The 114393-nt window shown below is 66.1% G+C and carries 100 protein-coding genes and 1 tRNA gene (1 of these 101 only partly in view); 61 read left to right on the forward strand and 40 right to left on the reverse strand.

Annotation, left to right across the window (positions count from 1 at the left end; all coding sequences use genetic code 11):
- Positions 1–170: 170 nt before the first annotated feature.
- Positions 171–1061: a LysR substrate-binding domain-containing protein gene (locus tag AC2FAN_RS05855; protein WP_485173063.1), complete on the reverse strand. Its 891-nt coding sequence runs from the start codon at positions 1059–1061 to the stop codon at positions 171–173.
- 300 nt (positions 1062–1361) lie between these two features.
- On the opposite strand from AC2FAN_RS05855, the gene ilvD reads away from it, so the two are divergent.
- The 3 genes from ilvD (at position 1362) to AC2FAN_RS05870 (ending at position 5532) form a co-directional block, all read left to right on the forward strand.
- Complete coding sequence (gene ilvD, locus AC2FAN_RS05860; RefSeq protein WP_485173064.1) at positions 1362–3203, forward strand: dihydroxy-acid dehydratase; 1842 nt, start codon at positions 1362–1364, stop codon at positions 3201–3203.
- 242 nt (positions 3204–3445) lie between these two features.
- The gene (locus AC2FAN_RS05865; protein ID WP_485173065.1) at positions 3446–4507 is read left to right on the forward strand and encodes an HPP family protein; all 1062 of its coding nucleotides are present in this window, start codon (positions 3446–3448) and stop codon (positions 4505–4507) included.
- An 86-nt stretch (positions 4508–4593) separates the two neighbouring features.
- On the forward strand, positions 4594–5532 hold the full coding sequence (locus AC2FAN_RS05870; RefSeq protein ID WP_265051812.1) for a hypothetical protein: 939 nt from the start codon (positions 4594–4596) through the stop codon (positions 5530–5532).
- Between the two features lie 152 nt (positions 5533–5684).
- Here AC2FAN_RS05870 and AC2FAN_RS05875 read toward each other — a convergent pair whose 3' ends face one another.
- Complete coding sequence (locus AC2FAN_RS05875) at positions 5685–6167, reverse strand: hypothetical protein (RefSeq protein WP_265051811.1); 483 nt, start codon at positions 6165–6167, stop codon at positions 5685–5687.
- 232 nt (positions 6168–6399) lie between these two features.
- Between AC2FAN_RS05875 and AC2FAN_RS05880 the strand changes: the two genes are divergently transcribed.
- Positions 6400–6843: an Lrp/AsnC family transcriptional regulator gene (locus AC2FAN_RS05880; protein WP_476807325.1), complete on the forward strand. Its 444-nt coding sequence runs from the start codon at positions 6400–6402 to the stop codon at positions 6841–6843.
- Between the two features lie 185 nt (positions 6844–7028).
- The gene (locus tag AC2FAN_RS05885) at positions 7029–8156 is read left to right on the forward strand and encodes a saccharopine dehydrogenase family protein (protein ID WP_485173066.1); all 1128 of its coding nucleotides are present in this window, start codon (positions 7029–7031) and stop codon (positions 8154–8156) included.
- A gap of 193 nt (positions 8157–8349) precedes the next feature.
- Here AC2FAN_RS05885 and AC2FAN_RS05890 read toward each other — a convergent pair whose 3' ends face one another.
- Entirely contained in the window at positions 8350–8964 is a 615-nt protein-coding gene (locus AC2FAN_RS05890; RefSeq protein ID WP_485173067.1) for an HAD family hydrolase, read from the reverse strand.
- Between the two features lie 98 nt (positions 8965–9062).
- Between AC2FAN_RS05890 and AC2FAN_RS05895 the strand changes: the two genes are divergently transcribed.
- Both AC2FAN_RS05895 and AC2FAN_RS05900 read left to right on the forward strand, forming a co-directional pair.
- The gene (locus AC2FAN_RS05895) at positions 9063–9962 is read left to right on the forward strand and encodes a protein-methionine-sulfoxide reductase heme-binding subunit MsrQ (protein WP_485173068.1); all 900 of its coding nucleotides are present in this window, start codon (positions 9063–9065) and stop codon (positions 9960–9962) included.
- 164 nt (positions 9963–10126) lie between these two features.
- Positions 10127–11767, forward strand: a complete 1641-nt coding sequence (locus tag AC2FAN_RS05900; protein WP_485173069.1) for an MFS transporter — start codon at positions 10127–10129, stop codon at positions 11765–11767.
- Positions 11768–11778: 11 nt separating this feature from the next.
- On the opposite strand, the gene AC2FAN_RS05905 is transcribed toward AC2FAN_RS05900, so the two are convergent.
- On the reverse strand, positions 11779–12576 hold the full coding sequence (locus AC2FAN_RS05905) for an undecaprenyl-diphosphate phosphatase (protein WP_485173070.1): 798 nt from the start codon (positions 12574–12576) through the stop codon (positions 11779–11781).
- A 257-nt stretch (positions 12577–12833) separates the two neighbouring features.
- On the opposite strand from AC2FAN_RS05905, the gene AC2FAN_RS05910 reads away from it, so the two are divergent.
- The 3 genes from AC2FAN_RS05910 to AC2FAN_RS05920 are packed head-to-tail and all read left to right on the forward strand — an operon-like array spanning position 12834 to position 15525.
- Positions 12834–13526, forward strand: a complete 693-nt coding sequence (locus AC2FAN_RS05910; RefSeq protein WP_265051804.1) for a glutathione S-transferase family protein — start codon at positions 12834–12836, stop codon at positions 13524–13526.
- Entirely contained in the window at positions 13424–14662 is a 1239-nt protein-coding gene (gene queG / locus AC2FAN_RS05915) for a tRNA epoxyqueuosine(34) reductase QueG (RefSeq protein WP_485173071.1), read from the forward strand. The genes AC2FAN_RS05910 and queG overlap by 103 nt, the downstream gene beginning before the upstream one ends.
- Positions 14659–15525 (forward strand): SDR family oxidoreductase, encoded by an 867-nt coding sequence (locus tag AC2FAN_RS05920; protein ID WP_485173072.1) that lies wholly within the window; start codon positions 14659–14661, stop codon positions 15523–15525. Before queG ends, AC2FAN_RS05920 begins: the two co-directional genes overlap by 4 nt.
- A 6-nt stretch (positions 15526–15531) precedes the next feature.
- On the opposite strand, the gene olsB is transcribed toward AC2FAN_RS05920, so the two are convergent.
- The 5 genes from olsB to AC2FAN_RS05945 form a co-directional block, all read right to left on the reverse strand.
- Positions 15532–16404 (reverse strand): l-ornithine N(alpha)-acyltransferase, encoded by an 873-nt coding sequence (gene olsB / locus AC2FAN_RS05925; protein WP_476807328.1) that lies wholly within the window; start codon positions 16402–16404, stop codon positions 15532–15534.
- 182 nt (positions 16405–16586) lie between these two features.
- On the reverse strand, positions 16587–18674 hold the full coding sequence (locus AC2FAN_RS05930) for an ATP-binding protein (RefSeq protein ID WP_485173073.1): 2088 nt from the start codon (positions 18672–18674) through the stop codon (positions 16587–16589).
- A 91-nt stretch (positions 18675–18765) separates the two neighbouring features.
- Positions 18766–20319 (reverse strand): YifB family Mg chelatase-like AAA ATPase, encoded by a 1554-nt coding sequence (locus tag AC2FAN_RS05935; RefSeq protein ID WP_265051800.1) that lies wholly within the window; start codon positions 20317–20319, stop codon positions 18766–18768.
- A gap of 102 nt (positions 20320–20421) precedes the next feature.
- Positions 20422–21078, reverse strand: a complete 657-nt coding sequence (gene msrA / locus AC2FAN_RS05940) for a peptide-methionine (S)-S-oxide reductase MsrA (protein ID WP_265051799.1) — start codon at positions 21076–21078, stop codon at positions 20422–20424.
- Between the two features lie 83 nt (positions 21079–21161).
- A complete protein-coding gene (locus AC2FAN_RS05945; RefSeq protein ID WP_485173074.1) occupies positions 21162–21482 on the reverse strand; it encodes a hypothetical protein in 321 nt (106 codons plus the stop codon).
- A 187-nt stretch (positions 21483–21669) separates the two neighbouring features.
- On the opposite strand from AC2FAN_RS05945, the gene AC2FAN_RS05950 reads away from it, so the two are divergent.
- The 8 genes from AC2FAN_RS05950 (at position 21670) to AC2FAN_RS05985 (ending at position 28429) form a co-directional block, all read left to right on the forward strand.
- Positions 21670–21759 (forward strand) — tRNA-Ser (locus AC2FAN_RS05950).
- Between the two features lie 457 nt (positions 21760–22216).
- Positions 22217–22411: a periplasmic nitrate reductase, NapE protein gene (gene napE, locus AC2FAN_RS05955; protein WP_265051782.1), complete on the forward strand. Its 195-nt coding sequence runs from the start codon at positions 22217–22219 to the stop codon at positions 22409–22411.
- A 10-nt stretch (positions 22412–22421) separates the two neighbouring features.
- The gene (gene napF, locus AC2FAN_RS05960) at positions 22422–22931 is read left to right on the forward strand and encodes a ferredoxin-type protein NapF (RefSeq protein WP_485173075.1); all 510 of its coding nucleotides are present in this window, start codon (positions 22422–22424) and stop codon (positions 22929–22931) included.
- Positions 22924–23211 carry a chaperone NapD gene (locus AC2FAN_RS05965; RefSeq protein ID WP_485173076.1) on the forward strand — a complete coding sequence of 96 codons (288 nt, stop codon included), beginning with the start codon at positions 22924–22926 and terminating at the stop codon, positions 23209–23211. The genes napF and AC2FAN_RS05965 overlap by 8 nt, the downstream gene beginning before the upstream one ends.
- Entirely contained in the window at positions 23208–25703 is a 2496-nt protein-coding gene (gene napA, locus AC2FAN_RS05970) for a periplasmic nitrate reductase subunit alpha (protein ID WP_485173077.1), read from the forward strand. The genes AC2FAN_RS05965 and napA overlap by 4 nt, the downstream gene beginning before the upstream one ends.
- Complete coding sequence (locus tag AC2FAN_RS05975; protein WP_485173078.1) at positions 25676–26179, forward strand: nitrate reductase cytochrome c-type subunit; 504 nt, start codon at positions 25676–25678, stop codon at positions 26177–26179. Before napA ends, AC2FAN_RS05975 begins: the two co-directional genes overlap by 28 nt.
- 12 nt (positions 26180–26191) lie before the next feature.
- Positions 26192–26914 carry a cytochrome c3 family protein gene (locus AC2FAN_RS05980; protein WP_485173079.1) on the forward strand — a complete coding sequence of 241 codons (723 nt, stop codon included), beginning with the start codon at positions 26192–26194 and terminating at the stop codon, positions 26912–26914.
- A 408-nt stretch (positions 26915–27322) separates the two neighbouring features.
- A complete protein-coding gene (locus tag AC2FAN_RS05985) occupies positions 27323–28429 on the forward strand; it encodes an LLM class flavin-dependent oxidoreductase (protein WP_476807455.1) in 1107 nt (368 codons plus the stop codon).
- A gap of 27 nt (positions 28430–28456) precedes the next feature.
- Here AC2FAN_RS05985 and AC2FAN_RS05990 read toward each other — a convergent pair whose 3' ends face one another.
- Genes AC2FAN_RS05990 through AC2FAN_RS06000 form a run of 3 tightly spaced genes read right to left on the reverse strand, consistent with a single transcriptional unit; the run spans position 28457 to position 31411 of the window.
- Positions 28457–29749 (reverse strand): LLM class flavin-dependent oxidoreductase, encoded by a 1293-nt coding sequence (locus AC2FAN_RS05990; RefSeq protein ID WP_485173080.1) that lies wholly within the window; start codon positions 29747–29749, stop codon positions 28457–28459.
- Between the two features lie 15 nt (positions 29750–29764).
- Entirely contained in the window at positions 29765–30766 is a 1002-nt protein-coding gene (locus tag AC2FAN_RS05995) for an LLM class flavin-dependent oxidoreductase (RefSeq protein ID WP_265051775.1), read from the reverse strand.
- An 18-nt stretch (positions 30767–30784) separates the two neighbouring features.
- Positions 30785–31411, reverse strand: a complete 627-nt coding sequence (locus tag AC2FAN_RS06000) for a GNAT family N-acetyltransferase (protein ID WP_476807453.1) — start codon at positions 31409–31411, stop codon at positions 30785–30787.
- A gap of 116 nt (positions 31412–31527) precedes the next feature.
- Between AC2FAN_RS06000 and AC2FAN_RS06005 the strand changes: the two genes are divergently transcribed.
- The 15 genes from AC2FAN_RS06005 (at position 31528) to AC2FAN_RS06075 (ending at position 50120) form a co-directional block, all read left to right on the forward strand.
- Positions 31528–32532: an MsnO8 family LLM class oxidoreductase gene (locus AC2FAN_RS06005; protein WP_265051773.1), complete on the forward strand. Its 1005-nt coding sequence runs from the start codon at positions 31528–31530 to the stop codon at positions 32530–32532.
- 23 nt (positions 32533–32555) lie between these two features.
- On the forward strand, positions 32556–34187 hold the full coding sequence (locus AC2FAN_RS06010; protein ID WP_485173081.1) for an ABC transporter substrate-binding protein: 1632 nt from the start codon (positions 32556–32558) through the stop codon (positions 34185–34187).
- A gap of 55 nt (positions 34188–34242) precedes the next feature.
- A complete protein-coding gene (locus AC2FAN_RS06015) occupies positions 34243–35865 on the forward strand; it encodes an ABC transporter substrate-binding protein (RefSeq protein WP_485173082.1) in 1623 nt (540 codons plus the stop codon).
- Positions 35866–35927: 62 nt separating this feature from the next.
- On the forward strand, positions 35928–36944 hold the full coding sequence (locus AC2FAN_RS06020) for an ABC transporter permease (RefSeq protein WP_485173083.1): 1017 nt from the start codon (positions 35928–35930) through the stop codon (positions 36942–36944).
- Positions 36941–37813: an ABC transporter permease gene (locus AC2FAN_RS06025; protein ID WP_476807449.1), complete on the forward strand. Its 873-nt coding sequence runs from the start codon at positions 36941–36943 to the stop codon at positions 37811–37813. Before AC2FAN_RS06020 ends, AC2FAN_RS06025 begins: the two co-directional genes overlap by 4 nt.
- On the forward strand, positions 37810–39465 hold the full coding sequence (locus AC2FAN_RS06030; protein ID WP_485173084.1) for a dipeptide ABC transporter ATP-binding protein: 1656 nt from the start codon (positions 37810–37812) through the stop codon (positions 39463–39465). Before AC2FAN_RS06025 ends, AC2FAN_RS06030 begins: the two co-directional genes overlap by 4 nt.
- Positions 39466–39511: 46 nt before the next feature.
- A complete protein-coding gene (locus tag AC2FAN_RS06035; protein ID WP_485173085.1) occupies positions 39512–40837 on the forward strand; it encodes an NtaA/DmoA family FMN-dependent monooxygenase in 1326 nt (441 codons plus the stop codon).
- A 151-nt stretch (positions 40838–40988) separates the two neighbouring features.
- A complete protein-coding gene (locus AC2FAN_RS06040; protein ID WP_485173086.1) occupies positions 40989–41441 on the forward strand; it encodes an RrF2 family transcriptional regulator in 453 nt (150 codons plus the stop codon).
- Positions 41442–41528: 87 nt separating this feature from the next.
- Positions 41529–42071 carry a flavin reductase family protein gene (locus tag AC2FAN_RS06045; RefSeq protein ID WP_485173087.1) on the forward strand — a complete coding sequence of 181 codons (543 nt, stop codon included), beginning with the start codon at positions 41529–41531 and terminating at the stop codon, positions 42069–42071.
- A gap of 239 nt (positions 42072–42310) precedes the next feature.
- Positions 42311–42901, forward strand: coding sequence for an RBBP9/YdeN family alpha/beta hydrolase (locus tag AC2FAN_RS06050; RefSeq protein ID WP_485173088.1), 591 nt, complete (start codon positions 42311–42313; stop codon positions 42899–42901).
- Positions 42902–43151: 250 nt separating this feature from the next.
- Positions 43152–44483: an LLM class flavin-dependent oxidoreductase gene (locus AC2FAN_RS06055; protein WP_265051763.1), complete on the forward strand. Its 1332-nt coding sequence runs from the start codon at positions 43152–43154 to the stop codon at positions 44481–44483.
- 493 nt (positions 44484–44976) lie between these two features.
- Entirely contained in the window at positions 44977–46650 is a 1674-nt protein-coding gene (locus tag AC2FAN_RS06060) for an ABC transporter substrate-binding protein (RefSeq protein WP_265051762.1), read from the forward strand.
- Complete coding sequence (locus AC2FAN_RS06065) at positions 46631–47581, forward strand: ABC transporter permease (protein ID WP_485173089.1); 951 nt, start codon at positions 46631–46633, stop codon at positions 47579–47581. The genes AC2FAN_RS06060 and AC2FAN_RS06065 overlap by 20 nt, the downstream gene beginning before the upstream one ends.
- Positions 47578–48444 carry an ABC transporter permease gene (locus AC2FAN_RS06070; protein ID WP_485173090.1) on the forward strand — a complete coding sequence of 289 codons (867 nt, stop codon included), beginning with the start codon at positions 47578–47580 and terminating at the stop codon, positions 48442–48444. The genes AC2FAN_RS06065 and AC2FAN_RS06070 overlap by 4 nt, the downstream gene beginning before the upstream one ends.
- Complete coding sequence (locus AC2FAN_RS06075) at positions 48441–50120, forward strand: dipeptide ABC transporter ATP-binding protein (RefSeq protein ID WP_485173091.1); 1680 nt, start codon at positions 48441–48443, stop codon at positions 50118–50120. The genes AC2FAN_RS06070 and AC2FAN_RS06075 overlap by 4 nt, the downstream gene beginning before the upstream one ends.
- A gap of 129 nt (positions 50121–50249) precedes the next feature.
- Here the strand turns inward: AC2FAN_RS06075 and AC2FAN_RS06080 are convergent, their stop codons facing one another.
- The 14 genes from AC2FAN_RS06080 to AC2FAN_RS06145 all read right to left on the reverse strand — a co-directional run bounded on the left by AC2FAN_RS06080 (position 50250) and on the right by AC2FAN_RS06145 (position 66157).
- Entirely contained in the window at positions 50250–50756 is a 507-nt protein-coding gene (locus tag AC2FAN_RS06080; protein ID WP_485173092.1) for a DsrE family protein, read from the reverse strand.
- A 25-nt stretch (positions 50757–50781) separates the two neighbouring features.
- A complete protein-coding gene (locus tag AC2FAN_RS06085; protein WP_485173093.1) occupies positions 50782–51309 on the reverse strand; it encodes a hypothetical protein in 528 nt (175 codons plus the stop codon).
- A complete protein-coding gene (locus AC2FAN_RS06090; RefSeq protein WP_485173094.1) occupies positions 51306–52346 on the reverse strand; it encodes a TAXI family TRAP transporter solute-binding subunit in 1041 nt (346 codons plus the stop codon). Before AC2FAN_RS06090 ends, AC2FAN_RS06085 begins: the two co-directional genes overlap by 4 nt.
- A gap of 65 nt (positions 52347–52411) precedes the next feature.
- Complete coding sequence (locus AC2FAN_RS06095) at positions 52412–54223, reverse strand: coiled-coil domain-containing protein (protein WP_485173095.1); 1812 nt, start codon at positions 54221–54223, stop codon at positions 52412–52414.
- Between the two features lie 565 nt (positions 54224–54788).
- Positions 54789–55892 carry an NAD(P)/FAD-dependent oxidoreductase gene (locus AC2FAN_RS06100; protein ID WP_485173096.1) on the reverse strand — a complete coding sequence of 368 codons (1104 nt, stop codon included), beginning with the start codon at positions 55890–55892 and terminating at the stop codon, positions 54789–54791.
- 35 nt (positions 55893–55927) lie between these two features.
- Positions 55928–57016 (reverse strand): NAD/NADP octopine/nopaline dehydrogenase family protein, encoded by a 1089-nt coding sequence (locus tag AC2FAN_RS06105; protein ID WP_476806313.1) that lies wholly within the window; start codon positions 57014–57016, stop codon positions 55928–55930.
- A gap of 82 nt (positions 57017–57098) precedes the next feature.
- Positions 57099–58841, reverse strand: a complete 1743-nt coding sequence (locus AC2FAN_RS06110) for an ABC transporter substrate-binding protein (RefSeq protein ID WP_485173097.1) — start codon at positions 58839–58841, stop codon at positions 57099–57101.
- A 47-nt stretch (positions 58842–58888) separates the two neighbouring features.
- Entirely contained in the window at positions 58889–60001 is a 1113-nt protein-coding gene (locus AC2FAN_RS06115; RefSeq protein WP_485173098.1) for an NAD(P)/FAD-dependent oxidoreductase, read from the reverse strand.
- A 25-nt stretch (positions 60002–60026) separates the two neighbouring features.
- Complete coding sequence (locus AC2FAN_RS06120; RefSeq protein ID WP_485173099.1) at positions 60027–61061, reverse strand: ABC transporter ATP-binding protein; 1035 nt, start codon at positions 61059–61061, stop codon at positions 60027–60029.
- Complete coding sequence (locus tag AC2FAN_RS06125) at positions 61054–62136, reverse strand: ABC transporter ATP-binding protein (protein ID WP_485173100.1); 1083 nt, start codon at positions 62134–62136, stop codon at positions 61054–61056. The genes AC2FAN_RS06120 and AC2FAN_RS06125 overlap by 8 nt, the downstream gene beginning before the upstream one ends.
- The gene (locus AC2FAN_RS06130; RefSeq protein WP_485173101.1) at positions 62136–63080 is read right to left on the reverse strand and encodes an ABC transporter permease; all 945 of its coding nucleotides are present in this window, start codon (positions 63078–63080) and stop codon (positions 62136–62138) included. The genes AC2FAN_RS06125 and AC2FAN_RS06130 overlap by 1 nt, the downstream gene beginning before the upstream one ends.
- A gap of 5 nt (positions 63081–63085) precedes the next feature.
- On the reverse strand, positions 63086–64003 hold the full coding sequence (locus AC2FAN_RS06135) for an ABC transporter permease (protein WP_476806308.1): 918 nt from the start codon (positions 64001–64003) through the stop codon (positions 63086–63088).
- Positions 64004–64258: 255 nt separating this feature from the next.
- Complete coding sequence (locus tag AC2FAN_RS06140) at positions 64259–65164, reverse strand: LysR substrate-binding domain-containing protein (protein ID WP_485173102.1); 906 nt, start codon at positions 65162–65164, stop codon at positions 64259–64261.
- A 96-nt stretch (positions 65165–65260) separates the two neighbouring features.
- Positions 65261–66157, reverse strand: a complete 897-nt coding sequence (locus AC2FAN_RS06145; protein WP_476806306.1) for a LysR family transcriptional regulator — start codon at positions 66155–66157, stop codon at positions 65261–65263.
- A gap of 227 nt (positions 66158–66384) precedes the next feature.
- Here AC2FAN_RS06145 and AC2FAN_RS06150 point away from each other — a divergent pair, with 227 nt between their 5' ends.
- The 10 genes from AC2FAN_RS06150 (at position 66385) to AC2FAN_RS06195 (ending at position 79726) form a co-directional block, all read left to right on the forward strand.
- The gene (locus AC2FAN_RS06150) at positions 66385–67917 is read left to right on the forward strand and encodes an ABC transporter substrate-binding protein (RefSeq protein WP_476806305.1); all 1533 of its coding nucleotides are present in this window, start codon (positions 66385–66387) and stop codon (positions 67915–67917) included.
- Positions 67918–67939: 22 nt separating this feature from the next.
- Positions 67940–68866: an ABC transporter permease gene (locus tag AC2FAN_RS06155; protein ID WP_265051743.1), complete on the forward strand. Its 927-nt coding sequence runs from the start codon at positions 67940–67942 to the stop codon at positions 68864–68866.
- The gene (locus tag AC2FAN_RS06160; RefSeq protein ID WP_485173103.1) at positions 68863–70833 is read left to right on the forward strand and encodes a dipeptide/oligopeptide/nickel ABC transporter permease/ATP-binding protein; all 1971 of its coding nucleotides are present in this window, start codon (positions 68863–68865) and stop codon (positions 70831–70833) included. Before AC2FAN_RS06155 ends, AC2FAN_RS06160 begins: the two co-directional genes overlap by 4 nt.
- Positions 70830–71927 carry an ABC transporter ATP-binding protein gene (locus AC2FAN_RS06165; protein ID WP_485173104.1) on the forward strand — a complete coding sequence of 366 codons (1098 nt, stop codon included), beginning with the start codon at positions 70830–70832 and terminating at the stop codon, positions 71925–71927. The genes AC2FAN_RS06160 and AC2FAN_RS06165 overlap by 4 nt, the downstream gene beginning before the upstream one ends.
- 19 nt (positions 71928–71946) lie before the next feature.
- The gene (locus AC2FAN_RS06170) at positions 71947–73152 is read left to right on the forward strand and encodes an NAD(P)/FAD-dependent oxidoreductase (protein ID WP_485173105.1); all 1206 of its coding nucleotides are present in this window, start codon (positions 71947–71949) and stop codon (positions 73150–73152) included.
- Positions 73153–73228: 76 nt separating this feature from the next.
- Positions 73229–74197, forward strand: a complete 969-nt coding sequence (locus tag AC2FAN_RS06175; RefSeq protein ID WP_485173106.1) for a M14 family metallopeptidase — start codon at positions 73229–73231, stop codon at positions 74195–74197.
- 337 nt (positions 74198–74534) lie between these two features.
- Positions 74535–75305, forward strand: coding sequence for a DeoR/GlpR family DNA-binding transcription regulator (locus AC2FAN_RS06180; RefSeq protein ID WP_485173107.1), 771 nt, complete (start codon positions 74535–74537; stop codon positions 75303–75305).
- A gap of 73 nt (positions 75306–75378) precedes the next feature.
- Complete coding sequence (locus tag AC2FAN_RS06185) at positions 75379–77814, forward strand: GcvT family protein (protein ID WP_485173108.1); 2436 nt, start codon at positions 75379–75381, stop codon at positions 77812–77814.
- Positions 77815–77840: 26 nt separating this feature from the next.
- Entirely contained in the window at positions 77841–78713 is an 873-nt protein-coding gene (gene purU, locus AC2FAN_RS06190; RefSeq protein WP_485173711.1) for a formyltetrahydrofolate deformylase, read from the forward strand.
- Between the two features lie 68 nt (positions 78714–78781).
- Complete coding sequence (locus tag AC2FAN_RS06195; RefSeq protein WP_485173109.1) at positions 78782–79726, forward strand: bifunctional 5,10-methylenetetrahydrofolate dehydrogenase/5,10-methenyltetrahydrofolate cyclohydrolase; 945 nt, start codon at positions 78782–78784, stop codon at positions 79724–79726.
- On the opposite strand, the gene AC2FAN_RS06200 is transcribed toward AC2FAN_RS06195, so the two are convergent.
- Together AC2FAN_RS06200 and pbfA are read right to left on the reverse strand one after the other, a co-directional pair.
- Entirely contained in the window at positions 79676–80686 is a 1011-nt protein-coding gene (locus AC2FAN_RS06200) for a 2-hydroxyacid dehydrogenase (RefSeq protein WP_485173110.1), read from the reverse strand. The genes AC2FAN_RS06195 and AC2FAN_RS06200 overlap by 51 nt on opposite strands.
- A gap of 11 nt (positions 80687–80697) precedes the next feature.
- Complete coding sequence (gene pbfA / locus AC2FAN_RS06205; protein ID WP_485173111.1) at positions 80698–82059, reverse strand: (R)-1-hydroxy-2-aminoethylphosphonate ammonia-lyase; 1362 nt, start codon at positions 82057–82059, stop codon at positions 80698–80700.
- 129 nt (positions 82060–82188) lie between these two features.
- Between pbfA and AC2FAN_RS06210 the strand changes: the two genes are divergently transcribed.
- Positions 82189–83058: a LysR substrate-binding domain-containing protein gene (locus AC2FAN_RS06210; protein ID WP_485173112.1), complete on the forward strand. Its 870-nt coding sequence runs from the start codon at positions 82189–82191 to the stop codon at positions 83056–83058.
- Between the two features lie 16 nt (positions 83059–83074).
- Here the strand turns inward: AC2FAN_RS06210 and AC2FAN_RS06215 are convergent, their stop codons facing one another.
- From AC2FAN_RS06215 to AC2FAN_RS06245, 7 genes are all read right to left on the reverse strand, one after another.
- Positions 83075–83812 (reverse strand): metallophosphoesterase family protein, encoded by a 738-nt coding sequence (locus AC2FAN_RS06215; RefSeq protein WP_485173113.1) that lies wholly within the window; start codon positions 83810–83812, stop codon positions 83075–83077.
- A gap of 73 nt (positions 83813–83885) precedes the next feature.
- Positions 83886–85601, reverse strand: coding sequence for a putative 2-aminoethylphosphonate ABC transporter permease subunit (locus tag AC2FAN_RS06220; RefSeq protein ID WP_476806298.1), 1716 nt, complete (start codon positions 85599–85601; stop codon positions 83886–83888).
- On the reverse strand, positions 85598–86689 hold the full coding sequence (locus AC2FAN_RS06225; protein WP_485173114.1) for a putative 2-aminoethylphosphonate ABC transporter ATP-binding protein: 1092 nt from the start codon (positions 86687–86689) through the stop codon (positions 85598–85600). The genes AC2FAN_RS06220 and AC2FAN_RS06225 overlap by 4 nt, the downstream gene beginning before the upstream one ends.
- 131 nt (positions 86690–86820) lie before the next feature.
- Positions 86821–87840: a putative 2-aminoethylphosphonate ABC transporter substrate-binding protein gene (locus tag AC2FAN_RS06230; protein WP_485173115.1), complete on the reverse strand. Its 1020-nt coding sequence runs from the start codon at positions 87838–87840 to the stop codon at positions 86821–86823.
- A 109-nt stretch (positions 87841–87949) separates the two neighbouring features.
- Positions 87950–89401, reverse strand: coding sequence for a phosphonoacetaldehyde dehydrogenase (gene phnY / locus AC2FAN_RS06235; protein ID WP_485173116.1), 1452 nt, complete (start codon positions 89399–89401; stop codon positions 87950–87952).
- Position 89402: 1 nt separating this feature from the next.
- Positions 89403–90656, reverse strand: coding sequence for a phosphonoacetate hydrolase (gene phnA, locus AC2FAN_RS06240; RefSeq protein ID WP_485173117.1), 1254 nt, complete (start codon positions 90654–90656; stop codon positions 89403–89405).
- Between the two features lie 11 nt (positions 90657–90667).
- Positions 90668–91813, reverse strand: a complete 1146-nt coding sequence (locus tag AC2FAN_RS06245; protein ID WP_476806294.1) for a 2-aminoethylphosphonate--pyruvate transaminase — start codon at positions 91811–91813, stop codon at positions 90668–90670.
- Between the two features lie 108 nt (positions 91814–91921).
- Here AC2FAN_RS06245 and AC2FAN_RS06250 point away from each other — a divergent pair, with 108 nt between their 5' ends.
- On the forward strand, positions 91922–92800 hold the full coding sequence (locus AC2FAN_RS06250; protein WP_265051725.1) for a LysR substrate-binding domain-containing protein: 879 nt from the start codon (positions 91922–91924) through the stop codon (positions 92798–92800).
- Positions 92801–92977: 177 nt separating this feature from the next.
- On the opposite strand, the gene phnE is transcribed toward AC2FAN_RS06250, so the two are convergent.
- The 4 genes from phnE to psrA form a co-directional block, all read right to left on the reverse strand.
- Complete coding sequence (gene phnE, locus AC2FAN_RS06255) at positions 92978–93781, reverse strand: phosphonate ABC transporter, permease protein PhnE (protein WP_265051724.1); 804 nt, start codon at positions 93779–93781, stop codon at positions 92978–92980.
- 18 nt (positions 93782–93799) lie between these two features.
- On the reverse strand, positions 93800–94612 hold the full coding sequence (phnC, locus tag AC2FAN_RS06260) for a phosphonate ABC transporter ATP-binding protein (protein WP_265051723.1): 813 nt from the start codon (positions 94610–94612) through the stop codon (positions 93800–93802).
- 30 nt (positions 94613–94642) lie between these two features.
- On the reverse strand, positions 94643–95521 hold the full coding sequence (gene phnD / locus AC2FAN_RS06265) for a phosphonate ABC transporter substrate-binding protein (protein WP_265051722.1): 879 nt from the start codon (positions 95519–95521) through the stop codon (positions 94643–94645).
- Positions 95522–95598: 77 nt separating this feature from the next.
- The gene (gene psrA, locus AC2FAN_RS06270; protein ID WP_485173118.1) at positions 95599–96690 is read right to left on the reverse strand and encodes an iron-containing alcohol dehydrogenase PsrA; all 1092 of its coding nucleotides are present in this window, start codon (positions 96688–96690) and stop codon (positions 95599–95601) included.
- Between the two features lie 109 nt (positions 96691–96799).
- On the opposite strand from psrA, the gene AC2FAN_RS06275 reads away from it, so the two are divergent.
- The 6 genes from AC2FAN_RS06275 (at position 96800) to AC2FAN_RS06300 (ending at position 102432) form a co-directional block, all read left to right on the forward strand.
- Positions 96800–97723 carry a LysR substrate-binding domain-containing protein gene (locus tag AC2FAN_RS06275; RefSeq protein WP_485173119.1) on the forward strand — a complete coding sequence of 308 codons (924 nt, stop codon included), beginning with the start codon at positions 96800–96802 and terminating at the stop codon, positions 97721–97723.
- Between the two features lie 259 nt (positions 97724–97982).
- A complete protein-coding gene (locus AC2FAN_RS06280) occupies positions 97983–98918 on the forward strand; it encodes a LysR family transcriptional regulator (protein WP_265051719.1) in 936 nt (311 codons plus the stop codon).
- A 145-nt stretch (positions 98919–99063) separates the two neighbouring features.
- Complete coding sequence (locus AC2FAN_RS06285) at positions 99064–99774, forward strand: SDR family NAD(P)-dependent oxidoreductase (RefSeq protein ID WP_485173120.1); 711 nt, start codon at positions 99064–99066, stop codon at positions 99772–99774.
- A gap of 11 nt (positions 99775–99785) precedes the next feature.
- Positions 99786–100037: a tautomerase family protein gene (locus AC2FAN_RS06290; protein WP_476806289.1), complete on the forward strand. Its 252-nt coding sequence runs from the start codon at positions 99786–99788 to the stop codon at positions 100035–100037.
- Between the two features lie 84 nt (positions 100038–100121).
- Complete coding sequence (locus AC2FAN_RS06295) at positions 100122–101318, forward strand: YbfB/YjiJ family MFS transporter (protein ID WP_485173121.1); 1197 nt, start codon at positions 100122–100124, stop codon at positions 101316–101318.
- Positions 101319–101376: 58 nt separating this feature from the next.
- Positions 101377–102432: an NAD(P)H-dependent flavin oxidoreductase gene (locus AC2FAN_RS06300; protein ID WP_485173122.1), complete on the forward strand. Its 1056-nt coding sequence runs from the start codon at positions 101377–101379 to the stop codon at positions 102430–102432.
- A gap of 15 nt (positions 102433–102447) precedes the next feature.
- Here AC2FAN_RS06300 and AC2FAN_RS06305 read toward each other — a convergent pair whose 3' ends face one another.
- A complete protein-coding gene (locus AC2FAN_RS06305; RefSeq protein ID WP_265051714.1) occupies positions 102448–103092 on the reverse strand; it encodes a cupin domain-containing protein in 645 nt (214 codons plus the stop codon).
- Positions 103093–103303: 211 nt separating this feature from the next.
- Between AC2FAN_RS06305 and AC2FAN_RS06310 the strand changes: the two genes are divergently transcribed.
- The 10 genes from AC2FAN_RS06310 to AC2FAN_RS06355 form a co-directional block, all read left to right on the forward strand.
- Positions 103304–104956 (forward strand): peptide ABC transporter substrate-binding protein, encoded by a 1653-nt coding sequence (locus AC2FAN_RS06310; protein ID WP_485173123.1) that lies wholly within the window; start codon positions 103304–103306, stop codon positions 104954–104956.
- Positions 104957–104978: 22 nt separating this feature from the next.
- The gene (locus AC2FAN_RS06315; RefSeq protein WP_485173124.1) at positions 104979–105929 is read left to right on the forward strand and encodes an ABC transporter permease; all 951 of its coding nucleotides are present in this window, start codon (positions 104979–104981) and stop codon (positions 105927–105929) included.
- A gap of 4 nt (positions 105930–105933) precedes the next feature.
- Positions 105934–106821, forward strand: coding sequence for an ABC transporter permease (locus tag AC2FAN_RS06320; protein WP_485173125.1), 888 nt, complete (start codon positions 105934–105936; stop codon positions 106819–106821).
- A gap of 55 nt (positions 106822–106876) precedes the next feature.
- The gene (locus AC2FAN_RS06325) at positions 106877–108205 is read left to right on the forward strand and encodes an NAD(P)/FAD-dependent oxidoreductase (RefSeq protein WP_485173126.1); all 1329 of its coding nucleotides are present in this window, start codon (positions 106877–106879) and stop codon (positions 108203–108205) included.
- Between the two features lie 11 nt (positions 108206–108216).
- The gene (locus AC2FAN_RS06330) at positions 108217–109143 is read left to right on the forward strand and encodes a 2-hydroxyacid dehydrogenase (RefSeq protein ID WP_485173127.1); all 927 of its coding nucleotides are present in this window, start codon (positions 108217–108219) and stop codon (positions 109141–109143) included.
- Positions 109144–109506: 363 nt separating this feature from the next.
- Positions 109507–111249, forward strand: a complete 1743-nt coding sequence (locus AC2FAN_RS06335; RefSeq protein WP_485173128.1) for an alkaline phosphatase — start codon at positions 109507–109509, stop codon at positions 111247–111249.
- A 124-nt stretch (positions 111250–111373) separates the two neighbouring features.
- The gene (locus AC2FAN_RS06340; protein ID WP_485173129.1) at positions 111374–111844 is read left to right on the forward strand and encodes a hypothetical protein; all 471 of its coding nucleotides are present in this window, start codon (positions 111374–111376) and stop codon (positions 111842–111844) included.
- The gene (locus AC2FAN_RS06345) at positions 111822–112523 is read left to right on the forward strand and encodes an ABC transporter ATP-binding protein (RefSeq protein WP_485173130.1); all 702 of its coding nucleotides are present in this window, start codon (positions 111822–111824) and stop codon (positions 112521–112523) included. The genes AC2FAN_RS06340 and AC2FAN_RS06345 overlap by 23 nt, the downstream gene beginning before the upstream one ends.
- Positions 112520–113818 (forward strand): FtsX-like permease family protein, encoded by a 1299-nt coding sequence (locus AC2FAN_RS06350; RefSeq protein ID WP_485173131.1) that lies wholly within the window; start codon positions 112520–112522, stop codon positions 113816–113818. The genes AC2FAN_RS06345 and AC2FAN_RS06350 overlap by 4 nt, the downstream gene beginning before the upstream one ends.
- A 363-nt stretch (positions 113819–114181) precedes the next feature.
- Positions 114182–114393, forward strand: the start of a protein-coding gene (locus tag AC2FAN_RS06355; RefSeq protein WP_485173132.1) for an acetamidase/formamidase family protein. Its footprint extends 721 nt past the window's final position; 212 of the gene's 933 nt are visible here — the first part of the coding sequence; the start codon lies at positions 114182–114184; the stop codon falls past the right edge of the window.

The raw sequence follows: 114393 nt of genomic DNA on the forward strand, positions 1-114393 counted from the left end.
GAGCCCCCTTTTCCCTGTCAACGGCCTTTTTGAAAGTTTTTCGACGGAAAGTGCTTTTCGTTTGAAATCAATGCTTTAGCTCGCTGTGGATTATCCGCATCGAACCAACCCGTCATTTGGCTGAGGATTTTCCGAGGTTTCTCGCCTCCGACGCCCGCGGCTCCCCCGAATTAGGCCGTAGCAGGCGATGCAGAAGCCCCGACTGAGGTCTCATCCTTCAAGGTTTCGGCCAGAAAGCCGCTCATCGCGGCCACCGCAGCGCTCGGCCGGCCCGGCGCGAGATGCAGCGCGATCTCGGAAGCGGGCAGCGGCGGCAAGCCGTCGGCAGCGCCCAACAGCTGCAGCCCCGATCTGGCGGTGCCGGCCTTGACGACCGTCAGCGCCGCGCCCGAGGCCGCCACCGCCTCCGCCGCGCCGATGCTCGAGCTGGAGAACAGGATGCGCCAAGGCAAGCCGGCCTCGTTCAACGCCTCCAGCGCCCATTCCCGAAACATGTTGGGCGCCTTCAGCAGGGCGAGCTGCAACGGCTCCTCCAGGGTGAAGGCGGTTCGATCCGAACAGGCCCAGACCGTCTGCTCCCGGCGGAGCACCTCGCCGCGCCCGTCGCCGGCCTTCTGCGTCGCAAGGACGAGGTCGAATTCCTCGCCCAGGCTATTTAGGAGATCGCGGGTGAAACCCGTCGTGACCTCAAGCTCGACATCGGGATGGGAGCGGGCAAAGCGCGCCAGGGTCTCGGGCAGGACGATGGTGGCGTAATCATCCATCACCGCGAGCCGGACGCGGCCGCTGACGCTCTGCGCATTGATGACGTCGAGCGCCTCGTCATGGAGCGCGACGATGCGGCGGGCATAGCCAAGGAACTGTTCGCCCGCGCGCGTGAGGAGAACCTCGTGCGGCGAACGCTGCAGCAGGGTCTGCCCCGCCAGCTCCTCCAGGCGCCGGATCTGCGTGCTGACCGTCGACTGGCTGCGGAACAGCGCTGCTGCCGCACGGGTGAAGCTGCGCAGCTCCGCGATGGTGACGAAGGACCGCAGAAGATCGACATCGATATTGCGCAGCATGCTTGTCACCGAAAACCTCTCTTCCGGCTGTTCATTAAATGAGCGCCGCCGCTTTAGGAAACGCGGGTCACCCCGGGCAAGCGGCGAAGCCGCGCCGATCCGGGATCCATCGAGGGGCGCCTCGCTCTACGATGGATCCCGGATCTCCGCTTCGCTCCGTCCGGGATGACGACGGAGTGGATCTCCGCCATGCGTGGCGCCGATCATGGAAATCGAAGAATTCAATTTTGACGGAAGGCGCAGCGACGATAGTTTGCCGCGCAACGGGACATCAGGAGCCCGAGACCGGAGACGCATGAGATGCCCAGGCTGAGATCCGCCACGTCCACCCATGGCCGCAACATGGCCGGCGCCCGCGGCCTGTGGCGCGCCACAGGCATGAAGGACGGCGATTTCGGCAAGCCGATCATCGCGGTGGTGAACTCCTTCACCCAGTTCGTGCCGGGCCACGTCCATCTCCAGGATCTCGGCCAGCTCGTCGCGCGCGAGATCGAGAAGGCCGGCGGCGTCGCCAAGGAGTTCAACACGATCGCGGTCGATGACGGCATCGCCATGGGCCATGACGGCATGCTCTACAGCCTCCCCTCGCGCGAACTGATCGCCGACAGCGTCGAATACATGGTCAACGCCCATTGCGCCGACGCGATGGTCTGCATCTCCAACTGCGACAAGATCACGCCCGGCATGCTGATGGCTTCGATGCGCCTGAACATCCCGACCGTCTTCGTCTCGGGCGGGCCGATGGAGGCCGGCAAGTTCATTGCCGAGGGCGTGCTGAAGAAGGTCGATCTCGTCGATGCGATGATCGCGGCAGCCGACGACAAATATACCGACGCCGAGGTCGACGTGATCGAGCGCTCGGCCTGCCCGACCTGCGGCTCCTGCTCGGGCATGTTCACCGCCAATTCGATGAACTGCCTGACCGAGGCGCTCGGCCTCGCGCTGCCCGGCAACGGCTCGACGCTCGCCACCCATGCCGACCGCAAGCGCCTCTTCGTCGAGGCCGGCCATCTGATCGTCGATATCGCCCGCCGCTATTACGACCAGGACGACGAGAGCGTGCTGCCGCGCAATGTCGGCTCGTTCAAGGCGTTCGAGAACGCGATGACGCTCGACATCGCCATGGGCGGCTCGACCAATACGGTGCTGCACCTGCTGGCGGCGGCGCATGAGGCCGAGATCGACTTCACCATGGCCGATATCGACCGGCTGTCGCGGCGCGTGCCCGTGCTGTGCAAGGTCGCTCCGGCCGTCGCCAACGTGCATATGGAAGACGTGCACCGGGCAGGCGGCATCATGGCGATCCTCGGCGAGCTCGACCGCGCCGGACTGATCGACACCTCGCTGCCGACCGTCCACAGCACGACGATGGCCGATGCGCTGGCGCGCTGGGACATCACGCAGACCCAGAGCGAGGCGGTTCGCTCCTTCTACAGCGCGGCGCCCGGCGGCGTGCCGACGCAGACCGCCTTCAGCCAGGACCGGCGCTTCGAGGAGCTCGACACCGACCGCGAGGCCGGCGTGATCCGCAATCTCGATCACGCCTATTCCCGGGATGGCGGGCTCGCCGTGCTCTTCGGCAATATCGCGCTCGACGGCTGCATCGTGAAGACGGCAGGCGTCGATGCCTCCATCCTGAAATTCTCCGGCCCGGCCGTGATCTTCGAAAGCCAGGATGCGGCGGTCGAGGGCATCCTCAACCGCAAGGTCAACCCCGGCGATATCGTGCTGATCCGCTATGAGGGGCCGCGCGGCGGGCCGGGCATGCAGGAAATGCTCTATCCGACGAGCTATCTGAAGTCGAAGGGGCTCGGAAAGGCCTGCGCGCTGATCACCGACGGGCGCTTCTCCGGGGGCTCGTCCGGCCTCTCCATCGGCCATGTCTCGCCGGAAGCGGCCGAGGGCGGCGCGATCGGCCTCGTCGAGAGCGGCGACATCATCGCAATCGACATCCCCAACCGCAGCATCTCGCTTGAAGTTTCCGACGAGGAGCTGGCGCGCCGCCGCGCCGCGATGGAAGCCAAGGGCAAGGACGCCTGGAAGCCGGCGGCACCGCGCAAGCGCAAGGTCTCGACCGCACTCAAGGCCTATGCCGCGACGACGACGAGCGCCGCCAGAGGCGCGGTGCGCATGGTCGATTGAGTGTTCCCAGGTCGATCGGCCGGCACAAGCGGCCGATCGACCGTTCATAGAGATCGAATTTCCAAGTCAGCGCCTCGCCAGAGCCAATTCTGCTTTTTGGCATCGCGAGGCGCCCGCGCCGTCAGAATGGCATTGCCCGGGACACACCCTCCCGCCTATTGATCTGCCGAAGATTTGAGCAAATCCGGCTGTCCGCGATGAATACCCAGGCAATCGAACCCCAAGCGACAAAGCGCTGGCGCATGCGGCTGTTTGCACCGATCCTCGCTGGTGCGACTTGGCGCGACCGGCTCGTCGCCTGCTTGGGCGCATTGATCGGCGTCGGCGCGACCGGGCTGATCTGCAGCCTCCTTCTCGGCAACGACCCTCACCTGCCCCTGCTCGTCGCGCCCATGGGCGCCTCGGCCCTGCTCCTCTTCGCCATCCCATCGAGCCCGCTGGCGCAGCCATGGTCGATCATCGGCGGCAACACCGTCTCGGCGCTCGTCGGTTTGCTGGTCGGCCGCTATATCCCCGAGCCGGCCGTCGCCGCTGGTGTCGCCGTCGCGCTGGCGATCGCGGGCATGTCGCTGCTGCGCTGCCTGCACCCACCGGGCGGAGCCGCAGCGCTGACCGCCGCGCTGGGCGGGCCGATCGTCGGCGCTTATGGTCTCGGCTTCGCCTTCGTTCCGGTCGGGCTGAATGCGATCGTACTGACCGTGCTCGGCATTCTGTTCCATCGCTTTTCGAGCCACAGTTACCCGCACCGGTCTCCGGTCGCGGTCAATCCGCATGGCACCAGGGACCTTCCACCGGGTAATCGCGTCGGTTTCAACGAGGCGGATATCGACGCCGCCCTCGATGATCTCGGCGAGACCTTCGACATCGATCGCGAGGATCTCGACCGGCTGCTCCGGCGCGTCGAGATGCATGCGCTTTCCCGGTTCCGCGGCCTGCCGCGCTGCTCCGACATCATGTCCCGCGACATCGTCCGCATCGACCAACACGGAGAGATCGAGACGGCTCGGGCGCTGCTGCTCGAACATGGCATCCGCACGCTGCCGGTCGTCGACCGCGACAATCGCCTGCTCGGCACGGTCGGGTTGCGGGAGCTGACACGAGCGGGCCTGCGCGTCGGCGACGTGATGGCAGCCGCTTATACGGCGCGGCCGGATGCTCCATCCGTGGACCTGATAGCGCCGCTGACGGATGGCCGCCGCCATGCGGTCGTCATCGTCGACGAGGCGGAGCAGCTCCTCGGCCTCGTGACCCAGAGCGATCTCCTCGCAATGCTGCTCAAGCCGCTGCGGCAGGACGCTGCCTGATCAGACAAGCGGTACCGCAAAAAACAGGTCCCCCTTTTCCCCGTCCTGTTCTAGCCTCACGCCAGGATCGGTACGGAGAAACCCGAATGCGGGCCGCAATGGTCGCCCTGACCTGCCTTTTGTCATTCCCGGCTGGCGCTGCCGGCCCGTTCGGCAAGATCGTCGTCGGCAACTGGTCGGGCGGCACCTTCACCAACGACCAGACGGGCGCCTTCTCGCATTGCGCCGTCAGCGCCCACTACAAGAGCGGCGTGACGATGCTGACCTCGGTGACGTCGCAGTTCTCCTGGCTGCTCGGCTTCTCGAAGCCGGAATGGAAGCTCAGGACCGGCGAGACGCTCAGCCTCCGGCTCGTCTTCGACCGCAGCTCGACCATCGATGTCACAGCCAACATCAAGTCTCCGACGCTGGTCACCATCGCGATGCCGGCTCAGTCCGCCCTGATCAACGCCTTCCGGCAGGGGCGCTATCTCGAGCTGGTCGCGAACGATGCCCGTTTCACCTTCGCGCTGACCTCGACCGGCGAGATGCTGCCGGCGCTGGTCGAATGCGTGAAGCAGAGCGCCAATGTGCGCGGACCGACGGCGCCCGGCGCGCCCAATCAGGCACAGCCACGCGAGGCGACCGAGGCGGAACGCACGGCACGGGCCGAGAAGAAGGCGCTGCTGGAGAAGACCCGCGACCTGATCCGCAGCAAGATGCTGGCCTGCATCGGGCGTGAAGGCGCGCCGATGCTTCTGACCGACGAGAAGGCGGAGGTCGTCGCCAAGGCGGCCATGCTGTTCTGCAAGAGCGATGTCGACGCGCTGACAAACGCCACGATCGAGCTGATCGAGACAGAGGAAGGCCGCCCCGCCAATCGCGGCGCTATCCGCGATGCCGCCGAGAGACGCGTTCAGGAGGTGGTGACGGCGCATGTCATCCGCACGCGCGGCGAGATGATCGGCAAGGGGCAGCAGCGGCCCGACAATCCGCCACCGGCGCGGCCGTCCGACCCCGCCTCGCGCCCGTCGCAGATGCTCTGAAACGAAAAACGCCGCGCCTCGCGGCGCAGCGTTTTATGAACGATGGGGGCCTGTCAGGTTTTGGAGGAACCGCGGGTCATCCCGGCCGGAGCAAAGCGGAGAGCCGGGGATGACGCCTTGTTCTGCAAAATCAGCAAGCTCTCGAACGCGCCTCAGCTCTTGAGCTTGGTGTTGCACTGGCTCCAGTAGCCGCCGCCCTTCTCGATCCATTTGAGCTCGCCATTGGCGTTGGCCGCCTTGTTGGCGTTGTACTGGTCGACACAGGTCTTGAGGCGCGCCTTGCCGGCCGTCTCGCTCGAATATTTCTGCGAAACCGCTTTCGGGAAGACAGCGGCCTTCGCCTTGCCGGCCGGCATCGCGGCGGGCTTGGCGGCTGGAGCGGCAGCCGCCGCGGAAGCGGCAGGCTTCGCCGGCTCGGCCGGCATGGCAGCCGCAGCCTCGTCATCGGCGGCATCGTCGTCGCCGCACTGGGCCTTGCGGAAATCGTTCCACTTCTGGCCCTTGAGCGTATTGGCCTTCTTGGCGTCCTGATACTTGACGCCGCACTCCTTCATCGTCAGCGCCGAGGCGGGAGTCACAGCGAAAGAGGCCAGGGCGAAGGCCGAGGCGGATGCGAGAATGAATGTCCTGAACATGACGTTCTCCATGGCAAAGCGTGCTGCCGCCGGATGGCATGCCACTCCGATTTGCGCCCCGAAGCAAGTCCTTTCCGGCGCGCGGATAACCCCTCCGCGGGCAAGATGTTCCTTTTCGGGCAGGCCCTTGCTGGCGCGCTCGAATGAAGTCTGGGCGCCCTCCCGCGCGCCCCTTGCCGGAGCCCCGCGTTTCCCTGCTATATGACGGCCCGCCGAACGACCCGGAGACGATATGGCACGGCCGTCAGACGGCGCGAAGGACCGCGAACTCATCCGTATTCTCACCGAGAATGCGCGGCTGCCGCTGTCGGACATCGCCAAGTCGCTCGGCGTCTCGCGGGCGACGGTGCAAGGCCGCCTCGCCCGGCTCGAGCGCGACGGCGTGATCGCCGGCTACACCACGATCCTCGGCAAGGCGAGCCGCCCGGTCACGACGATCTCCGCCCTCATCCTGATCGAGCTGGAGGTCCGGCAGCAAGGCAGCGTGGTCGCGGCGCTGAAGAAGCGGCCGGAAATCGTGCAATGCCACACGCTGAGCGGCCATTTCGATCTCTCGGTCAAGATCGAGTGCGAGACGGCGAGCGACCTCGACACGATGATCGACTGGATCGCCGAGATGGAGGGCGTCAGGCGGACGACCTCCTCCGTGATTCTGGCGCGGAAATTCGAGCGCTGACCACCTCCGCGCCGATGTCTCTGGCAAGCGCCGTTCGTTTCGCATCGATTTGGGCCATATCCCTGCGGATCGCACGCAAATAGGTGCACGCGTCGGCGATCCGTCCGTTAAAGCGAGCGTCACATGAAGCGATGATCGGCTGGAGGGAGGTGGACCGCCTGCCCGACCCGTCAGGAGATCGCGACATGACCACCCAGAAGCGCATTGCCGTGCTCGGCGCCGGCCAGATCGGCGTCATCATCGCCGGCATGCTGTCCGAGCAGGGCCATGAGGTTACGCTGGCCGATGCCGCGCAGTCGCAGCTCAAGCACGCTGCCGGCGCCCGCTTCGCCACCGCCACCGTCGACGCTTCCGATCTCGACGCGCTGCGGGCATTCCTCAAGGATCGTGACATCGTCGTCAGCGCCTGCCCCTATTTCCTCAACAAGGGCATCGCCAAGGTCGCGGCCGAGACCAAAACCCATTATTTCGACCTGACCGAGGACGTCGCCACCACCTCTTACATCAAGGATCTCGGCGGGACCGCCGATGTCGCGCTGGTGCCGCAATGCGGGCTGGCTCCGGGCTTCATCTGCATCCTCGGCGCCGACATGGCGGCGCGCTTCGAGAACGTCCGCACCATCAAGATGCGCGTCGGCGCTCTGCCGCTCTACCCGACCAATGCGCTCCGCTACAACGTGACCTGGTCGGTCGACGGGCTGATCAATGAGTACTGCAACCCCTGCGAGATCGTCTTCGACGGACAGCCGACGCTGGTTCCGGCGCTCGAAGGCATCGAGAGCGTGATGATCGACGGCGTCGCCTACGAGGCCTTCAACACCTCGGGCGGATTGGGCACGCTCACCGAGACGCTGGCCGGCAAGGTCCGCAACATGAGCTACAAGACGCTGCGCTATCCCGGCCATGCCGAGATCATGAAGCTGCTGCTGCGCGACCTCGAACTCGCCGATGACCGCGAGACGCTGCGCCGCATCCTCAGCCACTCCGCGCCGTTCACCCGCAAGGACGTCGTCGTGATCTTCGTGACCGGCGTCGGCGAGCGCCGCGGCCGCCTCGAGGAGGAGAGCGTCGTGCTGCGCTATGACGGCAATGACGAGCTCGGCGCGATCCAGCTCACCACCGCCGCCGGCTGCGTCGCCATGGTCGAGCTGTTCCTCGCCGGCAAGCTGCCGGCCAAGGGCTTCGTGCGTCAGGAGGATGCGGTCCTCGCCGATTTCCTGGCGACCAAGGCCGGCTCGCGCCTGCTGCGGGAAGCCCGCGGCGTCGATGCGGCTGGCCTGGCACCGACCGTCGCGATCAAGAGCGCCGCCTGACAGCCGGCTCTCCTCCTTGAGAGCATGTTGATCTTACGTAGAAACGCGCCGTCATCCCGGGCTTGACCCGGATCCATCGTAGAACGCCGTGCCCTCCGATGGATTCCGGATCGGCGCCGCTTCGCGGCTTTTCCGGAATGACGGCGTGTTCCCGTAAAAACGAAACAAGCTCCCAACAGTCAGGCTCTGCCGGTCAGAGCCTGACGCCCAGGCCGCGCAATTCGCTGCGCAGGTCGATGGGTTCGACGAAGTGCACGGCCTGCATGCCGACATCGCGGGCCGCCACGATATTCTTCTCGCTGTCGTCGACGAAGATGCAGTCGCCGGCGTTCAGGCCGTAGCGGCCGAACAGCACCTCGTAGATCGCGGGATCGGGCTTGAGGAGCTGCTCATGCGCCGAGACGACGACGCCGTCGAAGCTCTGCAGGAACGGGAAGCGGATCAGGCATTCCGCCCATTTCTCACGCGAGAAATTGGTGATGGCGTAGACGCTGTCGCCCCGCGCCTTCAGCTCCTCCAGCACCGCGACACTGCCGGCGATCGCCTCGGGGATGCTGTCATGCCAGCGCTCGTCATAGGCCTTGATCTCGCGCTCCCATTCCGGATGCTCAGCGACCAGCGAGGCCACCGCCTCCTCCCAGGAGCGGCCGCGGTCCTGCTCGATGTTCCAGGCCATGGTACAGACGTTCTGCATGAACCAGTCGAGCCGCTGCGGATCAGGGATCAGCGCGCGGTAGATCAGCCGCGTATCCCAGCGCAGCAGGACATTGCCGACATCGAAGACGACGGTGGGATTGCTGGAAGCCATCGTGAAATCCGCTTGAAAAGGGGCGGCAGGACAACTCATTCACGCGCTTGTGTCCAGATGTGCAGGACAGGGACCGACCCCATCGTTTATGCGGAGACATGAGCTCTCGCACAGGAAAAACGCCCGCAAAGGCGTGGCTGCCATGGACCGACCGCCAGGGCCGCTTCTCGGGCCTGCGGGCAGCGACTTTCGCGCTACTGTTCGTGCCGGCTCTGATGCTGCTCTACGCGGCCTGGATGCATCAGCTGGGGTCGAAGCCCTGGACGCAGGCGATCCACCAGACCGGAACCTGGACGGTCCGGCTGCTCGTCATCACGCTCGCCGTCTCGCCTTTCCGGCGGCTGTTTGACTGGGGCAAGCTGATCGGCATCCGCCGCATGCTCGGCCTCGGCGTGATGGCCTACGCGCTCGGGCATCTGACGCTCTACTGCATCGACATGGCGTTCGACTGGGGCTTGATCGTCTCCGAGATCGTCAAGCGCTTCTACCTGACCATCGGCTTCGTCGCGCTGCTCGGCCTGGGCGCGCTGGGCGCAACCTCGACCGACGGCATGATCCGCAGGCTCGGCAAGAACTGGCAACGCCTGCACAACCTGATCTATCCGATCGCGATGCTGGCCCTGCTGCATTTCGCGCTGCAATCCAAGATCGACGTGACGGAACCCGTGTTGATGAGCGGCCTCTTCGTCCTGCTCATGCTCTATAGGGGGCTTTACCGCTGGAAGCTGCCCATCTCGGCCCCGATGCTGGCGGGAACGGCAATCCTTGCCGGCCTCATCACCGCCTGCCTGGAGGCGGCGTGGTATGCGCTGACTTCCGGCGTCTCGGCCTGGCTCGTCTTCCAGGCCAATGCCGATATCCTGATCTACCAGGACTATGTCTCGGTTCGGCCCGCGCACTGGGTCATGCTGGCCGGGCTTCTGGTCGCGGTCGGCCAGGCCCTGCGCGCACGCAAGCCCCGCCCGCCCAGGCAGGCGCGCCAGCCGGCTGCGGCGTGAGAAAAACTTTCCATGTTTCGACATCTTCCAGATGGAAAGGGTTTCCCCCTCTCGCCCTCATGTTTTAACCCTATGGGATGCCTGACGATCCTCACGCCCAGCCCACGGCCGATGTCGTAGAAGCCGAGCTCGCCTCGGAGGGCATCGGGCCTACGGATAACCGGGTGTCGCCCTTCGTCCCGCTGCAACAACCGATCTTCCGCGCCGTCTGGTTCGCGAGCCTCGCCTCGAATTTCGGCGGTCTGATCCAGGCTGTCGGCGCCTCCTGGATGATGGCCTCGATCTCGCCCTCGGCCGAGATGGTGGCGCTGGTTCAATCCTCGACCACCTTGCCGGTGATGCTGTTCTCGCTGGCGGCCGGCGCGATCTCAGACAATTACGACCGCCGCAAGATCCTGCTGACCGCCCAGGTCTTCATGCTGCTGGTCTCCATCGCGCTGGCGATCGTGGCCTGGTTCGGTCTGATCTCACCCTGGCTGCTGCTGACCTTCACCTTCCTGATCGGTTGCGGCACGGCGCTCAACAACCCGGCATGGCAATCCTCGGTCGGGGACATGGTGCCACGCCGCGACGTGCCGGCGGCGGTGACGCTCAACAGCGTCGCCTTCAACATCGCCCGCAGCGTCGGGCCGGCGATCGGCGGCGCCATCGTCGCGGCAGCCGGCGCGGTGGCCGCCTTCGCCATCAATGCCGTGAGCTATATCCCGCTGCTCGTCGTGCTGGCGCGCTGGGAGCCGCCCAAGGTCGAGCGCCTGCTGCCGCGCGAAACGCTGCTCATCGCGATGGGTGCCGGCGTGCGCTATGTCGCGATGTCGCCCAACATCCGCGCCGTCATCCTGCGCGCCTTCGTCTACGGTTTCGGCGCCATCGTCGGGCTGGCGCTGCTGCCGCTGATTGCGCGCGATCTCGTGCGCGGCGGCCCCCTGACCTATGGCGTGCTGCTCGGCGCCTTCGGTGCCGGCGCGGTCGGCGGGGCCTTCATGAGCGCCCGGCTCAGGCGCGCGATGAGCACGGAAACCCTGGTTCGCTCCACCTTCGCCGCCTATGCCACCGGCGTCATCGTCATCGCGCTGAGCAAGACCATCTGGCTGGCGATGGTGGGCCTGTGTGTCTGCGGCGCCTGCTGGGTGCTGGCACTCTCGACCTTCAACGCCACGGTGCAGCTCTCCGCCCCGCGCTGGGTCGTCGGGCGGGCGCTCGCGACCTACCAGATGGCGGCGTTCGGCGGCATGGCGATGGGGAGCTGGGCCTGGGGCCGCTCGGCGCAGCATTTCGGCGTTGAGAAGGCCCTGCTGATCTCGGCTGTCACGCTGCTCTTCGGGGCGGCGCTCGGGCTGCGCTACCGGCTGCCGCCCCTGGAGGCCCTCAATCTCGACCCGCTCAGCCGCTGGCGCGAGCCGAAGGTCGCGGTCGATATCGAACCGCGCTCCGGACCGGTGATCGTCACCGTCGAGTACATCATCAAGCCGGAGGACATCGTCGCCTTCCTGAACGTGATGACGGAACGGCGCCGCATCCGGCGCCGCGACGGCGCCCGGCACTGGGCGCTCCTGCGCGACCTGACCGATTCGACGCTCTGGTTCGAGCGTTACGACAGCCCGACATGGGTCGAGTATGTCCGGCAGAACCAGCGTGTCACCCAGGCCGATGCCGAGATCGGAGAGCGGGTCCGCGCGCTGCACAGCGGCCCGAACCCGCCGGTGGTCCATCGCATGATCGAGCGGCAGACGACCTCGCTGCCGCAATCGCCGGCCAGATCTCCGACGCTCGCCGACTCGCTGGCCGACTCCTCGCGGCCGGCCTGACCCTCAAAGGCTCAGCCGACGATCCAGAGGCCGGCGAGGCCGACCAGCCCGACGATGATCCGCCACCACGCGAAGGGCGCGAAGCCGCGCTTCGAGACGAAGTCGAGGAAGCTGCGCACCACGATCAGCGCCGAGAAGAAGGCCGCGACGAAGCCGACGACGATCAGGATGCCGTCGTCGAAGGTCAGGAACTTGTAGCTCTTCAGCAGGTCGTAGGCGAAGGCGCCCGCCATGGTCGGCATGGCGAGGAAGAAGGAGAACTCGGCGGCCGCGCGCTTGCTGGCACCGAGCAGCATGGCACCGACGATGGTCGAGCCCGAGCGAGAGACGCCGGGGACCATGGCGAGGCACTGGATCAGCCCGATCTTGAAGTACATCGGCAGCGGGAAGGCAGTGGCGTCGGTGTGCTTCTCCTGCAGCTCGAGTTCGTCGACGACGAGCAGGATCAATCCGCCGGCGATCAGCGTGCAGCAGACGATGAAGGGGTTGAACAGCACGGTCTTGATGAAGCCGTGCAGGATGGCGCCGATAACCGCCGCCGGCAGGAAGGCGATCAGCACGCCGATGACGAAGCGCCGCGCCGAGGGATCGCTCGGCAGCCTGAGCGCGATGTCGAGCAGGCGGCGGAAATAGACCAGCAGGATCGCCAGGATCGCGCCGAGCTGGACCAGGACCTCGAAGGTCTTGCCGTTCGATTCGAAGCCGAGGAAGTGGCCGAGCAGGAGCAGGTGGCCCGTCGACGAGACCGGCAGGAACTCGGTCAGGCCCTCGACGATGCCGAGGACGAAAGCTTCGATCAGGTTCTGCATGGAGGAAGGCCCTCGTGCGACTTCGGAAGGCGCCGAGCGGGCGCGTAGAGACGTTCGACCGGCTTACGCCCAGCTCTTTGCAAATTGGTTACCACTTCGCGAAGCAGCCCATGCAAATTGCGGGCTTCCGCATCGCGGCGGGTTGTGGCGCTTTTCGGGCATGATTATAGCAGGCCCCTGTCGCCTATCGGGCCTCTGCAAGCCCGGCGGCCCTGCTTCCGTCGCATTTTGCCTGCTTCACAGTCTTCATGAGTGCCATGGCGACCCTGTATCATTACCCGCTATGCCCGCATTCGCGTTTCATCCGTCTCGTTCTCGGTGAGTTCGGCATGGAGGCCGAGCTGGTCGAGGAACGCGTCTGGGAGCGCCGACGGGAATTCATCGAGCTCAATACGGCGGGCACCACGCCCGTCTTCCAGGAGCAGAACGGGCTGGCCGTGCCCGGCGCCGGGCCGATCTCGGAATATCTCGACGAGACGCGCGGGCTGGCGCTCGGCGACCGGCGCCTGCTGCCGGAGGGGCCGGGCGAGCGTGTCGAGGTGCGCCGCCTGCTCGACTGGTTCAACGTCAAATTCCACGAGGAGATCACCGCCCCGCTCGTGCTGGAGAAGGTGATGAAGCGGTTCATGAGCCGCGACGAGGGCGGCGGTCCGCCGGAAATGAGCGCGATCCGCGCAGCGCGCGCGAATGTGCGCTATCATCTGCGCTATATCTCCTGGCTGGTGGCCAAGAGGAACTGGCTTGCGGGTGAGCAGCTGAGCTATGCCGATCTCGCGGCGGCGGCGCATCTGTCCTGCGTCGACTATCTCGGCGACGTGCCCTGGGAAGAGGATGAGGCGGCTCGCGCATGGTATGCGAGGATCAAGTCGAGACCGAGCTTCCGGTCGTTGCTGAGCGACCGGGTGCCGGGCATGGCTCCGAGCGCCCATTACGACAATCTGGACTTCTGAGCGGCGAAAAGCTCAAGCGCGCCGTCGCCCGGCGGGCTCGCGACGAAGGCTTCGTCCTGATGCGCGTGGCCGCCGCCGATGCGATCCCGCAGGCGCCGGAGCGCCTCGAAGCCTGGCTCGCGAATGGCTATCAGGGCGAGATGGGCTGGATGGAGGATCGCCGCGACCAGCGCGCCGATCCGCGCCAGCTCTGGAGCGAAGTCCGCTCCGTCATCATGCTCGGCATGAACTATGCCGGCGAGGGCGACCCGCTCGCCATGCTCGCCCATCCCGACAAGGCGGCGATCTCGCTCTATGCTAGAAGGCGCGACTATCACGATGTCATCAAGGGCAAGCTGAAGAGCGTCGCGGGTCTGCTGGCCGCGCGCGGCGGCGCCGACGTCAAGGTCTTCGTCGACACGGCACCGGTCATGGAGAAGCCGCTAGCGCAGGCGGCCGGGCTCGGCTGGCAGGGCAAGCACACGGTGCTGGTCTCGCGCGAGCACGGTTCCTGGCTGCTGCTAGGCTCGATCTACACCACGGCGGAGCTGCCGGCGGACGCGGCAGAGCAGGACCATTGCGGCTCCTGCCGGCGCTGCCTCGACATCTGCCCGACCGACGCCTTCCCGGCGCCCTACCAGCTCGATGCGCGCCGCTGCATCGCCTACCTGACCATTGAGCACCAAGGCCATATCGACGCGGATCTACGCGCCGGCATCGGCAACCGCGTCTTCGGCTGCGACGACTGCCTCGCCGTCTGTCCCTGGAACAAGTTCGCGCAGGCGGCGCAGGAGACGCGGCTAGCCCTGAAGGAAGAGCTCGACGGGCTCGAGCTTGCGGCGCTCGCCCGCCTCGACGATGCGAGCTTCCGCACGCTCTTTGCCGGCACGCCGGTGAAGCGCACCGGCCGCGATCGCTTCCTGCGCAATGTCCTCATCGCGATCGGCAATAGCGGGCGGGCTGATCTGATCGACAGCGCCCTGCCCCATCTCGCCGAGCCCTCCCCGCTCGTCCGGGCCATGGCCGTATGGGCGCTGGGCCGGCTCGACCCGGAACGCGCCCGCCAGCACGCTGCCGCCGCGTTGCGCGACGAGAGCGATCCGCAGGTGCGCGCCGAATGGCACGCGCTCACGCCTGAAACGGAAGACGCCGCATGAACATCCTGATCCTCGGCCTCGGCTATTCGGCCGGCTTCTTCGCGCGCGCCGCGCTGGCGCGGGGATGGGAAGTCACCGGCACCGTCCGCTCGGCCGAGAAGGCGGCGGAGCTCAGCCGCGAGGGCATCCGAACACTGGTCTTCGGCGGCTTCGCCGTATCGTCGGCGCTGGGCAAGGCGGTGGCTGAGGCCGATGCGGTTCTGGTCTCCGTCCAGCCGGCCGAGGATGGCGACCCGGCGCTCGGGTCCTTGCGCGCCGCGCTCGCCGCGGCCCCGAACCTGCGCTGGATCGGCTATCTCTCCACGATCGGCGTCTATGGCGACCAGGGCGGCGCGTGGATCGACGAGGCCATGCCACCGGCTCCAACAAACGCCCGCACCCGCCAGCGCATCGCGATCGAGGACGCCTGGCTGGCGCTCGGGCGCGAGAGCGGCAAGCCGGTTCAGATCTTCCGCCTCTCCGGCATCTACGGGCCCGGCCGCAACGCCATCGCCAAGCTGCGCGAGGGCAAGGCGACACGGCTGATCAAGCCCGGCCAGGTCTTCAACCGCATCCACGTCGACGATATCGCCGGGGTGCTGATGGCCTCGCTGGCGCAGCCGCGGGACGGCGCGATCTACAACGTCACCGATGACGAGCCGGGGCCGCCGCAGGATGTCATCACCTTCGCTGCGGAACTCACCGGGCTGCAGCCGCCGCCCGAAATCCCGTTCGAGCAAGCCGCACTCTCGCCGATGGCCGCGAGCTTCTACGGCGAGAGCAAGCGCGTCTCGAACGCATTGGTGAAGCGGGAACTAGGCTACGACTTCCGCTACCCGACCTATCGCGAGGCGCTTCGCGCCATGGCCGCAGCCGGCGAATGAGGCCGCTCAGGCGGCGTGACGCGAAGTCTCGCCGCCATAGTACTCGGCATAGCGCTTGTCGATCGCGGAAACCGGCAGCACGACGAGCACGTCGGTGGTCCCGAACTGGCGGTCGATGACCGCGCCGGTGCCGAAGCGCGCGCCAATCCGGAGATAGCCCTTGATCAGCGGCGGAAGCTGCTTGAGCGCGAGCTTGGCGTCGATCATCTCCGGTGACAGGCGGTCCATGCCGACATAGTGCTCGGCGCGCGCGATCGCAGCCCAGTCGCCTTCCGAGCGGGCCTGATGGTGCAGGAAGCTCAGCGGCAACGCCAGCGCCTCCGGGTCGGTGCCATCGAAGGAGGCGCAGCCGAACATCGCATCGATGCGATGATGCTGGAGATAGGCCCAGATACCGGACCAGAGCAGCTCCACCGTCCGCTTGGTACGGTAGGGCTTCAGCACGCAGGAGCGGCCGAGTTCGAGGAAACGCTGGCCCGGATGGCGCGCCAGCATCGGCGCGAGATCGAACTCGCCCTGGGTGTAGAATCCGCCAAGCCGCTCGGCCGCGCTCTGGCGCATCAGCCTGTAGGTGCCGACGACTTTGGGCTTGATGCCGCCGAAGCGCCCGCGCGCGGCGTGGTCGATGACGAGGAGATGGTCGCAGGCCTTGTCGAAGCGATCGGCGTCGCGGCGGAACATGCGCGAGACGACATCGGGCTTGGCCGACATTTCCTGATAGAAGACACGGTAGCGCAGGCGCTGCGCCCGCCAGATCTCGCGGGGGCCGCGCGCCAGGCGCACTTCGAGCGAGCCGAGCCGGCCGAGCGTACCCGAAAGCGGCGGCGCCTCGCCCGGCTCTCCGCCGAAGCGGCGCCTCTTTCCGCCGGTGATCAGCATCAGCGGAGCGAATCGCGAGAACCGATTGCCGGCTGACAACCGTGAAGGCAGCGCGTTCTTGCTCTCAGAAACGTGCAGTGCCATCGCGCATCTCGTCCCTCAGCCGCGTTCGGCCTTGAGGTAGGCTTGCTCCGAGCATCTTACAACTTCGCGACAAAACTGCGTCGAAGCGATGACGGATATCAAGCCGAGAGGCTACCGGCCAAGGGCTGGGACAATCTTTCCAGCCAGCGCAGCAGGGCGGCGCGCTCCAGCGGCTTGGCGAGGCAATCGTCCATGCCCGCGGCCAAGGTGGCCTCCCGGTCGGCATCGGCGACATTGGCGGTCACCGCGACGAGCGGCAACGCACCGGTGCGGCCAAGCCGGCGTTCGAGCGCTCGAATCGCGCGGGCGCAATCGAGCCCGGTCATGACCGGCATGCGCACGTCGAGCAGGGCGAGAGCGAGGGCCGGAGCCGTCCCGGCGAAGCTCGCCTCGACGCGCTGCAGCGCCTCGCGCCCGTCGCGAGCCCAGAAAGCGGTGCAGCCGAAGCGCTCGAGCGTCCTGACCACGAGCAGCGCGTTGATCTCATTGTCCTCGGCAACGAGCACGGTGAGCCCGGCTCCGGGCAGCCGACTCGCGGCTGGGTGAGCGCTCGCGGCCTCGGCCCGCGCCGGCAAAGCGTGCGGAAAGCCGGCTCCAAGCCGTTCATAGAGCGAGCGAGCGCGCACGGGCTTGATCAGGAAGCCCGAGAAACCTGCCGCCTGCGGCGCCCCGAACTGCCGCCGTTCGAGGGGCGACAGCAGAATCAGGCAATCGCGAATTCCCGCTGCCTGAACGGCCGCCGCGAGATCCTTCGCTGGCGCATCTCCGAGCGCATGGTCGATCAGCACGGCCGTCGGCGGCGTCTCGCCGATCAGCTTCACGCGCGCAGCCTCGAAAGTCGTGGCGATCGAGACCACGGCCCCTGTCGCCCGGATCGTTTCCGCCAGGAAACGCACAGCAAAGGGAGCGGGCGAGACCAGCAGGACGTGCTGATGCGGCCAGTACGGGATGACGGGACGCGCAGCGTCCGCGGCGACCGCAAGCGGGAGCGTGAGGCGGAAGACCGCCCCCTCGCCCAGCCGGCTTTCGGCCCTGACCTCGCCCGCCATCAGGCCGACGAGGCGCCTGACGATGGCAAGGCCGAGGCCGGTTCCCGACTGCCTTATGCCGGAACCATGCTCCAGCTGCTCGAACTCGCCGAAGATGGCGTCGAGCCGGTCGGCGGGAATGCCGGGCCCGGTATCGGCGACGACGATCTCGATGCCTTCGCCCACTTGCCGAAGACTCAGGCCGACGCCACCCGCTTCCGTGAACTTCACCGCATTGCCGACCAGGTTGAGCAGAATCTGGCGCAGGCGGTCGCGGTCGCCAACGAGGCGCGTCGGCAGGTCGGGTGCAATATGGGCGGCGAGCTCGATGCCCTTTGCCTGCGCGCGCGGGGCCATGAGTTCCGCCACCGTCTCGACCAGCTGGACGACTTCGAAGGGCTCCTCGACCAGCTCGAGCTTGCCAGCCTCGACCTTGGCGAAATCGAGGATATCGTCGACCAAAGCGAGCAAGGCCTCGCCGGACGTCCGCAGCGCCTCGATATAAGTCGCCTGCTCGGGATCCGGGCCGGTATCCGAGAGGAGATCGGCCATGCCGAGAATGCCATTGAGCGGCGTGCGGAATTCATGGCTGACGGTGGCGAGGAAGCGCGATTTCGCCTCGCTCGCCGCCTCTGCCCGGGCGTGCGCCTCGACGATCGCGTCCTCGCTTGCGATCCGGGCCGAGATATCGCGGCCTACACGCTGGATGAGCGTGCGACCGTCGCCTCCCGGAACCACCGTCTCGATCCAGGAGATCCAGCGTTCGCCCTCATAGGTCGCGAGGCATTCGTCGAAGCTGCGCGCGCCGCCGTCCAGCAACTGCACCGGCCGGTTGGCGAGCTGCGGCAGCTGCATCTTGCTGCCGACGAGATCGGTCTCGCTCGCACCGAACAACACCGCATAGGCGCGGTTGGCATAGACGATGCGGGCGCCATCGCGTCTGACGATGAGATCGCCCTGTGCCTCGATCAGGCTGCGGTAGCGCTCCTCGCTATCGGCGAGGCTCCAGAGCCGGTCGTTGAGATCCTCGGTATCGCGAACCAAACCGGCGACCTGCCAGCGCAGCCGCCCGCGCTGCAACAAAAGCCGCGCGACCAGCGCGCATAAAGCGAGCGCCGCACCTCCGAGGATGAGCCATGACCAGAGCGAAGAAGCCATGCTCTTCGATCTAGCGGCCTTCCCTTGAAAAATGCGCCCGGGAACGGCTTAGATTCGCTTGTCCGCCTTAGGCGTCGATTAACCCAACCGATCAAGCCGCCTGAACGAGCTGCTCCCCACGCGAGCGATAGGACAGCGCCTCCGCCAGATGCAGGCGCCCGACCTTGGCCTCGCCATCGAGATCGGCAAGCGTGCGGGCGACCTTGAGAACACGGTGATAGGCCCGCGCCGTCAGGCGCATCGCCTCGGCCGCATCGCGCAGCAAGGCGAGGCCGGCATTGTCGGGCCGCGCGATCTCCTCCAACACCGGCACGGGGCAGGCCGCGTTGGTGGTGACATGACCAAGGCCGCGCTGGGCCAGGCCCAGCGCCTCGAAGCGCGCGACCTGGAGCCGGCGCGCCGCCGCGACCCTTGCCGCCACCGTGGCCGAATCCTCCCCGGTCGCAGGCAGGATGAGATCGGCGGCCGTGACGGCGGGGAGGTCGATCGCGAGGTCGATCCGGTCGAGCAGCGGGCCGGACAGCCTGGCCTGATACTGTGCCATGCAGCGCTCGTTCGGCTGGCGCCGGCAGGCGAAGCCGGGCTCCGTCGCCTTGCCGCAGCGGCACGGATTCATCGCCGCCACCAGCTGGAAGCGCGCAGGATAGGAGGCGCGATGGTTGGCGCGGGAGATCAGGACATCGCCGGTCTCCATCGGCTGGCGCAGCGCGTCCAGAACCTGGGGCTGGAACTCCGGCAATTCGTCGAGGAAGAGCACGCCATGATGCGCCAGCGACACCTCTCCGGGCCTGGCATGCAGACCGCCGCCGACGAGCGCCGCCATCGAGGCCGAATGGTGCGGCGCCCGAAAGGGGCGGCGATCGGTGAGCGCTCCCTCGGCGAGATGGCCGGCAACCGAGAGCACCATCGAGACCTCGAGCAGCTCGCGCGGCGAAAGCGGCGGCAGGATCGAGGGCAGCCGGCTCGCCAGCATCGATTTACCGGCGCCGGGAGGACCGTTCATCACGAGGTTATGTCCGCCCGCCGCCGCGATCTCCAGCGCGCGGCGAGCACTCTCCTGTCCCTTGATATCGGCGAGATCGGGCAGGAGGCCGCCCTGGCGGGCGACGGCAGGTTCCGGCCGCGCCATCACCTGCGTGCCCTTGAAATGGTTGGCGAGCTGGATCAGCGAGCGCGGCGCGAGGATGTCGATATCGGCTGCTGCCCAGGCCGCTTCCGGGCCGGAGGCGAAGGGGCAGATCAACCCCTGCCCCCTGGAATAGGCCGCGATCGCCGCAGGCAGGACGCCCGCCACCGGCGTGATCGAGCCGTCGAGCGCGAGCTCCCCCAGCACGGTATAGCCGGCGAGCGCGTCGGGTGGGATGGCGCCGATCGCCGCCATCACGGCGAGCGCGATCGGCAGATCGTAATGGCTGCCTTCCTTGGGCAGGTCGGCCGGCGCCAGATTGACGGTGATGCGCTTGGCCGGCAGGGCAAGACCGGAGGCGATGAGCGCGGCGCGAACCCGCTCGCGGCTTTCGGCCACCGCCTTGTCGGGTAGCCCGACCAGGATGAAGGCGACACCGCCGGGCGAAACCTGCACCTGAACATCGACGGCGCGCGCCTCGATGCCCTCAAACGCCACCGTCGCGACCCGCGTCACCATTTCGGCCCAGCCCCGTTCCCCATGGGAACGCTAGCCGAGCTTCAACGACAACGCAAGAACATACCAAGAACCAGAGGAGGACTGCCTTTGCCCTCCCCTTGGTCAGGCCTCGACGCCGACCCCGATCTGGCAGGCGACGCCCGTGCCGCCCAGCCCGCAATAGCCGGCCGGGTTCTTGGCGAGATATTGCTGGTGATAGTCTTCGGCGAAGTAGAACGTCGGCGCCTCGCGTATCTCGGTCGTGATCGGGCCGTAGCCGCCCGCCTTGAGCGATGCCTGGTAGGCATCGCGCGACTGCTCGGCAGCGGCCTTCTGCTCGTCGCCATAGGTGTAGATCGCGGAGCGGTACTGGGTGCCGATATCGCCACCCTGGCGCATGCCCTGGGTCGGATCGTGATTCTCCCAGAATATCTTCAGGAGATCCTCGTAGGAGATTTTTTCCGGGTCGTAGACGACCAGAACGACCTCGGTATGGCCGGTCAGGCCGCTACAGGCCTCCTCATAGGTCGGATTCGGCGTGGAACCGCCGGCATAGCCCACGGCCGTGACCCAGATGCCCTCGCCGCTCTGCCAGAACTTGCGCTCGGCACCCCAGAAGCAGCCGAGCCCGAAGACCGCCTTGCGGGTGCCCTCCGGATAGGGGCCCGCCAGCGCGCGTCCATTGACGAAATGGGTTTCCGCGGTGGGGATGGCCGTAGGCCGGCCGGGCAGCGCCTCGGCAGCGGTGGGAATCTCGGTCTTCTTGCGCAAAGAGAACATGGGTTGCTCCGTCCATTCGAGCCTCGGCGCCTATGTAAGCCTCCCGCAGCCATTCGCACAGGGGCTTGCACGAACCGAAGCCTTCACCGACGCGTGACGATGCCGATCTGTGGCTCCGGCTGCCGCCCCAGCCACAGCAGCGCAAATCCGAGGAGAAGCGCGGCAAGCGCGGTCGGCGCCCGCATCACGGAGAGCAGCATCGGATCCCAGAGCAAGGGGTGGATGTTGCGCTCGATGGCCGGCTGGATCAGCGCATAGCGCTCGTGGATGACCGCGGTCAGCGTCTCGCTGACGGCCGTGAACCGCAGGGCGGAGTTCGCGATCGAACGGGCCCCGTCGATCACCAGCACGACGAAGCCGGCAGCGATGCAGAGATACCCCACCAGCCGTAGAAGAAACCGCACCGTCCACTCCTCGTCGCAGTTCAACACTCGCGCCGGCATGAACTCAACCGGTCACCGCGCCCTGCGTCCAGATGTGCCCATCCAGGCCCGGCAGCGCAACCGAGCGCCGAAGATTTACCGAGATTGTGCAAAACGCAGCATCTCGGGCCTTGAAAGATGATGACGCGGCGGTCATAAGCAGCGCGCCGGACAGGTGGCCGAGTGGTTGAAGGCGCACGCCTGGAAAGTGTGTATACGGGAAACCGTATCGCGGGTTCGAATCCCGCCCTGTCCGCCAGCAATATCCAAGCAAATCATTGATTTAATTACATTTGCAAATGAGGCAGCAATATCTGCATGCCTCCGCGACTGCGATCTGGTGAAACCGGTGCGCTCGCGCGTGCAATTGCGCGCACTTCAAAGTCCCGGTTGCGCCATTAGCGGGCATCGAGACCGAATCCGGAAACGCGCATTCAAACTCTGGCCGGCGAAAGCCATGCGACCCGCAGACGACGTCAGTCGGCTTGTCATTCTGGCATCAGCACGAACTCCGGCGGAAAGTCGGGCGCACTACATCCGACTTCGGGTTCAGCCCATTTCCTGAAGCATTTGCGCTAAATCAAACCTAGCGATGCGCGTGCATTCCGAATGCCAAAACTGTGTAGACAAGCTCCGCCAAATCCATATTCTCTTTTTTCGATCTCTAATCTGGCGACGGCGCGATTTATGAACGCCCGAACGCGAAAGGACCGGAGATGGCGACCGAGTCTGCGCGGGCGAGCGGCCCAGCGACCACCACAGAAGAGCCCACGAGGCGAGCCGAATTCCTGGCTTTCCTGACCTTGGCGGTGCTGATCTGGCCGATCATCGCGGTGGGAGTGGTCGGCGGCTACGGGTTCCTGGTGTGGATGTTCCAAATCATTCTCGGCCCACCTGGCCCGCCGCATTGAGGACGGGCCAATGGAACGGGCTGCCATCGATCGCGGACGCCGCAACTTCCTGACAGGCCGGCGCCTCTCATTGCCCGACAAGGTGCGCCCGCCTTGGTCCCGTACGGCGTCGATCGCGGCGGCCTGCACCGGTTGCGGAGCCTGTGTTCCTGCTTGCCCGCAGCACATCATCGCGCTCGACGAGGCCGGCCGGGCCGCCATCGACTTCACCGGGAGCGAGTGCAGCTTCTGCGGCGCCTGTGCCGATGCCTGCCCCGAGCCGGTGTTCGACCGTGCCATCCCCGCTTTTGAGCATCTGGCCGTGATCGGCCCGCAATGCTTCGCCGGCCGCGGCATCGTCTGCCAGAGCTGCGGCGATGTCTGCCCTGAGGCGGCGATCCGCTTCCGCCCGCAGCTCGGCGGGCCTGCGTTGCCGGAGCTGGCGGCAGATCGCTGCAGCGGTTGCGGCGCCTGTATCGCGGTCTGCCCGGCGCAGGCCGTCGCCGTATCACCCCGCAGCCTGGAGGCAGCAGATGGCTGAAGAGTCGGGCCGCCGCTTCCATCACATATCGAGCGCCGTGGTCTCGGCCCTGCCGGCGCGCGTCGATGCCGTGCTCGCCAGCATCCGCGAGCTGCCGGAGACCGAGGTGCACCGAGTCGAGAACGGCAAAATCGTGATCGTGCTGGAGGGATCGAGCACCGGCGTGATCGGCGACCGCCTGGCTGCCATCAGCCTGATCGACGGGGTGCTGTCGGCCAACATGGTGTTCGAGCAGATCGAAGACCTCGAAAGCCTCGACGACATTGGAGTAGACCCATGACCCTGTCCCGTCGCGAGATGCTGAAGGCGCATGCAGCCGGCGTTGCCGCGCTCGCCGCCAATATGAGCGTTCCCGCCGAGGCCCAGCCGGTGACCGGCGGCGTCGACAGCCTGCAGATCAAATGGTCGAAGGCGCCCTGCCGCTTTTGCGGCACGGGCTGCGGGGTGATGGTCGGCGTCAAGGAAGGGCGTGTCATCGCCACGCACGGCGACATGAAGGCCGACGTCAACCGCGGCCTGAACTGCATCAAGGGCTATTTCCTCTCCAAGATCATGTACGGCAGCGACCGGCTGACCCAGCCGCTGCTGCGCAAGAGGAACGGCGTCTACGCCAAAGACGGCGAGTTCACCCCGGTCTCATGGGGAGAGGCCCTCGACACCATGGCCGCCAAGGCCAAGGAGACGCTCAAGGCCAAGGGCCCGACCGCGCTCGGCATGTTCGGCTCCGGCCAGTGGACGATCTTCGAGGGCTATGCCGCGACCAAGCTGATGCGGGCCGGCTTCCGCTCCAACAATCTCGACCCCAACGCCCGCCACTGCATGGCATCGGCCGCCTACGCCTTCATGCGCACCTTCGGCATGGACGAGCCGATGGGCTGCTACGACGATTTCGAGCATGCCGACGCCTTCGTGCTCTGGGGCTCCAACATGGCGGAGATGCACCCGATTCTATGGACGCGGGTGACGGATCGCCGCCTCGGCCAGCCGCATGTGAAGGTCGCGGTGCTCTCGACCTATACCCACCGGAGCTCCGATCTCGCCGACATCCCGATCGTCTTCAAGCCGGGCACCGACCTGGCGATCCTGAACTACATCGCCCACCACATCATCTCGACCGGCCGGGTGAACAAGGACTTCGTTGACAAGCATACGACCTTCGTGAAGGGCGCGACCGAGATCGGCTATGGCCTCCGGCCGGACGATCCGCGCGAGGTCAAGGCGAAGAAGGCGGCCGATGTCGGCGCCACGACGCCCATCGATTTCGAGGCCTATGCCGCCTTCGTGAAGGACTACACGCTGGAGAAGGTCTCGTCCCTGACCGGGGTCGAACCCGGCTTCCTTCAGCAGCTTGCCGAGCTCTATGCCGACCCCAAGCGCAAGGTCACCTCGTTCTGGACGATGGGCTTCAACCAGCATGTGCGCGGGGTCTGGGCGAACCAGCTCGTCTACAACCTGCATCTGCTGACCGGAAAGATCTCGGAGCCGGGCAACAGCCCCTTCTCGCTCACCGGCCAGCCCTCGGCCTGCGGCACGGCGCGCGAGGTCGGCACCTTCGCGCATCGCCTGCCGGCGGACATGGTCGTGACCAATCCCGAGCACCGCAAGCATGCCGAGGAGATCTGGCGCATTCCGCACGGCATCATCCCGGAGAAGCCCGGCTACCATGCCGTCGAGCAGGACCGGATGCTCAAGGACGGAAAGCTGAATTTCTACTGGATTCAGGTCAACAACAACCTTCAGGCCTCACCGAACAACGCCAACGAAGCCTATCCCGGCTACCGCAATCCGGAGAACTTCATCGTCGTCTCGGATGCCTATCCGACAGTGACGGCAATGGCTGCCGATCTCATTCTGCCCGCGGCGATGTGGGTCGAGAAGGAAGGCGCCTACGGCAATGCCGAGCGGCGCACCCATGTCTGGCACCAACTCGTCCAGGCGCCAGGCGAGGCGCGCTCCGACCTCTGGCAGCTCATGGAGTTCTCGAAGCGCTTCACCACCGACGAAGTCTGGCCGGCGGAGATCCTCGACGCCAATCCGAACTATAAGGGCAAGACGCTGTTCGACGTGCTGTATCGCAACGGCCAGGTCGACCAGTTCGCAGCGAGCGAAATCGACGCGGAATACGACAATTTCGAAGCCAAGAACTTCGGTTTCTATGTCCAGAAGGGATTGTTCGAGGAGTATGCGACGTTTGGCCGAGGTCATGGCCACGACCTCGGTCCTTATGATCTCTATCATCAGGTCAGGGGGCTGCGCTGGCCGGTGGTCGACGGCAAGGAGACGCTCTGGCGCTATCGCGAGGGGCTCGACCCCTATGTGAAACCGGGCAAGGGCGTCGAGTTCTACGGCAACAAGGACGGCAAGGCCCGGATCATCGCGGTCCCCTACGAGCCGCCGGCGGAATCGCCCGATGGCGAGTACGATTTCTGGCTCGTCACCGGCCGCGTGCTGGAACACTGGCATTCGGGCTCGATGACCATGCGCGTGCCGGAGCTCTACAAAGCCTTCCCGGGTGCGCGATGCTTCATGCACCCCGAGGACGCCCGCAAGCGCGGGCTCAACCAGGGTGCCGAGATCCGGGTGATCTCTCGCCGGGGCGAGATGCGCACCCGCGTCGAGACGCGGGGACGCAACCGCATGCCGCCAGGCGTGGTCTTCGTGCCCTGGTTCGACGCAAGCCAGCTCATCAACAAGACGACGCTCGACGCCACTGACCCCATCTCCAAGCAGACGGATTTCAAGAAATGCGCGGTCAAGATCCTCGCGGTCTGAGCGTGATGCGCTCGCGGGCCGTCGTTGGGGCCGCCATGGCGGCGTGCCTCGTTCTCGCTTTCGGTGCCGCGCTCTCGCAGGAGGGCGCGCCAGTGAAGATCGTCCCACGCCTGACCGGCACCTCCGATCCGATGGCGCTCGACCGGGTGCCCGCTCTCGGCCGGCCGATCGTCGACGACGTCAAGCGCATGCGGAACTATCCGGAGCAACCGCCGGTGATCCCGCACGCCATCGATGGCTACCAGCTCACGGTCAACACCAACCGCTGCATGGACTGCCACAAGCGCGAGTTCACGGAAGGCTCGGGCGCGCCGATGATCAGCATCACCCATTTCCAGGACCGGGATGGGCAAGTGCTCTCCGACGTGACGCCGCGGCGCTATTTCTGCACCGCCTGCCACGTTCAGCAGACCGACGTCCCGCCGCTGGTCCAGAACCAGTTTCAGGACGCCAAAGACATTGGCCGAAAGCCATAGCGGGGCGAGACGATGGCCAGGATCAAATCCTTCATCCTGCGGCTGTGGGGCTTCGTCCTGCGCTTTTGGCACATCGTCAGCCGGCCGAGCGCCTATCTCAGCCTTGGGTTTCTCACACTCGGAGGCTTCATCTGCGGAGTGATCTTCTGGGGCGGCTTCAACACCGCGCTGGAGATCACCAACACCGAGAAATTCTGCACGTCATGTCACGAGATGCATGACAACGTTTACCAGGAGCTGCAGTCGACGGTGCATTTTTCCAACCGCTCGGGCGTGCGCGCGACGTGTCCCGACTGCCATGTCCCGCACGAATGGACCGCCAAGATCGCCCGCAAGATGCAGGCCTCCAAAGAAGTCTGGGGCAAGATCTTCGGGACGATCTCGACGCGGCAGAAATTCCTCGACCACCGGCTCGAGCTCGCCAAGCATGAATGGGCGCGGCTGAAAGCAAACGACTCCCTGGAATGCCGCAATTGTCATTCTTCCGTGGCGATGGACTTCACCAAGCAAACCCGCCGCGCGGCCGAAATCCATAGCCGCTACCTGATACCGAAAGAAAAGACCTGCATCGATTGCCACAAAGGCATCGCCCATCTCCTGCCGGACATGACCGGCATCGAGCCGGGATGGAAGGACGCCCCGGAGTTGCAGGGCAAGGGCAGCGCCCTCTGGCATGGGCCAGAGCGGGCTGTGCGGAACTATCTGGCGGAAATCGAGACGCGCCAGGGCGAATAAGGTGCCGGCGGGAGTTTGAGCACCGCTTGATGCGGAAACAGGTGACGCCCCCCGACCGCGGCTCGATCAACGCCACTGCGCTTCTTCCAAGATCGTCCAGTTTCACGGCGCGAACCAATGCTGGCCAACACCGAGCCGGTCGATGCGGGAGCAAAGATCGGAGCCCCTCACCCGGAAGCCGACTGTAGCGGTTGCAGAGTGCCGGGCCGGCGATGATTGCTGCGGATGGCCAGTTCTTCCTCGGCTGCGCTGAAATCGACGCTGAGAAGAACCATCTCCCTGACCGGCCGACAATAGCAATAGATCTACGAATTCCGTGTTCTTTCGGCCCCAAATTCCATTGCTTGCTAAATATAATGCGTCTCGCACGTCCATATTCGCGCGCGGTTGAATTGACAGTCCGAACCGATGACAAAAGCCCAAGAATTTCTTTGGTACATTCCAAACGATGTTAAGCCCGGTCACCGAGGCGACACCACCACCCTTGACCATAACAGCCTCGAAGCCCTCACCAGCCATGCCTTGGCGCTGGAGCGGTTCGGATGGAAAGGGGCCCTGATCGGCACCGGCTGGGGACGGCCCGATACCTTTTCTGTGGCGACCGCCCTGGCTGCGCGAACGAAAACATTCGAACCGCTGATCGCGATCCGCCCGGGCTATTGGCGACCTGCCAATCTGGCCTCGGCCGCCGCGACGCTGGACCATCTGAGTGGTGGTCGCGTGCGGATCAATATCGTCTCGGGTCAGGACGACCTCGCCGCATATGGAGACGAGGAAGGCGACCAGACACAGCGCTACGCCCGGACCAAGGAGTTCATGCAGCTGGTGCGCAAGCTCTGGACCGAGGAAGGCGTCAGTTTTCGCGGACAGTATTTTTCGGTCTCGAACTCAACCGTCGAACCCCGATTCCAGCCTAGCAAAGGCAGGGCGCACCCCCAGCTCTATTTCGGCGGCGCGTCGGAAGCGGCCGAGCACGTCGCGGCGACCGAGGCCGATGTCCAGCTGTTCTGGGGCGAGCCGCTCGCCGAGATCGCCCAGCGGATCGAGCGCCTCAACTCGCTGGGCGACCAGCTCGGCCGAGAGCTTGCCCCGCTGGAGTTCGGATTGCGCATCACGACGCTGGTCCGCGACACGACGGAGCAGGCCTGGGCCGATGCGGAGGCCAAGGTCGCGGCTATGGCAAAGAAGAATGGCGCAGGCTGGCACGACCACCAGAACTTCGTCGCCGTCGGCCAGCGACGGCTGCTCGAACTTGCCGAACGGGGCGAGGTGCTGGACGACAACCTCTATACCGCTCCCGGCAAATTCGGCGGCGGCGGCGCGGGGACGACTTGGCTCGTCGGCTCGGCCGCGGACGTTGCCGGATCATTGAAGAAGTATCGCGATCTCGGGATCACCAAGTTCATTCTGTCCGACACGCCGTATCTCGCCGAGATCGAACGCCAGGGCTTGCAGCTATTGCCGCTTCTTCGCGATGAGCAACCGCGATCGCAGGCACTTCCGGCGCCGCACTGAGCGGCGCCGGGAGCAACGGGGCGCCGGCTACACCGCCTTGGCGACCGGCTGCCATGCCTCGGGAAGAGCGAGGTTTCCGCGGAGTGTGGAAGTGGCGTAGTCCCGTCGAAAGACCTTGCGCTTCTGCAGGATCGGAATGACCGTCTCGACGAATTCGTCGAAGCCGCCGGGCGTGAGATGGGGCGCGAACACGAAGCCGTCCGCGGCATCTTCCTGGACATAGCGATCGATTTCCTCGGCAACCTGCGCAGGCGTCCCGACGAATTGCTTGCGTGCGGTCACCTTGATGATGAGTTCGCGTATGCTGAGCTTGTCCCGCTCGGCCAGCTCGCGCCAGGCGCGCGCGGTCTCAAGTCGATTGTCGTAGCGCGCCGCGCGCCCCTGCGAGAGCTGCTCGATCGCCACGTCGGGGTCCACCTCGGGTAGTGGGCCATCCGGATCATAGGTCGAGAGATCGCGATTCCAGACCTGCTCGAGGAAGACGATTGCGTTCTTCGGGCTCACCTGCTGCAGCCGTATGGCTTTCTGCTTTTCCAGAGCGTCTTCCAGCGTGTCGCCCAGAACGAAGTTGGCGCCCGGCAATATCTTCAGTGCCTCGCGGCTGCGGCCATGTTTGGCGAGCCTTTGCTTCACATCCGCATAGAAGGCCTTGCCCTCCTCAAGCGTGCCGTGGCGCGAATAGATGAGGTCGGCATGCCCCGCAGCGAGCTCCCTGCCCTCATCGGAGTCGCCGGCCTGAGCGATGACCGGAGCGCCTTGCGGCAACGGAGCTGGGCCGGTGCGCCCCGCGATATCGAAGTAAGGCGAGCGGGCATAGAAGTCGCCGCCTCGCCAGATCGATCGCGCGGTTTCGAGGAAGTCCCGCGCACGCTCGTAGCGCTCGCGAAACGGCAGATGATCGCCGCGACGGAAGTTCGCCCCTGTGAAGGCGCCGGGCGAAGTCACGACATTCCAGCCGGCGCGTCCCCCCGACAGGATATCGAGCGTCGCGAGCTGGCGTGCGAGCGGATAAGGCTCGTTGAATGTCGTCGTCAGCGTCCCGATCAACCCGACATGATCGGTGATCGAGGCCAACGCCGTGAGGATAGCCAGCGTATTTGGGCGGCCTACGACATCCAGCTCATGGAAGCGCCCCTTCTGCTCCCGGACCCGCAGCCCTTCAGCCAGGAAAATGAAGTCGAACTTGCCGCGCTCGACCGTCTCGGCGAAGTGCCGGAAGGACGAGAATTCGATCTGGCTGCCGGCAGCCGGATCGCTCCACACCGTGAAGTTGTTGACCCCTGGGAACTGCGCTCCAAGGATGATCTGTTTCTTGGTCATGGCATTCCTCCGAGCTCAAGCCGCCGCGGCGTAGCGATTGCGAGCAGCCGGCAGGCCGAAGCGGCTGCGCAGATGTCCGCCCACGGGTGGCGCGACGAGTTTTGCCGCGCGAAGAGCTGGCACCAGCGTGCCGATGACACGCTCAATCTGCGAGTGGGGATGGGACAGAACGAGGCGGACACCTTGGGCTCCGCTCGAGCTTGCGATCGCGGCGGCGGCGACCAGATCCTCGGCGGCGCTCCGATCTGGACCGATCCCTATATCGGCGATGACGACAGGTCCCTTCACCGCATCGCTGTTGCGAAGCTTCGCGACCGTTTCGGCAAAATCGCCCTTGGCCGACACGAAGACCACGTCGGCGGCGCGCGCGAAGGCCGGATCCGTTTCCGCCGTCCAGCTTACCGCGACGACAGGCTGGCCCTGGGGCGGCCTCGGCGTGATCGACGGGCCGAGCACGCGGAACTCGGCGCTTTGGAAGTCGATGTAGTGGAGCTTCGCGCCATCGACGAAGCGCTGGCTTTCCGTGTCGCGAATGACCGCGTCGACCTCCCAGCTGTCCCAGAGCCGCCTGACGACATCCACGGCGTCCAGCGCGTCGCGGTCCAGCGACGACTGGTCGACAGTTGGAAAGCCCTTCAGCGTGCCGATCGCGCTGCTGGCCTCGAGGCTGCGCTTCTCGTCGAAGCGCTGGGCCAGAAGCCCGGCCCTGCCGTCGCTCACATAGTCCAGCGTGGCGATCGCCGTCGAGACGTGGAAAGGCTCGACGAAGTTTATCGGCGCTCCCGCAATGATGCCGATCTCGCGGCTTCGGGGCGCAAGCCAATTGGCCAGAAGGAGCGCGTCGAGACCGTCGTCGCCGGGACGGGCAAAGCCATCTTCCAAAGTCAGGAATTCCGCGACCCCATCGAGCCGCGCGATGAGGTCGTTCCAGAACTCGCGCCAGTCGGGCCGGTCTGCTTCGCGATGGGCGCCGGCATCCAATCCGAGACCGAGCAACAAGGGAGGTTTCTGCGTCATCGTCACATTCCGATCTGCTTAAGCCGCCGAAGCCCGATAGGTCGCGAGCCGGTAGGACACCTTCGCCTCTTGCTCGGCCTTGATCGCTGCGACCCGCTTCGTCGCTTCTTCCAGGGATGCAGCGGGCGCATAGATCGGATAGGTGCCGACCTGTCCCGCCTTTGCGCCGATATGCTTCTCGAAGGGCAAGGAGCGGTAGAGCGTCGGATCCACGGCCGTGTCGAAGAGCGGCCGATAGCCGAGGGCGATGTACAACGCTGACGCTTCGGGCTGCCGGAAGCCGGTGGTCAGGTAGGCCCGGGTATAGCCGAGCTCCCCGGCACTCTCCTCGAGCGCCAGCACAATCCGCCGAGCGAGCCCTTGGCGCCGAAGGTCCGGGCGCGTCCATATGCGCTTGAACTCCGCCGTCTCGTCGTCATGGCTCATGAACGCCCCGCCCGCGATCGTTTCGCCATCGCGCTGCAAAAGCAGAAAGTTGCCGAACGGGGGCGCGAAAGCTTCTGGCGGGTAGCGCAATATCTCGGAGCGGGCGCCACCGGGTCGGCTCGCCGGGCCATATCGCCCGTCATACTCCGCAACGAGCCCCTCCAGAAGCGCCTCCGCGGCGGGGTCCAGGGGTGACGACCGCACGAACAGGTCAGCCATAGCATTCTCCGAAGTCACCGCAGCGAGCCCAGGTCCGACGCCGCTTGATCAATCAATCTATTAATTCTATAGACTATTCGAACATTACCGACTGTCAATGCCGCCGGCGAGCACGGATGCCCTACAAACTGAGCTTCCTCGACAAGAGTCCCCTGCAGGCGAAGGAGGCCGCCGGCGAAGCGCTTTCGCGGACGCTTCTGCTGGCAAAAACGGCGGAGGAGCTGGGTTTCGCCCGCTTCTGGGTGGCCGAGCATCACAACTCTGCGAAGCTGGCGAGCTCGTCTCCGGAGGTGCTGATCAGCTTTCTGCTGGCGCATACCAACCGCATCAGGATCGGCTCCGGCGGCGTGATGCTCCAGCACTACAGCGCCTACAAGGTGGCCGAGAACTTCAACCTCCTGGCCGCGCTGGCGCCCGGCCGCGTCGACATCGGCATCGGCAAGGCGCCCGGCGGCATGCCGCTCTCGACCCACGCCTTGCAGGGCGCCTACGACCCCGCCCGCAAGCCCGGTTTCGAAGCGCAGCTCACCGAGCTCGACCGCTTCCTTCGCGAACATCATGACGGCAGCGATGCCGGCAACCAGCTCGCCGCCTTTCCGGCGCCGGCGCAGCCTGCGGAACGCTTTCTGCTCGGTGCGAGCAGCGAAAGCGCGAGGCTCGCGGCCCGTCTCGGCTGGAGCTTCGTCTATCCCGGCCATATCCACGGCGACGAAGCCGCCATCGGCGAAGCCGTTGCGGCCTATCGCGATGCCGGCGGCACCTCGGTGTTGCTGGCCGTAGGTGTCGTCACGGCCGAAACGGATGATCTGGCCCAGAGTCTGGCGCCCGACACGCGCCGCTTCCGCGTCGACATAGAGAACGGCCAGGGCGTCAACGTCACCAGCCGGGAGCAGGCCCTCGAATACGTCCGGCAAACGGGCTCTCGGCAATACCGCATCGAGGAGCGCAGCTCGCTCCTCCTGCGCGGCGCGCCGGCGCAGGTCCATGCCGGGTTGCAGCGTTTGCACCGGGCTTTCGGCATCGACGAGTTCATCGTCGATTGCCCCGTCACCGAAGGCGCCTGGCGCCTGAAGACGATCGAACTGCTGGCGGCCGCGGCCCAAGCCTCCCTCGCCGCCTGACGCTGCAAAAAAGGAACGACGCCATGGTCACGAGAAGAACGCTTCTGGGCGGGGCGGGCGCGGCGGCCCTGTCGGCGGCCACCGGCCTGCGCCAGGCCAGCGCGCAGACAAAGGGAGCGCCGGTCAGGGGCGGCTCCCTGACCTGGGGGGTGGAGACCGAGCCCAGCACCCTCAACCCCCATCTCAACGGCCAGGCGAAGGCCAAGCTCGTCCTGCGCAACGCCTATGAGACGCTGCTCGCCCGCACGCCCGATGGCGGCTACGTGCCCTGGTTGGCGAAGGACTACGCCATCTCGGAAGATGGCAGGACCTACACCTTCACGCTCAGGGACGACGTGACGTTCCACGATGGCGAGAAGCTGAATGCCGCCGCCGTCGCCCTGAACTTCGCCAAGCTGAAGGAACCGACCTATTCGGGCAGCATCAGCGCCGGCCATGTCTCGCATGTCTCCGAGGCCATCGCCGTCGACGCCCGCACGCTCGTCCTGAAGCTCAGCCGGGTCTACGCCCCCTTCCTCGACGGCGCGGCGGGGATCGAGATCCTGTCGCCGAAATCATTTGCTTCGGCGCAGCTCAAGGCCGGCGGGTCGGAGATCGCCGGAACAGGCCCCTTCAGGATCGAGCGCTATGTGAAGGGCCAGGAGATCCGTTTCGTCAGGAACCCCGCCTATAACTGGGCGCCGGCCAATGCCGGGCATCAGGGGCCCGCCTATCTCGACAGCGTCACCTACCGGTTCCTGCCCGAAGCCGCAGTGCGGACCGGCGCGCTGACCTCGGGCCAGGTCGACGTGATCGAGGGCATATCCGGCAACGACGCCGGGCTGTTCAAGGACAATCCCGAATTCACGTATCAAAGCGCGCTCAATACCGGCACGCCCTACACGCTCTACCTGAACGTGGCCCAGGGACCGAGCGAGGATGTCCGCGTCCGGCAGGCCGTCCTCGCCGCCGTCGATGTCGAGCGGGTCATCCGCTCCGTCTATCGCGGCGAACGCCAGCGCGCCTGGGGCATCCTCACCCCGGCCGACACCGATTTCTACGACCGCAGCATCGAAGGCAGCTATGGCTTCGACCCGAAGCGCGCGAACCAGCTGCTCGACGAGGCCGGCTGGAACAGCCGCGATGCGGAGGGCTTCCGCACGAAGAACGGCAAGCGCCTGACGATCGAGATCGTCCAGTCGCAGGCCACCTTGCGCGACCAGCGCGACATCCTGCTTCAGGCCGTGCAGGCCCAGGCGCGGCAGAATGCCGGGTTCGACCTGGTGCTGCGCTATGTGGACGCCGGCACCTACACGACCCGGCAGAACGACGGCCAGTACGGCATCATCCCGAACTCGACCACGACGCAGGAAAACGGCCTCACGATCTATTTCCACTACCTGCCCCGCGATAAGGGCGGCTCGATCAACTACAGCCGCACCGAAGCCCCCGAGATATCGGCATGGCTTGACGAGGCGGCCTCGACGCTCGACGCGAAGAAGCGCTTCGAAATCTACGCTCGCCTCCAGCGTTTCGCCCTGCTGGAGCAGGCTTACGGCCTGCCGCTCTATGTGCCCGACGATCAGATCGCGGCTTCCGCGCGGGTCAAGGGCGTGGGTTTCCGCCCGTTCAAGCGCCTTCCAGAGAACGCCTACGACATCTGGCTGCAGGGCTGAGCCCGCATCGCCGAAACCCGCGCTCGCTGCCGATCGATACGGAGATAGAACTGCAATGCTCGTACGCAGGCATTTTCTGAGCCTGGGCGCCGTGCTCCTGGCGACGACAGCCCTTTGCGCGCCGGCCCTGGCGAGCGACAGGAAGCCCGTCAGCGGCGGCAAGCTGACCTGGGGTGTCGAGACCGAGCCCGCCACGCTCAACCCGCAGCTGAACGGCCAGGACAAGACCAAGCTCCTGCTGCGCAACGCCTATGAATCGCTGCTCGCCCGCACCGCGGAGGGCGGCTATGTGCCCTGGCTCGCGACCAGCTACGAGATTTCCGAGGACGGGCGGACCTACACGTTCAGGCTGCGCGACGGCGTTACATTCACGGATGGCCAGGCGTTCAATGCCGCCGCCGTCGCGACGAACTTCGCCAAACTGAAGGACGCGACCTATTCCGGGAGCGTGAGCGCTGGCCCCGTCGCCCGCATCATCGACATCAGGACGCCCGACGAGCGCACCGTCTCCTTCACGCTCGACCGGGTCTACGCGCCCTTTCTCGACTACGCGGCCGGGCTCGAACTCCTCTCGCCCGGCGCCTTCGCATCCGGTCAGCTCAAATCAGGCGGGCCGGAGATCGCCGGAACCGGCCCCTTCATCCTGAAGCGCTACGCGAAGGGGCAGGAACTCCGGTTCGCGAGGAACCCCGATTACAACTGGGCCCCCGCCAATGCCGGCCATCAGGGACCCGCCTATCTCGACGAGGTCACCTATCGCTTCCTGCCGGAGTCGTCGGTGCGCACGGGCGCCCTCAGCTCCGGTCAGGTTGATGTGATCGAGGGCGTCTCGGGCAACGATGCCGGCCTGTTCAAGGGCAATGCCGATTTCAGCTACCAGACGGCGCTCAACACCGGCACGCCCTATTCGCTGTTCCTCAATGTCACCTGGGGACCGACCGAGGATGTCAGGGTCCGCAAGGCCCTGATCGCCGCCATCGACGTCGATGGCGTCCTGAAGTCGGTCTATCGCGGCGAGCGTACCAGGGCCTGGGGCATCGCCTCGCCCGTCGACACGCAGTTCTACGACAGGACCATCGAGAAGAGCTACGGCGCCGATCCGAAACGCGCCAACCAGCTGCTCGACGAGGCCGGCTGGACCAGCCGCGACCCGCAGGGTTTCCGCACGAAGGATGGAAAACGGCTGACGATCGAAGTCGTGCAGGCCCAGGCGACCGTGCGCGACCAGCGCGACGTGTTGCTGCAGGCATTGCAGGCGCAGGCACGGCAGAATGCCGGCATCGATCTCGCCATCGTCTTCGTCGACGCCGGCACCTACACGGAGCGGCGCAAGACCGGTCAGTTCGGATCGATCGCCAACTCCAACACGCCGACCGACGCCATCGACATCGAGTATCACTATCTGCCGGTCGATCAGGGTGGCTCGATCAATTACAGCCGTGCAGCCGCGCCGGAACTGTCGCAGTGGCTGAAGGAAGCCGCCTCGACGCTCGATCACAAGAAGCGCTTCGAGTTCTACGCCAGGCTGCAGCGCTTCGCGATCCTCGACCAGGCCTATGCCCTGCCGCTCTACGAGCCGGAGGATCAGGTCGCGGCGGCGAGCTACGTCAAGGGCATCGGTTTCCGTCCGTTCGAGCAGATGCCCGAGAGCGCCTACGACCTCTGGCGCAGCGAATAGCGGATCTCTCGACTCCTCTTCGGCCGGTGAATGCCAGCCGATGATCGCAGGAACGGAAGAGCATGGATTCCCATAATACTTCGGCCATCAACCCCGCGCCCGCCCTTGGCGCATCCCGCCCGCTCCGGCTGCTGCGCAACGGCCTGACGGCGCAGATCCCGGGCCGGGTCGGTTCCGGCCTGCTCGTGCTCTGGGCCGCCGTGACGTTGAGCTTCGTCAGCCTGCACCTGGCGCCGGGCGACATCGTCAGCCTGCTGATCGGCGAGCAGTTGCGCACGCCCGAAGTGGAGGCGGCGATCCGCGCCGAATGGGGCCTCGATGAGCCGTTGCTGTCGCAGTATCTCAGCTATCTCACGCGCATCCTCCACGGCGATTTCGGGCGCTCCTACATCCTTCAGACCGATGTCTCGCAGCTCGTGCTTTCGCAGATCCTGCCGACATTGAAGCTCACGGCCGCCGCGCTTGTCGTCGCGATCGTGTTCGCCGTGGTGAGCGCGGTCCTGACGGCCGGCCGGCGCATTCCGCGCAGCATCGCCGGCGCGCTGGAGCTGACGCTGGTCTCGACGCCATCCTTCTGGCTCGGCATCCTCTTGCTCTATCTCTTTTCCTTCACGCTCAAGCTCTTTCCCGTATCGGGCGACAGGAGCTTCTCGGCGCTGGTGCTGCCCGCCCTCTCGCTCGGGCTGCCGCTGGGCGCGGTGGTGGGACAGGTGCTGCGGCAAGGGCTGGAACGCGCGCTCGAGGAGCCGTTCGCACTGACCGTCCGCAGTTGGGGCACGAGCGGCCTCGTGCTGCGGCTGCGGCACGGGCTGCGCCACGCGGCCTTGCCAGCCGTGACGCTGACGGGCTGGCTGGTCGGCAGCCTGCTGTCGGGCGCCGTCATCACGGAGTCGGTGTTCGGCCGGCCAGGGCTCGGCCGCATCACCGTCGAGGCCGTGCTGGGCCACGACATGCCGGTGGTGCTGGCCGTCGCGATCCTCTCCGCCTTCACCTATGTGACGCTGAGCACGCTGGTGGACGTGCTCTATCTGCTGCTCGACCCCCGCCTACGCGACGAGAGCCGGGAGAGCGCCCGATGAGCGCGCTTCCGGCATCTGTGGAGGGCGAAGCCGAGCGCCGCCGCTCGTTACTGGGCTTCCTGTCGTCAAATCCCGGTATCGGCCTGGCTGGTCTCTTCCTGACCTTCGTCGCCGTCGCGACCTTCTGGCCGGCGCTTCTGGCCATGGCCGACCCCATCGCCGCGGACCCGCTGCAAGCGCAGCTTCCTCCTTCATGGGAGCATTGGTTCGGCACCGATCATCTCGGGCGGGATGTCTTCTCGCGCGTCGTCCACGGCGCGCGCTACTCGATCCTGATCGGCGTCAGCGCCGTCGCCCTCGCCGCGACGGTCGGCTCTGCCTTCGGCCTCCTCGCCGGCCTGTCCCGCGGCCTCGTCGACGAGATCATCACCCGCTTTCTCGATGTGGTCTCGGCCTTTCCGGACCTGTTGCTGGCGCTGGTGCTGATCTCCTTCACCGGGCCCGGCACGACCAACCTGATCTTCGCGCTCGGGGTCGCCTTCATCCCGCGCTTTGCCCGCGTCGTCCGCGCGCAGACCTTCGTCATCGCCAGAAGCGGCTATGTCGAGCAGGCCAGGACCTTCGGCCTCAGCAGAACGGTCCTCGTGCTGCGCCATGTGTTGCCGCATGCCGTCGCGCAGGTGCCGATCCTCGCCACTATCGGCCTCGGCACCGCGATCATCGGCGCCGCCGGCCTCAGCTTCCTCGGCATGGGCCCGCAGCCGCCGGCGCCGGAATGGGGGGCGATGCTGGCGGAGGCGCGCAACTACCTGCGGGTCGCCTGGTGGATCGGGGTCTGGCCCGGCCTCGCCATCACTCTGACTGTCATCGCGATCAGCGTCCTCGGGCGGCGCTGGCAGGCCGCCTTCGAAGGCAGGAGGGCAGGATGACACCGCTCGTCGAGATCCGAGACCTCACCATCGCCTTCCGTCACGGCCGGGAAGAGAATCGCGTCGTTCATGGCATCGACCTGACGATCCATCCGGGCGAGACGGTCGCTCTGGTCGGCGAGTCCGGTTCGGGCAAGTCGGTGACGGCCCGCGCGCTGATCGGGCTCTCCGGCCCCGGCGCCGTCATCGGCGCCAGCCGCTTCGACATTGCCGGCGGCGGCGTGGTCGGCTTTCGCGAGCGCGACTGGCGGCGCCTGCGCGGCGAGACGATCGGCTTCGTCCTGCAGGATGCGCTCGTCTCGCTTGACCCGCTGCGCAAGGTCTCCCAACAGCTCGCGGACGCCTTCGGCAGTCCGGGCGTGTTCAGGCGCCGCGACATCCGCGACGAGAGCCGTGCCCTGCTGCGCTCGGTCGGCATTCCCGATCCTGAGCGGCGCCTGCCGCAATATCCTCACCAGCTTTCAGGCGGGCTGCGGCAGCGGGCGCTGATCGCCACGGCCATCGCCCGGCAGCCGTCCCTGCTGATCGCCGACGAGCCCACCACGGCGCTGGACGCGACCGTGCAGAAGCAGATTCTCGACCTGCTGGCGGAGCGGAAGCAGGCCGGGCACACGCTGCTGCTGATCAGCCACGACCTCGCCGTCGTGTCGCGCCTCGCCGACCGCGTCCTGGTGATGAAGCAGGGGCGCATCGTCGAGGAAGGGCCGACGCACCAGATTCTCACCCAGCCGGTACATCCTTATACGCGGCAGCTGCTCGATGCCGTGCCTTCCGCTGGTTCCCGAGGCTTTCGATTATCGCCGGCCTCGCCGGCAGAAACCGGCACTCCCTCCCCGCAATCGCCAGCAGAGCGCCAACGCATTCCGCTGCCGCCGAAGCGCATCGACCCGGCTCAGCGCGTGCTCGCGGCCAGCAATCTCGTCAAGCGCTATGGTGGTCCGAGCGGCGCCTTCGCGGTCAACAACGTCTCCTTCGATCTGGCTGCCGGCGAGGCTCTGGGCATCGTCGGCGAGTCCGGCTCGGGCAAGACCACCGTGGCAAAGATCGTGCTCGGGCTCGTCGAGCCCGATAGCGGGACGGTTCTCGTCGACGGCCAGCCCTGGAGCCATCGCAGCGAGGCCGAGCGCCGCTCGCGGCGCGCCAGCATGCAGCTGATCGCGCAGGACTCGCTGAGTTCCTTCGATCCGCGCTATACCGTCGAGAAGATCGTCGGCGAAAGCCTCGATACGGCCGGCATCTTCGGCCGCGACCGGCGCCGGCGCGTCATCGAGGTTCTCGACGCCGTACGCCTGGGGGCCGCCTTCCTCGACCGTTATCCGCGCGAGCTTTCCGGCGGACAGCGCCAGCGCGTGGCGATCGCGCGCGCCTTTGCCCCGCGTCCGAAACTGTTGATCGCCGACGAGCCTGTCAGTGCGCTCGACGTCTCCGTGCAGGCGCAGGTGCTCGATCTATTGGCTGAACTGCAGGCCGCATCGGGCACCGCCCTGCTCTTCATCTCCCACGATCTCGGCGTCATCCACCACCTGACGGATCGTGTCCTGGTGATGAAGGACGGCCGGATCGTCGAGGCCGGCGCGGTCGAGACGGTCTTCGCGCAGCCGAGCCACAGCTACACGCGCGCCCTGCTCGATGCCGTGCCCACTCTCGCCTGAGCCCGACGCAACCGCTCAACGATAGACCCAAGAGAAGGAGTTCCCCATGTCGCCCGCCCCTCGCCGCCGCCTCAAGACCCTGATGGGGGCCTCCAATGTCATCACGGCTTCGAACGATGCCGATCCGGCGGCAGGGGTGAAGCGAGCCGTCGAATTCGCTCGCAGGGCGGAGGCCGAGAAGATCACCGGTCTCTTCACCGCCGACCTGCTGCAGATCGACCCCGCCGGCCTGGCCGGGACCGCCGGAGTGCAGGACCCGATCATCGCGCTCGCCGCGCTCAGCCAGGTGACGTCGCGGATCGGCCTCGTCGCGACGGTTTCTACGACGTTTCACCACCCCTACAATCTGGCACGCCTGATCGGCACGCTGGACCACGCCAGCAGCGGCCGCGCCGCCTGGAACGCCGTGACCTCCTCGGTCGGCGAGGAGAATTTCGGCGAGGCGCTGCTCAGCCCGGAAGATCGCTATGCGCGCGCCGCGGAGTTCATCGAGATCGTCAACGCGCTCTATGATGCGAATGAGCGGGACGCCGTCGCGCGCAAGGCCTCCGGAGCGATCACGCTCGACCCGACGAAATTCCATCGCATCGACTACCGGGGCCGGCATTTCAGCGTCCAGGGACCGTTGAACGTGCCGCCGCTGCCGCAGGGGCGCCCGGTGCAGTTTCAGGCCGGGCAATCCGAAGCCGGCATCAATGTCGGGGCTCGCTATGCCGAAGTCGTCTACACCTCGCAGCCGAAGCTGGAGGGCGCGATCGCCTTCGTGACCGAGCTGCGCCGCCGGGCTGCAAGCTTTGGACGCGGCGACAGCCTGCCCTTCGTGATGAACTCGTTCCATTCGGTCATCGGCGAATCCGATGCGGACGTCGCCCGGCGCCTGAAGGAAAAGCATGAGCGCATCGACTACGAACTGGGACGCCTCAAGCTTGCCGACATGCTCGGAGGCGATGTCGACCTGTCCGGGCTGCCGCTGGACAAGCCCCTGCCCGACAGCCTGCTGCCGGAGGTGACGAGCACCAACCGGCGGCGCGGGCGCGTGGAAATCTTCAGCCGTTATGCCAAGCAGGGGTTGACGCTGCGCGAGCTCATAATCGAAGCGCAGGAAACCGGCCATTGGTCCGTCGCAGGAACGCCCGAGCAGCTCGCCGATGCGATCGAAGAACGCTTCCGGGCGGGCGTGCTGGATGTCCTCACCCTGCACGGCCTCGGCAACCCCGATCAGGAAGACCTGCTGCTCAACGGCCTGCTGCCCGAGCTGCGCCGCCGCGCGCTGATCGACACCGACTATGTCGGAGACGACTTCCGCTCCAACCTTCAGCTGCCGCCCGTGGCATCGAATTCGGCTGCCCCTTCGATCGCTCGCAGCGCCTGAAGCCGTCTCTTGGAACGGGCACCATCTGCCCGTTCCATTTCTCTCCTGCTGCCGAGATCATTATTCCCCGCATCCACCATTGCGGAGAACATGTTGCTAATAGCCCAAAGCTTGATAGGGAAACTATACATTCAACGCACGGGTGGATCAGGTGCTGACCAACAAGGGGAAATACGGTCTCAAGGCGATCGTGCATCTTGCGCGGCTGGAAGCCGGCGAAACCGCGCAGGTCGCCGACGTCGCCCTGAAGAACAACATCCCGAAGAAGTTCCTCGACGCCATTCTGCTCGATCTGCGCAATGCCGGCATGCTGCGCAGCAAGAAGGGGCCGGGCGGCGGCTATGCGCTCGCCAAGCCGGCTCGCTCGATCAAGGTCGGAGCCGTGATCCGCGCTTTGGAGGGGCCGATCGCGCCGATCGCCTGCGCCAGCCGCTCTGCCTTTCGCGCTTGTGAAGATTGCTGCGACATCGACTCCTGTCCTGTCCGCTCGGTCATGAGCGACGTCCGCGATGCCATCGCAGGCGTCGTCGATGCGACGACGATCGCCGATCTGGTTCAGCGGTCGATGGCGAGCAGGCCGCTTCAGGCTGACTACGCAATCTAATTATCTACTAATTATATAGACAATAGACCCCTCGCCGCTTAACAAATTCCTGCGGCATTCGGAGCCGCACGAAGAATGCGGTGACGGATGAACCAACAAGCTTCGCCTATCGCAGCGCGCGACATTCACGCCGATGCGTTCAAGGCCGTGATGAGAAATGTCGCGGGCGCCGTGAGCGTCATCACCGCGAGCCATGATCGGCGCCGTGCAGGTTTGACCGCCACTTCGCTGACGGCGCTGTCCGCAGACCCGCCCACCGTCATCGTCTGCGTCAACCGCAACGCCTCAGCCTGGCCGACGATCGAAGCCGCCGGCCACTTCGCGATCAACGTGCTCGCGGCCCGGCACCAGAGCATCGCGGATCGTTTCGCCGGGCGTGGTGGCTTCAAGGGCGAGGCGCGCTTCGAAGAAGGCGACTGGGCTCGCTTGGCAACCGGCGCGCCGACGCTCGACGGCGCCCTTGCGGTGCTCGATTGCGACACCGAGGAAGCGATCGAGCGGCATTCGCACACCATCCTCATCGGCCGTATCAAGGCGATCCGGCACGCACAGGATGAAGGCGCCCTGCTCTATTGGCGAGGCCTCTATGGCAAGCTCGACGAGAGCTTGCAGTACGGCGCGGGTATTTGAGGCGCACCGAGTCGCGCGAGAGCAAATTTCGAGGGCGGACCGCTGATTGTTCCATGCAAAACCAGCGCGCTCTGGCCCCGGACCCCGTCCGCGAGGCGCTGCCGGCGAAGGCGGCTGTTCTTGAAACCGTCACCGCGGCAGAGAACCGTCCTCTAAACCAGTCCAAATTTGCCAATCCGTTTCATTGACCGAACGAAGCCAACAGGCCGATCATCAGCGCTGCACGAGGGAGCAGCGCCATGTCAGTCCTCATCGTTCCAGGCCTCCACGATTCCGAGCCCGCGCATTGGCAAAGCCGATGGGCAGCCGAAATCGAACGGGCAGAGCGCGTCCAACAGAAGGACTGGCATGCGCCGGATCTAGAAGCATGGATCAGCGCGATCCATCGGCATGTGATGCGGCGCCCGGGCGCCGTCCTCGTCGGGCATAGCCTCGGTTCGACGCTCATCGCTCACCTGGCAGCCCGCTATCCCTATCTTCCAATTGGCGGCGCCCTGCTGGTGGCGCCGGCCGACCCCGAACTGAGGATCTCGAAGATTCAAGGCATCGCCTCGTTCGGCCCCCTGCCGGACGTGCCGTTTCAGTTCCCGGCGATTGTCGTGGCCAGCCGAACGGACCCCTACATGGCGATCGACCGCGCGCGGATCATCGCGAACATTTGGGACGCAGCCTTTGTCGATCTCGGGAACGCCGGACACATCAACGTCGCCAGCGGCCATGGCAACTGGGCCGAGGGGCTGCGCTTGCTCGACCAGCTTCTCTGGCGTCGCGGGAGCATCGCGCCGGAGCACCGTGTCGGTCGCTCGGGCACCACATCCCGATTGCATTGAAGCTGCCCGCTAGGAAGATGCAGGATACCGACCGACGCCCTCCTTGGAATGAACCGGCAACTCCTAACCGGCAACCAAACACTCGCCTGGCAACCGCTTGCTCCTGAAGACAGCCTCGGGAGACGGTCCTTCTCCGAACAGCTCGGGGTTCGCACGGATTATCGTTTTCTGACCCCTGAGCATGGCGCGCGGCTCCGCTGACGCTTAGCTGAGCGGGGCGTTTTGCTATGGCTTGCCAGCAGGGTTCCCCATGACGTCCCCCCGCCAGCTTCATCTCGGCGCCTTCATGCGCCCGGTCAGCATCCACACCGGCGCCTGGCGCTATCCCGGCGCCTTTCCGGATGCCAACTTCAATTTCGGGCACCTCAAGCGCTTCGCCCGGAAGCTCGAAGCCGGCAAGTTCGACGCCTTCTTCATGGCCGACCACCTTGCGGTGCTGAACATGCCGGTCGAGGCGCTGAAGCGCAGTCATACGGTCACCTCGTTCGAGCCGTTCACGCTGCTTTCGGCGCTCGCCGGCGTGACAGAGCGCATCGGCCTCGTCGCCACCGCCTCGACCACCTTCGACGCGCCCTATCACGTTGCCCGGCGTTTCGCCTCGCTCGACCATATCAGTGGCGGGCGCGCCGGCTGGAACATCGTCACGACCTCGAATCCCGATGCCGCCCTCAATTTCGGCCTCACCGAGCATCGGGAGCATGGCGAACGCTATGACCGGGCGCGCGAGTTCTACGACGTCGTCACCGGCCTGTGGGATTCCTTCGCCGACGACGCCTTCATCCGCGACAGCGACAGCGGCCTCTATTTCGACCCCGACAAGATGCATGTGCTCGACCATACGGGCCCGCATCTCTCGGTGCGCGGCCCGCTCAACATAGCGAGGCCCGTGCAGGGCTGGCCGGTCATCGTCCAGGCCGGAGCCTCGGAGGCCGGACGCCAGCTCGCAGCCGAGACGGCGGAGGCGGTCTTCGCGGCACATCGCACGCTGGCCGAGGGGCAGGCCTTCTACGCCGACGTCAAGGGACGGATGGCGAAGTTCGGACGCAACCCCGACCATCTCAAGATCCTTCCGGGCGTCCTCGTCGTTGTCGGCGACAGTGTCGATGAGGCCCGCGAGAAACGGGCGCTGCTCGATTCCTTCGTCCATTACGACAGCGCCATCGCCTCGCTGTCGATCGCGCTGGGCCATGACGCCTCGGGCTTCGATCCCGATCTGCCGCTGCCCGAAATTCCCGACACCAATGCGAGCAAGAGCGGCCGCGAGCGCACCATCGCACTCGCACGCGACGAGAACCTGACGGTGCGCCAGCTCGCCCAGCGCCTCGGCGGCTATGGCGGGCTCGCCTTCGTCGGCACGCCGAAGACCATCGCGGATGCCATGGAGGAGTGGCTGGTGGAACGCGGCAGCGATGGCTTCAACGTGATGTTCCCTTACCTGCCGGCAGGGCTCGACGATTTCGTCGATAAGGTCGTTCCGGAACTGCAGCGGCGGGGGCTGTTCCGGACCGAGTACACCGGTCCCACGCTCCGCGACCATCTCGGCCTTCCACGCCCGGCCAACCGCTTCTTCGCCGGGCGGTAGCGGCGCGGCGCATCGCGCCGAATAGCTCCCGGTAAAGCCGCGCGGGTCGAACATTCCGTCCCGGAGCCCGGCCGAAGCGGATTTTTGCTTGCGATCGAATGTATTTGAAAAGCCATTCGATTGACGGAGCGCCGTCACCAAACGATTATTACTGATATCGCCGTGGTTCCGACCATGACGTTCGCGGGATTTGTTGGAGCAGCTTGCACCGCGTCACCAATGCTAAAAGCACCACGAGCATAGCCGTGGGCTCCTTTTATTTTGAGGAAAGCCCATGATTGTGCCCTTCAATTTCATCGTCCACGCTCTGCTGCGCCTGTCTGCTTTTCTGCACTGGACCCGCACCGGCGAAACGCCTCGTCGTGGCGGGAAGTAGACCGCCGACCTCACCGGCACAGCTTCGACCAAACACCGATTTTCAACGCGCCAAAGGCTCAAGGTCGCGGCCATCGCAGGCCCGCGCCGATGCTGCTTTTCATCTGAAGGTTTCTCAATGAATCAGGCCGAACTCCACACTGTCCGCCGCGCGTGGCGCCCATCCCCTCATAACGCCGCTCCTGCTCGTGTACATCGCCTGCTTGCGGCGGCAGTTGCCGTTTCCCTGCTTGCGACGGGCAGCCCGGCATTCGCCGCCGACAACCAGCCCGCAGGCAAGCCGGTCGCTGGTGGTACGCTGACTGTGGGCCTGGCGAGCGACACAGCGATCATCGACCCCTCGATCACGGGCAACTCCATCACGGCGCTCATCACGCGCAATCTCGTCGACTCCCTTGTCGGCCAGGCCGAGGATAATCGCTTCGCGCCCTGGCTGGCGGAACGCTGGGAGGTGAACGCCGACAACACCGTCTACACCTTCCATCTGCGACGCGGCGTGACCTTCAGCGACGGCACTCCGCTCGATGCCGAAGCGGTGAAGTTCAACTTCGACCGCATCCTCGACCCCAAAACCACGTCGAGCTACGCGAAATCGCTGCTTGGGCCGGTCGACAGCATCGCGGCCCCAGATTCCGGGACCCTCGTCATTTCCTACAAGCAGTCCTTCGCGCCACTTTTGCAGGGGCTCAGCCTGCCCTATCTCGGCATCCAGTCGCCGACCTATCTGCGCAATGCCAAGAGCACGACCAATACCGTCATCGGCTCAGGCCCGTTCCTGCTCGAAAGCTTCACCAAGGGCAGCGGCAGCCGGCTGACCAAGCGTGGCGACTACAACTGGGGCCCCGGCTATGCGGCGCATCAGGGGCCGGCCCATCTCGACGCCATCGTGTTCCGGTATCTGCCCGAATCCTCCGTTCGCCTCGGCGCTCTCAGCAGCGGGCAGGCACAAGCGATCGACGAGGTGCCGCCGGCCAATTTCCGAACGGTCCAGGCGGATAATCGCCTTCAGGTCGTGACGCGGGAGAACCCCGGCGTGAACCGCGCGCTTTTCCTCAACACGAGCCGGGGGCCTTTCGCCGATGCCCGCGTCCGCCAGGCCTTCCAGAGCGCCGTCGATGCGCCATCCGCGGTCAAGGCCGCCTTCTTCGGCAGCCTGAAGGCGGCCGACAATATCCTCGGCCCTTCGACGCTCTACCACGACCCGAAGATCGCATCGGGCTGGGGCTTCGACCCGCAGAAGGCCGCGAGGCTGCTCGACGAGGCCGGCTGGAGCGCCAGGGATGCCGAAGGCATTCGCGCGAAGGGCGGAGAACGGCTCGCCGTCCGTTTCGTCTACGACGCGGCCGCTTGGGGCGCCTCGGACCTGACGCTGGCCCAGGCCGTCCAGTTCTCGGTGAAGAAGGCGGGCTTCGACCTGCAGCTCGATCCGGTCGATGCCGGCGGCTACACGGCCCGCACGGGGGCGAACGACTATGATCTCACCTCGCTATACTATGTGCGCGCCGAGCCGGACATCCTGCGGACCGTCTTCCATTCGGCCTATATTCCTCCGAATGGCTCCAACAACGCCCGCGTGAAGAGCCTCGACGACATCCTGACGAAGGCGATCGGCGCCACCGGCGACGAGCGCCGGCGACTCTACGGCCAGGCGCAGGCCGAGATCATCGGCCAGGCCTATGCCGTGCCGCTCTATGTCGCCGCCTATCAGCTCGGCGCCTCGAAGAAGCTGCAAGGCATCAGCTGGGCAACGAACGCGAAGCCGAACTTCTACGATGCCTGGCTGGCTCCGTAAGGTCTTGCCCGTCGGGCTGAGGCGCCTCGGCGTGGTCGTCGCCGTGCTCTGGGGCGCGGCCACGATCACCTTCGTGGCGGTCAAGGCGATCCCCGGCGATCCCGTCGCGGTTCTCACCGGAGGCGAGAACATCGTCGACGCGGCCGAGCGCGAGGCACTGATCCAACAATTCGGGCTCGATCAGCCATTGGCGGTGCAATATGCGCGCTATATCGGCCAGGCCCTGCTCGGCGATTTCGGCCAGAGCTATCAATATCGGCAGCCGGTCGTCGACGTCGTCCGCGAGGCTGCCGGGCCGACGCTACAGCTCGCTGGAACCGCGATGGCGCTGGCTCTCGGCCTCGCCTTCGTCAACGCCCTGGCCACGGCCGGGCGGCGCAGGGGCCTGCGGACTCTTCTCGCCGGCCTGGAGCTCGCCGTGCTGAGCACGCCGGTCTATTGGGTCGGCCTTCTGCTGCTGACGGTCTTCAGCTTCTATCTCGGCTGGTTCCCGATCATCGGCGGAGAGGGCATCCATGCCCTGGTTCTGCCCGCCGTCGCGCTCAGCCTGCCGCTCGCGGCGCTGCTGAGTCAGGTCTTGCGGGACGGGCTGGAGGAAGCGCTCCTGCAACCCTTCGCCTTGACCGTCCGGACACGCGGCGTCAGCGAAACGCAGCTGCGCCTGCGTCATGCGCTGCGGCATGCCGCGCTCGCGGTCTCGACGCTCACCGGCACGCTCTTCGCCGGCGTTCTGGCCGGCTCGATCCTGACCGAGACGGTGTTCGGACGGTCGGGCATCGGCCAGATCACCTTGCAGGCGATCAAGACGCGCGACACGCCGCTCCTGCTCGGGCTGGTGATGCTGTCGGCTCTCGTCTCGGTCCTGATCAATCTGCTCGTCGATGCGCTCTATCTGCTGATCGATCCGCGCCTGCGGAGGGCGACGCGATGAGCGAGGTTCTCGATATCATCGCCCGCACCCGCGGCGGCAGGCGTGCCGGGAATCCGTGGCGCGCGCCGGGGCTGCTCGTTCCGCTCGCCTTCGTCCTGCTTCTCCTGGCGGCAGCCGGCGCGCCGCACTGGTTCACGTCGCTGGCGCCCGATGCGGTCGATACGGATGCGATCCTGCTGCCACCCGGCCTTGCGCACTGGTTCGGAACCGACCAGCTCGGCCGCGACGTCTTCACCCGCGTGGTCTACGGCACTTCGCAGTCCCTGGGCATAGGCATCGGCGCGACGCTCATCGGCTGCGCGGGAGGCGTGCTGCTGGGGACGGCGGCGGGTCTCGCACCGCCCGGACTGCAGCGCCTGCTGGTGCGGTTGATCGACATCCTGCTCGCCTTTCCGGAAATCCTGCTCGCCCTGCTGATCATCGCTGTGCTCGGCCGAGGCCCCACGAACACCCTGCTCGCCGTAGGGCTTTCCAGCATCGCGGGCTATGCGAGGCTGGTGCGCTCGCAGGTGCTCCGCGTCTGGCAATCCGGTTATATCGAGCATGCCGTGGCGCTCGGCGAACCGACGCAGGCGATCATCGCCCGTCATGTCGTTCCCAACGCCGTCAGGCCGCTCGTCGTCCTCGCGACCATCGGCGTCGGCAACGCCGTGCTGTCGGCCTCGGCCCTGAGCTTCATCGGCCTCGGCGTGGTGCCTCCGGCCGCCGAGTGGGGGGCGCTTCTGGCCGATGGCCGCAACTTCCTCGACATCGCTCCCTGGGTCAGCTTCCTCCCGGCAACCGCCGTCGCCGCCTCGGTCATCGCGATCACGATCCTGGGGCGTCGCCTGCAGCTCCTGCTGTCACAGGGAGACGTGCCGTGAACGTCCAACTCGTAGGACGGCAGGACTTGACCGCGGCAGCACCGGCTTCTCGACCAACCATCATCGAGGTCGAGGGCCTGCGCATAGCCTTCCCCGGCAGGAACGGACCGACGGAGGTCGTGCGGGGCATCTCCTTTGCCGTCGGCTCAGGCGAAATCCTCGCCATCGTCGGCGAATCCGGCTCGGGAAAATCGGTGACCGCACGCGCGCTCGTCGGCCTGGCGGGACCGGGAGCGCAGGTGAGCGCCGAAGCGCTGCGCCTCTCGCGCCATGGCGGCGAATCCGTCGAGCTGCTCGGTCTCACAGAACGCCAGTGGTCCGGGATTCGCGGCCGGGAGATCGGTTTCGTGCTGCAGGACGCGCTCGTCTCGCTCGATCCCCTTCGCACGGTCGGGCGAGAGGTCGGCGAGCCGATCCTGACCCACGCGCTGTTCCCGCGAAGCGAGGTCGGCAAGGAGGTCGAAACCCTGCTTGCTCGCGTCGGCGTCCCCGATCCGGCGATGCGTGCCGCGCAGTATCCGCACGAGCTCTCCGGTGGGCTGCGGCAGCGAGCGCTCATCGCCTCCGCATTGGCCGCCCGCCCGCGCCTGCTGATCGCGGATGAGCCGACAACCGCGCTGGATGTCACTGTCCAGCAGCAGATTCTGACGGTGTTCGGCGGGCTCGCCAAGGCCGGGCACGGCATCCTGCTCATCACGCACGATCTGGCGGTCGCAGCCCAGCTCGCCGACAGGATCGCCGTGATGCAGAACGGCGAACTGGTCGAAACCGGGCCGGCCGCCGAGGTTCTCCGGAACCCGCGTCATGAATACACGCAACGCCTGTTATCGGCCGTGCCGGGTGCGGCGACGCGGGGCCGCTGGCTGTCCGCGCCCGGCCTGCGGCCGGTCAAGGCACAGCCAGACCGTCTGGAACCCATCCTCGCCATGCGCGACATAGCGGTCCGCTTCGCCCGCCCGGATCGCAGCGTGACCCATGCCGCGAATGGTGTCTCCCTTGAAGTCTACCGGGGCGAAACCCTCGGCATCGTCGGGGAATCGGGCTCCGGCAAGACGACGATGGGCAAGGTCGCGCTCGCGCTGCGCAGGCCGGACGAGGGCGAAGTCCTCTTTCGCGGGCTTCCTTGGAGCCAGCCATCCGAACGCCTGCGTCGCCCTTTGCGCCGGCACATCCAGACGATCGTCCAGGACCCGCTGAATTCCTTCGACCCGCGCTATACCGTCCAGCGGATCATCGAACAGCCGCTTCGCCTTCACACCGGCCTTGGCAAGGCCCAGCGAGCGGAGCGCGTGCGGGAGCTGGTTCGGCTGGTCAATCTCCCGCCGGATATTCTCGGCCGGCGGCCGACCACATTGTCGGGCGGCCAGCGGCAGCGCGTCTCGATCGCGCAGGCGCTGGCCAGCGAGCCCGATCTGCTGATCTGCGACGAACCCGTTTCCGCGCTCGATGTCACGACGCAGGCGCAGGTGCTCGACCTGCTGATCTCGCTTCAGCACCGGCTCGGGCTGGCGATGCTCTTCATTTCGCATGACCTCGGCGTGATCCGCCATATGAGCGACCGCATCGCGGTGATGAAGGACGGCGTCATCGTCGAGACCGGCCCAGCCGAAGACGTGTTCAGCGCGCCTAAACACGCCTATACGCGCCGCCTCCTCGAAGCGGTTCCTCGGCTGTAGCTGCTCGTCTTGCCTGAAACACTGAACCTGCCGACGCCCTTTCAAACCCCTCCGGCCGAAGGACTGTGGGCTTCAAGCGATCGGCAGGGGAAACACGCCTGGTGCCAGAAAGTCGCGGACCCGTGTCAGTCACGGCCTGACATAGGTCCAGCCTTTCTCCTGCAACTCCATGACGCGCACGACGCCGGATTTCACCACTGCTGCCTCCGGAATAAGTGCGATGTCCTTGTTCTCGGCCTTGCTCATGCCGGCCTGGGTATTTCCGCAGGCTTTGAAGGAGATCGCGGATGTGCTCGCCGCAATCGCCTTGATCCGTGCTTTCACCGGTGACGTGTCATCCCGCAGCATGTGGAGACCAGGCCCGAAGGTGACGACTTCGATCTCCACTTTCTCCCCGAGGTCCTGGTAATATTGCGCGACATTGGTCGCATTGTTGAGCGCGAGATTCATCATGCCGGCTTCGTTCGTATTCACCTGCAAGATGAGGTGATGCGGCTTCTTGTCGGCCGCCTGCAGCTTGGCTGTCGGAACCGGCATGGGCTTCTTGTCTTGCGCCGCCGACGGCGACACGGCGACGAGGAGGCCCAGTCCGCCCGCAAGAGTAGCTCCGAAAATGGCTCGAATCCTGGTTGTCATTGTATTCCGCCTTTGAGTTCGAGGACTATTCGCGACGTGATCCGGACATAGCGTTCGGCCATTTGCAGGCTGCGGCGACCCTGTCCCTGGCCGCCTTCAGCCCTTTGAGAGAAAAATGTCCGTCATAGGCGGCCCCTTGAGGTGTCGAGAGGCGGATGGCCATGCCCCCCTCGTCGGGAAGGGAGAGCAGCAGCCTTGCGACATCGCCCTTGAATGCGGCCCCGGTTCCAAACAATGGCGGCCCCGCCGCAACCTGCACGAGCTGACCGTCATTGAGGCCGTAGGACAAAACGTAATCGGCGCCGCTGCCGGAGATGGCCGGTCCCGTCACGACCATCTCCGTTCGGCCCCCGCGGCAGTAAACGGAAAGCTGCATCGGAGACCCGGAACCAACGCTGGACGATGTCGTGGCCGTGACCATCGGCGTATAGTTCACTGGTGAGGTGGTTTCGCTGATGATCCAGTCACCACCGCCCGCCAGCTCGGCCGCTCCCTGCGCCAGAGCGATCCGGCTCGCAATCTCGAAGGCGGCGACCAGCGCAATCCCTTTCATCGAGACACTCGCGGTGCAGATCCCTGGCGATCCAGCCATTCCTGGGCCGCCGCGAACCGGTCGAGCCCCGGGACCGTCGCAGCCAGATTGATCGACTTCCATTTCTCGTCGAAACCCGGCTCCTGCAGCTTCCCGATGCGGCTGAACAGGATATCGACGAAGCGGGCCACGCGATCATGGCGGTTGGTCTGAGCCGGCCAATTGAACGCGACCAGCGCGGTCGGGACCGCAATCGTCGGCACGCGTTCTCCGGGCTTGATCAGGCCGGGATATTCGCCTGCTTCGAGCACCGCCGGCAGGTAGTAATCCTCGAATTTGCTGTCGTATTTGACGGGAAGAAACTTGAAGCCGGGCTCGAAGCGCCCGCGCACGAACGCGTCCACCGGCTTGGATGTGATGAAAACGACGGCCGCCATCTCGCCCTTGCGCATCTGCTCGAGCGCGACCTGATGGGGAATGAAGGTCTGCTCCGCATTGATGCCGAGGCGACTGAAGATCAGCGGCCCCGAATAGGCGGCGGCGGTTCCACGGGTGTTGAAATTGACTTTCTTTCCCGCGAGATCCTGCAGGCTTTGAATCTCGGGCCGAACGAAAACATGCAGCTCCGACGGAAACAGATTGAGCAGGTAAGTGATCTTGCGCCGGATCTGGGGGACCTGAATCTTGTACTCTTCCAGCGCATCGGAGTTGATGATCGCCGTATCGATGCCGCGCAGATAGAGCAGCGAGTTCAGGTTTTCCGTGGCACCGCGCGTGACGATCGGCAGGACATGCAGATTCGGCCCGTCATCGACGACGCGAGCCATCTCGGCGCCCAGGCGAAGCGGCGCGCCCTCCAGCAGGCCTGCGGCGAGGCCGACCGTCCAGGCATTGGTCTTCTCCTGCTCCGTTTCGGGCGGACGCGTCCGGCGCGGTGAGGGTGTGCTCTGGGCGCTGACCTGTGATGGCTGCGCCTGCGAATGGGTCGGCACGAGGACCGGAGCGAGCGCAGCGAATGCGGTCAGCAGGAGCAGGCGCCGTATCGGGAGCAGGTTCATCCTCGTCTTCCCTTCCAAATTCTCGAATAATCCCGCAGCCGGCGTCCATCGCTCTGCGGGAGCGCCTATCGAAGCAGTGCGTCGGCGCGTTGCTTGGCCTCTTGAATCCCCCCGGCCTGCGCCTTCGCATAAAGCTCACGCGCCCTCGTCACTTCGCCGCGCGTGCCATAGGTGCCCCAGGCCGACAGGATGCCGGGGTCATATGTCTCGGCGAGCATGAAGCTCGCCCGAGCGCTGCCCGTTTCCGCCGCACGTTCGAGCACGGCCCGCGCAGATCCGATATCGCCCTGACCGAGCAACGCGCTCGCCCGCGCGATCAATCGCGTCGCTTCCGGGTTGCCTTGCACATCCGAAGTCGCTTGCACAGGCGCGACCGCCACGACGGCCGGCGCCGCCATTGGCGGTTCGGGAGCATGGTTGACTTGCGCGACAGCTGCGGGCGCTTCAGCCAAAGCGATGAGGGGTGCAGCGGCCGCGAGTTCCACGGCCATGACGGCGATCCGTTCGCGTTCCGACTGCAGGGCTTGCCGCAGTTCCGCGATCGTCCTCTCGCTCGCCTGCCTGAGTTTGCCGGATTCCTCACCGGCACTACGAGACTGAGCCGTCTGCGCTTCGCTCGCACGCTGCGCCGTCGCCAATTGTTGCGTCAGTCCGGCGCTTCGCGCGCGTTCCTCTTCGAGCGCCTGGCGCTGCTGCTCCCGCGCCGTGTTCAGGTCCTTGCGCGCTGCCGCGACCTCGGCGAGAGCTGCCGTCTTCTGTCGCTCCTGTTCAAGCGCCGATGCGCCCTTTGCGGCTTCGGCTTGCTTGAACCGCTCCGTTTCGTCGCCGGCTTTGCGTAGCTGTGCCGTCTGCGTCTCGATCGCACGCTGCGCCGTTGCCAGCTGGCTCGCCAATCCGGCGCTTCGCGCCCGTTCCTCTTCAAGCGATTGGCGCTGCTGCTCCCTGGTCGCGTTCAGGTCCTTGCGCGCGGTTGCGACGTCGGCGAGCGCCGCCGTCTTCTGTCGCTCCTGTTCGAGCGCCACCGCGCCCTTTGCGGCTTCGGCCTGCTTGAATCGCTCCGCCTCTTCATTGGCTTTGCGCAGCTGTGCCGTCTTCAATTCGATGTCTCGCCGTGCGGCCGCCAGCTCGCTCGCCAGACCGGCTCCACGGCCGCGCTCCTCGGCGCTCGCCTGCTGCTGTTGCCCCGTCAGTGCAGCCAGGCCCTGTCGCGCGGCAGCCGCCTCTTGCATCAGAGCCGCCGCTTTCTCGCGTTCCTGCGCCAGAGACCGTTCACTGTCTGCTGCCGCGGTCCGCATGCGCGCGTCCAGCATGTCGATGGTGCGTCGGGCTTCGGTCAGTTCCTGCTCCATTCCGACGCGCTCTGCGTTCCAGAGTTGTTGCGCGTCCGGCTGCGGCAGCTTCGCGATCTCCGGCACCTGTTCGGTGGATCTTCCCTGCGCTGGCGTGTCCGCATGATCGGCGCCGGCTCGCAGGCTCGACGCGATGGCGATATCGGAGCTGCGACTCGGCAACTGGATAGCGCTCGTACTGCGTTGTGCGCTGCCCTTCGCGGAGCCGGATCTTTCGATGTCTCCCGGGGCAAGAAGCACCGCCACGACCATTGCTGCAGCGGCACCGCCGAGAAAGGCGACGCCATGACCCCACCCCGCCGCCGGCTGCCCGGCCTTACGGGAGTGTTTGCTTGAGAAGCCGCGGCTAGCGCCCGCCGCCTGTCGGGCGCTGTTACCCGCCGAAGCCTCGGCCTGATGGCGCGCTATCCGCCTGTTGTCCTCGACCCAGTCGCGAGCCCAGTGCACGTCACCGCCAGCCAAGCCTGCAGTGCCCTCGACGACGACTGCTTTCTCAACGTTTCGTGCACTGTCGATCGTATTGCGCATTTAACGGGTGCCTATTCGGTCGGCGGCCCCGGGGACTGCCCGGCGACACGCTGGGCCGGGTGCAAGCTGGTGCTCCAGGAGTCGGGGAACGGCATCTACATCCGGCCAGTCGACGAGCGTTCGAATCCGCCTCCTGCCGATAAACCTGAGCGCAGATCGGCCAAGTCTAGAAGTCGCGCATCGGGGCAGGCGTTGAACTGACGAGGTACCCCATTTGTACGGTTGCGACGATCGGCCCGAATCCGCCGATCGTTCAACCTCGCGCCATGAGCGGACTCCGGCTCATCACCCGAAAGCCGGCCGCAGGAACGCAGCCGCCTCAGGAGGCAAATTCGGCGCACCCTCCGGGGGCGAAATCCACATCATCTTGCAATGCTGGCTCGTGACGTGGAGGCGGGGCGCGACCTCCTGCTCAAATCCGATGCCAGGCCGCTCCTCATCTCGGCGTTCAGAGCCCGCCAGTCGCAAGGCATTCTTCACCGGCCGCGTCTCCCCGAAAGAAGTTTGGCGCAGAGCGCACGCAACCGTCGCGCTCTACGCCAGCCTTGTCGAAAACCCGTCGGGTCTAGGCAAAGAAGCGGGCGGGCCGGAAGCTCTCGAGTTCGGGCCGCTCTGTGGCGTTGATGATTTCGTCTGCGGCCATGGCGCCGAGCGCGGGGGAGAGCGTCGCACCGCTATGCGTCACCATGACGTAATAGTTCTCCACGCCCGGGACGGGTCCGATGGCTGACAGGCCGTCCTTCGGAATCGGCCTCACAGTAACGCGCGCAGCTTCCGGCTTCACGGGTGCGATACCCGGCAGGATGCGGGTGAGACGATCGACGAGATCCGCAGCCTGTTCCATTCCAGGGTTGACCCCGATCTCCGGCGTGACGGTCGCATCGGCAGCGCCCCAGTGCAGCATCAGACGACCGGCTCCATCCGGGCGAAAATCGCAGACCGGTGATGCGACGACACGTTGGATGCTCGCTGGTACGGGCGGGGTGAAAACGAGAAAGCCAACGGTCGGTGCCAGCGGTATGTTCGGGAAGTCCGAGCCGATGGTGTCGTTCGACCAACGGCCGGTGCAGTTCACAACGAGATCGGCATAAAAGCTTTCGCCACCTTCGCTGCGCACGCCCTTGACCTTGCCGCTCTCGACGATCAGGCCGGAAATCCTCGTCTGGGTGCGCAGGGTTGCGCCGTGCCGCCGGGCAGCGCTCATCATCGCGTGGGCATAGACCACGGGATCGAGCCAGCCGTCATTCGGGCACCAGGCGATCGGCGCATCGCCGATCGCCTCGGGCGCGATGTCCGGCTCCAGTTCGAGCAACTGCTTGCGATCGATCCACTCGACCGCATAATCCCAGCTCTGCAAACGCTCGACCTTGGCTTTAAGGGCAGCCTGCTCCGGTTCAGCTCTCCATTCGACACGGCCACCGCCATGCCACCAGGGCGTCGCGCCGAATTCGTCTTTCAGGGCGGCGTGCGCCTTCATGCCGGCGACGTTGAGGTCGTGATAGGCGCGCGGCGACTTGTTGCTGGAGTTCGTCCACGCGAAGGAAATGCCCGACGTGCCCCCGCCGACGCGGGTCGCTTCGAGCACGGTGACCTTGGCGCCGGCGCGCGCGAGCCGATAGGCGACCGACGTCCCGAGGACGCCGGCACCGACTACAATGATCTCAGTCATGATCCCTATCCGTTCAAGAATGCCGCGGTCGGCCCTCAGGCCGCGCGCCTGCTGGTCCAGCCATCGCGGACAAGCGATTTCAGATCGCCCAGCGACATGTCTTCCAGGCCGATATCGCCGAGCAGATCGTTCTCCGCCGCGAAATCCCTGCCGTAGAGCGCCGAGAAGATGTCGACGCCGGCTTGATGCAGCGTCGCGGGGCGGCCAGCCATCTTGCCGAGAAGGACTGTCGGGTGCAGGCCGAAGGGTGCATCTTCCAGGACATAGCGCGTATCGATGTTGCTGGGTCCGTTGCCGCCATTGCCGCGCGCGGCGAGCTGACGGGCCATCTCGCCCACGGGACCGGGCTCGACATGGAAGGAGAGGTTATAGTGCTCGCGAATGGTGCGCACCTTGTAGCCTGCGGCCTCCGCAATCGCGAGGCGCTCGGCGTCGAGGGCTTCGAGGAGGCGGCCGACGGAATCGGTGTTGTTTTCGTTCTGGCCCCAGGTCTCGCCATGCTCCATGCGCGTGAAGTTGCACAACGCGATGCCGAGATGGTTCTGAGGATTGAGATTCGACAGCGAGATCGCAAGCGCGTCGTCGCGTTGGACGAAACGATCTCCGAACAGCTCCTGGCAGGTTTTCATGCCGCGCTCGGAAGCCGAGACGGGGATTGTGGCGATGTCGACCTTGGAGCGGATCGTCGAAACGTTGACGCTGGCATCGCCGGTTCTGCGGCCGGCGGTCACGGTCGTTCCCCAGACGACGACGGGCACATCCAGGCCGCGCTCGGCGATCCTGCGCGCGATGTAGAGGCCACTGAACGACGTATGGGAGCTGATGATGACGACCTGCCCGGAGACGAGATGGGCAGCCGCGGCGTCCATGGCCTTGCGGTGGCCGTTCGCCGGCAGGGCGAAAAGCACGGCGCCGGCACCGGCTACAGCTTCGGCGGCGCTCGCGGCCATGGCAACCTTGAAGCTGCCGGACAGGCTGCCCGTCGCGGTCAGCGCTTCGCCCTTGGCGATGCTCTGGCCGCTCTTGCCGGACGGCGACCACAGAACCGGCTCGTGGCCGAGAGAAGAGAGAAGAGCGGCATTGCCATAGGCAATCGAGCCCGCACCGAGCACTGCGACACGCATCGTCCTGATCCTTGGGAGTTGTTGGTGGTTTCGGAGCAGGCCGGGCATCAATGTCCGGCCTGCCTGCTGGACGCCGCTGGCGTCAATACTTGTAGCCGGCCTTTTCCATATATTGCTTGGCCAGGTTGAAATCGTAGGAGATCGGCTTCAGCGCATCATGATCGTAGTATTCGGAGGTGAAGGGCATTGGCACCGTGCCCGGTTTGCCGAACCCCGAGACCACGTTTTTGATGATCTGCTCGCGCGGGATCATGTGGCTCATCGCCTTGCGGACATACACGGCGGCCTCGGCAGCGCGGCTGGGATCCTGCTTGCCGAGCGGCGTCTCCACACCGGTTCCGAAGACCGGATGGTCCATGTTGAGGCAGGTCTGCATCCACTTGAACGAGTCGAAGCGATTGACCTTGCCCCAGGACGCATCGACCGTGTCGAGCAGGCCGCCGACGTCATACATCGGGTCGTGAGCATCGATGGCGCCGGATTTGATGGCGCTGAGCAGGGCATCCGCGCCCTGGATGTTGACGACATAGAAGGTCTTGACGTTGCCTTCGGTCTTTTTCCAGTAGTTCTCGTTCCTGCTGTATTTGTAGGCCTTGCGGGAAGGATCGAAACCCTGCGGGATCCACGGCCCGGTGCCGACGGCGCCTTTGGCTTCGAAGACCTTGCCGTCTGAGGTCTTAACCGGGAAGGTGCCCAGCCAGGTGCTGATTACATGGCCACGCAGCTCCTCCGGCTTCAGGCCCTTGTAGGCATGCTTCGGCATGATCGCGATGACCGGCATCAGGAAGTCGAGGAACATCGCGTTCGGCTGCGGCAGCGTGACCGTGATCTCGTGGGTGCCGGTGATCTTGTATGCGTCCGACGAGCCCATCACCGTGCTGAGCGGCGCCTGGAACAGGCTCGCATAGGCCTTATCGATGATGGTATCCCAGGTGAACTTCACGTCTTCGGCCGTGAACTCCTCGCCGGAATGCCACTTCACGCCCTTGCGCAGGCTCAGCACCCAGGTCTTGCCGTCTTCCGAGCCCTTGACCGATTCCGCCAGTGCCGGAACCAGCTTCTTGTTGGCCCAGCTGTCGTATTCCATCAGCGCGTTGTAGGCGGGGCCGAAGATGTTGGCCTCGTTGTAGCCGCTGCCATACATCGGGATGAGCTGGCTCGGCGGCTGCCAGGAGGCGAAAGTGGCGGTGACGTCGCCGGTGGCGCCCTCGATCGTCCAGTCCTCGGGGCGCGGATAGAAGACCGGGTTGTAGGTCGTCGATTCCAGGCCCTTCAGCTTGGGGTTGGTGATGATCACCTCCTCCGGATAGAAGACCATATGAAGCGGCTCGATCTCGTACCAGCGCTTCACGAACGCATTCATCGCCGCCTTGCGGTCTTCCGCCGTCACGGCGCGAGAATATCTCTCAATCGTCTCGTCGATCTGCTTGTCCGCGACGCGGTAATAATTCTGTCCGTTGGGCGGAATGTTCTTGCTGTGAAACAGCGTTTCCGGGCTCGGGGACAGACCGCTATAGTAGATTCGCTCGGAATACATGTCGAAGCCGCCTTCGACATGGGTCTTGCCGCTGTCGTTTGCGCGCCTGGCGATCACGACGGAGGGAGGCTGGTAGCTGGCGTTGACGTCGATGCCGAGCCGCGCAAACTGCTTGCCGATCAGGTCGGTCCAGATCATGCGCGACTGCAGGTTGTTGAAGATCATCAGATAGAGCTTGAAGAAGGGCGGCTTGGCCAAGGCAGGCTCCGGAAGCCCGCCGGCCGCGAGCGCCGCCGCTCCGGCCCCGGTCCATTTGAGAACATCACGTCGCGTCGATTTCTCAGTCATCGCTTTCCCCTTCTTTTGTGTGATTGGAAACCGGAGCCCCGGTGTCTTCAGGCCTGGAAGCGCGCCGGGCGGAACTGTTCGAGTTCGGCTCTCTGGCGCCCATGCAGCACCTCGTCCGCCACGGCCTGGGCGAGGAAGGGCGAAAGCGTGACGCCGCTATGGGTCACGACCACGTAATAGCCATCGACACCGCGTGCCGGCCCGACGGTCGAGAGCCCGTCCGCCGGAATGGGCCGCACCGTCGTCCGCACCGCCTCTGCCTTGACGCCTTTCAGGCCCGGCAGGATTTCAGCGGCGCTTTCCATGGCGATCCGGGCCTCCTCGCAGTCCGGCGTGCGGCTTTCGAGCGCCGCGAAGCGGTCGTCGAGCGAGTCCTTGCGCACCATCAGGCGGCCGGCGCCGTCCGGACGAACATCGACATCGGGGGCATGGAACGGCCGGCGCAGCTCGACGCCGACCGGTGGGGTGAAGACCAGGAAGCCGACGGTCGGCGCCAGCGGAATGTTCGGCACGGTCTGGTTGACCGTCTCGTTCGACCAGCGCCCGGTGCAGTTGATGACCAGATCCGCTTCATGGAGCGCGCCGCTATCGTCGCGCGCGCCGATCACGCGACCGTTGCGCGTCTCCAGGCCGGTAATCCTGACCCCTGTCCTGATGGCGGCACCGTAGCGCTGGCGTGCGGCTCGCAGCATCGTGCCGGCATAGAGAACCGGGTCGACCCAGCCCTCCTCCGGGCAGAAGACGATCTGCGCGGCATCAGGGACAGCGTCCAGCGCAATCTCGGGCTCCAGCTCGCCGAGCCGCTTCTTGTCGATAATCTGGACGTCGTAGCCCCATTCGCGCAACCGCGCGACCTTTTCGGCTTGCGCCGCGACGTCTGCCGGATCGACGCGCCATTCGAGGCTGCCGCTCTGATGGAACCACGGCGTCGCACCGAATTCCTCCTTCAGCGCGGCATGGGCGCGCATGCCGGCGACGTTGAGGTCGTGATAGGGACGCGGCGTCTTATTGTTGGAATTCGTCCAGGCGAAGCTGACGCCGGAGGTACCGCCGCCGATGCGGTCAGCCTCCAGCACCGTGACCTTCGCGCCGCCTTGCGCGATGCGATAGGCAACCGAGCTGCCGACGATTCCGGCTCCGACGACGATGACGTTCATCATGGCATGGTCCTGTGGTGGTCCGCGTTCAGCGCGGATTGTGGCAAGCAAAGGCGTGGGTGCCGTCCGGCGCGGACAGCGGCGGAACCTGCTGGGAGCAGACCGGCAAGGCAGCCGGGCAGCGGGTATGGAAGACGCAGCCGGGCGGGCGTTTCACGACACTGGGGATCTCGCCGCTGATCGCGTCGCGCGGCTTCTGCCGTGCCGGATCCGGCACCGGGATCGCCGAGATGAGGGCAGCGGTATAGTGATGGCGCGGACGCGCGAAGATCTCGTCGACGTCTCCGACCTCGACCAGATTGCCGAGATACATCACGGCAATGCGGTTGCTCAGGAAGCGTACCGAGCTCAGATCGTGAGAGATGTAGAGATAGGAGAGCTTCAGCTCCTCCTGCAGTTCGGCCAGAAGGTTGAGGATCTGGGCACGCACCGAGACATCGAGCGAGGAAACCGGTTCGTCGCAGATCAATAGACGCGGCTCGACCGCCAGTGCGCGGGCGATGCCGATGCGCTGGCGCTGGCCGCCGGAAAATTCGTGCGGATAGCGGTCGGCATGCTCAGCCGGAAGGCCGACGCGCTCCAGCAGGGCGTCGACCGCGCTCTCCCATTGCGACTGCGGCAGAAGGCTATGGACCCGCAGCGGCTCGGAGAGAATCTGCCGGACGCTCCAGCGCGGATTGAGCGAGAGATAGGGATCCTGGAAAACATATTGCATCTGCCGGCGTAGCGCGAGGACATCAGGCCGGCGATCCCGGCCGAACGTCTCGCATACATCGGTGTCGCCGAGACGGATCGACCCGGATGTCGGCGCGACGAGGTGCAGGATGGAGCGTGCGGCCGTCGTCTTGCCGCAACCGCTCTCACCGACGATGCTCAGCGTCTCGCCGATGCCGAGGTCGAAGCTGATGTCGTTGACAGCACGAATCTCGCCCGTGACCTTCTGGCGGAAGAGCCCTCGCCGATGCAGCGGGTAGCTTTTCACCAGCCCGTCGACGCTGAGAAGCGGCTTTTGCGCGACCCGCTGACGCGCTTCGGCCATCGGTTCGATCAAGGTCTCAACCATGGCCGGGCACCCCCGTGCTGCCGCGCTTCAGGCAGTGGACGACGCGGCCGGACTCGATCGCCGCGGCCTGTGGCACGAGACGGGAGCATTCCGGCATCGCTTCCGGGCAGCGACCGGCGAAACGGCAGCCGCCGCTGAGCGTTTGCCCCGGAGTCGCAGCAAGGCCGACTGTCGGTAGCCTTTCGCGGCGCCCCGCGGCGTCGATGGCGTAGCGCTTGTCGATCCGCGGCGTCGAGGCGAGCAAGGCCTGCGTATAGGGGTGGGACGGGCGGGCGAAAACGGCGTGCTTGTCGCCGGTCTCGCAGACCTGCCCCGCATACATCACGGTGATGCGATCGGCGATGCGCGCGACCACGCCCATGTCGTGCGTGACGAAGATCATCGACATGCCCAGGCGCTGCTTCAGCTCCTCGAGCAGATCGAGGATCTGCGCCTGGATGGTGACGTCGAGGGCGGTCGTCGGCTCGTCGGCCAACACCAGAGCCGGATTGCACAGCAGCGCACGTGCGATGCAGACCCGCTGCTTCATGCCTCCGCTCATCTCGTGCGGATATTGCGACAGGCGTGGGCCCGGATCGGTGATTCCGACGAGGCGGAACAGCTCCTCCACCCGTTGGAGTGCAACAGCACGCGGCAGCTTTTCGTGGACCTTCAAGATCTCCGCGAGTTGGGCGCCGACCGTCAACAGCGGGTTGAGCGAATAGCCGGGGTTCTGGAAGATCATGGCCAGGCGCCGGCCACGCAGCTTCTGCATCTCTCGCTGCGACTTGGCCGCCAGATCCTCGCCTTCGAAGACGATGCGCCCGCCCGCGATCCGCCCCGGAGGCGGAAGCAGGTTGAGAATCGCCAGGCTGGAGAGCGTCTTGCCGCTGCCGGACTCGCCGACGATGCCCATCGTTTCGCCGGCACGAACCTGGTAGCTGACGTCGTCGACGATCCGTACCGGCGCGCTCCAGGGCGGGAACTGGATACGCAGGTTCTCGACGGAGACCAGCACCGGTGCCGGTGTTTTTGCAGCTTCGGACCGTCCCGGCGAAGCAGCTTCAGCCTGTCTTTCGGCAGCGAGGCTCGTCATCAGCTTTTCGCCCGCGGGTTGAAGGCGTCGGTCAGGCCGTCAGCCAGGAGATTGAATCCGAGAACGGTGAGGAAGATCGCCGCACCGGGGCTGAGCGAGGCCCAGGGCGCGACCTTCAAAGCCTCGTAGTTGAAGTAGAGAAGCTGGCCCCAGCTCACGGCGGCCGGATCCCCGAAGCCGAGGAAGCCGATCATCGCCTCCGACAGCACGGCGCCGCCGATGCCAAGCGCAATGATGACGACAAGCGAAGGCAAGGCATTGGGCAGGATGTGGCGGAACAGGATGTCACCGGAGGTCGCGCCGATGCATCGCGCCGCCTCGACGAACTCCTGGTTCTTGAGCCGCAGGAATTCCGCGCGGGTCATTCGTGCGATCGGCGCCCAGGAAAAGACGCCGATCAACAGGATGATCACGCTCAGGTTGAGATAGGGCACGCTCTCGAGCGGCGTGTTGACGACCGCGACCCCGAGCAGCCGCACCACCGCAAGAATGACCACGAAGACCGGGATGACCAGGAAGAAGTCGGTGAAGCGCATCAGCACTTCATCCGTCGTGCCCCCACGATAGCCGGCGAATCCACCAACCAGCACGCCGATCAATGAGGCGATCGACATGGCGCCGAGGCCGACCGCGAGAGCTGTCGGGGCGCCGTAGATCAGGCGGCTCAGCACATCGTAGCCCATGCGATCGGTCCCGAGCAGATGCGTCCAGCTGGGCGGTGCCTTGGCGCCGGGATCGATCATCGGGCTCTGGTCCTGCGGATCGAAGGGTGCGAGGAACGGGCCGACGACGGCGGTTGCGATGACAAGCATCACGAGAACCAGCCCCAGCATGCCGGTGCGACTTCTGCTGAAGCGCTGCCAACCCTGTCGCCAGATGCCCTTGGCCGGCTTGGCGACGCGCTTCGCGACAGGCGGCTGACTCGTGATCGTCTGGTCGGTCACGCAGCTCACTCCAGGCTGATGCGGGGATCGATGAGGACGTAGATGACGTCCGTCAGCAGCGTCGTGCAGATCAGCATGAAGGCGATGACCGCGCTCGCGCCCATGATCACGGGGTAGTCGAGCTGGTGGATCGCCGAGATGTAGAGGTAGCCGAGCCCGGGCCAGGTGAAGACGGATTCGGTTACCGGCGCCGTGCCGAGCATCAGGCCGATCAGCAGACCGAGATAGGTCAGCATCGGGATGAAGGCCGCACGCAGCGCATGAACGAAGATGACGCGTCGTTCGGGAATGCCGCTGGCGCGCATTGCCGCGATGAAGTCGCTTTTCAACACGTCCACCATGTTGGAACGCATCAGCAGCGTCAGCGTCGCGGTGTTGAAGAATGTCAGCATCGCAACTGGCAGCACCATGTGCCAGAGCGCATCGAACACCGGGCTGCCCCACAACGGGTTTCGCGTCGAATAGGCGCCGTAGCTAGGCAGCCAGTCGAGCGTGTACGAGAAGACGAAGATCAGCAGGATGCCGAGGAAAAAGGCCGGCAGTGATTGGCCGAGCAGCGCGGTGCCCATCACCGCGAAATCCGAGCGCGAATGCTGGCGGCGCGCGGCCGTGATTCCGAAGAGAATTGCGACAGCGAGAGCGATCAGGATCGCGGGCAGCTGGATCTTGAGCGTTTCCCAGCCCCAGGTCAGGATCAGCGATCCGACGGGCTGGTTGTAGACGATGCTGGTGCCGAAATCGAGGTGCGCCAGTCGCCCGAGCCAGAGCAGGTAGCGGGTGAGCGGGGGATGGTCGAGCCCGTAATAGGCCTTCATCCGCTCGATCACCTCGCCAGTCATGCCCGGCGTCTCGGCCATCATCAGCTCGATCGGATTACCGATTGCATTGACCAGGAAGAAGATCGCCGCGCTGACTCCGAGCATCAGCAAGATCGCAAAGATCAGCCTTCTCGCTAGAAAGACGGCGATTCGCATCCGGAACAACACCCTCAGTTTATTTTGGACATAGATCTCCTGTGTTCCAGACATGCTGTTCGGCACGCCCAGAACCGGGTCGGTTTGTTTGATCTATGTCAATGAAGGTCAGCGTATGGACGCAAAATCAGGGCGTCAAAGAATATGATTTTGCCAGTTCATTCCCTGAGGTTATGATCTCGACCGACCTGGCGGCCGTGCGCCTCATGGATCGACGCGATAGCCGAGCCGCTCGAATTCGTCCTCGATGTCCCGCATCAGCGCCTCCGCCAGCGAGGAACTGATCAGGCTGTTGGGGCGCACATGCCAGACGGGCGAAAATATCTCCGGAGCGAAAGGCCTCACGACGAGGCCTCGGCCGATGAATTGCTGCGCATTGACCTCGTCGACGAGGGCAATCCCGGCTCCGCTAGCCACCATCGCGCAAGCGACGTTGGCCATCGGCGCATCGATGAACATGCGCGGCAGGATGCCTGCTTGCTCGAACACCTTCTCGATGGCTGCGCGGCGGTCGGCCGATCCGATCGATACGAAACTCTCGCCGTCGAGGTCCTCCGGCCGGATTCTCTGCCGGGTCGCCAGATGGTGGCCGTCGGGGAAGACACAGGCATTGGGAATGCGCGCGATCATGCGGCAGATCACGTTCGGATGCGGGGTGGAATGCTCGGTGATACCGAGATCGATCTGCCCGGCGATGGCCCATTCGATAATGCGATCGGAGCTGCGCGAATGCAGCTTGACCGCCGTCTTTTCGTGCTTCCGGCAGAAGCGCGTCAGCAAGGGCGGCACGATCGTCCCGGCCAGCATCGGCATGACGCCGAGATTGAGACGGCCGAATTGGAGCTCGCGGATGTCCTTCGTCATCCGCTCGAGACGCTCGACGCTTTCCCAGGTCCGCTGAACCTCGGCGAAATACAATTCGCCATCCCGCGTCGGCTTGAGCCGTCCTTTCGTGCGCTGGAAAAGGATGATGCCGGTGCCGCGTTCGAGTTGGTACAGCATCTTGCTGGCGGCGGGCTGCGAAACGGACATCATCTCGGCTGCCTGGGTCAGCGTGCCGAAGCGCATGATGTGGCGGAAGAGTTCGACGTGCCTGAGATTTATCGCCATCCGTCCCCTCGCAGGAATGCGTCCGCCGCGTATTTGTGATCAGGATTAGGCGGTTCGGCGCAGTGAATATTCGCGACCGTCCCGCAATGCGATGACCTAGACCGGAGCATTGGAGAAAGGCGGCGGAGGCTTGAGTCCGGCGCTGAAGGCCTCGACGAGCCTGCTGGTGGGCCGGCCGCGCTGGCGGAAAAGGAAGATCGGGACGCGTATAGCAGGCCGGAAGCTGCGAAATACAAGGCCGCGATTGTCGCGTTCTCGGGCGGCCTCGCTGTCGACGATGCCGACTCCGCATCCGGCGGCGACAAGTGCACAGACCGTAAGGCCGAGACTCGCATCGATGATGGTCCGCGGGTGCTGGCCCGCCGTTTCGAGGGCCTGGGTCAGTTTGCGGCGGAATTCGTCGTCCGGACCGAGGGCGACGATCGTCTCGCCATCGAGGTCGTGGGCCTCGATATCAGGCTTGCGCGCGAGCGGATGTCCCTCGGGCAGCGCGATGATGCCTTCGAGATCGAAGAGCTTGCGCCGGGAGAGGTTGTATTCCTCGCTTCGGAGCTGGGCGATGCCGAGATCGATCTCGCCGCTTCCGACCAGGCGCGCGGCATCGACCGAATTGCTCGAATGCAGCGTGATCGCCACGTCCGGATGCGCTGCCGAGAAACGGGCGACCATCGCCGGAAGCCAGCCGATGCCGAGCGCAGGGATCGTGCTGACGACGATACGGCCCTGCTTGCGATCTCCAAGGCTGGCGGCGAAGCGCGACAGGTTCTGCATGCCGAAATAGGTTCGCTCGACCTCGGTATAGAGCAGGCGAGCCTCCTCCGTAGCCGCGATGCCCTTGGTGGTGCGGGCGAAGAGGCGCAGGCCGAGTTCGGCCTCCAGCAGCTTGAGAGCCTTGCTGACCGCCGGCTGGGAGATGTGGAGGATGTTGGCCGCCTCGGTGATCGAGCCGGAATCCATGATTGCCTTGAAGACTTCGACCTGACGGTAGTGCATGGGATAGCATAACCTCAATTCATATAGATCGTAAATTTATGAATTTGAGATAGATCAAAAGCTGTGATCTGCTGGCTTTCGTCGCCGCCATCCGCATCTCGACAGGATGAGCAGGAAAGCGACCAAGAAACCAAAGACTGACTTCGCATCGTGAAAGCGGTGGACGCCTAGCCGTTCGCCCACACTCGCGCGACCGCCGAAATTGCCAGCTTGGGGAACAGCAGAACATGCGCAGCCTTCGTCATTCCTCCACCGTGGCGGCACTCGTTGCCGGTCTGTCTCTGGCCGCCGTGCAAGCCTTCGCCCAACCCGCGGGCGTCTTGCGCGTGGCGGTGGGTGCCGATCCCGCGACCTTCGATCCCGCCTTCAACGATCTTCCCGTGGGCAACGCGGTCGATCTGGCCGTGCTCGAAGGGCTCTATCGCCTCGACCCGCAGAACAACGTCCAGAAGAGCCTGGCCACGGACTCGTCCTTCTCGCCCGACGGCAAGGTGTTCACCGTCAAGATCAAACCCGGCAGGACCTTCAGCAACGGCGATCCGCTGAATGCCGAGGCCGTCGCGGCCAGCTTCAACCGCATGCTGGACGAGAAGACGGGCTCGATCTATCGCGGCCTTTACGCTTCGCTCGGCACGATCAAGGCCGTCGGGGAAGACACCGTCGAGTTTCATCTCGCCGAACCCAACGGCCATATCCTGATGCTGCTCGCCAACACGGCAGCGAGCATCGTCAACGTCAAGGCGCTCAAGGAGATGGGGGCCGAGTACGGCCGCAAGCCGGTCGGCTCCGGTCCGTACATGGTGGAGCGCTTCGTCGGCGGCGAAGGTTTCAGGCTCGTGCCGAACCCGAAATATGCGGGCGACTATCCCGCGACGCTCAAAGCGATCGACTTCAGCGTCGTGCCCGAAGACGGCTCGCGCATGGCTTTGATGGAAACCGGCGCGGCCGACATCGTCGAGCGTGTGCCGCCGGAGTCGATCGACGCGATCAACGCTCTGAAGAGCGCGAAGGTCGTGACGCCGCCGAGCATGTTCTCCGTCAACATGGAGATGGTCCTGCGCGGTCCGCTCGCCGATGCGAAGGTCCGGAAGGCTCTGAACCTCGCGATTGATCGCGACGGCATCGCCAAGGGCGTTCTGGGCGGGCTGGGCACGCCATCGGTCGGCATGGTCGGCCCGGGCACGCAGGATGAATTGCGCAAGACCTTCCCCTTGCTCCAGTTCGATCCCGAAGGCGCAAAGAAGCTGCTGGCGGAGGCCGGCTACAAGCCGGGCCAGCTCGCGCTCAGCTTCACCTGTCCGACCGGGCGCTACATCAAGGACGTCCAGGTCTGCCAGGCGCTGGCGGGGTCCTTAGAGAATGTCGGCATCAAGGCGACGCCGCTTGTCGTTGATCGCGGCACCTGGACCAAGGTCGTCGGCATGGAGCCCGCGCAGCGCACGGACAACATGGGCATGGTCGGGCGCGCCACGGCGGGGATGGACTACACGCTCTATCGGCTCTTCTTCACCGGCGTCGGCGCCAACCGCACGGGCTATTCCAATCCGCGCGTGGACGGGCTTCTGAAGGAAGGCCGCGCTGCGACCGACCCGGCCAAACAGAAGGAGATTTACGGGGAGATCCAGGAGATCGTGTGGAAGGATCAGCCCTTCCTCTTCCTCTGGTACCAAACCCAGGCGATCGGCGTGGCGAACCGCGTGCAGGGCTTCGCCGTCCAGCCCAACGAAACGCTGGTCTTCGACAAGGTCACCCTCAAGTAGCGCCGGAAGCGGAGGCGGAACGATGTTCGTTCTCAGACGCCTGGGCGGAGCGCTGCCGACGCTGTTTGCGGTCTCGCTGCTCGTCTTTTTCTTCGTCGACCTCATTCCGGGCGACCCGGCGCAGATCCTTGCCGGGCCGACCGCGTCGAACGAAGAGATCGAGAGCATTCGCAAGTTCCTCGGTCTCAACGAACCGCTGCTCACGCGCTACGGGCATTTCATCCGGGGCATCTGGGATCCGGCTGCCGCGACCTCCTTCCGCACCCATCGGCCGGTCGTCGTCGAGCTGGCGGAGCGTTTGCCCAACACGCTGATCGTCTCGATCGGCGGCCTCGCGATCGGTGTCCTCGTCGGCACGCTCGCCGGCATCGTCAGCGCCATGCGCCCGGGCGGGGCGGCGGATGCGGCGATCACCGTGCTGACGCTCGCCGGCATCTCGATGCCGATCTACTGGCTCGGGCTGCTCTGCATCTGGCTGTTCGCGGTCAATCTCGGCTGGCTGCCGGCAGCCGGCGCCTCGACGCCCGCGCATTTCGTCCTGCCGATCCTCGTGATCGCCACACGCCCCGCTGCCATGTTCAGTCGCCTTGTCGCGGCGAGCCTGACCGAGGCGATGGGCAAGGACTATCTCGATACGGCCCGCGCCAAGGGGCTGAGCGAGACCCGTGTCGTGCTCGCCCACGCGCTGCGCAATTCGCTGATCGCGGCGGTCAGCGTCGCCGGCGTGCAGTTCGGCGGCATGCTCGGCGGCTCGGTCGTGACCGAAACCGTCTTCGGCATCCCCGGCGTCGGGCGGCTGCTCGTCGATGCGGTGTCGCGCGCGGACTATCCGGTCATCCAGTACGCGATCCTGATGTTCGCGGTCTTCTTCGTCCTCATCAACCTCGTCACCGACCTGCTGACGCAATGGCTCGACCCGCGCACGCGTGAGCAAGAGAGGCCGGCATGAGCGTGGTCCAGGACATGGCGCCTGCCGCCCTCCACCGTCCCCCGGCCCCTGCGGCGCTCGCGCCACGCCCGCATTGGACGTTGTTGCGGCGCATCCTCGCCCAGCCCAAGGGCGCGATCGGCCTGACATTGGTCGTGCTTTACCTGCTGCTCGCGATCTTCGGGCCCATGCTGGCTCCGCAGGATGCTTTCCGGCAGAACTTCGCACAGACGCTTCGCCCGCCTTCTGCAGCGCATTGGTTCGGCACGGACCAGCTCGGGCGGGACGTCTTCAGCCGTGTGCTGATCGGAGCGCGCGCGACGCTCGGTATCGGCGTCGGCGGCGTTACCGTCGCGTTCCTCATCGGCGTGCCGCTCGGCATCCTCGCGGCCTGGCGGCGGGGCTGGATCGAGGCGCTGCTGATGCGCGTCATCGACATCATGCTGAGCTTTCCCGACATCGTCTTCGCGCTGGCGGTCGTGGCGATACTCGGCGCCAACACGCAGAACGTGATCATCGCGGTTGGCGTGGTCTCGATCCCCGTCTTCGCACGTACGGCCCGCGCCGTGACGCTCAGCATCCTGGCCGAGCCCTATATCGAGGGCTCCGCGGCCCTTGGTGCGAGTCCGATGCGCATCATTCTGCGCCATGTGCTGCCGAACATCGCCGGCACGCTGTTGACGCTCTCGACACTGCTCTTCGCGTCGACTTTGCTCTCGGCCTCGGGCCTCGGATTCCTCGGGCTCGGCACGCAGCCGCCCTTCCCGGAATGGGGCACGATGCTCGGCGAAAGCCGTTCCTACATTCGCAGCCACCCCTATCTGGCGACTTTTCCGGGGCTGTTCCTGGCCGTCTCGGCGCTCGCCTTCAATTTGCTCGGCGAGGCGCTGCGCGTGATCTACGATCCGACCAGCCGGCGCAGCGGCCGCCGGGCGCCCCTGTTCGCGTTCCTGCGCCGCCGGCCTGCTGCGGTGCCCAGCGTCATCGGCGATAAACCTACAGCGGATGAGAGCGCTGTTTCCGTCAAGGCCCTGCGCATGGCGTTCCGGACCGGCGACGGGTTGCTCGACGTCGTTCGCGGCGTCGACCTGGCGATCCAATCCGGCCGGACGCTCGCGCTAGTCGGCGAATCCGGCTCCGGCAAATCGACTTTGCTGCGTGCGATCGGCACCCTCGCCAATCCGCAGGAGATCGCGATCACCCAAGGCAGCATCAGCCTCGGTGGCGAGCCGACGCTCGGACTTTCCGCCAAGGCGTTGCGCGAATTGCGACGACTCAAGATCGGTGTCGTCTTCCAGGACGCGGCGAGCGCGCTGAACCCGGTGCTGACCATCGGGGACCAACTCGCCGAAGCGGTGCGCACGGGGACGCGTCTCGATGAGCAAGCCGTCAGGCAGCGCTGCATCGCGCTGTTGAAGGACGTCAAGATCGCCGATCCCGAGCGGCGTCTCGACATGTACCCGCATCAGTTCTCGGGCGGCATGAAGCAACGCATCGTTATCGCGATCGCGCTTGCCCAGGACCCGCAGGTTCTGCTCGCCGACGAGCCCACCAGTGCGCTGGACGTCACGATCCAGCAGCAGATCCTCGTCCTGCTGCGCGAGATCCAGGCGCAACGCGGGATGGCCGTGCTGCTGGTGACGCATGATCTTGGCCTCGTCGCTCGCTTCGCCGACGACGTGGCCGTGATGTATGCCGGCCGCATCGTCGAGAGCGGCGAAGTCGCAACCGTGCTGGAGCGGCCGCTGCACCCTTACACAGTGGCGCTGCGCACCTCTGCTCCGGGCAGCGGCGAGAACCGTGGCCAACCCCTGCGCAGCATTCCCGGCGAGCCGCCGCTGGTCGGTCGCTTTCCCGACGGCTGCACCTTCCGTCCGCGCTGCCCGCGCACGCAGGGACGGCCCGCATGCGCGGCCCAGGAGCCGGAGCCGCGTCCATTGGCGGGCCGGGCCGTCGCTTGCGCTTTCGCCGAGGAGGGCCTGCAATGAACGCAGCTGTCCGTCCGCCGCGCCGCCCGGCCGCCGGGATCGACGACGTCGTCGTTGTCGACGGCGTCAGCCGGCATTTTGGTGGCCGGAAGGCGATTCTGAGCCGTGTCGCGGCGCCGGTGGTGCGCGCTGTCGACGGCGTGTCTTTCAGCGTCCGAAGGGGAAGCTGTTTCGCCATCGTGGGGGAATCGGGTTCCGGCAAGAGTTCGCTCGCCCGGCTGATCGTCGGATTGCTGAGGCCGACCGCCGGTGAGGTCGTCGTCGATGGCACGCGTCTCTCGAGCCTCGACAAGCCGGGCCTGCGCGCGCTTCGGCGCAAGGTTCAACTGGTGCTGCAGGACCCGCGCGCGTCGCTCGATCCCCGGATGACCGTGTCCGACACGCTTGCGGAGGCGTTGACCGTGCATGGCCTGCACCGCGAACGTGTCGCCCGGTCCGAACGCATCAACGCCGTCATCGCGATGGTGGGGCTGAATGCGGCGCATCTCGCCCGCTATCCGCATGAATTGTCCGGCGGTCAGCGTCAGCGCGTCGCCATCGCCCGCGCCATCATCTGCGAGCCTGACATCCTCGTCCTGGACGAACCGGTGAGCGCGCTCGACGTCTCGGTCCAGGCGCAGATCATCAACCTGCTCGCAGAGCTCCAGGCGCGGCTCGCCCTGACCTACATCGTCATCACTCACGACCTCGCCCTGGTTGCCCACATGGCCGATGCGGTCGGGGTCATGTATCTCGGCCGCTTCGTCGAACAGGGCGATGTCGAGGAGGTCTGCGGCGCGCCGAGTCATCCCTACACGCGCAGCCTCATGGCAATCGCCGCGCCCGCAACGCCGTCGGGTCGGGGCCAATCGCTCGCCATGCTGGAAGGCTCGATCCCGAGTCCACTCGCCATCCCGAGCGGCTGCAGTTTCCACACGCGCTGCCCGCTCGCCAGGCAGCGTGCCGCCGAGGGGCTGCCGAGCGTGGCTACTCCGGACGGACTCCTGCCACGCATCTGCGTAGAAGACACCCCTGCCCTCCACTCTGCGCCCGGGGGCCGCAGTGCCGCGAGCTGCCATTTCGCGGATCAACGCCCTCATATCCAAGATAGCTGAAAGACGAAGGATAGGATCGATGTCCGATCATCATAGCGCCTCCGAGGTCGTCATCGTCGGCGGCGGCATCTACGGGACGAGCCTGGCCTACCAGCTCGCGAAATCCGGCCGCAGCGTCACCCTGCTCGAGGCCGGCGAGATCGCCGGTGGCGCCTCGGGCGGCCCTGGCGAGCGCGGCGTGCGCGCCAATGGTCGCGATCTGCGCGAGTTGCCGGTCTGCGCCATCGCCCAGCAGCTCTGGGCGGATTATCAGGCGAAGTTCGAGGGCGGGGTCGGCTATCGGCGCGTCGGCGGTCTCAAGATCTATGACGTGTCCTACGGCCATCGCGAGCACGAGGTGCGCGGGCGCATGGAGGCGACGGCGGCTGCCCAGTCGAGCCTGGGCTCGCCATCCGAAGTTCTTTCGCGCGACGAGACGCTGGCGCGCGAGCCAGAGCTCGCGCCCGGCATCCTGGGCGCGATCTGGTGCCCCCATGACGGCGTCGGCGACCACACCGTTGCCACGCGCCAGTTCGCCAAGGAGGCCGCCAAGGCTGGTGCCGTCATCCGCACGGGTGCAGAGGTCGCCGAGATCGTGCAGACGCGCGGCATCGCAACGGCCGTGAAGCTCGCGAGTGGGGAAATGGTTCCGGTCGGCTCGCGGCTGGTCGTGGTTGCCAATGCCGGTGCCGAGGCCCTGCTGAAGCCGGTTCTGAAGCCGCATGAACTTGGCCCGGTCTGGAACCTCATGCCGCAGATGCATTTCGTTTCGAACCCGCTGAACAAGACGGTCAACCATCTGCTCTCCCACGCGCATCGCCGGCTCGCCGTGAAGCAGCTTCCCGACGGCGTGATCATGCTCTCGGGCGGAGCCCATGTCGGCTATACGCCGGAAGGGCTGTGGAAGGGCTCGCTGAGCTCGATGACGCAGAACGTCACCGACGCGCTTCACACGCTGCCCTTCATCGACAATTCCAGTTTCCTGAGTGTCGATGCTTCGCGTGTGGAGACCGTCGCCGTCGATCAGATTCCGCTGATCGGGCAGGCGGAGGCGGTGTCGAATGTGATCTATGGCTATGGCTGGTCGGGCCATGGTTTCGCGATCTCGCTCGGCTTCACCAAGCTGTTCGCCGATTGGATCAAGACGGGCGAGAAGCCGGAAGCGCTTGAGCCGTTCTCGCCGTTGCGTTTCCACAAGCCGGCCGAACTGCTCAAGGCCGCCGCACTCGGCCGCGCCGCGGCCTGAACTTTCCCAGATCGTCAACGTCAGACCGGGAGATGCGGCGCTGTCCGCATCTCCCGCAGGACAGGAATTGGACTTCATGCTCACCGACTTCGACGCCGCCCGCCCCGGCAAATCCGTTTACGATCTAGGCCCGGTCGCGGGTTCGTTGGATGGGATCGAGGGTGAAATCCTCTGCTGCATCAACAATGGCGAAGGGCCTTCGGTCCTGCTTCTCGGCGGCATCCATGGCGATGAGTACGAGGCCCAGATCGTGCTGCGCCGGCTGGCCGAGCGTCTGGAGCCCGCCGACGTCACCGGGCGCGTCATCATCATTCCCTCGCTCAACTTCCCGGCGGCGCAGAAGGGCAAGCGCCTCTCTCCCTTCGACGGCCAGAACATGAACCGCTGCTTCCCCGGCAAGGAGGACGGCACGCCGACGGAACGGCTCTGCGCGTTCGTGACGAAGCGCCTCTTCCCGGCCGTCGACCTGCTGATCGATGTCCATGCCGGAGGTGGCGACGTCTCGGTCGTGCCGATGGTGTTCGGATTCGCGACAGAGAAGAGCGTGGTCGACGATGCCCGGCTCAATCGGCTGATGGAGGCATGGGGCTATCGTTTCGTCCAGCATGTCGACGGCATCGACGAGACGGCTTGCGGTGCTGCCAAGCTCGCCGACCTTGCCTCGATCGAGGTCGAAGGCGGCGGCGGGCGGATGAAGTCCGCGGAATTGGCGATCATGGAGGAAGGCCTCTTGCGCGCTCTGGCCGATTTCGGCGCGATCAAGCCGCAGCTGGAGCCGACCGCGTTTACCGGGGTGCATTTCACTGCGGGCGCTGAAGGGCAGTATCTGGCGCCGTTTGCCGCCCTTGTGGAGCATTGCGTGGCGCTCGGGGACCGGGTCGAGAAGGGCCAATGCGTCGCTCGATTGCACCGGACCGCGGGGCAATCGGCAGCTGCAGTGGAGATCGCAGCTCCGGCGTCAGGTTATATCTTGCGTCAGACCGAACACGCGTTCGCTGCCAAGGGCCAGCTGGTAGGGAATATCGGAATTCTCCTTCAAGGCTGAGCCCCTATCGCTTCACAATGACTGCGATGCACTATTGGGTCGTCCGGCGTCCTGCCTAAGGACAGGTGGCCGGGCGCATTTCATCACGCAACCGATCCTCGAACGCAGCGCAACCGGCGGTGCGTTCGATGGACGGGCGACGCATGGGCCTCCAACATCGGCATCTTGTTTCCGAATATCCGATCTTCCGGATGCGAGCGGCTTTTGAAAGCCGAAGTAAGTTTCGCACGCCAGACCAGTGTTGCACCCGCCATGGTCGTTCGATTGCCAAGGGCCCGCCAACGACATAAGGCAGTCGGGGCTCCCCCCGTCGGCTAAGATCCCTGGTCTCGTTTCCATGACACGCGACATCGCAGCGCGACGGCATCGCGCCATCCTCGACAATCTCGACAGGCTGGAATCCGTCACCGTCGAGGAGCTGGCCCGGGCCCTCGACGTCTCGCGAGAGACCATCCGGCGCGACCTCAAGGTCTTGTCGGCGGACGGTCTGCTGTCGGTCGTCCATGGCGGGGCCATTCGAAACGAGCGTTCGGAAGCATCCTTCGCCAGCCGCCGGTCGGTGAACCGCGAGGGCAAGGAGCGGATCGCCAGTGTGGCGGTCTCGATGCTGGGCGACGGCATGACGATCCTGCTCGATTCCGGCACCACGACCGAAGCGGTGGCGCGCGCGCTGGCGCGCTCGGACCACAAGCGGCTGATCGTCCACACGACGTCGCTCGAGAATGCGCGCCTTATCAGCCGCTTGCCGGACGCCCGGGTCTTCCTGATCGGCGGCGAGTTCGACCGCAACGAGGATGCAACCTCGGGCGCCGAGGCCCTGCGGGCGATCGCCTGCCTCTCGGCCGATCTCTCTTTCGTCAGCGTCGGCGGCGTCGATGCGGAAGGGCGGCTCACCGATTACACCCGCGCCGGAGCCGCTACCCGAAGCGCCCTGCTGAACGCCGCCGAACAGGGCTTCCTGATGGCCGACAGCAGCAAGTTCGGGCTTGTCCTGCCCAGCCGGATCGCCGGCGAGGAGGCTTGCGCGGGGTTGCTGGTCGACCGGCTTCCGCCCGATTCCATCGCCGCGAAGCTCGCCGAAAACGGGGTCCGCGTGCTCGCTGGATAATTTGCCCGTTTTTGTGGTTTTTGTTGTTTTATGTGACTCGATGCATTAGCGTGCCTCTATCGTGGAGGCCCTCATGTCCATTCCCACCCAATCTCGCGTCGTCATCATCGGCGGCGGCATCATCGGCTGTTCGGTCGCCTATCACCTGACCAAGCTCGGCTGGCGCGACGTGCTGCTGCTCGAGCAGGGGCGCCTGTCCTCGGGCACCACCTGGCATGCGGCCGGTCTTGTCGGGCAGTTGCGCAGCCAGTCGAGCATGACGCGGCTGATCCGCTACTCGACCGAGCTCTACGCCTCGCTGGAGCAGGAGACCGAACTCGCCACCGGCTGGAAGCGCTGCGGCTCGGTATCCGTCGCCCGCACGCCCGAGCGCATGACGCAATTGCGCCGGACAATCTCGGCAGCGCGTGCGCAAGGCGTCGACATCGAGGAGCTCAGCCCGAAGGAGGCCGGCGACAAATGGCCGGTGATGCGCACCGACGATCTCGTCGGCGGCGTCTGGCTGCCCGGCGACGGCAAGGCGAACCCGGCCGACATCACCCAGGCGCTGGCGCGCGGCGCGCGCAAAGGCGGCGCGATCGTGCGGGAGGGCGTGCGCGTCCTCGGCGTCGAGACCGAGAAGGGGCGGGTCAAGGCGGTTCTCACCGACCAGGGCCGGGTCGAATGCGAGGTCCTCGCCATCTGCGCCGGGCAATGGTCGCGTGCGGTCGGGCAGATGTGCGGCGTGTCGGTGCCGCTGCATTCGGCCGAGCACATGTACATCGTCACCGGCAAGATCGAGGGCGTCACGCCCGACCTGCCGGTGATGCGCGATCCCGACGGCTACACCTACTACAAGGAGGAGGTCGGCGGCCTCGTCATGGGCGGCTTCGAGCCGGATGCGAAGCCCTGGGGCATGGACGGCATTCCCTATCCGTTCGAGTTCCAGCTCCTGCCTGATGACTGGGACCAGTTCGCCATCCTGATGGAGAACGCGCTGCAGCGCGTGCCTGCGCTTGAGACGGCGGAGATCAAGACGTTCCTCAACGGCCCCGAGAGCTTCACGCCCGACAACAACTTCCTTCTCGGCGAGGCGCCGGAAGTTGCGGGCATCTATGTCGGCGCCGGCTTCAACTCGATGGGCATCGCCTCGGCCGGCGGCGCCGGAAAGGCGCTCGCCGAATGGATCGTCGAGGGAGAGGCGACAAGCGATCTCTGGCCCGTCGACATCCGCCGCTTCGCCGATTTCAACAACAACCCGGCCTGGCTGAAGGACCGGATCAAGGAGACGCTCGGCCTCCACTACGCCATGCCCTGGCCGAACCGCGAGCTCGATACCGCCCGGCCCTTCCGGCGCTCGCCGCTCTATGAGCGCCTCGCGGCCAAGCGCGCCGTCTTCGGATCCAAGATGGGCTGGGAACGCGCGAACTATTTTGCTCGCGACGAGGACGAGCGCACGATCCGCTATTCCTTCGGGCAGCAGAACTGGTTCGAGACGGTCGCGGCCGAGCATCGCGCCTGCCGCGAGGCGGCCGGGCTCGTCGACATGTCGAGCTTTGCCAAGTTCCTGCTACAGGGGCCACAGGCCGAAGCTGCGCTGCAGCGCCTCGCCGCCAACGATGTCGCCGTGCCGGTAGGCACCTCGGTCTACACCGCCCTGCTCAATGCGCGCGGCACCTTCGAGAGCGATCTCACCGCCGCCCGCATCGGGCCCGACACCTATCTCCTCCTGACCGGCACGGCCCAGGCGACGCGCGACGCGCACTGGATCAGGCGCCAGCTCCCGGAGGGCGTGACGCTGACGGATGTGACCTCGGCCTATGCCGTGCTGTCGCTCGCCGGCCCCAAGGTGGTGGAGATCCTCGGTCGCGTCTCGCCGGCCTCCTTCGATCTCGCCGATTTCCCGGCCAACGCGATCCGGCAGATCACGATCGGCTATGCCACAAGCTGGGCCTGCCGCCGCTCCTATCTGGGGGATGGCTTCGAACTTTATGTTCCCATCGAATTCGCGCCCGCCATCTACGACGCGCTGCACGAGGCCGGCGCCGATCTCGGCCTCATCGATGCCGGGTACTATGCGGTCGACTCGCTGCGCATCGAGAAGGGCTTCCGTGCCTGGGGCCGCGAGCTGACGCCGGACGTCAATCCCTACGAGGCCGGTCTCGGCTTCGCGGTGAAGCTGGACAAGGGCGATTTCCTCGGCCGCGATGCGCTCGTCGCCGCCCGCGCCGCGCCGCGCACCAAGCGGCTGATCGCACTCGTCGGCCCCCGCCCGGACGGCCAGATGGCCTGGGGCGGCGAGGCGATCCTGGCCGATGGCAAGCCGGTCGGCGAGATCACCTCGGCGGCGTTCGGCGGAACCGTCGACGGTATCGTCGCGCTCGGCTGGGCCGAGAGCGATGGGCCGATCGACCAGGCTTGGCTCGACGCGCGCAAATGGACGATCGATCTCGCGGGCACGGCAATCCCCGTCACCGCCAGTCTCGCCGCGCCGCTCGATCGCAAGCCGGCATGCGGAGCGCGGGCATGACCGATCTCACGCCGCTCTCGCCCGCCATGCCCCGGGACATCGTCGTGCAGAAGCCAGCCCGTATCCTAACCCTGTCCTGCGAGGACCGGCCCGGCATCGTGCACGCCGTCAGCGGGGTGCTCTACCGGCACGGCTGCAACATCCTGGAGAGCGCGCAGTTCAGCGATCCGCGCGACGGCCGCTTCTTCATGCGCGTCGCCTTCGCTGCGGGCGAGCGCTTCGACGAGGCCGCCTTCCGACGCGAATTCGACGGCGTCGCCGGGACGTTCCGCATGAACTGGGACGCCATCGACGCAACGCGCCCGCAGCGGGTCGTCCTGATGGTCTCGCGCTTCGGCCATTGCCTGAACGACCTGCTGTTCCGCCAGGCGACGGGGAATCTCAACATCACGATCCCGGCGATCGTCTCGAACCACCGCGATTTCGAGCCATTGGCGCAGAACTACGGCATCCCGTTCCACCATCTGCCCGTCACGGCGGCGACCAAGGCGGAGCAGGAGGAAAAGCTGCTGGAGATCGTCGCGCAGAGCGAAGCGTCGCTGGTCGTGCTCGCCCGCTACATGCAGGTGCTCTCCAACGACCTCTGCCGCGCGCTCGACGGGCGGGCGATCAACATCCACCATTCGTTCCTGCCGAGCTTCAAGGGCGCCAAGCCCTACCATCAGGCTTATGAGCGCGGCGTGAAGCTGATCGGGGCGACGGCGCATTACGTCACCCCCGATCTCGACGAAGGCCCGATCATCGACCAGGACGTCGCCCGTGCCGATCATTCGCTCGCTCCGGACGATCTCGTCAGCGTCGGGCGCGACATCGAGGCCGTGGTTCTGGCGCGTGCGCTACGCCTGCATATCGAACGGCGGGTGATGCTGGCCGGCCGACGCACGGTCATCTTCCGCTAGGAGCCGCGCGTGTCGGCGAAAATTCGCCGCCGACCGCAGCGCAGTGCCATCCACCACCGGAGGTTCACTTGAGCGCCAGGATCCTCGACGGCCGCGAGATCGCGCGCGACATCCGTGCCGAAACCTCCTTGCGGGTCTCCGCGCTCGCCGCCAGAGCCGGCATCGTCCCGCATCTGGTGGTGATCCTCGTCGGCGACAATGCCGCCTCGCGTGTCTATGTGGCGAACAAGATCCGTGCCTGCGCCGAAATCGGCATCCAATCCACGCTCGTCGCATTCGATGCGGGAATTTCGGCACAGGAGCTCATAGCCGAGATTGAGCGCCTGAACGCCGCCGCCGATGTTCACGGCATCCTCGTCCAGCTCCCGCTGCCGGCCCATCACGACATCCATGCCGTGCTGCGGGCGATCTCGGTCGACAAGGATGTGGACGGCTTCCATCTCTACAATGTCGGCGGCCTGGTCGTGGGCAAGACGGTCTTCTCGCCCTGCACGCCTTATGGCGTGATGCGCATGCTCGATCACGCTGCGATTCCGGTCGAGGGCCGCAACGTCACGATCGTCGGAGCCAGCAACATCGTCGGCAAGCCGATGGCGCTGATGATGATGGCGCGCGACGCCACCGTCTCGGTGTGCCACGCCAAGACGCGCGATCTCGCCCAGTACACTATCCTGGCAGACATATTGGTCGTGGCGGCCGGCGTCGCCGGGCTGATCGGGGCGCAGATGGTCCGCACCGGAGCCGTCGTGATCGATGTCGGCATCAACCGCGACCCGGAGGGCAAGCTGCAGGGCGATGTCGACTTCGAGGCCGTCAGAGCCAAGGCGTCCTACATCACGCCCGTTCCCGGCGGTGTCGGCCCGATGACGGTGACCATGCTGCTGGTCAACACGGTCTCGGCGGCAGAGCGGATCGCAGCAAGCGCGGCTGCGCGCCCGATGCCCGGACGGCCAGCCGACGGTTCAGGCAAAGACGATATTGCCCGCCTGAGCCAGCAGGCGCGGATCGCGTGAGCGGACACGCACCGGGCGCCCATCGAGAATCTCGAAGCAGCGCGCGAGCGTATCGTCCGTCAATCGCTGCATCGCCTCGGCGGTGAAGAAGGTCAGGTGCGGGAACAGGATCACGTCGTCGCGCCCGAACAGCGGGCTGAGCGGATGCCCCTGCCGGGCGAGCGGCTCCTGGCCGTAGACGTCGAGCCCGACCCCGCCGAGACGGCCGGCGAGAACGGCCTCGACCAGCGCGACTTCGTCGATCAGCCCGCCGCGCGAGACATTGACGAGAATAGCTCCGGGCTTGAGGCAGGCGAGTTCTTCGCGGCCGAGAAGGTGGCGCGTCGCGTCGGTGAGGACACAATGCAGCGAAACGACATCGCATTGCCTCAGCATCGTGTGGAGATCGTCGACCTTCGCCATGCCCCGCATGGCCATGGCCGCCGCATCGACGTGCGGGTCGTAGCCGAGTACCCGGGCGCGGAAGCCCAGCCCCGCCATGCGGGCCATGCGGCTGCCGATCTTGCCTGCGCCTACGATGCCAAGCGTCTTGCCGGCGAGATCGCAGCCGAGCCAACGCCCGGACGGCCAGACCCAGCCATCCTCCTGCACGGCGCGGCTGATCGCCGGCATCCGCTTCGCCAGCGCGATCATCAGGGCGAAGGCGCCCTCGGCCACCGTCTCCTCGGCATATTCAGGCACGTTGACGACGGGGATGCCCCGCGCGATCGCGGCAGGGATGTCGATCGCGTCGATGCCGACGCCGTATTTGACGATTCCCTTCAGCCGCTTCGCCGCGGCGATCACCCTGGCCGTGACCGGCGTGTAGCACATCAGCAGCAGGTCGGCGTCGGCAACCGCCGCGATCAACGCCTCCTCGGATATGCCGTCGGGCAGCGTCACGAGCTCGACGCCGCGGGCGCGCAGGCCCTCGTCGATCTCAGGGCATTCGAGTTCCCGGTCGGTGCGGACCGCCTTCATCGCCATGCTCCTCAGCCCGCCAGGATAGCCTGCTCGACGATGCCGAGCGCCCGTTCGAGCTCGGCGCGGGAGATCACCATCGGCGGGGACAGGGTCAGCACGTTGCCCTGGCTGATCTTGAAGCTCAGGCCGGCTTCGAGGCAGCGATAATAGGCGCGCTCGGCCAGGCCGTTATCCGGCGTGAAGTCGTCGCGGTCCGAGACCAACTCCACGCCGAACAGCAGCCCGCGCCCGCGGACATCGCCGACGGCCGGGCAGCCTTCACCGAAAGCCCGCAGCCGCGCCATTGCATATGCGCCGAGTTCCGCGGCCCGTTCCGTCAGCCCCTCCTCGCGGATGATGTTGATCGTCGTCAGGGCCGCGCGGGTGGTGACCGGGTTCTTCTCATGGGTGTAGTGGCCGATGGCGTAGCCGCCGGCGACATCGAGCTCGCGCCGGGCGATGACGGCGGCGATCGGCAGGATGCCGCCGCCAAGCGCCTTGCCGAGGACGACCATGTCGGGCTCGGCCTCGTCATGTTCATGGGCGAAGAAGCGCCCGGTCTTGCCGAGCCCGGTGGGGATTTCGTCGAAGATCAGCAGCGTGCCGTGCCGGTCGCAGGCCTCGCGCACGCTTTTCCAGAAGCCGGGTGCCGGCGGCGACGGCGTGGCGCGCATCGGCTCGGCGACGACCGCGGCGATATCGCCCTCCTTTGCCAGCACATAGGAGATCATCCGGGCGCAGGCGCGGGCCGATTCCTCCAGGCTGTGATGACCATAGGCGCAGTTGCGGCTGCCCCAGGGCGCGACATGCTCGGCGCCCGGCAGGAGGGGGCCGGCGATGCCGGAGCGGAAGGTCGCCTCGCCACCGACGCTGGAAGCTCCGAAGCCGGCGCCGTGGAACGCATCCCAGAAGGACAGCGTCTTGAACCGGCCGGTCGCGGCGCGGGCGAGCCGCAGCGCCACCTCGATCGCGTCCGAGCCGCCGGTGGTGAAGAGCACCTTGCCGAGACTGCCCGGCGCCAGCCGCCCGAGCGTCTCGGCGAGCTCGACTGCCGGCTCGCAGGTGAAGCGCCGCGGCGCGAAGCTCAGCGCATCGAGCTGCGCCTTGATCGCCTCTTTCAGGCGCGGATGCCCGTAGCCGATATGGTGGACGCTGTTGCCGTGAAAATCCATGTAGCGGCGGCCATTGGTATCCTCGATCCAGATGCCCTCCGCCTTCGCGATGGCGGTCAGGCAGGGGCTCGACAGGCTCTGATGCAGGAAGGCGTTCGCGTCCCGCGCCAGCAGGTCCCGCGTTCCGGTATCGGTGATGGCCGCCGTCCAGCCGCTGCGCGCAACAGAGGTATTCGACTCGCCTTCGGTATGGATGATCGTGGCGGTTCCGGCCTGCATGACGTGTCCCTTGTCGCGGCTCTCGCGGCCGGTCGAGAGACAGGATGGCCGATTTCTCTTCGATCTGAAAAATCGTTAATTCAGATGCTATTATAAATTTTGACGATACATCGCTTCCGGACATTTTCCATGCGCTACGTCCAGCTCCGCGCCTTCCATCATGTCGCGATGGCCGGCGGCTTCTCGAAGGCGGCGCAAGCCCTGCACCTCACCCAGCCGGCGATCTCCGACCAGGTCAGGCGGTTGGAGGAGGAGTACGACGTCGCCTTGTTCAGCAGGAGTCACCGGCAGGTCGTGCTCACGGCGGCCGGCCGGCGATTGCTGGCCCTGACGCACCGGCTGTTCGGAGCGGAGGCCGAGGCGCTCGACATGTTGCAGGAAGAGCGCTCGCTGCGGTCCGGCGCGCTGCGCATCGTCGCCGACTCCGTCCATCACGTGCTCGACGTGCTGACGGCGTTCCGCGAGCGCCATCCGGGCATCCAGATCAGCATCTCGCGCGGCAATACCGGCAGCGTCGTCGATACGCTGATCGGCTACGATGCGGAGATCGGCGTCCTCGGAGAGCTGGCCGATGACAGGCCATTCGAGGTGCTGCCGCTCAACGTCTCGCCGATCATCGCTTTCGCCGCCCGCAGCCATCCGGCAGCCGGGCGGAAAAGCCTTTCGCTCAACGAGCTCGGCGCCTTGCCATTGGTGCTGCGCGAGCCCGGCTCGCGCACACGCCAGTTGCTCGAACAGCGCGCGGCGGAGCTTGGCGTCGCATTGCATTGCGCCGTCGAAGCGGAAGGGCGGGAGGCCGTGCGGGCGATCGTCGCGGCGGGTGGAGGCATAGGCTTCGTATCGGAGGCGGAGTTCGGCGACGACGATCCGGCACTCGTCCGGCTCTCGCTCGACGGCCCCCCGCTCGCGATGCAGGAGAAGTTGATCTGCCTGCACGAGCGCCGCAACAGCAAGGCCATCAAGGCGTTCTTCGACATGGCGCGCGCGATGCGGGCCTGACGGCGCCGCGCCGGTTTCAGCCCCCAGGCAGCGCCTGGCCCGTCCGCAGGGCGTAGGCCCAGTCCCGGCGGCCGTTCGCATCCGCCTGGCGCGCCGCCCTCTCCCAGTCATAGTCGACGAGATGAAGTTCCGCCACGATGCCCGCCCCGGTCGTGACCACCGCGCAACGGGCGTGGGGCATGCCGCTCTCTGCGACATGGGCCGGCCCCAGCGAGTGATATGCCGGGTTTCCGACGCTGCCGGGGTTGAGGACGATGGCTCCCGAGCCCAGCCGCACCGCGCGGGCAAGATGGCTGTGGGCGCAGAGCATCAGGGGCGCGGTCTGCCCTGCCAGCCGCTCCTCGATGGTGGCGATCGGGGCCGGCAGGAGGCGGCCGTCCCGGACCTCCTCCAGCAGATAGGTGTCGTCGCAGCCCGGGCTGGCATGGAAGCAGAATGCCTCTCCGAGCCTGAGCTCGACCGGCAGCCCGGCGAGCCAGCTGCGTGCATCGGCGTCGAGCGCGCGCCATGCGAAACCGTCGGACGCTCCGAGCCCCTCGGGCGATGGAGCACCGAGGGCACGATCATGATTGCCGCGGACATGGCTCATCCCGCGCGACCGGAGCAGCGCCACGGTTTCGGCCGGCCAGAGCGGGCCGGAGGCGCAGTCGCCGAGATTGACGATCCGGTCGACGCCGAGATCATCCAGCTTCGCAAGGACGGCCTCAAGCGCCAGCAGGTTTCCGTGAATGTCGGCGATGACGCCAAGGCGCATGTCTGGATCCTCAGCTGGACAGTCGAGAAAACGAAGGATCTATCTCGCCGTCCGCCCTGTCACGCCGGCACCGCTAGCGGTCGCGCCAGCGCTGCAGGCGGCCGAAGACAAGCCGATCGAGGCCGGCATGAGCGAGCTTGACGGCGATGGCGGTGAGCATGATGACGCTCGCCATGCCAGCGGCGGAGGCCATCGCCCCGGCTTCGTCCATATGCACGATCGCTATCGAGGCGAGCTTGGTATCCGCGCCATAGAGGAAGATCACGGCGGAGACCGTGGTCAGGGCGTTGACGAAGACATAGACCGCGATGTCGAGGATCGCCGGCAGGCAAATCGGCGCGGTCACCCGCCGAAAGGTCGACCAGAACGGCACCTTCAGCGAGGCGGAGACCGACTCGAACTCGCCGTCGAGCTGCTTCAGGCTCGTCAGCGCCGTGATGTGCCCGACCGTGTAGAAATGCGCGACGGTGTTGATCACGAGGATCGTCAGCGTCCCATAGAGGAAGCCGAGCGGGTTCCAGTTCGCGTTGAAGAAGAAGACATAGCCCAGGCCGAGCACGAGGCCGGGCACCGCCATCGGCAGCATCGCCAGGAACTGGGCGAAGGCGCGCAATTGCGGAAACAGCTTCACCTTCTCGATCAGATAGGCGCCTGTGAAGATCAGCGCCGTGCCGATCACCGCCGTCAGCGAGGCGAGCAGCAGCGAGTTGCCATAGGTCGCCCAGCCGTCGGGCTCCACTGCCGCGAAGTCGTAATTGCCCAGCGTCAGCGAGAGGTTGTAGGGCCAGTATTTGACGAAGGAGCCCCAGAACGCGATCGCATAGGGCCCGACGATGGCCAGCGCCATCACCGCGACGAAACCGAGCAAGGTGAGGTCCCGGCGCCGGTCCGGGCGCGGCGCATAGGGCACGGCCCGGGCCGAGAGCATTGCGCTCTGCCGCCGCTGGACCACGCGGTCTGCGAAGAAGGCGAGCACGGCCGGGACCAGCAGGATGATGCCGACGACGGCGCCCATCGGGAAGTTCTGCTGGCCGACGACCTGCCGATAGGCGTCCGTCGCGAGCACGCCGAACTGCCCGCCGATCACCTTGGGAATGCCGAAATCGGTGATGACGAGGGTGAACACCACGAACGCGGCGCTGATCACGCCGTAGCGGGCACCCGGCAGGGTGATCGTGCGGAAGATCCGCCAGCGCGTGGTGCCCATCGCCTCGGCCGCCTCGCGCAGCCGCCCGTCGGACAATGCGAGCGCCGTGACGAGGATCAGCATGGCGTGGGGAAAGCTGTAGAGCGCCTCCGCGGCGATGATGCCGACGGGTCCGTAGAGCGAGGCGCCCATCATCCAGGATTTGAGGATGCCCTGATTGCCGAAGATGTAGATCAGCGCCAGGCCCGACAGCAGCGAGGGCGCGAAGACCGGGATCATCGCCGCGGCATAGAACAGGCCCTTGCCGGGGATGCAGCTCCGGCGCAGGGCATAGGCATAGAGAAAGGCGACGGGGACCACGATCGCCGTGGTTATGCTGGCAACGAACAGGCTGTTGGTGAGCGAGGAGAGCAGCGTCGGCGTCGTCGCATAGCTGACGAAGTTCGCCAGCCCGACGAAGCGGCCGTCGACATCCTCGAGGCTCTTGGAGAGCAGCGCCCAGAGCGGCAGGGCGATGATGAGGACCAGCACGGCACAGAGCGCCAGGATCAGCGCCCCGGCGACCTGACGCTCGCTGATGCGAGGCGGCGACACCTTCACGGCCGGCGCGGTCATGGCGAGAGGACGAGCGGCGTCGCTCATCGTCCGCTCCCCGCAAAGACATGCAGGGCTTCCGGCGGGAAGGCGACCGCGCGCACCTGCCCGGGCGAGATGCCGAGATCGCGCATCGCATTGGTCGAGAAATCGGCCGCGATGCGGGTCGTGCGGGAGCCGGTCGGCTCCAGATGCGCCCGGCAATAGGAGCCGAGGAAGGCGAGATCGCCAATGCGCGCCTCGAAGCTGTTGGGCGTGTCGGCGGTGATGCTGCGGGTGCGGACCTCCTCGGGGCGCATGGCGAGCCGCACCGGCGTGCCCACCGCGAAGGGCGCGGCATTGGCGACGAGAAGATCGAGCTCATCGACACGTACACGGCCCGGGCCGGTGACGATCGCATCGAGGAAGGTCATGTGGCCGACGAAGTCCGCGACGAAGGGCGTCGCCGGGCGGCGGTAGATCTCCTCGGGTGTGCCCACCTGCTCGACGGCGCCGTTGCTCATCACGACGATGCGGTCAGCCATGGCGAGCGCTTCCTCCTGGTCGTGCGTGACCATGATCGTGGTCACGCCGAGACGCTGCTGCAGCGAACGCATCTCGTCGCGGAGCCTCACCCTGACCTTGGCATCGAGCGCCGAGAGCGGCTCGTCCAGCAGGAGAAGCTCCGGCGAGGTCGCGAGCGCGCGGGCGAGCGCCACGCGCTGCTGCTGCCCGCCCGAAAGCTGGATGGGGTATTTCTTACCCTGATCCGTGAGGCCGACCAGTTCCAGAAGCTCGTCGACGCGGCGGGCGATATCACGCGCAGGACGGCGGCGGTTGACGAGGCCGTAGCCGACATTGTCCGTGACCGTCAGATTGGGAAACAGCGCATAGGACTGGAAGACGATCCCGAAATCGCGTTCCGACGGGCTCGCGCGGGACACATCGCGCCCGCCCATATGGATGCTGCCGCTGTCCTGAAGATCGAGGCCGGCAATCGCCCGCAACAGGGTCGTCTTGCCGCAGCCGGAAGGGCCGAGGAAGCAGACGAATTCGCCACGACGGATGTCGAGATCGATGCTGCGCAGGGCCTGGAAGGCGCCGAAGCTCTTCGCGACCTTGCGGATCGAGAGAAAAGGGTTCGTGTTCGTGGTCATCGTAAAGACCTTCCTCTGAACGCCCGGCACTATGCCTGGAGGGCCAGCAAGGGCTTGAGTCCGTCACCCCCGCGCTTGCATAAGCTGTACCGCCCCGCCCGCTTCAGCGGGTCGGGGCGGTTTGGCAGCCTTCAGTTCTTTGGCGCGGCCTTGGATTCGTAGCGCTTGGACCATTCGGCGAGCACACGCTCACGATTATCCGCCATCCAGGACAGGTCGTTCTTGATCATCCCGGCTTCGGCGTTGGCGGGGTAGTTCGTCGGCTTGTTCTCGACGCCCGGCGCAGCCACGATGGCATAGGTCTTCGAGTAGAGCTCGTTCGCTTGCTTGGTCGTCGACCAGTCGGCGATCTTCTTCGCGACGGCGAGGTTCTTCGAGCCCTTGACGATGGCGCTCGCTTCCATCTCCCAGCCTACGCCCTCTTTCGGGATCACGACCTCGATCGGCGCGCCCTTGGTCTTCTCGGCGGCGCCGCGCATGTCGAGAGCCAGGCCGATGGTGCGCTCGCCGCGCGCCGCCTGGACGCAGGGCGCCGAACCCGAATGCAGATAGGCCGCGATGTTCTCGTGCAGCCCGTCCATGAACTTCCAGCCCTCGGCCTCGCCCATGCTCTGCAGCCAGCCCGCGACCATCAGATAGCCGGTTCCGGAGGACGCAGGATGGGGCATCACGATCTTGCCCTTGAATGCCGGGTTGAGCAGGTCCTTCCACGAGCTCGGCACCGCAACGCCCTTGGCTTCGGCGGTGTTGTAGCAGACGACGCCGAGATAGGCGTCCATGCCGGTCCATGTGTAGGGAGCGTTACCGTCCCGGAAGACCGGCTTCAGCGCATCGGCGCCGGCAGGCTTGTAGGTTTCGAGCAGGCCGGCCTTCTCGAACATCAGCAGGCTCGACGCGGCGAGGCCCATCACCATGTCGGAACGCGGATTGTCCTTCTCGGCCAGGAAACGGGCCGTGATGACGCCGGTGGAATCGCGAACCCAGACCACTTCCGCGTCGGGCACGGCCTTCTCGATGGAAGCCTTGAACGGCCCGAGCTGGTCGCTCTCCAGCGCGGTGTAGATCGTCACCTTCGTCTTTTGTGCCTGCGCAGCGCCCGGAAGTGCGAGTGCGAAAGCGCCGATAACACAGGAAGCAAGCCAGCTCTTCATTGTTCTCATCCCCTCATTACGTTCAGTTTGGGCACTCTTCCGGCGCTTCATTCCCCTGGATTTGGAAAAGCCGGCGGGTCGAGCCGCCGGCTTCGGTCGTTCTTCGCCTTCAGGCGGTCCAGGGCTGGGACCAGGTCTTGACGTTGGTGAAGCTCTTCATGGCTTCGACGACGCCTTCCTTGTAGCCGAGGCCGGAATCCTTGATGCCGCCGAAGGGGGACATCTCGATCCGGTAGCCCGGCACTTCCCAGACATTGACCGTGCCGACCTCGAGCTCGGCGATGAAGCGCTGGATGTAGTCGAAGCGGTTGGTGCAGACGCCGGAGGACAGGCCGTAGGCGGTCGAGTTCGAGATCCGGATGACTTCAGCAATGTCGTCGGGCACGCGGACGATCGGGATCACCGGACCGAAGGTCTCCTCGTGCACAAGCTCGCAGTCATAAGGAATGTGGTCGACCACCGTCGGATGGAACAGCGCACCCTGCGCGCGCTCGCCGTGGAGCACCTGCGCGCCCTTGCTCACCGCATCGTCGACGCGAGCCTGGAAAAGCGTGGCCGAGCGGGCGTTGATGACGCAGCCGACATCGGTCTCGGGGTCCATCGGGTCGCCGCATTTCAGCTTCCTGGCCTTCTCGACCACCAGCTTGGAGAAGGCGTCGGCGACGCTCTCGACGACGAGGATGCGCTTGACCGCGGTGCAGCGCTGGCCCGAGTTCTTGGTCGCGCCGGTGACGGCGAGCTCCGCCGCCTTGTCGAGGTCGGCATCCTCCATGACGATCAGCGGATCGTTGCCGCCAAGTTCCAGCACGATGCGCTTGTAGCCGGCATGGGCGGCGATGTGCTTGCCGACCCTGACCGAGCCGGTGAAGGTCACCAGATCGGCGTCGGGATCGGTGATCATGGCATCGCCCATGGTCGAGGGATTGCCGGTGACGACCGAGAGCATCTCCGGCGGCAGCCCGGCCTCGTAGAGCACGTCGGCCAGCGCCAGCGCGGTCAGCGGCGTCAGCTCCGTCGGCTTCAGGACGAGCCGGTTATTGGTCGCGATCGCCGGGGCCAGCTTGTGGCTGACCATGTTGAGCGGATGGTTGAACGGGGTGATCGCCGAGATAACGCCGAGCAGCGGCTGGCGCGTGGTGAAGATCTTGCGCGCCTTGCCGTTCGGCGAGATGTCGCAGGAGAACATCTCGCCATCGTCCTTGATGGTGAGCTGGGCCGCGAAGGACCAGACGTCGTAGGCGCGGCTCGCCTCGTAGAGCGAGTCCTTCCAGCACAGGCCGGCCTCGGCTGTGATCAGCTTCGCGAAAAGCTCCTTGCGGTCGCGCAGCAGTTCGGCCGTCTTCTGCAGGATCTGCTGGCGCTCGTAGCGAGTCAGCTTCGGCTTGAACGCCTTCGCCTGGGCGAAGGCCTCGCGCACATGCTCGGGCCTTGCCGCCGGGATCAGCCCGACGACGCTGTCGTCATAGGGGTTCCTGACCTCGAGCATGTCGTCGGTCGTGACCAGCTTGCCGGCGATGCGCATCGCCTCGCGCCGCACCGGCGGCCTCACCGTCGCGTTCATCTCAGTTCACCAGGTTCAGGGCGACGTCGAAGACGTCGAAATTGCGCAGGACCCGTCCTTCGGGGACGGTGATCGGCCGGTTGGCGATCATCGGCACGCGCTGCTCGGTGATGCCGCCATGCGAGCGCAGCGGCTCGGTCAGGCCGGAGAGATCGTGCCTGTCGGGCGAGGTGCCGATGACCTTCTGTCGGGTCGAGACGACCACGACATCGCCGATCCGGTCGGCCGGCAGTTCGAAGCGCTCGCAAGCCTCGGCGGACGTCACCGCCAGCGCGATGCCGTCGAGGCCGGAGATGCGGGCCGCGACCTCCACCTGGTCGGCGCCATCGGGCAGGTAGACCGTGGCGAAGGAGCCGAGCGCGCCGTGATGGACCACGTAAGGATCGGTGATCGGCAGGATCACGCGCATCGTGCCCTTGCCGTACCATTCATCCATCAGGCTCTGGAGGTAGACGACGTCCGGCTCGCCATTGGGCAGATGCTTGTCGTTCATGCCGTGGTCGGCTGTGATCACGAGCGTGCAGCCGAGCGCGTCGAGCCTGCCGACATAACCGTCGAACATGGCGTAGAAGGCATCAGCCATCTCCGAACCGGGCGCCGCCTTGTGCTGCACATAGTCGGTGGTCGAGAGGTACATCAGGTCCGGCTTGAAGCTCTCCAGCAGCTTGACGCCGGCGGCGAAGACGAACTCGGAAAGATCGGCCGAATAGACCGACGGCACGGGCATGCCGACGAAGTCGAGCACGCTCTCGATGCCGTTCTCGGCCTTGTTGGCCTTGTCGGCCTTCTCCGAGGAGAAGGCGATGGCGGTGCCGGTCGTGAAGTCGAGGCCCTTGCCGAGCAAGGTGCGCAGCTTGTCCTTGGCGGTGACCATCGCGACCTTGAGGCCAGACTTCTGGAACTCGGCGAGGATGGTCGGCGCGCGCAGGAAGCGGGCATCGTTCATCATCACCTCTTCCTTCGCCTCGCGGTCGTAGAAGAAGTTGCCGGCGATGCCGTGGACCGCCGGCGGACGGCCGGTGATGATCGAGAGGTTGTTCGGGTTGGTGAAGCTCGGGATCACCGAATAGGCATGCGTGCTCGCGCCCGTCCGCATGATCCGGTCGAGGTTGGGCGTCAGCCCCTTCGCGCTGGCAGCCTCTATATAGGCCGGCTCCGAGCCGTCCATGCAGATCACCACTGTCGGACGCTGCGGGCGGGCATAGCCCCGGCCGTTCGCGACGACATCCGATCCGACCTTCGAATGCATGTTCATCATCACCTCCCTCAAGCGGCCGACTTCAGGCCGACGCCCATCTCGGCGAGCACATCCGACACGGTGGCGACGAAGGCCCGCATGTCCTGAGCGCCGAGCGCCCCGATGCAGCCGATACGGAAGCTGTCGGCCACAGTGAGCTTGCCGGGATAGATCACGTAGCCGGCGTCCTTCAGCGCGTCGTAGAAGCGCTGGAAGACGAAGCGCTTGTCCTCCGGCATGTGGAAGGTGACGATGATCGGCGCCTGCCGCGCGGCCGGCAGCAGCGTGCGGAAACCGAGCCCCTCCATGCCTTCGATCAGGATGCGGGCGTTCTCGGCATAGCGCTCGCCGCGCCCGGCAACGCCGCCCTCGGCCCAGAACTCCTGCAGCGCCGCGTGGAAGGCGACGATGACGTGGATCGGCGGGGTGAAGCGGTACTGGCCGGTGCGCTCGAAACCGGCATGCTGGTCGTGAAGATCGAGCACGAGCGTGGTGGCGTTGCCCTGGGTCTCGGCGAGGGCGTTCTTGCGGGCGATGACGAAGCCGAGCCCGGGCACGCCCTGAATGCACTTGTTCGACGACGCCGCGACCGCGTCGAAATATATCTCGCGGCTGTCGAGCGGCAGGGCTCCGAAGGCGCTCATCGAGTCGACCAGCAGCCGGCGGCCATGGCGCTTGGCCAGCGCCGCGATGGCCTCGATCGGGTTTCGGATGCCGCTCGTCGTCTCGCAGTGAACCGCGAAGAGATGGGTGATGCCGGTATCGGTGACCAGCATGCGGTCGATCTCCGCCAGATCCGGCGGCGTGTCCTCGGCCGTCTCATGAGCGACCACCGAGCGACCCGCGATCTCCAGTATGCGCTTGGCGCGCTGGCCATAGGCGCCGTTGATCAGGACCAGGATCTTGCCGTCACGGGGCACGAAAGTGGTCAGCATCGCCTCGACGGCGAAGGTGCCCGAACCCTGCATCGGCACGGTGACGAAATCCGCTTCGCCGTGGATGACCTTGGGCAGCTCGTCCATGACCGCCTTGTTGATTCCGACGAATGTGGCGTCGCGGGAGCCCCAGTCATGAACCATCGTCTCCTTGATGGCCTTGCTGGTCGTCAGCGGCCCCGGCGTCAGGAGCAGCGGATCGCCGGTCTCGGAGGTTGCGGGGCGTCGGACTTGGGCCATGGCGCGGTCTCGCTCTTGTTTCTTCAGCGGATGGCCCACGCTAGAACGCCGCCTTGACATAGGTCCAATACATCGTTTGCATGTCATCTATAGACAGGATCTATAGCAATGATCGTCAGTTATTCCGGCCTTGCCGCGTTCCATGCCGTGGCCGAAGCCGAGAGCTTCACCGGCGCGGCAAAGGCCCGCAATCTCAGCCAGCCGACGCTGTCGGCGCAGGTGAAGGCGCTCGAGGATGCGTATGGCGTGCGCCTTTTCGACCGGATGGGGCGGCACGTCAGGCTGACGCCGCTCGGCCAAAGCCTCTTCGTGATTACCGCACGGCTGTTCACCGCGCAGGACGAGGCGCAGGCGCTCCTGGCGGGCACGCGAACCCTGCAGCGCGGTCACCTGCGCATCGCGGCCGATAGCGCGACGCATGTCATGCCGGCCCTGGCCAGGATGCGCGCGAATTACCCCGGCCTGACCTTTTCCCTGACCATCGGCAACTCGTCCGAAGTGGTCGATCAGATCATGGATTTCGCGGCCGACGTCGCCATAACGGCCCGCCCGAACTCCGACCCGCGCATCTACAGCATCAAGCTGCGATCGGATCATCTGGTCGCGTTCATCGCGGCGGATCACGAGCTGGCGCGGCACGACAGCATCCCGATCGAGGCCTTTGCCGGCCAGGATATCGTCCTGCGCGAGCGGGGATCCATCACCCGGGAGGTTTTCGAGAACCGGCTTTCGATGGCCGGGGTCAAGCCGATGAACCTGCTCGAAGTGCAGTCCCGCGAAGCCGTCCGGGAGGCCGTCGCCGCCGGCTTCGGCATCGGCGTCGTCTTCGAAGCCGAGTTCAGGCCCGAGCCGAATCTGAAGCGGCTGATCCTGACGGGCGCCGATTTCAGCGTCGGCGAGTATGTCGCCTGCCGGGCGGAGCGGCGGCGCCTCCCGCTGGTCCGGAGCTTCTTCGAGACGGTCCCGCAAATCATCGATGGGGTCTAGGCGACATTCAAACCCGCTGCGGCGGCAGCGGGTTTGCGCCATGATCGGCAAGGTGCCGCTCATTCCAATCACGAGGCCCGAGCAGCGGCTGGCCGTCGCACTGCGGACGGGCATAAGTCCGCCCGCTTGCGCCCAACCCTCGGATGCAGGCTCAGATCGAAGTCCCTGCCGCGCCGGTCAGCGGATCAGCGCCCGGACGCGAGACGAGACCAGGTCGGCCACCAGCACCATCGCGAGGATGACGAGGATGCAGGTGGCGGTGTCCTGGTACTTGAAGAGCTTCATCGAGGATACCAGCTCGAAGCCGATACCGCCCGCGCCGACCATGCCTAGCACCGTCGACTGCCGGACATTGGTCTCCAGCCGGTAGAAGATGGTGCCGAGCCAGGTCGGCAGGACCTGCGGCAGCACGCCGAAGAAGAAGGTCTGGAACGGGCCGACTCCGGCCGAGCGGAAGGCCTCCAGCGGCCCCTCGTCGATATCCTCCATCGCCTCGGCGAAGAACTTGCCGAGCATGCCGGCGCCGTGGATGGCGAGCGCGAGCACGCCGGCGAAGGGGCCCAGCCCGATGGCCGCCACGAAGATCAGCGCCAGGATGATCTCGTTGATGCCGCGCATGCAGTTGAGCAATTGCCGCGTCGCATGGAAGACGGCCGGGCTCGGGGTCAGGTTGCGCGCGGCAAAGAAGCAGATCGGCAGTGCCAGCACGACCCCGAGCAGGGTGCCCCAGACGGCGACCTGCAGGCTTTCGAGCGCCGGTTTCCAGAGCCGTTCGAGGAACTCGGGATTGGGCGGCGTCATCCGGACCAGGAAGTCCCACATATAGGGGATTCCGTTCCAGAGATTGGTCGCGTTGATCTGCGAACCGATCGCCGCCCACCAGAGGAAGGCGACGATCGCGAGGGATGCGAGCGCGACGCCCCACCAGCCGAAACGGCCTTGGGGCGGACGCATGACGAGTTGCAAGCTACCGAATGACATGGCCGGATCCTGTCTCGTTCAAGCCGTCGCGACGGCGACCATGGGGGTGATGACGGCGGGCTGCGGTGCGGGCCGCGGCTTCAGCACGCGGCTGATGCCGGGATCCTCCAGCCCGGGGTAGATCTTGTGCACGATCTCCGTCGTCAGCTGGTCCGGCGTGTCGTCGAAGATCACCTTGCCGCCGCTCAGGCCGACGATGCGTTCGCCGAATTCGACGGCGTAATCGACCTGATGGAGGTTGCAGATCACCGCGATGCCCTCCTCCTTGCAGATCGCCTTGAGGTAGCCGAGGACGACGCGGGAGGTCTTCGGATCGAGGCTCGCGACCGGCTCGTCGCAGAGGATCACCGCCGGCTGCTGCGCCAGCGCGCGGGCAATGCCGACGCGCTGCTGCTCGCCGCCGGAGAGCTGGTCGCCGCGCGAGTTCGCCTTATGCGGCAGCTCGACGCGCGCCAGCGCTTCCATCGCGATCTCGACGTCCCGTTTGGGGAAGAGCTGCAGCATGGTGAGGATGGACGACAGGCCGGCCATGCGGCCGACCAGCACGTTCTTCAGCACGGACAGGCGCTTCACCAGGTTATGGTGCTGAAAGATCATCGCGACGGGGCGCGAGCCCCGTGCGCGGCGCTTCGCATCGAACACCATGCCGTCGATCACGGTTCGCCCCGCATCGGGCTGCGCGAGGCCGTTGATACAGCGCAGCAGCGTCGATTTGCCGGCGCCGCTCGGGCCGAGAACGACGAGGAATTCCCCGGCCTTCACGGTGAGGTCGATACCCTGCAGAACGGGGCGCCCGGCATACGACTTCTTCAGGCCTTCGATCTTGATCATCCGAGATCCTCCGCCGGTCGCGCTGGGCGACTACTTCATCTTGACCAGGTCGAGCTTCAGCACCTTGGCCGTGTCTCGAATGATGTCGTAGGCTTGGTCGTTGGTCTCGACGAAGCGGTTGAGCTTGCCCTGATCGGCCCAGGTGATGTCCCGGATGTTCAGGAAGGCGCCCTTGATCTGCTGCTTCAGATCATCGGGCAGGTTCTTGCGCCAGCAGGTCGGCGACTCCGGAATCGGATCGGAACGCCAGACGACGTGGATGTCGGCAGGATCGACCAGCTTCTTCTGTACGGCCGCATCGAAGATGCGGTCCGCGATCGTCGCGGCGTCGACCCGCTTGTTCGCGACGGCGAGCGCATTCGCATCATGCGAACCGGTGAAGAGCACGCGCCCGAAATCCTTCTCGGGATCGAAGCCGATCTTCATCAGCCCGGCCTTGGGGAAGAGGTGCCCCGAGGTCGAGGACGGATCGACGAAGGCGAAGGTGCGGCCCTTCAGGTCCTTGACCTCTTTGATGCCGCTGTCTTTCCGGGTGATGATCTGGCTGTGGTAGAAGGTCCGCCCGGATTTCGCCGTTTCCGCCGTGGCGAAAGCCTCGATCGGCGCCACCGTCGTGCCGAGCACATAGGAGAACGGTCCGAGATAGGCGACGTCGACATGGCTCGAGCGCATCGCCTCGATGACGCCGTTATAGTCCGAGGCGACGAAGCCCTGGACCTTGATGCCGAGATTCTTCTCCAGCGCGTCCAGAAGCTGCTGGCTGGATTCGAGCATGGCGCGCGAATCCTCGGAGGGAATCAGGCCGACCTTGATCAGTTTCGTCTGGGCACGGCCGATGTTCGGCATGGCCAGCGCAGCGCCTGCTCCGGCGAGAGCGCTCGTGATGATCTTCCGACGCGATATGTTCATGTCATCCTCCCAGATGAGCCGGTGGTCTTTGACCTTGCCGGTGAACGAAGGGCGCGATTGCCCGGATCCGCGAAATGTCAGGCTGCTTTGGCGGCCAGTTTCCCGATGAAGTTGCGCCCGCGCTCGCCTTGCATGGCCTTGTCGACCAGACGGTCCCATTCGGCCGGCGAGACACCGTAGGCGGCGGGGTCCGTCCTGACGCCCAGACCTTGCAGGAAAGCATCGAGCCGCTCGGCGCCCTGCTCCAGATCGGCCCCGAAGACACGGCGCAGCGCCGCATCGCATTGCGGCTGCACGCCGGTCGCCCAGCGCATCACGATCGGCAGCGAGAAGGAGCAGGCGATGCCGTGGATCGTGCCGCTCTTCAGCGTAATGTCGTAGGAGATGTTGTGGGCGAGCGCCGTCTTGGTGTTCGAGAAGGCGAGGCCCGCCAGCAGGCTGGCACGCATCTGTCGCGCCCTGAGCTCGACGTCGTCGAGCCGCTCCAGCAGGCGCGGCAGGGTATCGATGATCTCGCGCGCGGCCTCGACCGCGTAGTTTGCTGAAACCGGATTGCCGTTGACGTTCCAGATGCTTTCGAGCGCATGCGACAGCGCGTCGAGCCCCGTCGCCAGCGTCAGGCCGCGCGGTGCGCCGACAGTCAGGACCGGATCGAGCACCGCCGTCTCGGGGTAGAGCCGCGGATGGGCGAGCGAGTACTTGCTGCCATTGGCCGAATCCCAGACGGTCGCCCAGGAGGTGACCTCGCTTCCGGTTCCCGCCGTCGTCGGCACGGCAATGATCGGGACGATCGTTTCGGCGTCGAGGGGCACCTTGTCGACGAGATGGCGCCGCACCGTTTCGAAGTCGCCGCCGCTGGCGGCCAGCACCTTGGCGGCATCGATCATCGAGCCGCCGCCGAGCGCGACGATGACCTCGGGCACCTGCGAAGCCGCGCCGAATTGCCGGCAGGATTCGACCAGATCCGCGCAGTCCGGGTTGGTTTCGATGTTGCTGATGGTGACCACCGGAGCGCCGGCAGCCTTCGCGAGGCGGGCGGACAATTCGTGGAAGATCGGCTGGTCATAAGTGACGAGGGCCCAGCGCCGGGTGCCGACAAGCTTCGCGACCTCATCGAAGAGGCCAGACCCGAACCGGATCTTCACAGGATTCCAGTACGCCCAGCTCATGCCTTCCGCCCTCGCTACAGGTGCCTTGCCGACACCGTTTCGAGGATGCTCACAGAGCTCATCCATCATAACAAATTGATTTTTTGATCGTTATAGATAGAAATTTGCTATGCGTTATACCCAGCTGCGCTCCTTCCACAATGTCGCGAACGCCGGAGGCTTCAATGCCGCAGCCGAGACGTTCAACATCAGCCAGCCGACCCTGACCGCGCAGGTCGGCGCGCTGGAGGAGGAGTTCGGCGTCGAGCTCTTCGTCAAGCGCGGCCGACGGCGCGAACTCAGCGATACCGGCCGCCAGCTTCTCGCCATCACCACCCGCCTCTTCGCCGAGGAGGCCGAGGCACTCGCCTTCCTGTCGGAAACGCGCGAGCTCCGGACGGGCCGTCTCTCGATCAGCGCCGTCGGCCCGTTTCACGTCACGGAGATGCTGGCCGCCTTCAATCAGGCCTATCCGGGCATCGAGCTTGCGGTGAAGATCGGCAATTCGACCGAAGTCCTCGATGACCTGGCCAGCTACCGATGCGACGTCGCGGTCCTCGCCTATATCGACGAGGACGACCGGCTGCTGACCATTCCGTATCGGCGCCATCCGGTGGCGCTCTTCGTCAGGCGCGATCATCGCTTTGCCGACCGCAGCAGTATCCGACTGACGGAGCTGGAAAGTGAGCCGATGATCGTCCGGGAACTGGGTTCGACGACCCGCCGCGCCTTCGAGAACGCCCTTGCCAGGACGAACACGAAACCACGACTCGTGATGGAGATCGGCAGCCGCGAGGCGGTGAGGGAGGCGGTCATTCGCGGGCTTGGCATCAGCTACGTCTCGGAAGCGGAGTTCGTGCCCGACGAGAACTTGCGGCTGATCCCGATCGAGGGGGCCGAAGTCTACACCTATGCGCATGTCGTCGTGCTGAAGCAGCGGGAAGCCAGCCGGGTCATTACCGCCTTCCTCACCGTTGTCCGCGGAATGAGAGAGATGTTCGACGCCGCCGCGCGCATCAGTCGACAGGAATCACGCGCCGATCGGCTGCCATGATCGCTCAGGCGACCGCGCGCTCCAGCGATGGCCATCGCGGTCCTTTGCAACGGTCGTTGGGGGAGCCGGTGCACATCGATGTGGAGTGGATCTCGGGCAGCGTTTCGCAGGCCTCAACGCGCTGCTGGCGACCGTGCCTTCCTCATCGCCTCGGAGTTGCACCGCCTTTGCTGCCGATGGCTGCAGCAGAGCTCATACCCAGCGCGTCTTCGATCGCCTAAATTGACTCGGCTTGATCTCACGAGGCTTCTGACACCGCATGGATCGCATAGAGGCGATGAAGGTCTTCGTTGCCGCCCTGGATGAGGGAAGCCTCGCCGGTGCGGGGCGTCAGCTCGGCAGGTCGCCGGCGGCTGTGAGCCGGGCGATCGCCTTTCTGGAGCGGCAGGTGGGAGCGACGCTGCTCCACCGCACCACGCGCGCCATCAAGCTCAGCGAGATCGGCGAGCGCTACGCCGCCGCCTGCCGCCGCATCCTCGTCGATCTGCAGGAGGCCGAGGCCATAGGGGCCGGCGAACGGGCCGCGCCGCGCGGAACCTTGACGATCACGGCGCCTACGGTCAGCGGCGAGGAGATCCTGCGCCCGATCATCGACGCCTATATCGAGGCTTACCCGGCCGTATCGGTCAATCTCGTCCTGTTCGCGCGCAGCGCGAACCTGATCGAGGAGGGCATCGACATCGCCTTGCGCGTGCTGGAACTGCCGGATTCCTCGATGACGGCCATCCGCATCGGCGGTGAGGTGAGGCCGGTGATCGTGGCCGCTCCGCGCTATCTGAGTCAGCATCCCCGCATCGACGAGCCGGGTGACCTGACCCGGCACAGCATCATCGCCTGCACCGATTTCGGGCGAGATAGCTGGGTCTTCTCGCCGCCCAAGGGCGGATCCATAGCGCGTTCCGTTCAGTTCAAGCCACGCTTGATCGTCAACAGCGTGCGGGCGGCTCTCGGCGCCGCCGTCGGCGGGCTGGGTGTCACCCGTCTCCTCACCTATCAGGTCGCCGAACGCGTTCAGGACGGCTCGTTGCAGCTCCTGCTGCGGGGGACCGAACCACCAGCCAGACCCGTGAATCTGCTGCTGCCGCAGGGGCGCTCGACGGTTCCCAAAGTCCGGGCGTTCCTGGATTTCGCGGTACCGCGACTGCGGGCGGATTTTGCACGGCTCACGGCAGAAGCGGTCGCGCTGGACGACTGACCCGGACATTCTTCCACTTCAGGGAAGAATGTCTACCGTACGGCGGGCATTCAAACGATCCGCGAAACCTCCAAAATGATCCTCACCGAACGAGATGGGCTGGGCACCAGCCATCTCCTTCACAGGCGGAGGCCAGAGGATCATCATGAGCAACGAACGGAAAGTCGCCATCGTCACCGGTGCCTCGCAGGGCATCGGCGCCGGGCTGGTCAAGGGATTTCGTGACCGCAACTATCGCGTCGTCGCAACGTCGCGCTCGATCAAGCAAAGCGGCGACGAGGATATCCTGGCCATCCCCGGAGATATCGCCGATCCCGCGACGGCCGAGGCCGTGATCCGCGAGGCGCTGGCCCGCTTCGGGCGCGTCGACACGCTGGTCAACAATGCCGGCCTCTTCATCGCCAAGCCCTTCACCGACTACACGCTCGCGGATTTCGACAGCAAGATCGCGACCAATCTCGCCGGCTTCTTTCACATCACGCAGCAAGCCGCGGGCATCATGCTGAAGCAGGGCTCGGGCCATATCGTCAGCATCACCACCAGCCTCACCGACCATGCGATCGCCGGCGTCCCGACCGTGCTCGCCAACCTGACCAAGGGCGGGATCAACGCGGCGACGAAGGCGCTGGCGATCGAATACGCCGGCAGGGGCATCCGCGTGAACGCGGTTTCGCCGGGCGTGATCAAGACGCCGATGCACGCGCCGCAGACGTATGAATTTCTGGCCAACCTCCATCCAGTGAAGCGGATGGGCGACATTCGGGACGTCGTCGAGGCCGTGCTGTTCCTGGAGGGCGCCGGCTTCGTCACAGGCGAGATCCTGCATGTCGATGGCGGCCAGAGCGCCGGGCACTGAGGGAGACGGCCATGCCGATCGTCACCATACAGGTCACGCAGGAAGGCTCCGGCCCCGGCCGCGCCTCTGTCACGGCCGAGGAGAAGGCGCAGCTCATCGCCGGCGTCAGCCAGCTTCTGCTCGACGTACTGAACAAGCCGCTCGACTCGACCTTCGTCGTGATCGAGGAGGTCGAGCTCGCCAACTGGGGCTGGGGCGGCTTGCCTGTCCCGGAATACCGCAAGCGGCGCGCAGCGAGCCAAATTCGCCCTGCCGGGGCTTGAACACCCCCTACCCGCGCGGCTCGGCATCGAACGGCCGAGCCGCCGGGCGGCGACTTGCGGAGCTGACCATCACGGAGAGTATCGATGTCTCGCAATGACCGGACAACCGCCCTGGCCGGTGCGCTGGTGCTGGCGATCGGCATGGGTTTCGGGCGCTTTGCATTCACTGGCCTCTATCCCCTGATGGTCGCCGAGCAGCAGATCAGCGTCGAGGCAGGCTCATATGCCGCCTCGGCCAACTACGCCGGCTATCTGATCGGCGCCTTGCTTCTGAGCCTGTGGCCGACCCGCTCAAGCCGGGCGATGTGTGCGCTGGCGGTGCTGACGACGGCCGCCTTGCTCGGCCTGCTCGGCCTGCCCTTGTCTCCCCCGCTCGTTATCCTGGTTCGCGGCCTGGCAGGCGTGTCGAGCGCAATCGCCATGGTCGCGGCGGCGCAGTGGCTCCTTCACGATCGCGGCCTTTCCCATGAAGTGGCAACACTGTTCGCAGGCGTCGGAATCGGCATCCTGCTCTCCGCGGAGATCATCGCAGCCGGGCACGCCGCGGCGCTGCCGAGCCGATCGCTCTGGCTTCTGCTGGGCGGGGTGTCGCTTGTTCTAGGATCGGTCGCCTTGTGGCTTCAGTCCCGGGCGGAACGGGACGAGCGGCCGCCGACCTCCGATGCGACCGCGATCGGCGGCCTGCTCGGACCCTACCGTTTGACCATCGTCTATGGCCTGGCGGGCTTCGGCTACATCATCACCGCAACCTATCTGCCACTGCTCGTGCGGAACGCGTTGAGTTCGGTCGATCCCGCGCATATCTGGGCGCTCTTTGGTTTGGGCGCCGTGCCGTCCTGCTTCCTCTGGCACGCGCTGCATCGGCGCTGGGGCAGCAACGTCAGCCTCGCGGCGAACCTGGGCGTGCAGGCTGTCGGCGTTGTCCTGCCGGTGCTGCATCATCCCGTGGCCTATGTCGCCAGCGCCCTCATCGTCGGCGGAACCTTCGTCGGCACCGTCACGATCGCGCTGCCGGCGGCCCGCAGGGTCGCAACGCTCGTCCGGTTCGACATGATCGCCGTGATGACGCTCGCCTATGGTGCAGGGCAGATCGCCGGCCCCTTCGTTGCGAATGCCCTCTACCTTTCGAGCGGTTCCTTCGACGCTTCGCTTCTCGTGGCCGGCCTCGTCCTGTTGACTGCGGCTGCACTGAGCCTGCCCAAGATGGAGCCTCGACGGGTCGACCTGGCGGAGACAGCCGCTCGGGAGGCGGCGACGCGGGCGACATCAAGCCCCGCCTGAGATCATGGATGTGTCCGAACAGGCCCGACAATCGGCCGGAACCGCGAAAGGAACGACGATGACCACATCATATCAATCCAGGCTGCCGGCGCTTCTCGGCGTCGAGCTGCCGATCATCCAGGCGCCGATGGCGGGCGCGACGACACCAGAGATGGTCATCGCCGTCAGCGAGGCGGGTGGGCTGGGCTCGCTGCCGAGCGCGCAATATGACGAGCGCGGCCTGCGGGCGGCATTGGACCGGGTCCGGGCGGGCACGTCGCGCCCGATCAACCTGAACTTCTTCTGCCACACCAACCCTGCCGACGACCCTGCGCGTCAGGCCGCCTGGCTCTCGCAGCTCACCGGCTACTATGCCGAAGCCGGCCTCGATCCGGACATGCCGAAGGCGCCGAGCGGGAGAACACCGTTCGACGCAACGAGTGCGACCGTCGTGGAGGATTATCGGCCTGAGGTGGTCAGCTTTCATTTCGGCCTGCCGCCGGCAGATCTGCTCGACAGGGTGAAGCGCACCGGTGCCGTAGTGATCGCCTCCGCCACCACGGTGGCCGAGGCGCGCTGGCTCATCGAGCGCGGTGCCGACGCGGTCATCGCCATGGGCGCGGAAGCGGGCGGCCATCGCGGCAGCTTCCTGACCGACAGGATGTCCGAACAGATCGGAACCTTTGCGCTGGTCCCCCAGATCGTCGATGCCGTCTCGGTGCCGGTGATCGCCGCGGGCGGCATTTCCGACAGGCGCGGCGTCGAGGCCGCATTCGCGCTGGGGGCGGCGGGCGTGCAGGTCGGCACAGCCTATCTGGTGACGCCCGAGGCCAGCATATCCGACGTCCATCGGCGGGCGCTCGGCTCGCCCGACCGGCCGACAGCCGTCACGAATCTGTTCACGGGCCGGCCGGCGCGGGGCATCGTCAACCGCCTGATGTCCGAGCTCGGGCCGTTGTCGAAGGAGGCCCCGGCCTTTCCGACCGCGGGCGGTGCGATCGGCCCGCTGCGCAGCGCGGCCGAGAAGGCCGGCAGCGATGATTTCAGCCCGATCTGGGCCGGCCAGTCCTTCCCCCTGGCGCAGCCCATGCTGGCTTCCGTCCTGACGAGGATGCTGATGGGCGAGAGCGGTTGATATCCGACTGCGATCTCAGCTGCCCCGCGACGGCGTGCCGGAATGCAAGGTCGTGACCCAGATCGCGCGGGCCACGGTCTGTTCGGGGTTGTCGAACATGTGCGGCACCGTGCTGGGGAAGCAGACGCTGTCGCCCGCATCCAGGACATGGGGCTCATGGTCGAGCCAGATCCGGATACGGCCTGCGAGAACGTAGACCGCCTTCTCTCCGACATGCTGGACGAAATCGGCACCCGACGACGCGCCGGGATTGAGCGTCAGCTCGTAGATCTCGAGCGCGCCGCCCTGGGCCGGCGTCAGCGATTCCTTGAGCACGCCGCTCGCCGTGAGGCGGAGGAGGCGTCGGTCGTTCCGGCGCACGACGTATCGCGACGACGGGTCGGGGGCATGCGGCTCGAAGAAATAGGAGATCGGCACGCCCAATGCGATGCTCAGCAGCCGCAGGCTCCTGATCGAGGGTGAGGCCAGCGCACGCTCGAGCTGGCTGATCATGCCGGTGGACAGGCCCGTGCGCTGCGAGACCTCCTGAATCGACAAGCCGGCGCGCTGGCGCAAAAGCCGGACCGTCTCGCCGAGCCGGTGCTCGGCGTCCTCGGGAACGACGATCGGCTCGTTGGTCACCTTGTCCAGGGAATCCGGTCCAGCATCATGCCTGCTCATCGATCGCCTCTCAGCATGTTTCCTGAAACGCCTAGCACAGCCGCTCGATCCCGAGATGACGGCGACGGAGTGCGTTGGCAAGATTGACAGGTTTTTTCAGCCATGTTGAAGTCAGCATAACAAAAGTTAGAGGGATTGAAATTCCGTTCGCAGGAAACGTGTCAAACACGTTGCGAAGTGCGGGAACCGGGTTCGCAGGAGGAGGCACATCATGTCTGACGGATATTCTGGAGTCACGGCCCCGACGCGCCGCGGCGCTCTGGGGATGGGCATGGGGCTGGCAGCCGGCATCGGCATGCCCTTGCCGCTGCGAGCCGCGCAGCCACCGTCCGAACCGAAGGGCCAGGTCGTCGCCGGCCTGTCGCAGGAGCCGACGGTCTTCCATCCGCTGATGCCCGGCATCGAGGTCGATCAGGGCGTCTGGTGGCAGCTCTTCAGCACGCTCTGGTACATCGACCCTGAAGGCCGCTTCCAGGCCGACCTCGCCAAGGAGGTTCCCACCGTCGAGAATGGCGGGCTCTCCGCCGACGGCCTGACCTGGAAGGTCAAGCTGCGCAACGACGCCAAATGGCATGACGGCACGCCCTTCACGGCCGAGGACGTCAAGTTCAGCATCGACCTCGTCAACAACACCGCCTTCCGCGCCCGCAACCGGGTCGGGCACAGCCTCGTCCACGACATCAAGGTGGTGGCTCCCGACGAGATCCACTGGCGCATGGAGAGCGCCTATTCGCCCTATATGTCGATCCTGTCGCTGTTCTTCATCGTGCCCAGGCACGCGCTGGAGAAGGCGTCCGACCCCAATGCCTCGCCCTTCAACAATGCGCCGGTCGGGACCGGCCCCTTCCGCTGGGGCGAGCGGGTGCCGGGCGATCACATCCAGCTCCTCGCCAATAAGAGCTATCACGGGCGCGGCCCGTTCCTGGAGCGGATCGTCTTCAAATACGTCCCCGATCTGACCGTGCTCTACACCCAGTTCCGCACCGGCCAGATCGACTACACCGGCATCCAGGGCGTGCTGCCGAACTTCGTCAAGGAAGCGAAGACCCTGCCGGGCCGCAAGATCACGGTCTCGCCGATGGCGTCGATCGAGCACATCGCGCCCAATCTCGAATTCGGCCCGCTCGCCGACCGGGCGGTGCGGGAGGCCCTCTATCTCGGCATCAACAAGAAGGGGCTGATCGACGCGCTCAACTACGGGCTGCCGATGCCGACGGAATCCTTCGTGCCGCAACAGGCCTGGTCGTTCACCAAGGACCTGCCGGCCCATGCCTATGATCCCGCCAAGGCCAACGCCATCCTCGACGCGGCCGGCTGGAAGCGCGGCTCCGGCGGCATCCGCGAGAAGAGCGGCGTCCGGCTGGAATTCGCCAACTCGACCACCAGCGGCAACGCCGTGCGCGAGCAGACGCAGCAGCTCCTGATGCAGGACTGGAAGGCGATCGGCGCCTCGCTGCGCATCAACAACATGCCGGCCGCCGTGATCTGGGGCGATTTCTGGCAGCAGTCGAAATTCCAGTCGGTCATCGTCGGCGTCAACTTCATGCTGGGCAGCGACCCCGACGTGACGCCGCGCTTCGGCTCCAGCGCGATCCCGGCCAAGGGCGGGCGCGGCTACAACACCTACCAGTACCAGAACAAGGAGGCCGACCGGCTGCTGGCCCAAGGCGCGGCGCAGTTCGACCTCGCCGAGCGCAAGGCGACCTATGGCGCGCTGCAGAAGCTGATCCGCGACGATCTCGCCATCCTGCCGCTGTTCCAGTCGGTGATCGCCGAAGGCACCAAGGACGGGCTGCAGGGCTTCGCGCCCAACATCAACACCTCGTCCAATTGCTGGAACATGCGGGAGTGGTACTGGGCCTGAGCGCCGGACGGGTCGCGCTGCGATGGTTCCCTATCTCATTCGCCGGCTGGGGCAGGCGCTTGTGCTCCTGCTCATCGTCTCGATGCTCGGCTTCGCCATCCTGCATCTGGCGCCGGGCGGGCCGCTGTCGCAGTTCGCGCTGTCGTCGCAGATGTCGCCCGAGGATATCGCGCGGATCTCGCGCCAGCTTGGCCTGGACCGGCCCTTGCCGGTCCAGTACGCCGACTGGCTCTGGCGCATGCTGCAGGGAGATTGGGGCACGTCCTATCGCGACGGCGGGGCCGTGCTTGTCACCATAGGCTCGCATCTGCGGGCCACCTTCGAGCTGATGGCGACGGCGACGCTGATCGCCTGCCTGCTCGGCTGCTGGATCGGCATCCTCGGCGCGATCCGCCGCTATTCGCTGTTCGACACGCTCGCGACCGTCGGCGCGATGATCGCGCTCTCGATACCCACCTTCTGGTTCGGGCTGGTCACGATCTACATCTTCTCCGTCACGCTCGGCTGGCTGCCGGCCGGCAACCGCCACACGGTCGGCGACGACTCCGTGCTCGACCTGCTGCATCACCTGATCGCGCCGGCGCTGGTTCTGGCTCTCGTCGAGATGGCGATCTGGGCGCGCTTCATGCGCTCCTCCATGCTCGACGTGATCGGCCAGGACTACATCCGCACGGCGCGGGCCAAGGGCCTGCCGGAGTGGAACGTCCTGTCGCGGCACGCGCTGCGTAACGCGCTGCTGCCGATGATCACCGTCGCCGGCCTGCAATTCCCGACCCTGCTCGGCGGCGCGCTGGTCGCGGAAACCGTGTTCACCTGGCCCGGCATGGGCCGGCTCTTCCTCGATTCCATCGCCTATCGCGACTACCCCGTCGTGATGGGCATCCTGATGCTCTCGGCCGCGATGGTGATGCTCGGCTCGCTGCTCGCCGACCTGCTCTACGCGTTGGTCGATCCGCGGATCAGGATGGAGTGAGGCCATGAGCGCACAAGCCGCATCCGTCTCGCTCGAACCCGTGGCCGCCTCGCCCGGAAACACCGCCTGGCGCCGCTTCCGCCGGCACCGGCTCGCCATGGCCGGCTCCGTGACGATCCTCATCCTGGCGCTTGGCTCCGTCGTCGGGCCCTATCTCCTGCCGTTCGACGACACCTATATCGACATCATGCAGCGCTTCGCACCGCCTCTCTCCGGCGTGCATGTGCTGGGTACGGACGAGCTCGGCCGCGACATCCTGGCCCGGCTGATGATGGGCGGGCGCATCTCGCTGGCGATCGGCTTCCTCGCCATGGCGATGGCGATGGCGATCGGCATCGCGGTCGGCGTGGTCGCGGGCTTCTACGGCGGCTGGCTCGGCGCGGTGCTGATGCGCTTCGTCGACGCGGTGCTGTGCTTCCCGGCGATCTTCCTGCTGCTGGCGCTGGCCGCACTTACCGAACCCGGCATTCTGGCCACCACGCTGCTGATCGCCGCGACGTCCTGGATGAATGTCGCGCGCATCGTCGAGGCGCAGATCCGCTCCCTGCGCGAGCGCGACTTCGCAGCCGCCGCCCGCGCCGTGGGAGCCAGCGATTTCTACATCATGTTCCGCAGCCTTTTGCCCAACGCGATGGCGCCGATCGTGGTGGCGGCGACGCTCAACGTCGCGAAGGCGATCCTGCTCGAATCCTACATCAGCTTCCTTGGCTACGGCATCCAGCCGCCGGCCTCGAGCTGGGGCAACATGCTCAACAACGCCCAGATCTACCTGACGAGCGCGCCCTGGCTCGCGCTCCTGCCGGGCATCGCGATCACGCTCGCGGTGACCAGCTTCAACTTCATCGGCGACGGCCTGCGCGATGCGCTCGATCCGCGCATGGACATCAACTGACGCCACCCCTCCCCGCCGTCTCGGCTACCTACTCCATTCCTCAGGAGCACCGTCCATGTCCCCGCCGGTCAACCGCATTCCCAGCGACGAGCGCCTGCCGGAGGCCGTCGATGTGGTGGTCATCGGCGGCGGCGTGATCGGCGTATCCAGCGCCTATCATCTCGCCCGCAAGGGCTTGTCGGTCGCGCTGGTCGAGAAAGGGCATGTCGCGGGCGAGCAGTCGAGCCGCAACTGGGGCTGGTGCCGCCAGCAGGGCCGCGCCCGGGCCGAGATTCCGCTTGCGCGCGAAGCTCTGCGCCTCTGGGAAGAGCTGCAGGAAGAGGCCGGGGCCGACACCGGCTTTCGGCGCACCGGCGTGCTCTTCCTGACAAAGGACCCCAAGGAAGCCGCCGATTGGGAACGCTGGGCCGTCATCGCGCGCGAGCTCCAGGTCCACTCCACCTTGCTGAGCCCGGCCGAGGTCGCCGAGAGACTGCCCGGCAATTCGCAGAAGTGGGTGGCCGGCCTGCATACGCCGAGCGACGGGCGGGCGGAGCCTTCGATGGCCGTGCCGGCGCTCGCCCTGGCGGCGCGCAAGCGAGGCGTCACCATCCATCAGGGCTGCGCCGCACGCGGGCTCGAGACGACGGCCGGCGCCGTCAGCGCAGTCGTGACCGAGAAGGGCACGATCCGCACCCAGGCCGTGCTGCTGGCGGGCGGCGCCTGGTCCTCGCTGTTCTGCCGACGGCACGGAATCGATCTGCCGATCGGGCTGGTCGACGCCACCGCCTGCCGCACCACGCCGGCGCCCGAGATCACCGCCGGGGCGCTGGGCACCACCGAGTATTGCGTCCGCCGCCGGCTCGACGGCGGCTTCACGCTGGCGCTGCGCGGGCGCGGCACGGTCAACCTGACACCCGACATCCTGCGCTACGCCAAGATCTTCTGGCCGACCTTCAAGCAGCGCCGGGCCGGGCTGAAGCTGCGGCTGGGAGCTGATTTCTTCAAGCAGCTCTTCGGCAGCGCCAACTGGCAGTTCGATCAGCCCTCCCCGTTCGAGGCAGTGCGCGTGCAGGACCCCGCGCCCGACATGGAGCTGGTCAATTCGGCGCTGGCCGCGCTGATCGCCGGCAACCCCGAGCTCAAGGACATCCGCATCGCCGAGGCCTGGGGCGGGACGATCGATTCCACGCCCGATACCGTGCCGGTGATCTCGCCGGTCGCCAGCCTGAAGGGCTTCTTCCTCGCCACCGGCTTCTCGGGCCATGGCTTCGGCATCGGCCCGGCCGCCGGCAAGCTTGCAGCCGATGTCGTGCGTGGTGACCCGTCCTTCGTCGATCCCGCCGCCTATAGCTATGAGCGGCTGGTCGACGGGCGGCCGCTGGCGCCGGTCGGGCTGTTCTAGGGAGCGCCGCCGTGACCATCCTCTACAAGGCCAGCGCCGAGCGGGCGGACCAATGGGCCGCGGCCTTCGCCCGGCAGGCGCCCGAGACGCCCTTCCGGATCTGGCCGGATATCGGCGATCCGCTGGCCGTCGAATATCTCCTGCTCTGGCAGCCGCCGGAGCGGATCGCCGAGACCTTTCCGAACCTCAAGATGATCTTTTCGGTCGGTGCCGGCGTCGACCAGCTCGATTTCAGCAAGCTGCCGCCTGAATTGCCGGTCGTGCGCATGCTTGAGCCCGGCATCGCCGAAAGCATGGCCGAATTCGTCTGCATGGCCACGCTGATGCTGCACCGCAACATGGTCGATTTCATCGACCAGCAGCGCCGGCGGCATTGGCGGGAGATCCAGGTCCGTCCCCCCGCAGATCGGCGTGTCGGCATTCTGGGGCTGGGACAGCTCGGCCAGGCGAGCCTGGCGAAGCTGCGTTCCTTCGGTTTTCCCTTGTCGGGCTGGAACCGCTCACCGCGGCAGATCGATGGTATCATCTGCTTTACCGGCGCAGCAGAACTCCCCGCCTTCCTGGCGCAGACGGATATCCTGATCTGCCTGCTGCCGCTGACCGAAGCGACGCAAGGCATCCTCGATGCACGGTTGTTCTCGCAGCTGCCGCGCGGGGCGGGCCTGATCAATGTCGGGCGAGGCGGGCATCTCGTCGAAGCCGACCTGTTGCAGGCGCTGGATGAGGGACAGCTTTCGGGCGCGATGATCGATGTGCTCGAAAGCGAGCCCCCGGCGCCGCATCATCCGTTCTGGAACCACCCGCGCATCGTGATGACGCCTCACATCGCCAGCATGACGCGCCCGGAAAGCGGCGCTACCTTTGTGCTCGAGACGATCGAGCGCCATCGCAAAGGGCTTCCGATCGAGGGGCTCGTCCCGCGCGGTCGGGAATACTGACCGCGCCGCCGCCTGCCGCGCCGCTCAGGGCGCGCTTCACGAATACGCCCCTTTCATCCTTCGATTGTCGATGAAAGGGAGAAGGCTCCACTTGGCGAGCCAGCGGCAGGAAACGCGACCGGACCGGCTGCTCGTCGTTGCAAGGCATCTCCGAGCCGCGCCGGCCATTCTCCGCTAGCCGGTCGTCTCTTCTTCATAGACAGCAACTCGCGAAGCGCCGCCGAGAGGCGGCCCTTCGGCATGTCTGACGATCCGTTCCAAGGTCCCGAAGTCGCGCCGGGTCCGGACGGGTTTGATGAAACTGTCATGTTCCGGTCTTAGGCGAAGGCCACCGGCACGAGCCCTTTCCGGCGGAGAACGACAATGCGCGCATATCACTGGTTGGCGGCGGTCCTGGCGGCAGGCGTGGCGGGGGGATCCGCCACCGCACAGACGATCTATCCGATCGACCGTGCCGAGATCCTCGAAGGCTCGCGGTTCGACTTCAAGGTCGAGTTCCCGAATGCGCCGACCTCGGGCGATGTGAACGTCACCATCAACGGCAAGCCCGCCGCCGAGGCCTTCGGACGGCCGACGAACTTCATCCAGAGCGAGGAAGGCCAGAAGCATTCGGCGCTATGGCTGCGCGGTACCTCGCTGCCGGCCGGCCGCTACGTGGTGGAAGCCACCCAAGGCGGCAACAAGTCGACCGTGAACTGGGACGTCTTCGCGACGGCGACGCCGCGCCGCGCCAAGAACGTCATCCTCTTCATCGGCGACGGCATGACGGTCGCCAACCGCACGGCGGCCCGCATCCTCTCCAAGGGCTGGAAGGAAGGCAAATATGACGGCGAGCTCGCCATGGACGACATGTCCAACATGGCGCTGATCTCGACCTCCGGCACCGACTCGATCGTCACCGACAGCGCCAATGCCGCGCATGCCTACACCACCGGCCACAAATCCTGCGTGAACGCGCTCGGCGTCTACTGCGCCAAGAACGCGCTGACCCTCGACCATCCGAAGGTCGAGACCATCGCCGAGCTGGTGAAGCGCAAGACCGGCATGGCTGTCGGCGTCGTCACCAACTCCGAGATCGAGGATGCGACCCCGGCCTCGATGGTCGCCCACACCCGCCGCCGCTCGGACTTCAATGACATCGTCGAAATGTTCTACGCGGTGAAGCCGGACGTGATCATGGGTGGCGGCTCGCCGAACTTCCTGAGCAAGGTCACCCCCGGCTCGAAGCGCACGGACGAGCAAGACTTCATCGCCAAGTTCAAGGAGGCCGGCTACACGCTCGCCACCACGAAGACCGAGATGAACGCGGCGGTCGCCGCCGGCTCGAAGAAGCTGCTCGGCCTCTACAACACCGGCAACATCGACGGCGCCTTCGACCTGCGCCTTGCCAAGAAGGGCACGATCTCGAAATTCCCGGACCAGCCGGATGTCGTCGAGCAGACCAGGGCCGCGCTCGACATGCTCAAGGGCAATCCCGAGGGCTTCCTGCTGATGGTCGAGTCCGCCCGCATCGACAAGTATAGCCATTCGCTCGACTGGGAGCGCTCGGTGTTCGACACGATCATGCTCGACAACGCGGTCAAGGTCGCGAAGGACTTCGCCGGCGACCGCAACGACACGCTGATCATCGTCGTCCCCGACCACGCCCATCCGATGTCGATCATCGGCACCTATGACGATGATCGCCCGGGCCAGCTGCTGCGCGACAAGCTCGGCGTCTACAACGAGTCGACCCCGCCGAATTACGGCCCGGTCGACGCCGAGGGCTACCCCACCAAGGTCGACACCTCGCGCCGTCTCGCCGTCGTCTACGGCTCCTATCCCGACACCTGCGACACCGGCCGCCCCGCCATGGACGGCGAGCGCGTTCCGGCCGTGAAGGGCCCCGACGGCAAGACCAACATCGCCAACGAGAAGGACTGCACGGGCCCGCTGGTGGCTCGCAAGGTCGGCAACCTTCCCTTCGATGCCAATAACGGCGTCCATGCGGCCGACGACGTCATCCTGACGGCGATGGGCCCCGGCGCCGAGCGCTTCCGCGGCCACAAGCCCAACACCTTCGTGTTCCGCGTCATGACCGAAGCGCTGGCGCTCGGCGGCAAGTGAGCCGATGATCGGGGCAACGGAGGCATCGATGCGCCGACAGGCCCCCCTGGAGGATTTCCGCGTTTCTTCGAAGCGCGAAAATCCTCCAACTTCCTGCCTCCCCGCATTTTCTTCACGCGAACCGGTGTCCACTTCGCTCGAAAATGCTCTGGCGACCATTACCCGCCGCGGAGTCGTGCTCGGCCTCGCGGCGGCGAGCCTTTTCGACCGCGCCGCCGCGGCCGATGTCGAGACGATCGCCTTCGACAGCCTCTATAAATCCTTCGGCGTGCTCGGCTTCGAATTCTCCGACAGGGTGACGGTGCTGCGCGGCAAGCCCGTGCGCATGGTCGGCTACATGGCGCCGCCATTGAAGCCGGAAAGCCGTTTCTTCGTGCTGACGCGCGAGCCGCTCGCCATCTGCCCCTTCTGCCAGTCCGACGCCGACTGGCCGGTCGATATCGTCGTCGTGTTCATGAAGAACGAGACGGCGATGGTCAGTGCCGGCCGCAAGGTCGTGGTGGCCGGAAGGCTCGAGATCGGCTCCGCGACCGATGCCGATACCGGCTTCGTCAGCCAGATCAGGATTGCCGATGCCGGCTTCTCCCTCGCCTGAGGCAAGCGGGCGGCGGCTCGTTCTCAGCGATATCGCACTCGACCATCGCGACGGCGATGGTCAGGTCTTCCGCGCTCTCGACATTCCCACGCTGGTCCTGGAGCACGGCACAGCGTTTGGCGTCAGCGGGCCCTCCGGCTGCGGCAAGAGCACTCTACTCCATCTGATCGCCGGCCTCCTGCGGCCGAGCGCCGGTTCGGTCCGCTGGGGCGAAACCGAAATCTCCGCCCTGCCCGAGGCCCGGCGCGACCACTGGCGCCGGCAGAACCTCGGCTTCGTCTTCCAGGATTTCCATCTGGTGCCGGAGCTCGATGTCGCCGGCAATATCGCCTTGCCGGCGAGCTTCTCCTCCTGGCGGCTCAGTTCCTCCGGCCGCGACCGCGCCCTCGCACTGGCGTCCCGCGTAGGACTGAAGGATCCCCATCGCAGGGCGGCGGTTCTGTCACGCGGCGAGCAGCAGCGCGTCGCGATCGCGCGCGCGCTCTTCAATCAGCCGCGCCTGATCCTGGCCGACGAGCCGACCGCGAGCCTCGACGCCGATCATGCCGATGGCGTCTCCGAACTGCTCGTCGAGGCCGCCGAGCAAACCGGCGCCACCCTCATCTGCGCTTCGCATGATCCGCGCCTGCTCGCACGGATGACGCGCCGGCTCGATCTCAGCGCGGGACATGCGGCATGAACCCCTGGCCGATGGTTCTGGCCGATCTGCGGGCGCTGCGCTGGACGGCGCCGGCGATCGTGCTGCTCGTCGCTCTCGCGATCGCGACCGGCATCGCGATCGGCGCGCAGGAGCGGGCGCTGCGGCAGAGCTCGGCCAGGGCCGCCGACGATTTCGATCTGCTCATCGGTGCGCCGGGCAGCCAGACGCAACTCCTGATATCCGCGGTCTACCTGCAGCTCGAGGCGCTGCCGCTGGTCGACGGCCGGGTCCTCAAGGCGCTCGCGCAGGATGAGCGGGTCGGGAATTTCGCGCCGGTCGCCTTCGGCGACGTCAGCCGCGGCTATCCGGTCATCGGCACGACGGCCGGTTTCGCCGGCCGCTGGGGCCGGGTCCAGCCAAGCGAGGGCCGACTCTTCGCGGCAGAGGGCGAAGCCGTGCTCGGCGCCGACGTCGTCTACCGGCTGGGCGATACGATCGCGCCCTCTCACGGCGTCGCGGGCCATGCGCCCAAGCCCGGCCAGGTCGATGAGGAAGAGCTCGGCCATAAGCATGAAGGCCATGGCTACACGGCCGTGGGCCGGCTGCCGCGCCTCGGCTCGCCTTGGGATCGCGCCATTCTCGTGCCGATCGAGAGCGTCTGGGACATCCACGGCCTCGGCAACGGCCATGCCGAGGAAGCGCGCAGCGATTCTCCGTTCTGGCGTACGGGATCGAGCGTGGGCGACAGCCGCCGCCCCGAGGAAGCACGGATCGGCCCGCCCTTCGACGGCAAGCGCGTGCCGGGCGTGCCGGCGATCGTGGTGAAGCCCAGGAGCGTCGCCGGCGCCTATGCGCTGCGCGCGCAGTACCGGCAGGGCGGAACCATGGCCTTTTTCCCGGCCGAGGTTCTCGTCTCGCTCTACGGGGCGCTCGGGGACATGCGGGACATCCTCGTCGTCGCCTCGGCCTCCAACGCCGTGCTGATCCTGGCGAGCGTGGTGCTCCTGCTGATCGCCGTGAACGGGCTGCGCCGCCGGCGCTACGCGACGCTGAGGGCGCTCGGCGCGCCGCGATCCTACGTGCTGCTGGTAACCTGGATCGGCACGATCGTCCTGATCGCCACCGGCTGCCTCGCCGGGCTGCTGCTGGGTGTGATCGCGACCCATGCGATCTCCGGCATCGTCTCGGCCCGCACCGGGCTTTCGCTCTCCCCCGCCATCGGAGCGGGCGAGCTGGCTCAGGCGGGCCTGCTCTGTCTCGTCGGAAGCCTGCTGGCGCTGCTGCCCGCGCTGATTTCCTACCGCAGCCCGATCATCCAGGGCCTGAGGGACTGAGACGCCCAGAGGCCCCGTTTCGGCCCTGGCTGCTCGTTTGTTGTCACATATGGAGCGGGCGCGCACGGTCCTGACACCACCTGATCGGCTGGGGCGCCCGCCTCATGTCTATCTGCGCCACATCCTGCCGAACATCCTGAGCGTGCTGATCGTCCAGTTTACCCTGAATTCCGGCAGGTGATCCTGCTGGCGACTCGACCTGCCCTGCAATCGCGCTGATCGACAGGGCGCGAGCCTGATGCAGGGCGCCCCCTCGCCGGCCAGCGCTTCTCACGCGAGGGGCGAGCCCCTACGGTCCGATGCCCGAGCGGACCTGCATCGCCTCGCTCCGCATCGGCAAGACCCCGGCTCTGGAAGGCTTTCATGGCGCGCCATCACTTCGTTCCGACAAGCTATTCGAACGTGATCGGCACGCTGCCGCCGGTGCTGGAGATCGCCAGCGGCGACAGCGTCGTCACCACCACGCTCGATGCCGCCGGCTTCGGCGGCGACGGCGTGCTGCATGCGCCGCGCGGCAACCCGATGACCGGCCCGTTCTTCGTCACCGGGGCCGAGCCCGGCGATGCGCTGCTGGT

It is taken from the genome of Allobosea sp. RIT-PG3_2, assembly GCF_057321085.1.

Excerpts from the sequence above, each read along its gene's own strand:
- AC2FAN_RS06225 (WP_485173114.1), bottom strand. The coding sequence starts at position 86,689 with ATGACCACGAACACGAACCCTTTTCTCTCGATCCGCAAGGTCGCGAAG.
- AC2FAN_RS05975 (WP_485173078.1), top strand. The coding sequence starts at position 25,676 with ATGCGCGGTCAAGATCCTCGCGGTCTGAGCGTGATGCGCTCGCGGGCC.
- AC2FAN_RS06100 (WP_485173096.1), bottom strand. The coding sequence starts at position 55,892 with ATGACTGAGATCATTGTAGTCGGTGCCGGCGTCCTCGGGACGTCGGTC.
- AC2FAN_RS05890 (WP_485173067.1), bottom strand. The coding sequence starts at position 8,964 with ATGGCTTCCAGCAATCCCACCGTCGTCTTCGATGTCGGCAATGTCCTG.
- AC2FAN_RS06035 (WP_485173085.1), top strand. The coding sequence starts at position 39,512 with ATGTCGCCCGCCCCTCGCCGCCGCCTCAAGACCCTGATGGGGGCCTCC.
- AC2FAN_RS05855 (WP_485173063.1), bottom strand. The coding sequence starts at position 1,061 with ATGCTGCGCAATATCGATGTCGATCTTCTGCGGTCCTTCGTCACCATC.
- AC2FAN_RS06305 (WP_265051714.1), bottom strand. The coding sequence starts at position 103,092 with ATGAGCAGGCATGATGCTGGACCGGATTCCCTGGACAAGGTGACCAAC.
- AC2FAN_RS06230 (WP_485173115.1), bottom strand. The coding sequence starts at position 87,840 with ATGAAGAGCTGGCTTGCTTCCTGTGTTATCGGCGCTTTCGCACTCGCA.
- AC2FAN_RS05930 (WP_485173073.1), bottom strand. The coding sequence starts at position 18,674 with ATGGCTTCTTCGCTCTGGTCATGGCTCATCCTCGGAGGTGCGGCGCTC.
- olsB (WP_476807328.1), bottom strand. The coding sequence starts at position 16,404 with ATGCTGATCACCGGCGGAAAGAGGCGCCGCTTCGGCGGAGAGCCGGGC.
- phnC (WP_265051723.1), bottom strand. The coding sequence starts at position 94,612 with ATGATCAAGATCGAAGGCCTGAAGAAGTCGTATGCCGGGCGCCCCGTT.
- AC2FAN_RS05885 (WP_485173066.1), top strand. The coding sequence starts at position 7,029 with ATGACCACCCAGAAGCGCATTGCCGTGCTCGGCGCCGGCCAGATCGGC.
- AC2FAN_RS06175 (WP_485173106.1), top strand. The coding sequence starts at position 73,229 with ATGCTCACCGACTTCGACGCCGCCCGCCCCGGCAAATCCGTTTACGAT.
- AC2FAN_RS06170 (WP_485173105.1), top strand. The coding sequence starts at position 71,947 with ATGTCCGATCATCATAGCGCCTCCGAGGTCGTCATCGTCGGCGGCGGC.
- AC2FAN_RS06115 (WP_485173098.1), bottom strand. The coding sequence starts at position 60,001 with ATGATGAACGTCATCGTCGTCGGAGCCGGAATCGTCGGCAGCTCGGTT.
- AC2FAN_RS05875 (WP_265051811.1), bottom strand. The coding sequence starts at position 6,167 with ATGTTCAGGACATTCATTCTCGCATCCGCCTCGGCCTTCGCCCTGGCC.
- AC2FAN_RS06005 (WP_265051773.1), top strand. The coding sequence starts at position 31,528 with ATGCCCTACAAACTGAGCTTCCTCGACAAGAGTCCCCTGCAGGCGAAG.
- AC2FAN_RS06140 (WP_485173102.1), bottom strand. The coding sequence starts at position 65,164 with ATGGCGATAAATCTCAGGCACGTCGAACTCTTCCGCCACATCATGCGC.
- psrA (WP_485173118.1), bottom strand. The coding sequence starts at position 96,690 with ATGAGCTGGGCGTACTGGAATCCTGTGAAGATCCGGTTCGGGTCTGGC.
- AC2FAN_RS06070 (WP_485173090.1), top strand. The coding sequence starts at position 47,578 with ATGAGCGAGGTTCTCGATATCATCGCCCGCACCCGCGGCGGCAGGCGT.
- AC2FAN_RS06105 (WP_476806313.1), bottom strand. The coding sequence starts at position 57,016 with ATGCGTGTCGCAGTGCTCGGTGCGGGCTCGATTGCCTATGGCAATGCC.
- AC2FAN_RS05865 (WP_485173065.1), top strand. The coding sequence starts at position 3,446 with ATGCGGCTGTTTGCACCGATCCTCGCTGGTGCGACTTGGCGCGACCGG.
- AC2FAN_RS05905 (WP_485173070.1), bottom strand. The coding sequence starts at position 12,576 with ATGCAGAACCTGATCGAAGCTTTCGTCCTCGGCATCGTCGAGGGCCTG.
- AC2FAN_RS06320 (WP_485173125.1), top strand. The coding sequence starts at position 105,934 with ATGAGCGCACAAGCCGCATCCGTCTCGCTCGAACCCGTGGCCGCCTCG.
- AC2FAN_RS06010 (WP_485173081.1), top strand. The coding sequence starts at position 32,556 with ATGGTCACGAGAAGAACGCTTCTGGGCGGGGCGGGCGCGGCGGCCCTG.
- AC2FAN_RS06285 (WP_485173120.1), top strand. The coding sequence starts at position 99,064 with ATGAGCAACGAACGGAAAGTCGCCATCGTCACCGGTGCCTCGCAGGGC.
- AC2FAN_RS06310 (WP_485173123.1), top strand. The coding sequence starts at position 103,304 with ATGTCTGACGGATATTCTGGAGTCACGGCCCCGACGCGCCGCGGCGCT.
- AC2FAN_RS06110 (WP_485173097.1), bottom strand. The coding sequence starts at position 58,841 with ATGACTGAGAAATCGACGCGACGTGATGTTCTCAAATGGACCGGGGCC.
- AC2FAN_RS06280 (WP_265051719.1), top strand. The coding sequence starts at position 97,983 with ATGGATCGCATAGAGGCGATGAAGGTCTTCGTTGCCGCCCTGGATGAG.
- AC2FAN_RS05895 (WP_485173068.1), top strand. The coding sequence starts at position 9,063 with ATGAGCTCTCGCACAGGAAAAACGCCCGCAAAGGCGTGGCTGCCATGG.
- AC2FAN_RS05980 (WP_485173079.1), top strand. The coding sequence starts at position 26,192 with ATGGCCAGGATCAAATCCTTCATCCTGCGGCTGTGGGGCTTCGTCCTG.
- ilvD (WP_485173064.1), top strand. The coding sequence starts at position 1,362 with ATGCCCAGGCTGAGATCCGCCACGTCCACCCATGGCCGCAACATGGCC.
- AC2FAN_RS06065 (WP_485173089.1), top strand. The coding sequence starts at position 46,631 with ATGCCTGGCTGGCTCCGTAAGGTCTTGCCCGTCGGGCTGAGGCGCCTC.
- phnY (WP_485173116.1), bottom strand. The coding sequence starts at position 89,401 with ATGAACGCGACGGTGAGGCCGCCGGTGCGGCGCGAGGCGATGCGCATC.
- pbfA (WP_485173111.1), bottom strand. The coding sequence starts at position 82,059 with ATGCAGGCCGGAACCGCCACGATCATCCATACCGAAGGCGAGTCGAAT.
- AC2FAN_RS06200 (WP_485173110.1), bottom strand. The coding sequence starts at position 80,686 with ATGAAGGCGGTCCGCACCGACCGGGAACTCGAATGCCCTGAGATCGAC.
- AC2FAN_RS05920 (WP_485173072.1), top strand. The coding sequence starts at position 14,659 with ATGAACATCCTGATCCTCGGCCTCGGCTATTCGGCCGGCTTCTTCGCG.
- AC2FAN_RS06000 (WP_476807453.1), bottom strand. The coding sequence starts at position 31,411 with ATGGCTGACCTGTTCGTGCGGTCGTCACCCCTGGACCCCGCCGCGGAG.
- AC2FAN_RS06245 (WP_476806294.1), bottom strand. The coding sequence starts at position 91,813 with ATGGCCCAAGTCCGACGCCCCGCAACCTCCGAGACCGGCGATCCGCTG.
- napF (WP_485173075.1), top strand. The coding sequence starts at position 22,422 with ATGGAACGGGCTGCCATCGATCGCGGACGCCGCAACTTCCTGACAGGC.
- phnD (WP_265051722.1), bottom strand. The coding sequence starts at position 95,521 with ATGAACATATCGCGTCGGAAGATCATCACGAGCGCTCTCGCCGGAGCA.
- AC2FAN_RS06020 (WP_485173083.1), top strand. The coding sequence starts at position 35,928 with ATGGATTCCCATAATACTTCGGCCATCAACCCCGCGCCCGCCCTTGGC.
- AC2FAN_RS06300 (WP_485173122.1), top strand. The coding sequence starts at position 101,377 with ATGACCACATCATATCAATCCAGGCTGCCGGCGCTTCTCGGCGTCGAG.
- AC2FAN_RS06145 (WP_476806306.1), bottom strand. The coding sequence starts at position 66,157 with ATGCACTACCGTCAGGTCGAAGTCTTCAAGGCAATCATGGATTCCGGC.
- AC2FAN_RS06045 (WP_485173087.1), top strand. The coding sequence starts at position 41,529 with ATGAACCAACAAGCTTCGCCTATCGCAGCGCGCGACATTCACGCCGAT.
- AC2FAN_RS06160 (WP_485173103.1), top strand. The coding sequence starts at position 68,863 with ATGAGCGTGGTCCAGGACATGGCGCCTGCCGCCCTCCACCGTCCCCCG.
- AC2FAN_RS06085 (WP_485173093.1), bottom strand. The coding sequence starts at position 51,309 with ATGAAAGGGATTGCGCTGGTCGCCGCCTTCGAGATTGCGAGCCGGATC.
- AC2FAN_RS06135 (WP_476806308.1), bottom strand. The coding sequence starts at position 64,003 with ATGCTCGGAGTCAGCGCGGCGATCTTCTTCCTGGTCAATGCAATCGGT.
- AC2FAN_RS06155 (WP_265051743.1), top strand. The coding sequence starts at position 67,940 with ATGTTCGTTCTCAGACGCCTGGGCGGAGCGCTGCCGACGCTGTTTGCG.
- phnA (WP_485173117.1), bottom strand. The coding sequence starts at position 90,656 with ATGAACATGCATTCGAAGGTCGGATCGGATGTCGTCGCGAACGGCCGG.
- AC2FAN_RS05910 (WP_265051804.1), top strand. The coding sequence starts at position 12,834 with ATGGCGACCCTGTATCATTACCCGCTATGCCCGCATTCGCGTTTCATC.
- AC2FAN_RS06290 (WP_476806289.1), top strand. The coding sequence starts at position 99,786 with ATGCCGATCGTCACCATACAGGTCACGCAGGAAGGCTCCGGCCCCGGC.
- AC2FAN_RS06250 (WP_265051725.1), top strand. The coding sequence starts at position 91,922 with ATGATCGTCAGTTATTCCGGCCTTGCCGCGTTCCATGCCGTGGCCGAA.
- AC2FAN_RS06315 (WP_485173124.1), top strand. The coding sequence starts at position 104,979 with ATGGTTCCCTATCTCATTCGCCGGCTGGGGCAGGCGCTTGTGCTCCTG.
- AC2FAN_RS06060 (WP_265051762.1), top strand. The coding sequence starts at position 44,977 with ATGAATCAGGCCGAACTCCACACTGTCCGCCGCGCGTGGCGCCCATCC.
- queG (WP_485173071.1), top strand. The coding sequence starts at position 13,424 with ATGGTATGCGAGGATCAAGTCGAGACCGAGCTTCCGGTCGTTGCTGAG.
- AC2FAN_RS06325 (WP_485173126.1), top strand. The coding sequence starts at position 106,877 with ATGTCCCCGCCGGTCAACCGCATTCCCAGCGACGAGCGCCTGCCGGAG.
- AC2FAN_RS06090 (WP_485173094.1), bottom strand. The coding sequence starts at position 52,346 with ATGAACCTGCTCCCGATACGGCGCCTGCTCCTGCTGACCGCATTCGCT.
- AC2FAN_RS06180 (WP_485173107.1), top strand. The coding sequence starts at position 74,535 with ATGACACGCGACATCGCAGCGCGACGGCATCGCGCCATCCTCGACAAT.
- AC2FAN_RS06350 (WP_485173131.1), top strand. The coding sequence starts at position 112,520 with ATGAACCCCTGGCCGATGGTTCTGGCCGATCTGCGGGCGCTGCGCTGG.
- AC2FAN_RS06120 (WP_485173099.1), bottom strand. The coding sequence starts at position 61,061 with ATGGTTGAGACCTTGATCGAACCGATGGCCGAAGCGCGTCAGCGGGTC.
- AC2FAN_RS06185 (WP_485173108.1), top strand. The coding sequence starts at position 75,379 with ATGTCCATTCCCACCCAATCTCGCGTCGTCATCATCGGCGGCGGCATC.
- AC2FAN_RS06210 (WP_485173112.1), top strand. The coding sequence starts at position 82,189 with ATGCGCTACGTCCAGCTCCGCGCCTTCCATCATGTCGCGATGGCCGGC.
- AC2FAN_RS05995 (WP_265051775.1), bottom strand. The coding sequence starts at position 30,766 with ATGACGCAGAAACCTCCCTTGTTGCTCGGTCTCGGATTGGATGCCGGC.
- AC2FAN_RS05880 (WP_476807325.1), top strand. The coding sequence starts at position 6,400 with ATGGCACGGCCGTCAGACGGCGCGAAGGACCGCGAACTCATCCGTATT.
- AC2FAN_RS06025 (WP_476807449.1), top strand. The coding sequence starts at position 36,941 with ATGAGCGCGCTTCCGGCATCTGTGGAGGGCGAAGCCGAGCGCCGCCGC.
- AC2FAN_RS06215 (WP_485173113.1), bottom strand. The coding sequence starts at position 83,812 with ATGCGCCTTGGCGTCATCGCCGACATTCACGGAAACCTGCTGGCGCTT.
- AC2FAN_RS06220 (WP_476806298.1), bottom strand. The coding sequence starts at position 85,601 with ATGAGCGACGCCGCTCGTCCTCTCGCCATGACCGCGCCGGCCGTGAAG.
- AC2FAN_RS06015 (WP_485173082.1), top strand. The coding sequence starts at position 34,243 with ATGCTCGTACGCAGGCATTTTCTGAGCCTGGGCGCCGTGCTCCTGGCG.
- msrA (WP_265051799.1), bottom strand. The coding sequence starts at position 21,078 with ATGTTCTCTTTGCGCAAGAAGACCGAGATTCCCACCGCTGCCGAGGCG.
- AC2FAN_RS05985 (WP_476807455.1), top strand. The coding sequence starts at position 27,323 with ATGACAAAAGCCCAAGAATTTCTTTGGTACATTCCAAACGATGTTAAG.
- AC2FAN_RS05870 (WP_265051812.1), top strand. The coding sequence starts at position 4,594 with ATGCGGGCCGCAATGGTCGCCCTGACCTGCCTTTTGTCATTCCCGGCT.
- AC2FAN_RS06345 (WP_485173130.1), top strand. The coding sequence starts at position 111,822 with ATGCCGGCTTCTCCCTCGCCTGAGGCAAGCGGGCGGCGGCTCGTTCTC.
- AC2FAN_RS06150 (WP_476806305.1), top strand. The coding sequence starts at position 66,385 with ATGCGCAGCCTTCGTCATTCCTCCACCGTGGCGGCACTCGTTGCCGGT.
- purU (WP_485173711.1), top strand. The coding sequence starts at position 77,841 with ATGCCCCGGGACATCGTCGTGCAGAAGCCAGCCCGTATCCTAACCCTG.
- napE (WP_265051782.1), top strand. The coding sequence starts at position 22,217 with ATGGCGACCGAGTCTGCGCGGGCGAGCGGCCCAGCGACCACCACAGAA.
- AC2FAN_RS06335 (WP_485173128.1), top strand. The coding sequence starts at position 109,507 with ATGCGCGCATATCACTGGTTGGCGGCGGTCCTGGCGGCAGGCGTGGCG.
- AC2FAN_RS06055 (WP_265051763.1), top strand. The coding sequence starts at position 43,152 with ATGACGTCCCCCCGCCAGCTTCATCTCGGCGCCTTCATGCGCCCGGTC.
- AC2FAN_RS06095 (WP_485173095.1), bottom strand. The coding sequence starts at position 54,223 with ATGCGCAATACGATCGACAGTGCACGAAACGTTGAGAAAGCAGTCGTC.
- AC2FAN_RS06050 (WP_485173088.1), top strand. The coding sequence starts at position 42,311 with ATGTCAGTCCTCATCGTTCCAGGCCTCCACGATTCCGAGCCCGCGCAT.
- AC2FAN_RS05935 (WP_265051800.1), bottom strand. The coding sequence starts at position 20,319 with ATGGTGACGCGGGTCGCGACGGTGGCGTTTGAGGGCATCGAGGCGCGC.
- AC2FAN_RS06125 (WP_485173100.1), bottom strand. The coding sequence starts at position 62,136 with ATGACGAGCCTCGCTGCCGAAAGACAGGCTGAAGCTGCTTCGCCGGGA.
- AC2FAN_RS05965 (WP_485173076.1), top strand. The coding sequence starts at position 22,924 with ATGGCTGAAGAGTCGGGCCGCCGCTTCCATCACATATCGAGCGCCGTG.
- phnE (WP_265051724.1), bottom strand. The coding sequence starts at position 93,781 with ATGTCATTCGGTAGCTTGCAACTCGTCATGCGTCCGCCCCAAGGCCGT.
- AC2FAN_RS05990 (WP_485173080.1), bottom strand. The coding sequence starts at position 29,749 with ATGACCAAGAAACAGATCATCCTTGGAGCGCAGTTCCCAGGGGTCAAC.
- AC2FAN_RS06080 (WP_485173092.1), bottom strand. The coding sequence starts at position 50,756 with ATGACAACCAGGATTCGAGCCATTTTCGGAGCTACTCTTGCGGGCGGA.
- AC2FAN_RS06275 (WP_485173119.1), top strand. The coding sequence starts at position 96,800 with ATGCGTTATACCCAGCTGCGCTCCTTCCACAATGTCGCGAACGCCGGA.
- AC2FAN_RS06030 (WP_485173084.1), top strand. The coding sequence starts at position 37,810 with ATGACACCGCTCGTCGAGATCCGAGACCTCACCATCGCCTTCCGTCAC.
- AC2FAN_RS06165 (WP_485173104.1), top strand. The coding sequence starts at position 70,830 with ATGAACGCAGCTGTCCGTCCGCCGCGCCGCCCGGCCGCCGGGATCGAC.
- napA (WP_485173077.1), top strand. The coding sequence starts at position 23,208 with ATGACCCTGTCCCGTCGCGAGATGCTGAAGGCGCATGCAGCCGGCGTT.
- AC2FAN_RS06295 (WP_485173121.1), top strand. The coding sequence starts at position 100,122 with ATGTCTCGCAATGACCGGACAACCGCCCTGGCCGGTGCGCTGGTGCTG.